Source organism: Halomonas denitrificans (assembly GCA_019800895.1).
GTDB lineage: Bacteria > Pseudomonadota > Gammaproteobacteria > Xanthomonadales > Wenzhouxiangellaceae.
Window position 1 is genome coordinate 805,698 of record JAHVKF010000002.1, and the last position, 112,232, is coordinate 917,929.

Annotated in this window: 102 protein-coding genes, 2 tRNA genes and 3 rRNA genes (2 of these 107 cut by a window edge); 62 read left to right on the top strand and 45 right to left on the bottom strand. The window is 68.0% G+C overall.

Translation table 11 applies throughout. From position 1 onward, the window contains the following. Together KUV67_07575 and KUV67_07580 are read left to right on the top strand one after the other, a co-directional pair. On the top strand, positions 1-335 hold the 3' portion of the coding sequence (locus KUV67_07575; protein MBY6204739.1) for a CopD family protein. 85 nt of this gene lie to the left of the window's left edge; 335 of the gene's 420 nt are visible here — the last part of the coding sequence; its start codon lies beyond the left edge, outside the window; it ends in the stop codon at positions 333-335. Between the two features lie 14 nt (positions 336-349). Beyond that, positions 350-2,053 carry a hypothetical protein gene (locus KUV67_07580; GenBank protein MBY6204740.1) on the top strand — a complete coding sequence of 568 codons (1,704 nt, stop codon included), beginning with the start codon at positions 350-352 and terminating at the stop codon, positions 2,051-2,053. Here the strand turns inward: KUV67_07580 and cysQ are convergent. From cysQ to gspG, 10 genes are all read right to left on the bottom strand, one after another. After that, the gene (gene cysQ, locus KUV67_07585) at positions 2,001-2,813 is read right to left on the bottom strand and encodes a 3'(2'),5'-bisphosphate nucleotidase CysQ (protein ID MBY6204741.1); all 813 of its coding nucleotides are present in this window, start codon (positions 2,811-2,813) and stop codon (positions 2,001-2,003) included. The two genes, KUV67_07580 and cysQ, sit on opposite strands and share 53 nt — an antisense overlap. Continuing rightward, a complete protein-coding gene (nudE, locus tag KUV67_07590; GenBank protein ID MBY6204742.1) occupies positions 2,810-3,382 on the bottom strand; it encodes an ADP compounds hydrolase NudE in 573 nt (190 codons plus the stop codon). Before nudE ends, cysQ begins: the two co-directional genes overlap by 4 nt. Next, on the bottom strand, positions 3,375-4,163 hold the full coding sequence (locus KUV67_07595) for a hypothetical protein (protein ID MBY6204743.1): 789 nt from the start codon (positions 4,161-4,163) through the stop codon (positions 3,375-3,377). The genes nudE and KUV67_07595 overlap by 8 nt, the downstream gene beginning before the upstream one ends. Before the next feature lie 68 nt (positions 4,164-4,231). Next, positions 4,232-4,705, bottom strand: a complete 474-nt coding sequence (locus KUV67_07600; GenBank protein ID MBY6204744.1) for a type II secretion system protein M — start codon at positions 4,703-4,705, stop codon at positions 4,232-4,234. Then, positions 4,702-5,925 carry a hypothetical protein gene (locus KUV67_07605; GenBank protein ID MBY6204745.1) on the bottom strand — a complete coding sequence of 408 codons (1,224 nt, stop codon included), beginning with the start codon at positions 5,923-5,925 and terminating at the stop codon, positions 4,702-4,704. Before KUV67_07605 ends, KUV67_07600 begins: the two co-directional genes overlap by 4 nt. A 47-nt stretch (positions 5,926-5,972) precedes the next feature. After that, positions 5,973-6,845: a type II secretion system minor pseudopilin GspK gene (gene gspK, locus KUV67_07610; protein ID MBY6204746.1), complete on the bottom strand. Its 873-nt coding sequence runs from the start codon at positions 6,843-6,845 to the stop codon at positions 5,973-5,975. Then, a complete protein-coding gene (gene gspJ, locus KUV67_07615) occupies positions 6,842-7,444 on the bottom strand; it encodes a type II secretion system minor pseudopilin GspJ (GenBank protein MBY6204747.1) in 603 nt (200 codons plus the stop codon). The genes gspK and gspJ overlap by 4 nt, the downstream gene beginning before the upstream one ends. Beyond that, positions 7,441-7,791 carry a type II secretion system minor pseudopilin GspI gene (gene gspI / locus KUV67_07620; GenBank protein MBY6204748.1) on the bottom strand — a complete coding sequence of 117 codons (351 nt, stop codon included), beginning with the start codon at positions 7,789-7,791 and terminating at the stop codon, positions 7,441-7,443. The genes gspJ and gspI overlap by 4 nt, the downstream gene beginning before the upstream one ends. Beyond that, a complete protein-coding gene (locus KUV67_07625) occupies positions 7,788-8,315 on the bottom strand; it encodes a prepilin-type N-terminal cleavage/methylation domain-containing protein (GenBank protein MBY6204749.1) in 528 nt (175 codons plus the stop codon). The genes gspI and KUV67_07625 overlap by 4 nt, the downstream gene beginning before the upstream one ends. A gap of 7 nt (positions 8,316-8,322) precedes the next feature. Beyond that, on the bottom strand, positions 8,323-8,757 hold the full coding sequence (gene gspG, locus KUV67_07630; protein MBY6204750.1) for a type II secretion system major pseudopilin GspG: 435 nt from the start codon (positions 8,755-8,757) through the stop codon (positions 8,323-8,325). 116 nt (positions 8,758-8,873) lie between these two features. Here gspG and KUV67_07635 point away from each other — a divergent pair, with 116 nt between their 5' ends. Together KUV67_07635 and KUV67_07640 are read left to right on the top strand one after the other, a co-directional pair. After that, positions 8,874-10,223: an adenosylmethionine--8-amino-7-oxononanoate transaminase gene (locus KUV67_07635; GenBank protein MBY6204751.1), complete on the top strand. Its 1,350-nt coding sequence runs from the start codon at positions 8,874-8,876 to the stop codon at positions 10,221-10,223. After that, positions 10,223-10,948: a 16S rRNA (uracil(1498)-N(3))-methyltransferase gene (locus tag KUV67_07640; GenBank protein MBY6204752.1), complete on the top strand. Its 726-nt coding sequence runs from the start codon at positions 10,223-10,225 to the stop codon at positions 10,946-10,948. Before KUV67_07635 ends, KUV67_07640 begins: the two co-directional genes overlap by 1 nt. A 48-nt stretch (positions 10,949-10,996) precedes the next feature. Here the strand turns inward: KUV67_07640 and KUV67_07645 are convergent, their stop codons facing one another. The 5 genes from KUV67_07645 to KUV67_07665 all read right to left on the bottom strand — a co-directional run bounded on the left by KUV67_07645 (position 10,997) and on the right by KUV67_07665 (position 20,972). Continuing rightward, positions 10,997-11,470 (bottom strand): chemotaxis protein CheW, encoded by a 474-nt coding sequence (locus KUV67_07645; protein MBY6204753.1) that lies wholly within the window; start codon positions 11,468-11,470, stop codon positions 10,997-10,999. After that, a complete protein-coding gene (locus tag KUV67_07650) occupies positions 11,467-17,748 on the bottom strand; it encodes an Hpt domain-containing protein (GenBank protein MBY6204754.1) in 6,282 nt (2,093 codons plus the stop codon). Before KUV67_07650 ends, KUV67_07645 begins: the two co-directional genes overlap by 4 nt. Before the next feature lie 49 nt (positions 17,749-17,797). Further along, on the bottom strand, positions 17,798-19,834 hold the full coding sequence (locus KUV67_07655; GenBank protein MBY6204755.1) for a methyl-accepting chemotaxis protein: 2,037 nt from the start codon (positions 19,832-19,834) through the stop codon (positions 17,798-17,800). A 75-nt stretch (positions 19,835-19,909) separates the two neighbouring features. After that, a complete protein-coding gene (locus tag KUV67_07660) occupies positions 19,910-20,452 on the bottom strand; it encodes a chemotaxis protein CheW (GenBank protein MBY6204756.1) in 543 nt (180 codons plus the stop codon). Positions 20,453-20,546: 94 nt separating this feature from the next. Next, a complete protein-coding gene (locus tag KUV67_07665) occupies positions 20,547-20,972 on the bottom strand; it encodes a response regulator (protein ID MBY6204757.1) in 426 nt (141 codons plus the stop codon). A 192-nt stretch (positions 20,973-21,164) separates the two neighbouring features. Between KUV67_07665 and gshB the strand changes: the two genes are divergently transcribed. The 14 genes from gshB to KUV67_07735 all read left to right on the top strand — a co-directional run bounded on the left by gshB (position 21,165) and on the right by KUV67_07735 (position 33,774). Continuing rightward, on the top strand, positions 21,165-22,079 hold the full coding sequence (gene gshB / locus KUV67_07670) for a glutathione synthase (GenBank protein MBY6204758.1): 915 nt from the start codon (positions 21,165-21,167) through the stop codon (positions 22,077-22,079). 9 nt (positions 22,080-22,088) lie between these two features. Beyond that, entirely contained in the window at positions 22,089-22,949 is an 861-nt protein-coding gene (locus tag KUV67_07675) for an energy transducer TonB (GenBank protein ID MBY6204759.1), read from the top strand. 58 nt (positions 22,950-23,007) lie between these two features. Further along, the gene (locus tag KUV67_07680; protein MBY6204760.1) at positions 23,008-23,574 is read left to right on the top strand and encodes a YqgE/AlgH family protein; all 567 of its coding nucleotides are present in this window, start codon (positions 23,008-23,010) and stop codon (positions 23,572-23,574) included. Then, the gene (ruvX, locus tag KUV67_07685; GenBank protein MBY6204761.1) at positions 23,567-24,031 is read left to right on the top strand and encodes a Holliday junction resolvase RuvX; all 465 of its coding nucleotides are present in this window, start codon (positions 23,567-23,569) and stop codon (positions 24,029-24,031) included. The genes KUV67_07680 and ruvX overlap by 8 nt, the downstream gene beginning before the upstream one ends. Beyond that, complete coding sequence (locus KUV67_07690) at positions 24,028-24,957, top strand: aspartate carbamoyltransferase catalytic subunit (protein ID MBY6204762.1); 930 nt, start codon at positions 24,028-24,030, stop codon at positions 24,955-24,957. The genes ruvX and KUV67_07690 overlap by 4 nt, the downstream gene beginning before the upstream one ends. A 38-nt stretch (positions 24,958-24,995) precedes the next feature. Next, positions 24,996-25,196, top strand: a complete 201-nt coding sequence (gene thiS / locus KUV67_07695; GenBank protein ID MBY6204763.1) for a sulfur carrier protein ThiS — start codon at positions 24,996-24,998, stop codon at positions 25,194-25,196. A 31-nt stretch (positions 25,197-25,227) separates the two neighbouring features. After that, entirely contained in the window at positions 25,228-26,016 is a 789-nt protein-coding gene (locus KUV67_07700) for a thiazole synthase (GenBank protein ID MBY6204764.1), read from the top strand. Beyond that, positions 26,013-26,732 carry a tRNA (guanosine(46)-N7)-methyltransferase TrmB gene (gene trmB / locus KUV67_07705; protein MBY6204765.1) on the top strand — a complete coding sequence of 240 codons (720 nt, stop codon included), beginning with the start codon at positions 26,013-26,015 and terminating at the stop codon, positions 26,730-26,732. The genes KUV67_07700 and trmB overlap by 4 nt, the downstream gene beginning before the upstream one ends. Before the next feature lie 385 nt (positions 26,733-27,117). After that, positions 27,118-28,667 (top strand): 16S ribosomal RNA (locus KUV67_07710). A gap of 95 nt (positions 28,668-28,762) precedes the next feature. Further along, positions 28,763-28,839, top strand: a tRNA-Ile gene (locus tag KUV67_07715). A 7-nt stretch (positions 28,840-28,846) separates the two neighbouring features. After that, positions 28,847-28,922: transfer RNA gene (locus KUV67_07720), tRNA-Ala, on the top strand. A 185-nt stretch (positions 28,923-29,107) separates the two neighbouring features. Continuing rightward, positions 29,108-31,996 (top strand): 23S ribosomal RNA (locus KUV67_07725). Between the two features lie 110 nt (positions 31,997-32,106). Further along, positions 32,107-32,221, top strand: a 5S ribosomal RNA gene (gene rrf / locus KUV67_07730). Together the 16S, 23S and 5S rRNA genes with 2 tRNA genes alongside form the textbook arrangement of a ribosomal RNA operon. Before the next feature lie 1,004 nt (positions 32,222-33,225). Then, on the top strand, positions 33,226-33,774 hold the full coding sequence (locus KUV67_07735; GenBank protein ID MBY6204766.1) for a TlpA family protein disulfide reductase: 549 nt from the start codon (positions 33,226-33,228) through the stop codon (positions 33,772-33,774). 9 nt (positions 33,775-33,783) lie between these two features. Here the strand turns inward: KUV67_07735 and KUV67_07740 are convergent, their stop codons facing one another. Then, positions 33,784-35,058: a dicarboxylate/amino acid:cation symporter gene (locus tag KUV67_07740; protein ID MBY6204767.1), complete on the bottom strand. Its 1,275-nt coding sequence runs from the start codon at positions 35,056-35,058 to the stop codon at positions 33,784-33,786. 130 nt (positions 35,059-35,188) lie between these two features. Between KUV67_07740 and KUV67_07745 the strand changes: the two genes are divergently transcribed. From KUV67_07745 to KUV67_07755, 3 genes are all read left to right on the top strand, one after another. After that, on the top strand, positions 35,189-36,874 hold the full coding sequence (locus KUV67_07745; protein MBY6204768.1) for a glutamine--tRNA ligase/YqeY domain fusion protein: 1,686 nt from the start codon (positions 35,189-35,191) through the stop codon (positions 36,872-36,874). Positions 36,875-36,958: 84 nt separating this feature from the next. Beyond that, positions 36,959-37,543 (top strand): LemA family protein, encoded by a 585-nt coding sequence (locus KUV67_07750; GenBank protein ID MBY6204769.1) that lies wholly within the window; start codon positions 36,959-36,961, stop codon positions 37,541-37,543. Positions 37,544-37,592: 49 nt separating this feature from the next. Further along, positions 37,593-39,548 (top strand): M48 family metallopeptidase, encoded by a 1,956-nt coding sequence (locus tag KUV67_07755; protein ID MBY6204770.1) that lies wholly within the window; start codon positions 37,593-37,595, stop codon positions 39,546-39,548. Between the two features lie 72 nt (positions 39,549-39,620). On the opposite strand, the gene KUV67_07760 is transcribed toward KUV67_07755, so the two are convergent. Together KUV67_07760 and KUV67_07765 are read right to left on the bottom strand one after the other, a co-directional pair. Beyond that, a complete protein-coding gene (locus KUV67_07760) occupies positions 39,621-40,172 on the bottom strand; it encodes a hypothetical protein (GenBank protein ID MBY6204771.1) in 552 nt (183 codons plus the stop codon). An 86-nt stretch (positions 40,173-40,258) separates the two neighbouring features. Then, positions 40,259-41,161, bottom strand: coding sequence for a DMT family transporter (locus KUV67_07765; GenBank protein ID MBY6204772.1), 903 nt, complete (start codon positions 41,159-41,161; stop codon positions 40,259-40,261). Between the two features lie 241 nt (positions 41,162-41,402). Between KUV67_07765 and KUV67_07770 the strand changes: the two genes are divergently transcribed. Both KUV67_07770 and KUV67_07775 read left to right on the top strand, forming a co-directional pair. Further along, a complete protein-coding gene (locus KUV67_07770) occupies positions 41,403-41,585 on the top strand; it encodes a hypothetical protein (protein ID MBY6204773.1) in 183 nt (60 codons plus the stop codon). A 41-nt stretch (positions 41,586-41,626) separates the two neighbouring features. After that, positions 41,627-41,776, top strand: coding sequence for a hypothetical protein (locus tag KUV67_07775; GenBank protein ID MBY6204774.1), 150 nt, complete (start codon positions 41,627-41,629; stop codon positions 41,774-41,776). A 409-nt stretch (positions 41,777-42,185) separates the two neighbouring features. Here KUV67_07775 and glmS read toward each other — a convergent pair whose 3' ends face one another. Continuing rightward, positions 42,186-44,003 carry a glutamine--fructose-6-phosphate transaminase (isomerizing) gene (glmS, locus tag KUV67_07780; GenBank protein ID MBY6204775.1) on the bottom strand — a complete coding sequence of 606 codons (1,818 nt, stop codon included), beginning with the start codon at positions 44,001-44,003 and terminating at the stop codon, positions 42,186-42,188. A gap of 87 nt (positions 44,004-44,090) precedes the next feature. On the opposite strand from glmS, the gene KUV67_07785 reads away from it, so the two are divergent. After that, entirely contained in the window at positions 44,091-44,960 is an 870-nt protein-coding gene (locus KUV67_07785; GenBank protein MBY6204776.1) for a hypothetical protein, read from the top strand. Between the two features lie 31 nt (positions 44,961-44,991). On the opposite strand, the gene KUV67_07790 is transcribed toward KUV67_07785, so the two are convergent. Both KUV67_07790 and KUV67_07795 read right to left on the bottom strand, forming a co-directional pair. Further along, positions 44,992-45,537, bottom strand: coding sequence for a peroxiredoxin (locus tag KUV67_07790; GenBank protein ID MBY6204777.1), 546 nt, complete (start codon positions 45,535-45,537; stop codon positions 44,992-44,994). A 39-nt stretch (positions 45,538-45,576) separates the two neighbouring features. After that, positions 45,577-46,041, bottom strand: a complete 465-nt coding sequence (locus tag KUV67_07795) for a hypothetical protein (protein MBY6204778.1) — start codon at positions 46,039-46,041, stop codon at positions 45,577-45,579. Positions 46,042-46,381: 340 nt separating this feature from the next. Between KUV67_07795 and KUV67_07800 the strand changes: the two genes are divergently transcribed. The 11 genes from KUV67_07800 to KUV67_07850 all read left to right on the top strand — a co-directional run bounded on the left by KUV67_07800 (position 46,382) and on the right by KUV67_07850 (position 60,634). Beyond that, complete coding sequence (locus tag KUV67_07800; protein MBY6204779.1) at positions 46,382-47,167, top strand: DUF3450 domain-containing protein; 786 nt, start codon at positions 46,382-46,384, stop codon at positions 47,165-47,167. Next, positions 47,164-48,606 carry a MotA/TolQ/ExbB proton channel family protein gene (locus KUV67_07805; GenBank protein ID MBY6204780.1) on the top strand — a complete coding sequence of 481 codons (1,443 nt, stop codon included), beginning with the start codon at positions 47,164-47,166 and terminating at the stop codon, positions 48,604-48,606. Before KUV67_07800 ends, KUV67_07805 begins: the two co-directional genes overlap by 4 nt. Position 48,607: 1 nt before the next feature. Continuing rightward, positions 48,608-49,288, top strand: a complete 681-nt coding sequence (locus KUV67_07810) for a MotA/TolQ/ExbB proton channel family protein (protein ID MBY6204781.1) — start codon at positions 48,608-48,610, stop codon at positions 49,286-49,288. A gap of 10 nt (positions 49,289-49,298) precedes the next feature. Then, positions 49,299-49,709 (top strand): biopolymer transporter ExbD, encoded by a 411-nt coding sequence (locus KUV67_07815; protein ID MBY6204782.1) that lies wholly within the window; start codon positions 49,299-49,301, stop codon positions 49,707-49,709. Between the two features lie 25 nt (positions 49,710-49,734). Further along, positions 49,735-50,394, top strand: a complete 660-nt coding sequence (locus KUV67_07820) for an energy transducer TonB (GenBank protein MBY6204783.1) — start codon at positions 49,735-49,737, stop codon at positions 50,392-50,394. Positions 50,395-50,401: 7 nt separating this feature from the next. Continuing rightward, entirely contained in the window at positions 50,402-51,601 is a 1,200-nt protein-coding gene (locus tag KUV67_07825) for a tetratricopeptide repeat protein (GenBank protein MBY6204784.1), read from the top strand. 16 nt (positions 51,602-51,617) lie between these two features. Further along, positions 51,618-54,797 carry a TonB-dependent receptor gene (locus KUV67_07830; GenBank protein ID MBY6204785.1) on the top strand — a complete coding sequence of 1,060 codons (3,180 nt, stop codon included), beginning with the start codon at positions 51,618-51,620 and terminating at the stop codon, positions 54,795-54,797. Between the two features lie 128 nt (positions 54,798-54,925). Beyond that, on the top strand, positions 54,926-56,626 hold the full coding sequence (locus KUV67_07835; protein ID MBY6204786.1) for a hypothetical protein: 1,701 nt from the start codon (positions 54,926-54,928) through the stop codon (positions 56,624-56,626). Between the two features lie 122 nt (positions 56,627-56,748). Beyond that, positions 56,749-56,904: a DUF2256 domain-containing protein gene (locus tag KUV67_07840; GenBank protein ID MBY6204787.1), complete on the top strand. Its 156-nt coding sequence runs from the start codon at positions 56,749-56,751 to the stop codon at positions 56,902-56,904. Beyond that, complete coding sequence (locus tag KUV67_07845; protein ID MBY6204788.1) at positions 56,901-58,445, top strand: deoxyribodipyrimidine photo-lyase; 1,545 nt, start codon at positions 56,901-56,903, stop codon at positions 58,443-58,445. Before KUV67_07840 ends, KUV67_07845 begins: the two co-directional genes overlap by 4 nt. Before the next feature lie 179 nt (positions 58,446-58,624). Beyond that, positions 58,625-60,634, top strand: coding sequence for a diguanylate cyclase (locus tag KUV67_07850; GenBank protein ID MBY6204789.1), 2,010 nt, complete (start codon positions 58,625-58,627; stop codon positions 60,632-60,634). A gap of 178 nt (positions 60,635-60,812) precedes the next feature. On the opposite strand, the gene KUV67_07855 is transcribed toward KUV67_07850, so the two are convergent. Together KUV67_07855 and KUV67_07860 are read right to left on the bottom strand one after the other, a co-directional pair. Continuing rightward, positions 60,813-61,598, bottom strand: coding sequence for an ABC transporter ATP-binding protein (locus KUV67_07855; protein ID MBY6204790.1), 786 nt, complete (start codon positions 61,596-61,598; stop codon positions 60,813-60,815). Beyond that, positions 61,595-62,572: an iron ABC transporter permease gene (locus KUV67_07860; protein MBY6204791.1), complete on the bottom strand. Its 978-nt coding sequence runs from the start codon at positions 62,570-62,572 to the stop codon at positions 61,595-61,597. Before KUV67_07860 ends, KUV67_07855 begins: the two co-directional genes overlap by 4 nt. Positions 62,573-62,825: 253 nt before the next feature. Here KUV67_07860 and KUV67_07865 point away from each other — a divergent pair, with 253 nt between their 5' ends. From KUV67_07865 to KUV67_07875, 3 genes are read left to right on the top strand one after another with little or no spacing between them, the layout of a single operon-like run. Continuing rightward, positions 62,826-63,368 carry an RNA pyrophosphohydrolase gene (locus KUV67_07865; GenBank protein MBY6204792.1) on the top strand — a complete coding sequence of 181 codons (543 nt, stop codon included), beginning with the start codon at positions 62,826-62,828 and terminating at the stop codon, positions 63,366-63,368. A 3-nt stretch (positions 63,369-63,371) separates the two neighbouring features. Beyond that, on the top strand, positions 63,372-63,974 hold the full coding sequence (locus tag KUV67_07870; protein MBY6204793.1) for an NAAT family transporter: 603 nt from the start codon (positions 63,372-63,374) through the stop codon (positions 63,972-63,974). Continuing rightward, complete coding sequence (locus tag KUV67_07875) at positions 63,971-65,425, top strand: M28 family peptidase (protein ID MBY6204794.1); 1,455 nt, start codon at positions 63,971-63,973, stop codon at positions 65,423-65,425. The genes KUV67_07870 and KUV67_07875 overlap by 4 nt, the downstream gene beginning before the upstream one ends. A 153-nt stretch (positions 65,426-65,578) precedes the next feature. On the opposite strand, the gene KUV67_07880 is transcribed toward KUV67_07875, so the two are convergent. Further along, complete coding sequence (locus KUV67_07880) at positions 65,579-66,136, bottom strand: hypothetical protein (GenBank protein MBY6204795.1); 558 nt, start codon at positions 66,134-66,136, stop codon at positions 65,579-65,581. A 24-nt stretch (positions 66,137-66,160) separates the two neighbouring features. Here KUV67_07880 and KUV67_07885 point away from each other — a divergent pair, with 24 nt between their 5' ends. After that, positions 66,161-66,436: a (2Fe-2S)-binding protein gene (locus KUV67_07885; protein MBY6204796.1), complete on the top strand. Its 276-nt coding sequence runs from the start codon at positions 66,161-66,163 to the stop codon at positions 66,434-66,436. Between the two features lie 127 nt (positions 66,437-66,563). Here KUV67_07885 and speE read toward each other — a convergent pair whose 3' ends face one another. Beyond that, positions 66,564-67,400 (bottom strand): polyamine aminopropyltransferase, encoded by an 837-nt coding sequence (speE, locus tag KUV67_07890; protein ID MBY6204797.1) that lies wholly within the window; start codon positions 67,398-67,400, stop codon positions 66,564-66,566. A gap of 101 nt (positions 67,401-67,501) precedes the next feature. Here speE and speA point away from each other — a divergent pair, with 101 nt between their 5' ends. From speA to KUV67_07920, 6 genes are read left to right on the top strand one after another with little or no spacing between them, the layout of a single operon-like run. Beyond that, a complete protein-coding gene (speA, locus tag KUV67_07895; GenBank protein ID MBY6204798.1) occupies positions 67,502-69,391 on the top strand; it encodes a biosynthetic arginine decarboxylase in 1,890 nt (629 codons plus the stop codon). Then, positions 69,388-70,242 (top strand): NAD(P)-dependent oxidoreductase, encoded by an 855-nt coding sequence (locus tag KUV67_07900; protein ID MBY6204799.1) that lies wholly within the window; start codon positions 69,388-69,390, stop codon positions 70,240-70,242. Before speA ends, KUV67_07900 begins: the two co-directional genes overlap by 4 nt. A gap of 33 nt (positions 70,243-70,275) precedes the next feature. After that, positions 70,276-71,190 carry a haloalkane dehalogenase gene (locus tag KUV67_07905; GenBank protein ID MBY6204800.1) on the top strand — a complete coding sequence of 305 codons (915 nt, stop codon included), beginning with the start codon at positions 70,276-70,278 and terminating at the stop codon, positions 71,188-71,190. Positions 71,191-71,203: 13 nt separating this feature from the next. Then, complete coding sequence (locus KUV67_07910; GenBank protein ID MBY6204801.1) at positions 71,204-71,962, top strand: 2OG-Fe(II) oxygenase; 759 nt, start codon at positions 71,204-71,206, stop codon at positions 71,960-71,962. 31 nt (positions 71,963-71,993) lie between these two features. Then, entirely contained in the window at positions 71,994-72,737 is a 744-nt protein-coding gene (locus tag KUV67_07915) for a 2OG-Fe(II) oxygenase (GenBank protein ID MBY6204802.1), read from the top strand. Between the two features lie 44 nt (positions 72,738-72,781). Then, positions 72,782-73,201, top strand: coding sequence for a DUF1801 domain-containing protein (locus tag KUV67_07920; protein ID MBY6204803.1), 420 nt, complete (start codon positions 72,782-72,784; stop codon positions 73,199-73,201). Here KUV67_07920 and KUV67_07925 read toward each other — a convergent pair. Then, positions 73,186-73,632, bottom strand: a complete 447-nt coding sequence (locus tag KUV67_07925; protein MBY6204804.1) for a phosphate-starvation-inducible PsiE family protein — start codon at positions 73,630-73,632, stop codon at positions 73,186-73,188. The genes KUV67_07920 and KUV67_07925 overlap by 16 nt on opposite strands. 190 nt (positions 73,633-73,822) lie before the next feature. On the opposite strand from KUV67_07925, the gene KUV67_07930 reads away from it, so the two are divergent. Then, positions 73,823-74,749: an alpha/beta hydrolase gene (locus tag KUV67_07930; GenBank protein ID MBY6204805.1), complete on the top strand. Its 927-nt coding sequence runs from the start codon at positions 73,823-73,825 to the stop codon at positions 74,747-74,749. Next, entirely contained in the window at positions 74,742-75,875 is a 1,134-nt protein-coding gene (locus tag KUV67_07935) for a sigma-70 family RNA polymerase sigma factor (GenBank protein MBY6204806.1), read from the top strand. Before KUV67_07930 ends, KUV67_07935 begins: the two co-directional genes overlap by 8 nt. A 61-nt stretch (positions 75,876-75,936) precedes the next feature. Here KUV67_07935 and KUV67_07940 read toward each other — a convergent pair whose 3' ends face one another. The 4 genes from KUV67_07940 to KUV67_07955 form a co-directional block, all read right to left on the bottom strand. Then, a complete protein-coding gene (locus KUV67_07940; protein MBY6204807.1) occupies positions 75,937-76,278 on the bottom strand; it encodes a type II toxin-antitoxin system PemK/MazF family toxin in 342 nt (113 codons plus the stop codon). A 2-nt stretch (positions 76,279-76,280) separates the two neighbouring features. After that, complete coding sequence (locus KUV67_07945) at positions 76,281-76,583, bottom strand: ribbon-helix-helix protein, CopG family (protein ID MBY6204808.1); 303 nt, start codon at positions 76,581-76,583, stop codon at positions 76,281-76,283. Positions 76,584-76,908: 325 nt separating this feature from the next. Further along, positions 76,909-79,005: an ATP-dependent DNA helicase RecG gene (gene recG, locus KUV67_07950; GenBank protein MBY6204809.1), complete on the bottom strand. Its 2,097-nt coding sequence runs from the start codon at positions 79,003-79,005 to the stop codon at positions 76,909-76,911. A gap of 40 nt (positions 79,006-79,045) precedes the next feature. Beyond that, positions 79,046-79,432, bottom strand: coding sequence for a RidA family protein (locus KUV67_07955; protein ID MBY6204810.1), 387 nt, complete (start codon positions 79,430-79,432; stop codon positions 79,046-79,048). Positions 79,433-79,760: 328 nt separating this feature from the next. On the opposite strand from KUV67_07955, the gene KUV67_07960 reads away from it, so the two are divergent. The 4 genes from KUV67_07960 (at position 79,761) to KUV67_07975 (ending at position 83,876) form a co-directional block, all read left to right on the top strand. Then, a complete protein-coding gene (locus KUV67_07960; protein MBY6204811.1) occupies positions 79,761-80,183 on the top strand; it encodes a hypothetical protein in 423 nt (140 codons plus the stop codon). A 287-nt stretch (positions 80,184-80,470) separates the two neighbouring features. After that, complete coding sequence (locus KUV67_07965; protein MBY6204812.1) at positions 80,471-82,549, top strand: hypothetical protein; 2,079 nt, start codon at positions 80,471-80,473, stop codon at positions 82,547-82,549. A 202-nt stretch (positions 82,550-82,751) separates the two neighbouring features. Continuing rightward, the gene (locus tag KUV67_07970; protein ID MBY6204813.1) at positions 82,752-83,225 is read left to right on the top strand and encodes a BLUF domain-containing protein; all 474 of its coding nucleotides are present in this window, start codon (positions 82,752-82,754) and stop codon (positions 83,223-83,225) included. A 186-nt stretch (positions 83,226-83,411) separates the two neighbouring features. After that, the gene (locus KUV67_07975; GenBank protein ID MBY6204814.1) at positions 83,412-83,876 is read left to right on the top strand and encodes a hypothetical protein; all 465 of its coding nucleotides are present in this window, start codon (positions 83,412-83,414) and stop codon (positions 83,874-83,876) included. Positions 83,877-84,084: 208 nt separating this feature from the next. On the opposite strand, the gene KUV67_07980 is transcribed toward KUV67_07975, so the two are convergent. The 6 genes from KUV67_07980 to KUV67_08005 form a co-directional block, all read right to left on the bottom strand. Then, complete coding sequence (locus KUV67_07980; GenBank protein ID MBY6204815.1) at positions 84,085-84,651, bottom strand: lysophospholipid acyltransferase family protein; 567 nt, start codon at positions 84,649-84,651, stop codon at positions 84,085-84,087. Between the two features lie 72 nt (positions 84,652-84,723). Then, the gene (locus KUV67_07985) at positions 84,724-85,386 is read right to left on the bottom strand and encodes a 2OG-Fe(II) oxygenase (protein ID MBY6204816.1); all 663 of its coding nucleotides are present in this window, start codon (positions 85,384-85,386) and stop codon (positions 84,724-84,726) included. Further along, a complete protein-coding gene (locus tag KUV67_07990) occupies positions 85,364-87,484 on the bottom strand; it encodes a bifunctional (p)ppGpp synthetase/guanosine-3',5'-bis(diphosphate) 3'-pyrophosphohydrolase (GenBank protein ID MBY6204817.1) in 2,121 nt (706 codons plus the stop codon). Before KUV67_07990 ends, KUV67_07985 begins: the two co-directional genes overlap by 23 nt. A 534-nt stretch (positions 87,485-88,018) precedes the next feature. Next, positions 88,019-88,288, bottom strand: a complete 270-nt coding sequence (gene rpoZ / locus KUV67_07995; GenBank protein MBY6204818.1) for a DNA-directed RNA polymerase subunit omega — start codon at positions 88,286-88,288, stop codon at positions 88,019-88,021. A 96-nt stretch (positions 88,289-88,384) separates the two neighbouring features. Beyond that, positions 88,385-89,035 (bottom strand): guanylate kinase, encoded by a 651-nt coding sequence (gmk, locus tag KUV67_08000; protein MBY6204819.1) that lies wholly within the window; start codon positions 89,033-89,035, stop codon positions 88,385-88,387. Next, on the bottom strand, positions 89,025-89,882 hold the full coding sequence (locus KUV67_08005; GenBank protein ID MBY6204820.1) for a YicC family protein: 858 nt from the start codon (positions 89,880-89,882) through the stop codon (positions 89,025-89,027). The genes gmk and KUV67_08005 overlap by 11 nt, the downstream gene beginning before the upstream one ends. A 210-nt stretch (positions 89,883-90,092) precedes the next feature. Between KUV67_08005 and rph the strand changes: the two genes are divergently transcribed. From rph to hemW, 3 genes are read left to right on the top strand one after another with little or no spacing between them, the layout of a single operon-like run. After that, complete coding sequence (rph, locus tag KUV67_08010) at positions 90,093-90,860, top strand: ribonuclease PH (GenBank protein ID MBY6204821.1); 768 nt, start codon at positions 90,093-90,095, stop codon at positions 90,858-90,860. Next, on the top strand, positions 90,860-91,459 hold the full coding sequence (rdgB, locus tag KUV67_08015; protein MBY6204822.1) for an RdgB/HAM1 family non-canonical purine NTP pyrophosphatase: 600 nt from the start codon (positions 90,860-90,862) through the stop codon (positions 91,457-91,459). The genes rph and rdgB overlap by 1 nt, the downstream gene beginning before the upstream one ends. Before the next feature lie 25 nt (positions 91,460-91,484). Further along, positions 91,485-92,654 (top strand): radical SAM family heme chaperone HemW, encoded by a 1,170-nt coding sequence (gene hemW / locus KUV67_08020; GenBank protein MBY6204823.1) that lies wholly within the window; start codon positions 91,485-91,487, stop codon positions 92,652-92,654. Between the two features lie 12 nt (positions 92,655-92,666). Here the strand turns inward: hemW and KUV67_08025 are convergent, their stop codons facing one another. The 6 genes from KUV67_08025 to pyrE form a co-directional block, all read right to left on the bottom strand. After that, positions 92,667-95,516: a TonB-dependent receptor gene (locus KUV67_08025; protein MBY6204824.1), complete on the bottom strand. Its 2,850-nt coding sequence runs from the start codon at positions 95,514-95,516 to the stop codon at positions 92,667-92,669. Between the two features lie 34 nt (positions 95,517-95,550). Next, the gene (gene purH / locus KUV67_08030) at positions 95,551-97,167 is read right to left on the bottom strand and encodes a bifunctional phosphoribosylaminoimidazolecarboxamide formyltransferase/IMP cyclohydrolase (GenBank protein MBY6204825.1); all 1,617 of its coding nucleotides are present in this window, start codon (positions 97,165-97,167) and stop codon (positions 95,551-95,553) included. A 10-nt stretch (positions 97,168-97,177) separates the two neighbouring features. Further along, positions 97,178-97,429 carry a hypothetical protein gene (locus KUV67_08035; protein MBY6204826.1) on the bottom strand — a complete coding sequence of 84 codons (252 nt, stop codon included), beginning with the start codon at positions 97,427-97,429 and terminating at the stop codon, positions 97,178-97,180. A 163-nt stretch (positions 97,430-97,592) separates the two neighbouring features. Further along, entirely contained in the window at positions 97,593-98,345 is a 753-nt protein-coding gene (locus KUV67_08040) for a zinc-ribbon and DUF3426 domain-containing protein (GenBank protein MBY6204827.1), read from the bottom strand. Between the two features lie 116 nt (positions 98,346-98,461). Then, positions 98,462-99,187: a DUF4124 domain-containing protein gene (locus KUV67_08045; protein MBY6204828.1), complete on the bottom strand. Its 726-nt coding sequence runs from the start codon at positions 99,185-99,187 to the stop codon at positions 98,462-98,464. A gap of 74 nt (positions 99,188-99,261) precedes the next feature. Then, positions 99,262-99,927 (bottom strand): orotate phosphoribosyltransferase, encoded by a 666-nt coding sequence (gene pyrE, locus KUV67_08050; GenBank protein ID MBY6204829.1) that lies wholly within the window; start codon positions 99,925-99,927, stop codon positions 99,262-99,264. 81 nt (positions 99,928-100,008) lie between these two features. Here pyrE and xth point away from each other — a divergent pair, with 81 nt between their 5' ends. From xth to KUV67_08065, 3 genes are all read left to right on the top strand, one after another. Continuing rightward, positions 100,009-100,785: an exodeoxyribonuclease III gene (gene xth / locus KUV67_08055; GenBank protein MBY6204830.1), complete on the top strand. Its 777-nt coding sequence runs from the start codon at positions 100,009-100,011 to the stop codon at positions 100,783-100,785. 318 nt (positions 100,786-101,103) lie between these two features. Beyond that, on the top strand, positions 101,104-102,444 hold the full coding sequence (locus tag KUV67_08060) for an MFS transporter (GenBank protein ID MBY6204831.1): 1,341 nt from the start codon (positions 101,104-101,106) through the stop codon (positions 102,442-102,444). Then, positions 102,441-102,941 carry a GNAT family N-acetyltransferase gene (locus tag KUV67_08065; protein MBY6204832.1) on the top strand — a complete coding sequence of 167 codons (501 nt, stop codon included), beginning with the start codon at positions 102,441-102,443 and terminating at the stop codon, positions 102,939-102,941. Before KUV67_08060 ends, KUV67_08065 begins: the two co-directional genes overlap by 4 nt. A 78-nt stretch (positions 102,942-103,019) precedes the next feature. Here the strand turns inward: KUV67_08065 and KUV67_08070 are convergent, their stop codons facing one another. Continuing rightward, a complete protein-coding gene (locus KUV67_08070) occupies positions 103,020-104,369 on the bottom strand; it encodes a mechanosensitive ion channel (protein MBY6204833.1) in 1,350 nt (449 codons plus the stop codon). 322 nt (positions 104,370-104,691) lie between these two features. Here KUV67_08070 and KUV67_08075 point away from each other — a divergent pair, with 322 nt between their 5' ends. After that, positions 104,692-105,291 carry a hypothetical protein gene (locus KUV67_08075; GenBank protein ID MBY6204834.1) on the top strand — a complete coding sequence of 200 codons (600 nt, stop codon included), beginning with the start codon at positions 104,692-104,694 and terminating at the stop codon, positions 105,289-105,291. Positions 105,292-106,048: 757 nt separating this feature from the next. Beyond that, a complete protein-coding gene (katG, locus tag KUV67_08080; GenBank protein ID MBY6204835.1) occupies positions 106,049-108,244 on the top strand; it encodes a catalase/peroxidase HPI in 2,196 nt (731 codons plus the stop codon). A 419-nt stretch (positions 108,245-108,663) separates the two neighbouring features. On the opposite strand, the gene nudC is transcribed toward katG (KUV67_08080), so the two are convergent. Then, positions 108,664-109,614 (bottom strand): NAD(+) diphosphatase, encoded by a 951-nt coding sequence (nudC, locus tag KUV67_08085; GenBank protein ID MBY6204836.1) that lies wholly within the window; start codon positions 109,612-109,614, stop codon positions 108,664-108,666. A 138-nt stretch (positions 109,615-109,752) separates the two neighbouring features. Between nudC and KUV67_08090 the strand changes: the two genes are divergently transcribed. Together KUV67_08090 and KUV67_08095 are read left to right on the top strand one after the other, a co-directional pair. Next, on the top strand, positions 109,753-110,043 hold the full coding sequence (locus KUV67_08090) for a TfoX/Sxy family protein (protein MBY6204837.1): 291 nt from the start codon (positions 109,753-109,755) through the stop codon (positions 110,041-110,043). After that, positions 110,043-110,597 (top strand): hypothetical protein, encoded by a 555-nt coding sequence (locus KUV67_08095; protein MBY6204838.1) that lies wholly within the window; start codon positions 110,043-110,045, stop codon positions 110,595-110,597. Before KUV67_08090 ends, KUV67_08095 begins: the two co-directional genes overlap by 1 nt. A 252-nt stretch (positions 110,598-110,849) precedes the next feature. On the opposite strand, the gene KUV67_08100 is transcribed toward KUV67_08095, so the two are convergent. Beyond that, positions 110,850-111,179 carry a hypothetical protein gene (locus KUV67_08100; protein ID MBY6204839.1) on the bottom strand — a complete coding sequence of 110 codons (330 nt, stop codon included), beginning with the start codon at positions 111,177-111,179 and terminating at the stop codon, positions 110,850-110,852. A 361-nt stretch (positions 111,180-111,540) separates the two neighbouring features. Between KUV67_08100 and katG (KUV67_08105) the strand changes: the two genes are divergently transcribed. Continuing rightward, on the top strand, positions 111,541-112,232 hold the 5' end (the start) of the coding sequence (gene katG, locus KUV67_08105; GenBank protein MBY6204840.1) for a catalase/peroxidase HPI. The gene runs 1,546 nt beyond the window's last position; only the first 692 of its 2,238 coding nucleotides appear in the window; its start codon is at positions 111,541-111,543; its stop codon lies off the right edge, out of view.

A 112,232-nucleotide genomic window follows, 5' to 3' on the forward strand; every position in this document is an offset into this window, starting at 1 on the left:
CGGCCGAGAACCCGGAGCCGGCGGTCCAGGACCTGTTCCGGATCATGCAGCGGCGGCTGCTCGGCATCACCCACATCGGCGGCGCACTCGCCGTCGGCTTCGGGCTGGCGCTGATCCTCGCCGCGCCCGAGGTCTACCTGGCGATGGGCTGGCTGCATGCAAAACTGGTGCTGGTTGTCCTGCTGGTCGCTTATCACCTGTGGTGCTGGCGACTGGTACTCGCCTTTCGAGCCGGACGCAATCGCCACGACTCGACCTGGTACCGCTGGTTCAACGAAGCGCCGGCCCTGCTCCTGGTCGCGATCGTACTGCTGGCCATTCTCAAACCGTTCTGAACGGAGACTCCCGAATGCGATTCCGCCTGCCCCTCCTGGCGACCCTCCTGCTGCTCGCCGGCACCCCGGCCCGTGCCGACATCACCGGCATCGTGGTCGACGATCTGACCGGACTACCGATCGAGGGCGCCCGGGTGCGAATCCAGGCCACCACCGATGCCCCGTTCGTGACCGGGGCAGACGGCCTGTTCTCGCTTCCCGATCCGGTCGGCGTGGTCACGATCACCGCGGTCACCCCGTACGACAGCGCCAACGCCGACAACTACATCACCGGATCGGTCGACGCGGTCGCCGGCGTGGACACGGAAATCCGCCTGACTTCGCTACCGACGGCCGACCGCGTGCCCTACGACCCGGGCACTTCGACCAACTGCGCCAGCTGTCACTTCGACCAGTTCTCCGAATGGCGCGACTCGCGTCACGCCGGTGCCGGCGTCAATCCCTGGGTGCTTGACCTGTTTTCGGGAGACGGGACCCCGGGGGGCGGAAACGGCTACGTGTTCCGCGACACGCACGACCCGGACGACACGGGGTTCTGCGCCACCTGCCACGCGCCGCTGGTCGATGCCCAGGACCCGGGCAACGTGTTTCTCGACGAGGTCACCGAGCCGTACGGGCTCGACGGCGTGAGCTGCCTGGCCTGCCACCAGATGGCGGAGGTCAACGACGACACCGATGCGCTGCACCACCTGGGCAATACGCTCTACCGGTTTCCGGACGATCCCTCGACCCCGCTCTGGGTGTGGGGACCGCTCGACGACGTGAGCTTCTCGGTGATGCGCGCTTCGTACCAGCCCGGCTTCTCCGATGCGAAGTTCTGCGCCTCCTGCCACCAGTACAACAATCCGGAGACCGGAGCGCCCGGCCAGACGACCTACGACGAGTGGCTGGCCGGCCCCTACTCGGTGCCGGGGCCCGATTTCATGGCCTGCCAGGACTGTCACATGCCTGCGGCCGATGGACCGGGTCCGATCTCCTCGATCGGCGGTACACCGATCCGGCCAGCGGAACAGCGGCGCTCGCACGAGTTCATCGGAGCGACCCCGCCGCAGCTGTCCGACGCGATCGGTCTGACGCTGGACGCGTGGGTCGACGGCGAGGAGCTCGCCGTCCAGGCTCGGGTCAGCAACGACGGCGCCGGGCACGAGTTTCCGACCGGTGTGTCGATCCGCAACGCGGTGCTGGTCGTCGAGGCGCGCGTCGACGGCGAACCGCTTGCGCAGGTCGGCGGTCCGGTGGTGCCGTTCTACGGTTCGGCCGCCGGCGGCTCCGGACCCGAGGACCTGGCCGGCCGCCCGGGTCGCGGCTTCGCCCGTGTCCTCGAAGGCCGGATCAACGGCAGCGGCCCGGTCGTGGCCCCGGTGCTGTTCATCGACGCCGAGGCCGTCCAGTCCGACACTCGCATTCCGTCAGGGGGTGCCGATGTCTCGGACTACCGCTTCGCGCTCGGCTCGGCACTGGTTGCCGAGGCCGAAGTGACCGCGCGGCTGGTCTACCGGCGCGCATGGCGGGACCTGGCGGTGACCAAGGGCTGGACCGAGACCCCGTCCGGCGACCCGGTGGAGACCGAAGTCCAGGCCGAGTCGCTGACCGTCGACCTGACCGGCTCGGTCGGAGCGATCCGCCCGGTGCCCGCGCTGAGCACGCTGGCGCTGCTGCTGATGATCAGTCTTCTTCTGGCGGCGGCGTGGGCCAGCGGGCCCGCGGGTCGCCGCTGACCAGGAAATCCCCGTTGAGGGTGGTTTCGCGCGCGTTGTAGCGCAGGTCGCGCCCGTCGGGCAGCCAGACCCGCCCTCCGGCGGCGTGCACGATCGCGTCGCCGGCCGCCGTGTCCCACTCGCTGGTCGGGCCCAGGCGCGGGTAGAAATCGGCTTCACCGCTGGCCACGGCGCAGAACTTCAGCGCGCTTCCGCGCGCCATCCGTCGGTGGGGGCCGATCGCCTCGAAGAACGCCTCGCTGCGCGGATTGCCGTGGGAACGGCTGCCGAGCACCACCGGCGGATCGGCGGCGGGCCGGCGTGTCTCGATTTTCCTCGAGCGCCCGGCACCATCCCAGCACAGCGCGCCCTGGCCGGGCACCCCCGAATAGGCGGTCCCGGCGGCTGGAACCGCGATCACGCCGAGGATCGGTCGGTGCGCTTCGACCAGGGCGACGTTGATCGTGAACTCGCCGTTGCGCTTGATGAACTCGCGCGTGCCGTCGAGCGGGTCGACCACCCAAAGACGAGGCCAGTCCCGGCGTGCTGCGAAGGCGGTGGCGGAAGATTCTTCGCTGAGCACCGGGATTTCGGGCGTGAGCCGGGTCAGCGCATCGACCAGGATGCGGTGACTGGCCAGGTCGGCCCGGGTCAGCGGACTGTCGTCGGCCTTCATCTCGACATCGAAATCGTCGTTCTCGTAGATGTCGAGAATGGCCGCATTCGCCCTCGCACAGGCTTCGAGAACGCCCTCGATCAGTGCCGGATCGACGGTCGTCATCCGGGGTCGATCCGGCCGCTGGCGAGCAGGTCGCGGGCCATGTACAGCGCCGCGATCGATCGACCTTCGGTGCAGTCGTCCCGCTCGACCAGCGAAGCCAGGTCCGCCAGCGGCCAGCGGATCACCTCCAGCTCCTCGGGCTCGTCGCCGGGCAACCGCGACGCGTAGAGATCGCGCGCCAGCACGACATGCGTCGCATGGGACATGTAGCCCGGCGCGAGCGTCAGCTGGCCGATCACCCGCAAGTCGCGGGCGGCGAACCCGACCTCTTCCTGCAGTTCCCGGTTGGCACCTTCGATATGCGCTTCGCCCGGTTCCAGCCGGCCCTTGGGCAGGCCGAGTTCGTAGCGGTGCACGCCGCCGGCGTATTCGCGAACCAGCAGCACCGTTTCCGGGTCGACGAGAGCGACGATGATGACGGCGCCGACGCCGCGGCTGATCAGACGCTCGTAGACGCGCCGCTCGCCGTTGGCGAATTCCAGGTCCAGCGATTCGACCCGGAACAGGCTGCGGTCCTTGCGTTCTTCACGGGCGTGGATGGTGGGCAGGCGGGGCGGATCGTCAATCATTCAGCAAGGATACCAGCCGGCCATGCAGGGGCTCGGGTGCGGCGAGCATGCTCGACGCGTCCAGCCCGATCGGACCGCCGCCCAGGGTTGTGCAGGTGCCGCCGGCCTCGCGGACGATGACCGTCAGGGCGGCGATGTCGAGGATGTTGACGTCGCTTTCCACGACCGCATCCAGCCGGCCCGCCGCGAGGCGGTGGTACGGGTAGAAATCGCCGTACCCGCGCGTGCGCCGCGCCCGGCGGACCAGTTCGCCGATCCGCGACCATCCCGGCCCCTTGGCCAGCGTGCGCACGTTGCCCAGCGACAGGTCCATCGCATCGATGGATCCGGCCTCGGCCACGTGCAGCGGTTCCCCGTCGAGCCACGCTCCCCGGCCGCGCACGGCCCAGGCGGTTTCATCGAACGGGGGTGCGGCCGATACGCCGAGCACCAGTTCGCCGTCGACCATCAATGCGATCTGCACCGACCAGAACTCCAGCCCGCGAATGAAGCTGCGGGTGCCGTCGATCGGGTCGATCAGCCAGAGGCAGCGATGCTCCCCGGCGCGGCCGAATTCCTCGCCGAGGATGGCGTGGTCGGGGAAGGCGTCCTCGATCCGGGCACGGATCGCCGTTTCGCAGGCCCGGTCCACCACCGTCACCGGGCTGTCGTCGGCCTTGGTCTCCACGTCGATCGGGCGCCGGAAATGCTCCATTGCGATCGAAGCGGCTTGCGCTGCGGCCGCTCGCGCGACCTCGAGGGCCCGGTCGAGGTCGACGACGGCATCGGTGGAATCGGTCATGGCGGCAGGAACGGGGGACGAATCGGAACGGTAGCAGATCGCCGGCCGGCGGCGTGCCGGTCCGAGCGTCAGTCGCTGCGTTCGAGGACGAGGGTCGCGTCGACCCGTCCGGCTTCGGCGCGGTCGGCCCGCAGATCGACCACCCGGAACGGCCGCTCCTCGACCAGATCGACCAGCCAGCGCATCAGGGCCGGGAACTCGGCTCGCTGGAGGACGACCCGGACTTCGCCGGCGGCGCCGGGCTCGATCCGGACCAGGGCGCCGGCCAGGCCGGCCGCGCGCGCGCTCTGGTCGATCACCGCCAGCGCCGATCGGCCGCCCAGGGAACGCTCGGACGCCGCCTCGAGCGGCGCGCCGGCTTCCAAGGTACCGAGCCAGTCGGCGAGCGCCTGCTGGGCCGCTACGCGTGCACGGAGGTCGTCGCGGTGCCGATCCAGCGGCTCCCACACCGCGATCCACAGCACGGCGGCGGTCAGGACCGCGCCGGCCACGCCGATCAATTGCCGCTCGCGCGGCGCCAGTGCGTGCCAGCGAGCCATCATGATCGCCGTGCTCCATCCGCGTTTGCCGCGAGGCGGCCTGCACCCGGCAGGCGCGTGGACGCGGCGGTCGACGACCGGTCCAGCTCGACCGTCATGCGCGCGCGGACCGCGCCGGTTTCGACCGCGACATCTTCGACCGTGGCCCGCAGGCCGCGCTGTTCGACCTGGCGTTCCAGGGCCTCGAGGTCGGGCAGGCCGGGCGCCCGCAGCGTCAGGTCGATGCGGTCCCCGGAACCGGCCAGCGACTCGACGACGATGCCGTCGAGATCCGTGAACAAGGGGCTGATCCGACCGATGACGTCGACCGGTCCGCCGCCGGAATCCGACCGGTCCCGCAGCGCGCGCTCCAGCTGGGCGCGTTCGCGGCCCGGCAGCAGGACCAGGCCGGGGAATGCGTCGGCGGCACGCCCTTCGATCTCCGCCTGCAGGCGATCGGCCTGTCGGTCCAGCTGCACCGCCTCGAGCGCGGCGTCGCCGACCAGCAGCGCGAGAGCGAGCATCGCCAGCGCGGCGGTCCAGCGCACGCGGGGCCGGTTCCGATCGCCGGCGGCGGCGAAGTCGCCGTACAGCAGGTTCACCGGGCTGGCGGCCGCGGTGGAGGCAAGCAGGTCCTCGATCCGGTCCGGACGGTCGCGTCGCTCCGGATCCAGCGCCTCGACGCTGTCCGGCGCCGCCGATCCGTACCAGACCACCCTCGCCGGGCGGGCCTGCTCCATCAGGTCGGGCAGCAGGGTGTCGAGCAGGTCGGCGTCCAGCCGATCGAACCCGTCGTCCGCCCAGCGGGCCAGGACCGTATCGCCGTTGTCGGCGAGCACCAGTTCGCCGTCGCGCCGCGGCAGCGCGGCGGCATCGGGCACCAGGCGGAGCAGCGTCGGCCCGTCGGCGCACCAGCGCTGCATGTCGGTCCGTGCCGCCACGGCGCAGGCCATCCGGCCATCGCTGCGACGGCCGATCGGAACCACGTGTTGATCCTCGGCGTTACCGGCCAGCGCGTCTTCGGCGGCCCAGCGCAGGGCCTGTCCGAGTCGAGCACCGCGCAGCTCCGGCAGGTCCACGGCGACGACGCTGACCCGGTCGGCAGGAACCAGGCCGATCCAGGTGTCACCGTCCTGCGCATTCGGCGCGCCGGCGACCTGGCCGGACGAGTCGTCGACCGATTCGCCGACCGAAGCGCAATACGCGACCGCGATCCTTGGCTCGATCCGGGAGGTTCGGGACATGGTCGGGAAATCCTCGGGGAAGTCTTCGAGACGACGTTGCGAAGGCGTCAGGGAATACCGAGACTGACGTAGCGTGCATCATACCCCGCACCCGAAACGTTCAGCAGGCGGTAGTGGTCCTGCACGCGGTCGCCGAGGGCGATCTCGGCGTGGGCCAGGAACCAGTCACCCTCGACGGCCAGCCGATTGGCCAGGTCCGGCGCGGACAGCGCCTGCAACTCCGGTTGGGCGAACAGGTCCTCGGGCCGCGCATAGGGAGCGCGCAGGATCAGCCGTTCGGCGGCCTCCGAGCCCAGCTCCGGCACCTGGGCGACGAGCGCTTCGGCGCTGGCCGCGTTGACGTCCAGTCGGCTGCGCGGGTCGGGCACGACCGTCACGAACGGCAGCAGGCGCGTCCGGTCGACGGTCGAGAAGCCGTCCATCTCGCCGAGTTCGCTGATGTGGGCCAGCAGCACCGGCCGGCCTCCGGCCCGCAGGGCGTCCCCGAGCGCATCGGCCAGGCCGGGATCGAGGTCGAGCTGCGCCAGCAGGCGGGCCAGGCCGTCGCGCGCCCGCAGCGCACGTTCCGGGGTCGGATCGGCCAGCGAATTGAGGTTGAACCGGTCGCTGCGCGGGATCAGGCGAATCCGGACCGCTCCGCCCGGGACCGGGAACGCAGCGCTCCAGCCGCCGTCCAGCGGCATCGGCCCGGCGCCTTCGCGGCGCGCCCTGCGGACCCGTTCGACGAGGGTCGATTCCAGGCCTTGCGCGAACTGCCAGCTGCGTTCGGTTTCCGTCAGGGCCTGGGTCCGGGCCAGCGTGCGGCGCTGATCCTCGACCAGGCCCAGCGCCAGCACGGAAGCCAGGGCGACGGCCAGCAGCGCGACCAGCAGCGCCGCGCCGCGTTGCGTAGGCTTCCCGCAAGGTCGAGGCCCGGTCACAGCGTGACCAACCGTCGGACGCCGCCGAACGCGGACGTTTCCAGCCGGTATTCGATGGCACTGGGCAACTGGGCCGGCCGTTCGTCGACCGGCCAGCGCGAGTGCCAGACGCCGACCGCGTCGCGGTAGCGCAGGCGCAGGGCGCGACACCCGATCGGATGCAACTGCAGATCGCCCGCCGCGGGAACGCCGGTGGCGCCGGTGAACACCCGACCGGCCCCGGCCTTCCCGCGGCGCTCGAGGCGTCCGTCCGGGTGGCATCGCCAGGCCACGGTCTGGAGCACGGAGCCGGTCCCGTCGGGCGACCAGCGGCCCGCACGGTGACCCTGCCACCCGTCCGCGGCACCCGCCAGAGCCGGCACCCAACGGCCGTCGGGGCGGGCGGCGGCGCGACTGACCAGCTGGCGCAGGTCCTGGTCGAGGGCGGCGACCGCGCGCTGCAGCGCGGCCAGCTCGTCGGCGCGGTCACCCAGGCGGCCGGCGCCGGACGCCAGGCCGTTCAGGCCGGTATAGGCGGCAGCCGCCAGCAGCCCGAAGGCCAGCACCGCGACCAGCAGCTCGACCAGCGTGAACCCGCGGGCCCCGGCCGCGCCGGTCATCGCGGCAGGAACCCGGTCTGGACCGTGGCCACCGACCCCGAGCGGTCGGACACGCTGACGTCGACCCGCCAGAGTTCACCGCCCGGTGCCGGTGCGATGTCCACTTGCCAGCGCCAGTCGATGCCGCCCAGCCGCGTCGCGCCGTTGCTCCGTCCGGCCGCCACGGGGGCGAGTTCCAGTTCGGCCAGCCGGTTCGACGCCACCCACAGTGCGAACGTACGGCGCTCGGCTTCGTACTGGACCGCGGCGGCGTTGCCCGCCGCCCGGGCCAGGGCGCCCAGCGCCAGGGCGACCACGGCCAGGGCGACCAGGACCTCGATCAGGGTGAAGCCGCGCGGAGTCCTCACGGCTGCAGTCCGCCCCGTTCGAGCCGTCGCATCGCGCCATCGATACGAAGCGTCCAGGTCGACGGCGGAAACGGCTCCAGCGCGCTGCACACCAGCTGCGGGCGTTCCTGCGTGGTCGGTGCGATGCGCTGTCCGGCGGCGACCAGATCGACGCGCATGCCGTCCGGCCAGGCCTGGGCCGCCGGCTGCTGGCGGTCGCTCAGGAGTTGCCACGCCGACGGCTCGTTCCACGGCGCCTGCGGTGGCCCGCCCGACGGCCGGTCCACGCGTCGCCGCTGCCAGAAGTCGTAGCCGCCGTGGGTCAGGCGCACGCCGTGCGGCGCTCCGATCAGCAAGGCGCGCTCGCAGAGTTCGCCCAGGCGAGCGTCGAGCCGTTGCACTTCCCGGTCCAGGCGCGCGTCGGGCCGATCGCCCGAAATCCGGAGCAAGGCCACGCCCGCCAGCACGCCGGCAATGACGATCACGACGAGAATCTCGATCAGCGTGTAGCCGCCGCTGGCGGCGGACCCCGACGCCTGCCGCACGGCGCGGTCAGTCCATCCAGTTGCCGATCTCGGCATCGATGCCCTCACCGCCCGGCTGGCCGTTGGCGCCATTCGACCAGACGTCGATATCGCCGTGGACGCCGGGATTCATGTAGAGGTAGGGGCGACCCCAGGGGTCGTTCGGCAATCGTTCGAGGTAGCCTCCGGCCTTCCAGTTCGGCGCTTCTGGCCGGCCCGAAGGGCGTTCGACGAGCGCATCCAGGCCCTGCTGGGTCGAGGGATAGACGTGGTTGTCGAGACGGTACAGGTTCAGCGCCGTCACGATCGCCTCGATGTCCTGGCGGGCCTTGACCGCCCGGGCCCGGTCGGGTTCGTCCATGAACCGCGGAACCACCACGGCGGCCAGGATGCCGATGATCACGACCACGACGAGAATCTCGATCAGCGTGAAACCGGAGGACGTAGTGCGCGGTGGAGTCATGCGGATTCCCGGCGGAAGGACAGGGGCGCTCGGCGCCCGGGATCGGAATCGATCATAGCAAAACATGGCTCGCGCCCCGCGCTATGCTCCACGGTGAATTCGCCCCGGAACGCCCGATGGACAACGCCGATTGGCGCAGGCGCGACCTGGACGTGCTCTGGCACCCCTGTTCGCAGATGAAGGACCACGAAGACACGATTCCGATGATCCCGATCCAGCGGGGCGAAGGCGTGTGGCTCGAGGATTTCGACGGAAATCGCTACATCGACGCGATCAGTTCCTGGTGGGTCAACCTGTTCGGCCACGCGAACCCGCACATCAACCGGCGGCTGCGCGAGCAGGCCGACACCCTGGAACACGTGATCCTCGCCGGCCTGACCCACCCGGCCGCGACCCGGCTGGCCGAACAGCTGGTGGCGCTCACGCCGCCGGGCCTGGACCGGGTGTTCTACGCCGATTCCGGCTCGGCCGCCGTCGAAGTCGCGCTGAAGATGTCGTTCCACTACTGGCGCAACCGCGGCCGCAGGAAGTCCCGCTTCGCCTGCCTGTCCGGCAGTTACCACGGGGAGACCCTCGGTGCCCTGTCGGTCAGCGACGTCGGTCTCTACCGCGACACCTACGCGCCTCTGCTTCTCGAACCGCTGGTCGTTCCGTCGCCGGACGCGTTCGACCGCGCGCCGGGCAGCAGCTGGGCCGAGCACGCCGAGCGCCGCTTCGCGGACATGGAGCGCGCGCTCGCCGAGCACCACCAGGACCTGTGCGCGGTGATCGTCGAGCCGTTGGTCCAGTGCGCCGGCGGCATGCGGATGTACGACCCGGTCTACCTCGAGCGCCTGCGCAAGGCCTGCGATCACTACGAGGTCCACCTGATCGCCGACGAGATCGCGGTCGGCTTCGGCCGCACCGGGACCCTGTTCGCCTGCGAGCAGGCCGGGATATCCCCCGATTTCATGTGCCTGTCGAAGGGGCTGACCGGCGGATACCTGCCGCTTTCCGCGGTGCTGACCGGCGACGAGGTCTACCAGTCGTTCTACGACGACTACGCCACGCTCAAGGCCTTCCTGCATTCGCACAGCTATACCGGAAATGCCCTGTGCTGCGCCGCGGCGCTGGCGGTGCTGGAACTGTTCGTCGCGAGCGACGTGCTCGGCGAGAACCGGCGACGCGCCGAACGGATGCGCCGGGCGGTCGAACCGCTGGAGGCGCATCCGAACGTCGGTGAGATCCGCCAGACCGGGATGATCCTGGCCATGGAGATGGTCGGCGACGATCGCCGGCCCTACCCGTGGCAGGAGCGGCGCGGCATTCGTGTCTATCGCCATGCGCTCGAGCGGGGCGCGCTGCTGCGACCGCTCGGCAACGTGGTCTACTTCATGCCCCCGTACGTGATCGGCGACGAGGAAATCGACCGGCTGGGCGAGGTCGCGATCTCCGGCATCGAAGAGGCCACGGGGCGGCGGCTGTAATGCGAACGATCCGGCTCCATTCTCCCGTCGACCTGGACCCGGGGACCGAGGTCGACCTCGACCCGGGTGCCGCCCACCGACTGGGCCGGGTGCTGCGCCGCCGACCCGGCGACCGGGTCGTGGTGTTCAACGGCGACGGCCGCGATGCCGAAGCCGAGATCGTCGCCCTGAGCGGCTCGACCTGCCGGGTCCGGATCGAGTCCTCGATCGAGGTCGACACCGAGTCTCGGCTGGTCGTCCACCTGGTCCAGGCCGTGGCCAAGGGCGACAAGATGGACTGGCTGGTCCAGAAGGCGGTCGAACTGGGCGTGCACGCGATCCATCCGGTGCTGACCGAGCACGGCGATGTCCGACTCGATGGCGCCCGGGCCGAAAAGCGCAGGACACGCTGGCAGGAGATTGCCGTCTCGGCATGCGAGCAGTGCGGGCGCGCTCGAATTCCCGAAGTGGCCCTGCCGCGCCGGCTGGCCGACTGGACGCCGCCGCACGCGGTCGGGTTGATGCTCGATCCCGGGGCCGACGTCGCGCTGGGACGGGTCGAGGGCGCCGAGGCGTTCGCGCTCGCCATCGGACCGGAGGGTGGGTTCGGGTCGAGCGACCGGGGCGTTCTCGAAGCGTCCGGATTCCGTGCGGTCCGCTTCGGGCCGCGCGTGCTGCGCACCGAAACCGCCGGCGCGGCGGCGCTGGCGGTGCTGCAGGCGAGGTTCGGCGACCTCGATCGGTGAGCCCGGGGCGAGCAGGACGCCGGGCGCGCCCTGCAGCGCGAGAGCGATTCAGCGCGTGACCGGCAAGGCCCCGTAGGCGGCGTGCGCGACCAGCTGCGCGATGCGGTCCATGTCGGGCACCCACGCTTCCCGGTCGCCGACCAGCACCTGGCCGGCGATGGCGATGTGGTTGCTGGCGTCCGGCACCTCGACCAGCGTCGATTCGGTGATCGTGACCAGCCGGGGGAAGCCCTGGGCGAGCAGGCCGATGTAGGGCAGGCGGTCGCTGTGGACCAGCGACTTGGTGATGCAGATCTTGGCCTTCTCGACCGGTTCCCGGTCCTGTTGCTCGGTCAGCATGCCGAACGACACCACGGGTACCTGCCAGCCGTGCCAGAGCACGTTGCCCAGGAGCCATTCCGGACCCTGGTCGATCGGGTCGGGATCGACGAACCCGACGATCTCGGCGATATTGGCGTTGGCCAGCAGCAGCTCGGCGTCGGTCACCGGCACGAGCACGCTGCGGATTTCGGTTTCGCTCATCGGTCGTCTCCGGGCACCGGCATCTCGAGCATCTCGAACACGTTACGCACCATGTTGGCTTCCTGGTACGGCTTGATCAGGTAGCGATCGACGCCGAGCTTCTTCGCCCGATCGCGATGCTTGTCGCCGGAACGCGACGTGATCATCATGATCGGTACATCGCTGAGCCGGGCATCGTCGCGGACATGGGCGGCCAGTTCGAAGCCGTCCATGCGCGGCATCTCGATGTCGAGCAGCATCAGGTCGGGCACGCGCTCGAACAGCAGGTCCACGGCCTCGACGCCGTCGCGGGCGGTCAGCACTTCCAGCCCGTGGTGCTCGAGGATGCGTGAGGTCACGCGGCGCATGGTGATGGAATCGTCGACCACCATGACCAGCGGCGTGCGCTTGACTTCCTCGACCTCGGCGGCCGTGGAATCGCTGCGCTGGACCATGCCGGGCAGGCGTTGCTCGCGAATCGCGCGCTCGATCAGCGGAGCCATGTCGAGGATGACCACGACCTGGCCGTCGCCCATGATGGTGCCGCCGAGAATGCCCGGGATCGAGCTGATCTGCGGCCCGACGGGCTTGAGCACGATCTCGCGGTGACCCTGGATGTCGGTCACCCGGATCGCCGCTCGCTGGTCGCCGGTGGTGATCATCAGCAGCGACATGCTGGCGCCTTCTTCGGGCTCTTCCGGATCGAAGCCGAGCTGAGGCTCGAGCTCGAGCAACGGATAGTCCTGGCCGCCGTAGTGGAACAGGCCGTCGCCGTCCAGCGCGTCCTGCCACTCGGCGGGCCGGATCTTCGCCACGCCGCGGACCGCCTGCAGCGGAATCGAGAACAGCCGTTCGCCGGCCTCGACGAAGATCGCCTGCATGACCGCCAGGCTCAGCGGGATGCGCAGGGTGAATCGCGTGCCCTTGCCGGTCTCGGTCTGGACATTGATCCGCCCGCCGACCTGGCGAATCTCGGATGCCACGACGTCCATGCCGACGCCGCGGCCGGACAGTTCGCTGACCGCTTCGGCGGTCGAGAAGCCGGTCTGGAAGATGATCTGGGACAAGGCATCCGTATCGTCGGCCTGGTCCGCGTCGATCAGGCCCTGCTCCAGCGCGCGCTCGCGGATGCGGTCCAGGTTCAGGCCGCCGCCGTCGTCGCTGATCCGGATCAGCAGTTCGGTCGCCTCGCGATCGATCTCGATCCGGATCCGGCCGGTCTCGCTCTTGCCTGCGTCACGGCGTTCCGACGGCGACTCGATGCCGTGCGCGATCGCGTTCCGCAGGATGTGCTCGATCGGCGCGGTCATGCGGTCCAGGACGTTGCGGTCCAGTTCGCCTTCGCCCTCGGCCACGATATCCAGCTCGGCCTTGCGGCCGGCGTCGCGGGCCGCGTTGCGGACGACCCGGCGGAGCCGCGGTGCGAGCGTGTTGAAGGACACCATCCGCGCCTGCATCAGGCCTTCCTGGAGCTCGGTGTTGACCCGCGCCTGCTGCATCAGCAGCGTTTCGGTCTGCCGGCCCGAGTCGTCCATCAGCTCGGTCAGGGAGTTGAGGTCGGACACCGACTCGGCCAGCGCGCGTGACAGCTGCTGGATCGTCGAGTACCTGTCGAGTTCGAGCGGATCGAACTCTTCCTCGTCCGGGCCGTGCTCGCGCTCGTAGCGCGAGAGAATCTGCGCTTCGGTCTCGGCCTCGAGGTTTCTCAGCTGCTCGCGCAGGCGGGCGACGGTCTGCTCGATCTCGCCGATGTTGCCGCGGAAACCACCGATCTCCTGCTCGATGCGCGAACGGAAGATGCTGATCTCGCCGGCGAAGTTGAGCAGCTCCTCGACCCGTTCGGAAGCAATCCGGATGGTGCTGGCGCGACCGGTCCGGGCATCGGCGGACGCCGAGTCGTCGGCCTCGACCTGGCGCGTGACCGTCTCCAGCGCTTCGGACGCCTCGTCGTCGGAATCGATCGCCTCGCCCGATGGGCGGGCCGGCAGCGCCTCGCGGCGGGTGACCGCGTCGACCATGCCGTGCAGGTGGTCGCAGCCGGTCTCCAGCGTATCGATGCGCTGGGCCGTGGCTTCCTGTTGGCCTCCGGCAATGCTCTCGAGCAGGTCCTCGAGGACGTGGGCGACTTCGCCGATCGGGTTCAGGCCGGCCATCCGGGCGCTGCCCTTGATCGTGTGGACGTCGCGCTGCAGTGCGGTGACCAGGGCGCGGTCCGACGGGTTCTCGCGCCACTGCTGCAGCAGCCCGTCGGCATGCTCGAGAAGCTCCTGGCCTTCCTCGGCAAACAGGTCGACGAGTTCGTCGTCCAGGCTGGCGTAGTCGACCGCGATCGTGTCGCGTCCTGTCCTTGCCGCGGCAGCCTCGTCCGATTCCTGCTCGGCCTCGGGCTCCGCCGGCCGATCGACCTCGCCGATCTGGGATTCGGGCCATTCCTCGAAGGTGGCTTCGACCTTCGAGGCGATCTCGATCGCGCGGGCTCGCGCGTCCTCTTCGCTTTCGGCGTCGTCTTCGTCGACGTCCGCTTCGACTTCGACTTCGACTTCGGCTTCGACGTCGTCCTCGTCGGCTTCCGCTTCGGCATCGTCTTCGCCGTCGTCGTCTTCGAACTCGATCGCTTCGACGGCGTCCTCGCTCTCGGGTTCGTCGTCGCTCGTTTCGTCGAGCGCCTCGCGCTCGTCGGCCTGCTCGTCCTCGGCGACCGGCTCCTGCGTTTCGGACTCGTCCTCGAATTCGATCGCGGCGTCGTCCGCCTCGTCCTCTTCCGTGTCGGCGATCTCGTCATCCGCGCTCGCATCCGCTGGCGCCGTTTCGAGGTCCTCGACAGATTCGTCCTCGTCGGTTTCGAGCTCGATGGCTTCGTCGTCGTCCGCCGGTTCGGTCGTCCCGTCGGCCGGCGCTTCGACCGGTTCGTCGATCGTTTCGTCGGTTGTCTCGTCCTGCGCGGCCTGCTCTTCCGCGGCTTCGAAGGTCTTGTACTCGTCCGACCACGCCGCATCGTCGGCGTCGCGCCGACGATGCAGGCTGCTGATCAGGCTGCGCGCCTGTTCGGCGAGGTGAGCGGTCTCGAAGTGCCGGGTCGATACCGCTTCCTGGTTCAAGCGCTCGAGGCGCTTGGCCAGCATCGTGCGCATGTCCTCGATCAGGACGACGGCATCGTCGCTCGGGGTGGCCTCCGTGTCGGCAAGCTCCTGCAGATACTCCTCGATGATCTGCATGCTTTCGGCTTCGTCGCCGACCGGCGCAAGGCGAAGGGTGCCCTTGATCGTGTGCACCGACCGGATCAGGTCGCGATCGACGGGCAGGGCCCAGCCCTGGTTGCGGCTGCCGTTGATCCAGGCATCCACCGATTCCAGGTGGTCGCTGATTTCCTTGATCATCAGCTGGACCAGCTGGTCGTCGAGACCTTCGAGTTCGGGCAGGGTCTGCTCGGCGCCGACGCGGCCAGCTCGCTCGACCAGCGCTTCGACCGCGGCCTCGTCGAGATCGGCCGGCTCGCCGACCAGTCGATTGCGCAGCGAAGGCAGCGCCTGTACCGCTTCCTCGACCAGGTCGATGACCTCCTCGGGTCGGAACTGGTTGTCCTGGGTCTGGTTCAGAATCTGCTCGAAGGCCCAGCTGAATTCGCCGATCTCCTCGGCGCCGGCCATACGACCCGAACCCTTCAGCGTATGGAAGGAGCGCCGGATATCGGCGAGCAGCTCGCGATCGTCGAGGTTGTCGCGCCAGCGCGGCAGGCGCTCCTGCAGAGCGGCCAGTTCCTCGTCGAATTCCTCGAGGAAGATCTCGGTGAGGTCGAAATCGTCGCCGGCCAGGGCCGAGGCCGGTTCGAACGCCTCCGGTTCCTGCTCCTCGGTCACCGCCCCGGCCGATTCGTCTGCCGCGGTGTCGTCGCCGGACTCTTCGAGCGCGGGCTCGCCCTCGTCCTCGTCGGCAGCTTCGGCGGATGGTTCGCCCTCGGCTGCGAGCGACCGCTCGTCGGCGTCGTCCTCGTCGGTAGCGCCCTCTTCGGCGATGTCGTCGTCACTTGCCTCGTCGGCCGCCTCGTCCTCCGCAGCGTCCGGCTCGCCAAACACCTCGTCGGCCGGCGCTTCGACTCCGACGCCCTCACGACCGCCGGCATCCAGGGCCTCGTCGCTGTCTGCCGATGCAGTCTCGTCCAGCGAGCTGAAGTCGCCGTCGAAATCGTCGAAATCGATGCCGGGCGTCTCGAGCGACGCTTCGGCCTCCTGTGCATCCTCCTGCGCTTCGAACGGCGTCGATTCGAACTCGATGCCCTCAGCGTCCTGTTCGGCGGCCTCCGCATCGGTTTCGGATTCCGCATCGACATCGGCCGACTCCGCGGCCTCGCCGGATTCCTCGCCTGCCGACCCGGTTTCGAATTCCAGGCCGCCGGTGCCGAGCTCGTCGTCCGTCTCGCGTTCGTCGCCTTCGGCGTCCGGCGCGAAACCGGTCGGTTCGAATTCGATGCCCTCGGCGTCCTCGTCGGTGGGCTCGGCGTCCTCGCCGTCGGCCTCGATCTCGTCGGCTGCATCCGCGTCGGCTTCGACCGCTTCGGCATCGGCCGTTTCGTCTGCAGCCGCTTCGTGCTCCTCGGCTTCGGCCGTTGCCGCTTGGCCATCGCGCTCGTCGGCGGCAGCCCCTTCGATGTAGCCCAGTTCCGCCAGGTGGGTCCGCGCGCTGGCCAGGTACTCGGGGCCGCGGTCGTCGAGGCGGGTCAGGCTGTCGAGGTAGAACTCGGTGACGACCAGCGCCTCGGCCAGTGCCGCCAGGCGGTCCCGGTCGGCCTGCTCGGGCGGCTGGTCGATCAGCTGTTCTTGGACCGAGCGCGAGCTGGCCTCGACAAGCTCGGCGGCTTCGCCGAGCCCGGCCATGCGGAGGACCCCGGCAAGGCGTTCGAGCGTATGGCGCGCCTGGTCGGCGGAGTTGCCGTCGCTCTGGCCGCGATGGAGCTGGTCCAGGAGATGCTTGGCCTGGCTCAGATCATCCAGGCATTCGTGCAGCACCTGGCGCATCACGCGCCGGTGCTCGGATTTCGGCAGGTGGGCGCCGTCGCCCTCGAGCAGTTCGCTGCTCGGCGCTTCGCCCAGGTACAGCACGGCCTCTTCGAGCTCGCTGTCGACCAGCAGGAGTTCTCGCGCGACGTCGAGCAGCGCGGGGCTGTCGGGATCGCCGGTGAGCTCGTCGAGCCGCCCGGCCTGTGCCCGGACCCGATCGGCGAGCCGGTTCAGGCCGAGCATCGACAGGCTCTCGGCGACCGAATTGAGCAGCGCGGCCTGATCGGCCAGATCGGGGGCCTCGTCTCCGGCCCCGATCAGCGTGGTGTTCAGCGCGTCCTTGGCCTCGTTGAGTTCGCCACGGGCCGCCTCGGCCACGGCGGTGAAGAGTTCCCGGTTGCGCCCGGACAGGACGCTGCGGGCGCGCTCGAGCTCCTCTTCGTCCTCGTCCTCGTCCTTGACGGCGGGCTTCTCCGCGGCGCCCTCCGATCGCAGGCGATCGACTGCATCGAGGCCGGGCTCGGCCGACCGGAGGTGGCCGAGCAGGGCGCCCGAGGCTGCGTCGGCCGCGGCGTCCAGCTGCGGGCCGGGGCCCTCGACGGCCCACAGGCGAAGCAAGGCGTCGATCCCGGCCAGTTGCTTGTTGATCTCGGGCGTCGGCGTGAGCTTCTCTTCGGCCAGCGCCGCGAACGTGGCGCCAGCGGCGGTACCCACGCGACGCATCGACGGAATCGGCGTGTCGATCAATTGCTCGGTCACGGCGACCAGGCCGCCGGACTGGGCGGGGTCCATCAACCAATCGCGCAGCGCGCGTTGCCACTCGCGACGCAGGGTGTTCGGGTCGGGGGCTTCGTCGACCGGAGCCGACGCGGGGTCGAGGACCGCCAGCGCATCGTCGTCGCCGGCCGGCTCATGGCCAGCGATCGCGTGGAGCTCGGCGATGCGCTCGGCCAGAACCTGGGGCGTGTCGGGCGCGCCGGTTTCCAGCCGTTCGAGGTAGTTCGGCAGGATCGCCACCGCCTCGAGAATCGTGGTCGCCTCGTGCTCTCCGACGTCCTCGTCGATGGCATCGAGGGCCGCAGCCAGGGCATGGGCCAGTCGCGCCGCGCCGTCCACCGTCAGGGTGTCCAGGGTGTGGGCGATCTGGTGCCCGTGTGCGCGCGCCTGGGTGAGCGGCGGAGCCTTGCCGCTGCCGTCGCCGGCCACGCCTTCGACGGCATGGCGGATCGCATCGCACAGTTCGGCCAGGTGCGGACGCGTCCACAGGATGCCCTGGGCGCGCGCCGCGGCGGACGGATTCAACATGGCAGCCTCATTCGCTCAGAGTGGCGCTCGGTGGTCCCGTGGACCACGCTCAGTCCTGGTCCTCGGGCAGCTTGAAGTCGGCCACCGAGTCGCGGAGATCGCGGACCACGTTGGCCAGGCTGACCACCGACTGGGCCGTCTGGTTGGTGCCTTCCGTCGTCTGCACGGAGATGTCACGAATCGAGTTCATCAGGCGCGCGATCTTGCCGGCGTTCTGCGACTGCTGCTGCGCCTGGTTCGAGATATCGAGAATCAGCGTTGCCAGGTCGTTCGAGACCTTCTCGATCGATTCCAGCGCCTCGCCCGCGTCCTCGGCCGTTCGCGCCCCGCTGACCACCTGGGAAGTGGTGGTTTCCATCGAGGTCACGGCCTCGGAGGTGTCGGACTGAATCGTCTGGACCAGGGTTTCGATTCGCCGCGTCGCGTTCGTGGCGCGTTCTGCAAGGCGCTGGACTTCGTCGGCAACCACCGCGAAACCGCGGCCTGCGCCGCCGGCCGAGGCAGCCTGGATGGCGGCGTTCAGGGCGAGCACGTTGGTCTGCTCGGAAATGCCGTTGATCAGTTCGACGATGTCGCCGATCTCCTGCGACGATTCACCCAGTCGCTTGATTCGCTTCGACGTTTCCTGGATCTGGTCGCGGATGTTGTCCATGCCCGTGATGGTCTGACGCACCATGTCGGCACCGCGGTTGGCGATCTTCACCGAGTTCTGCGCGACTTCCGCGGACTCGCTCGAGCGCTTGGCCATGTCGTCGAAGGACTTCGCCATTTCGTTGATCGTGTCGCTGGCCACGCGAATCTCGCGGGCCTGGTGCTCGGAGGCCTCGGCCAGCTGGGTCGTGGTCGCCTCCGTTTCCTGGGCCTGGGCGGCCACCTGGCGGGCGGTGGAGTTGACGCCGGAGACCAGGTCGCGCAGGGCCTCCACGGCGAAGTTCACCGAGTCGGCGATGGCGCCCGTGACGTCCTCGGTCACGGTCGTCTCGACCGTCAGGTCACCGTCGGCCAGCGAGGACATTTCGTCCAGCAGGCGCAGGATGGCCTCCTGGTTCCGCTGGTTCAGTTCGGCGGTTTCCAGCGCGCGGCGGCGCTGGGCGACGTACAGGTTCAGGCCGACCAGGAACAGCACGAGCAGTGCAGCCGCTGCGATCGCGATGCCGGCGGTCAGCGACGGCCACAGCCGGCCTTCGCCCAGCGTGGCGTACTCGACGGCCAGCGCGGCCGCCTGATCGGTCAGGTCCTGGGAGTCTAGGAAGATTTCGTCGGCGGCTTCGCGCACCTCGAACAGGTCGGACGACCCGGACAGGATCGTGTCGACGTCGATCTTGACTTCCTCGAACACCGGCTGGATGGCGGCCAGCGCCGAAAGCACCTGCGGGTTGCGAACCGCGGGGATGTTCAGTTCCTCGTTGCCCGACAGCAGGCCCTGCAGCACCTGGTCGAACAGGACGGCGTCGCGGCTGAACGCGTCGGCCGCCGTGATCGCGCCGGTCCCGCCGCCGAGGATCTCGTTGACGCGGCGCAGCATCCGATCCGCGAGGACCAGCTGCCGGGAGGCGACGTAGATCTGGCCGACCGGCGTGCCGGTCTGGATCATCAGGCGCACGGCCTCGTCGGACAGCGCCTGCAGCTGCGGAATGTTGGTCGCGAACGCGGCCGCCGAATCGGCGAGGTCGAGAACCAGCTCGGAACGACTCAGGATCCGCTCGGCTTCGACTTCGATTCGCTGCCAGATCTGCTCCAGCGTCGCCAGGCTGTCGTTGACGCTCTGCGGCGACGGCGGCAGGCCCGTTTCCGGGTTCCCGTTGCGCAGCTGGTCGATCGCGTTGCTGATGATCTCTCGCGTCCGGCCCAGTTCGTCGAACGCGTCGAAGTTGCCGATGGCGGCTTCCCCGGCGGCCTTGGCCAGCTGCTGAGCCCGCACCTGGACCTCGGTCGTCAGCGCCAGGTACTGCGTTTCCTGCTGGTTGCGCTGGTTGAGGAGGAAGAAGTTGACCGACACTGCGGCCACCAGGCCCACCAGGACCAGGAACAGAAGAACCTGGGCGGGAGAAAGTCGGCGCTCGGTCGTGGGGGATTTGCTGCTCATGCCTGGGCCTCTTTAATGTCGTCAGTCTTGCGTTGGCTGGTGTTCGTTCGTGGTCAGGGTCGGATCGCCGCCGCCTCAGGCGGAGCCGTCCAGGAAGCGCGACTCGGTCATCAATTCGTTGATGCGGAAGCGTCCCCAGATTTCCTCACCCTGCGGGAAATGGTCCTTGACCAGGCCCTGCAGGGCCTCGGCCGGCTCGTCTTCCGGCGTCAGGTCGTTCCGGTTGAAGTGGCGCTGGCCGAAGACTTCGTCGACGATCAGGCCGAGATAGCGCCCCTGGAGGCGGGTCAGGATCAGGCGGGTCCGCGCTGTGATCGGGGTGCGGCTGCCGAACAGGAACCAACCGAGGTCGACGATCGTGACCAGGTTGCCGCGCACGTTGGCCATGCCGATCAGCCATTCCTGCGAGCCCGGCACGGGCGTCGACTGCGGCAGCGGCAGGATTTCATCGACGTCGGTAATGCCGATGGTCAGGCGGTGTTCGCCGAGGCGGAAGACCACGCCGTCCCAGTTGCTCTCGCTGTCACGCTGCGTCGAGCTGGAAACGTCATGGGCAATGCTGCGCGCTTCGAAGTCTCGAAGCAGCTCGAACAGTGATTTTCCGGACTTGGATTCCATGAATCCCGTCTAGCCTCCCTTTGCAAGAATCATCCCGGGCGGGGGGACGATTCGGAACTCCCTCGCCCGCGCGGCGCGGCGCCGCGTCGGCCGTTCAGGCAACCTGCTTGTTGGGCGCCTTCTCCCGGACCGCGGTCAGCAGCTCGTCCTTGGTGAACGGCTTGGTCAGGTAGTGGTCCGAACCCACGATTCGCCCGCGCGCCTTGTCGAACAGGCCGTCCTTGCTGGTCAGCATGATGACCGGCGTGTCACGGAACTTGCTGTTGTTCTTGATGATGGCGCAGGTCTGGTACCCATCGAGCCGCGGCATCATGATGTCGACGAAGATCAGGTCCGGGTTGTGCTTGTTGATCAGCGACAAGGCCTCGAACCCGTCGTCGGCGGTAATCACTTCGCACCCTTCGCGGCTCAGCATGGTTTCTGCCGATTTACGAATCGTGCGGCTGTCGTCGATGACCATGATCTTCAGGCCGTCGATGTCCGCCGATGCGGGGTCGTTGGGGCTTGCTGCATCGCTCATCGGGTTCGCTCAATCAATGCTTACAGGCGGTTATAGTACATTCTTTTGGCGGAAGTCTAAACCGTTGAAACTTCTGAATCCAGCGCAATCCGGGTCGGACAGTGTGCGCTCGGTCAAGCTCGAGGGCCCGGACCGAGAGCCCTTTCCCAGATCGGCTGCGGGGGTCGTGCCGTGACCGCTGCGGTTTTCGTCATGGACGAACTCGCCGAGATCAACCCGGCCAAGGACACCACCTTCGCCCTGATGCTCGAGGCGCAGCATCGTGGTCTGCCGGTCTGGTACGCCAACGAAGGTGACCTGGCGCTGATCGACGGCGAATGCAGCGCGCGCCTGCGGCGCGTCGAGTTGATCGACCGGGCGAACGACTTCTTCCGCGTCGAGGAGGACCGGCGCCGGTCGCTGGGTCGTGGTGACGTCGTGTTCATGCGCTCCGATCCGCCGGTCGACGACTCCTATATATATACGACGCTCCTGCTCGACCTGGCCGTCCGGTCCGGGGCGCGCGTGGTCAATCGCCCGGAAGCGCTGCGCGGATTCAACGAGAAGCTCGCGATCGCTCGCTTTCCCGACCTGATGCCCGCGACGCTGGTCAGCGCCGAGATCGAAATGCTGCGAGCGTTCGTCGAGGCCCGCGATCGGGCCATCGTCAAGCCGCTGGACGGAATGGGAGGGCGGGGCATCTTCAATGCCCGCGCCGACGACCCGAACCTCTCGGTGATCCTGGAGACGCTCAGCAACAACGGCCGGGACCTGGTCATGGCCCAGCAGTTCCTCTCCGGCATCGCCGACGGCGACAAGCGGGTCCTGATGGTCGCCGGCAAGCCGGTGGAATACATGCTCGCGCGAATTCCCGGCAGCAGGGACTTCCGCGGCAACCTGGCGCGCGGCGGCCGCGGCGAGGGCCGACCGTTGACCGATGCCGAGCACCGGATCGCCGAAGTGGTGGGGCCGGTCCTGGTCGACCACGGGATCGAATTCGCGGGCCTCGACGTCATCGACGGCCGGCTGACCGAAATCAATGTGACCAGCCCGACCTGCGTTCGCGAGCTCGACAAGCAGTTCGGGATCAATATCGCCGGGCGCCTGTTCGACGCCCTCGAACTCTGATTCGCCGCGATGCACGCAGCAGCGCCGCCGAGAACCGCCAATATCGAGGTCCTGTCGCTCGCCTTCGTGTTGGCGGTCGTCGCGCACGTTCTCGTCATCACCCAGCTGCATTTCGACTGGATGAACGCCAAGTCGGGGGAACAGGCGCCCAGTCTCGACGTGATTCTCGTCGACTCGGCCAGCGAGCGGGCGCCCGAAGACGCCGACTTCCTGGCCCAGGCCAACCAGCAGGGTGGCGGGGACAACCCGGACCTCGAGAGGCCCTCGGAGCCTCCGCCGCTCGAGGCCGGCGCGCCGCCCGAGCCGGCGCCGCAACCGGTCGAGGCGGAGCCCGATCGCGCCGATCGGGCCGACGAGCTCGTCGCGACCCGGACCGAGGACGCACCTGCGCCGGAAGCCGCCGTCGATCCGGCGGCCGAGGACGCCCTGCCCGACGCCCGGGAACTGCTGGCCCAGACCCGCGAACGGGTCACGGCGGCCCCGGACCCCCTTGCCTTCGAGCGCGTGGCTCCGAAACGGCCGCGGCGGAAGTTCGTGACCGCCAATACGCGGGAGCACCTCTATGCGGCCTACATGCGCGCCTGGGTGGGCAAGGTCGAGCGCGTCGGCAACATGAACTACCCCGAACAGGCGCGGCGCCTGGGGCTGGACGGCAGCCTGGTGCTCAGCGTCGATGTGCTGGCGGACGGTTCGATCGAGCGCGTCCAGGTGCTGCGCTCCTCGGGGCACGACCTGCTGGACGAGGCGGCCGTTCGGATCGTTCGCCTGGCGGCGCCCTACGCACCGCTCCCCGAGGACATCCGGGCCGAGACCGACATCCTGACGATCACCCGGACCTGGCAGTTCTCGGCTCGGGCCGGGCTGAATTGACGCGGCCGGGGCTTGCGCGGCGGCCGGCCCGGCCCGATATGGGTAGTTGTCTCCTGCTATGCTGAATGCCGTGAACTACTTCAACCAGCAATTGCTGATCGCGATGCCCGGTCTGGAGGATCCCAACTTCGACCACGGCGTCACCCTCATGTGCCAGCACAACGAGGAGGGCGCACTGGGCATCACGATCAATCGTCATTCCGATCTCGTGCTCAAGGATGTGCTGGCCCAGCTCGACATTCCCTGCGTCGACGAAGAGCTGGCCAACCAGCCGGTGCTCGCCGGCGGCCCGGTCCAGCAGGAGCGCGGCTTCGTCCTGCATACGCCGGACGGCGAGTGGGAGTCGACCAGCGAGGTCGCCCCGGGCATCATGGTGACCACCTCGCGCGACATCCTCGAGGCCATCGCAGACCATCGCGGGCCGGAGAAGTTCGTGGTGGCGCTGGGCTACGCCGGCTGGTCGGCCGGCCAGCTCGAAGAGGAACTGCGCGACAACGCCTGGCTCAATACGGGCGCCAGTTCCGAGATCGTGTTCGATTCGCCGATCGACGACCGCTGGATGCGCGCGGTGGCCAGCCTCGGCATCGATGCGTCCAAGCTTCAGCCCGTTGGAGGCCATGCCTGAATCGGGCCGGGTCTGGCTGGGCCTCGATTACGGCCAGCGACGGATCGGCGTCGCCACGGGACAGCCGTTGACCGGCACCGCGCAGCCCCTGAAGACCCTTCATCACACCGGCGATCCCTACGAGGAGCTTGCCCGGATCGTCCGCGAATGGCGGCCTGCAGGCGTGGTCGTGGGCCTGCCGTTGGCCGCCGACGGCACCGATTCCCCGATGAGCGAGACGGTCCGGGAGTTCGCCGGGCGGCTCGGCGCCGCGCACCCGGAGCTCCGCATCGTGTTCCAGGACGAGCGCTTTTCCAGCCGGGAGGCCGATTCGAGGTTCCGGAACGCTCGACGCGAAGGCCGCGCGCGACGCAAGGCCGGGCGGGATCTCGACAGCCACGCCGCGGCCGTGATCCTCGAATCCTGGCTTGCCGAGACGCGCGGCGGCCCCGCAGCCGCCGAGTCGCCCGACCCGTGACCCGGCACCTCATCGATATCGAAGCCCTGCCGCCCGGTGACGCGGAGCGGCTGATCGCACGCGCTGTCGCGTTGTCCCGGGGAGCTCGTCCCGAGGCCTGTCGGGGCGAGATCATCCAGCTGTTCTGGGAGCCGAGCACGCGCACGCGGGTGTCCTTCGAGCTGGCCGCGCATCGCCTGGGCCTGCGTCCCCTGTCGATCGATCCCGAGCGGTCGTCGTCGACCAAGGGCGAGTCGCTCGAGGATACCTGCCGTACGCTGGCGGCCATGCAACCGACCGCACTGGTCGTCCGCCACGCCGAGGCGGGCACCCCGCAGCGAGTGGCCGGGGCCCTGGCCGGGACCGGCGTCGCCGTCGTCAATGCCGGCGACGGAGCCAGGGCCCACCCGACCCAGGCACTGCTCGATGCCGCGACGCTCGCCGACGAAGGGATCGACTGGGCGGGGGCGCGGATCGTCCTGCTGGGCGACCTGCGCCATTCGCGTGTTGCCCGTTCGGCCTTCTCGCTGTACCGCCGCTTGGGCGTGGAGGACCTGCGGATGAGCGGGCCGTCGGCCCTGCTGCCGGACCCCGACGACCCGGCGTTCCGTGGCGTGGCGCGGGTCGAGGACATCGACGCCGCTCTCGACGATGCCGGCGTGGTCGTGTGTCTGCGTATCCAGCGCGAGCGGATCCGGGCGCTGTCGCTGCCCGACGCCGACGCCTATCACGCCGCCTGGGGTCTGACCGAGGAGCGGGCCGGCCGGCTGCGCCCCGATGCCCGGGTTCTGCACCCCGGCCCGGTCAATCGAGGGGTCGAGATCGCCCCCGGCGTCGCCGACGGGGAGCGATCGCGAATCCTCCGCCAGGTGCGGATGGGCGTGTGGCTGCGGATGGCGGTGTTCGAATGGGTGGCCGGCGCTGCAGAGTCGACGCCCAGCGCCTAGAATGCGGGCCCCCGAGTCAGAACGAGGAGCACGGCGACATGCGCGTCCACGTCAACGGCGAAGCCGAAGAACTGCCCGAGTCCGCCACCGTGTCCACGCTGCTCGAGCGGCTGGATCTGGCGGGGCGCCGGATCGCCGTGGAGTGCAACGGGGAGATCGTCCCGCGAAGCCAGCACGGTGATCGGGTCCTTCGCCCGGACGATCGGATCGAGATCGTTCATGCCATCGGCGGCGGCTGAGCCGGCGCCGAGTCCACACCTGGAGAATTCGATGCCTGAAGATCGACCGCTGGTCATTGCCGGCACCACGTACCGATCGCGCTTGCTGACCGGGACCGGCAAGTATCGCGACCTCGAGCAGACCCGCAAGGCCACCGAGGCCGCCGGCGCCGAAATCGTCACGGTCGCGATCCGGCGCAGCAATATCGGTCAGGATCCGGACGAGCCGAATCTGCTCGACGTGCTGCCGCCGGATCGCTACACGATCCTTCCGAACACCGCCGGCTGCTACAGCGCCGACGAAGCCGTCCGGACCTGCCGGCTGGCCCGCGAACTGCTCGACGGACACACGCTGGTCAAACTCGAAGTGCTGGGCGATGAAAAGACCCTGTTCCCGGACGTTCCGGAAACGTTGAAGGCGGCCGAGATCCTGGTCCGGGACGGCTTCGACGTGATGGTCTATACCAACGACGACCCGATCGTCGCGCGACGCCTGGCCGAAATGGGTTGCTGCGCCGTGATGCCGCTGGCGGCGCCGATCGGGTCCGGCCTGGGCATCCAGAACCGTTGGAACATCCTGAGCATCGTCGAGGATGCGACCGTGCCGATCCTCGTCGATGCCGGCGTCGGCACGGCGTCCGACGCCGCCGTGGCCATGGAGCTGGGTTGCGACGGTGTCCTGATGAACACCGCGATCGCCGGGGCGAAGGACCCGGTCCGCATGGCGCGCGCGATGCGGCTGGCGATCGAGGCCGGTCGGGAGGCGTTCCTGGCCGGGCGCATCCCCCGCAAGCGCTTTGCCTCCGCATCGTCCCCGGTCGACGGTCTGATCGGTCCGTGAACGACGCGGACGACGATCGGTCCGAACGCGACCGGGAACCCGATGGACCGGATCGGCGGCGACGGGTACGGAGTTTCGTTCGCCGTCCCGGCCGACTGACGCCGGCGCAACAACGCGCACTGGATGAGCTGCTGCCGCGCTACCGGCTCGCGGACCCGACCGCGCCACTGGCCGAGGCGTTCGAGCGATCCGCGCCGTTGATCGTCGAAATCGGCTGCGGCAACGGCGACGCGCTGTGCTGGATGTCCGGCAACGAGCCGGATTCGAATTTCGTCGGCTTCGAAGTCCACGAGCCCGGCATGGGCCGCCTCCTGCGCTGCCTGGACGCGAACGGGCGCTCGAACGTGCGCGTGGCGATGCTCGACGCCGTCGAAGTGTTGCAGGGTCAGCCCGACGGGTCGATCGACATGCTGCGCGTGTACTTCCCCGACCCGTGGCCGAAGAAACGGCACCACAAGCGTCGGCTCGTTTCGCCCACCTTCGCCGCGATGGCTCGGCGCCTGCTGCGGCCCGGCGGCATGCTCCACCTGGCGACCGACTGGGTCCCCTACGCCGAGTGGATGCACGAGGTGCTCGCCGCGGAAGCCGGGCTGGAGAACCTCGGCCACCCCGACATCGAGCGTCCCGAGTGGCGACCGGAAACGCATTTCGAGCGCAGGGGCCTGAAACGCGGACACGAAGTGCGCGATCTGCTCTACCGGGCCCGCTCTTCCTGACGACCCGAGGCGGCGCAAGCTGTTGAATTCAAAGGTTCTTGAGGGCCCCGCTCGGACGGCCCGGAAAAAAGTTCGAGAAAGTTGTTGACACCTCGGGAATCGTCTCTATAATTCGTCGGCTCGTCGGGCTGAAACGCGGTTTCGACGGGTCCGCCGGCCGAAAGAATTTTTCGAAAGGTGTTGACCAAAACAGAAATCGCGGTATACTGCTCGGCCTGCTTCGGCGAAATGCCAAAGCGCGAACAACAGTTCATTTACAACAGATGCAGATAACTTGTGTGGGCGTCCCGATTGGGCCACTACGTGGTGCCAAATCGGTTCGTCCCGCCCTGAAAGAAATTTCAGAGTGGGGATCGTTCCGAAGTTCGAAAGCTTCATTGCTTTTAAACTGAAGAGTTTGATCCTGGCTCAGATTGAACGCTGGCGGCATGCTTAACACATGCAAGTCGAACGGTAACAGGCGGGAGCTTGCTCCTGCGCTGACGAGTGGCGGACGGGTGAGTAATGCGTAGGAATCTGCCCTGCAGCGGGGGATAGCCCGGGGAAACTCGGATTAATACCGCATACGCTCTACGGAGGAAAGTGGGCCTCTTCTTGAAAGCTCACACTGCAGGATGAGCCTACGTCCGATTAGCTTGTTGGTGGGGTAAAAGCCTACCAAGGCGACGATCGGTAGCTGGTCTGAGAGGATGATCAGCCACACCGGGACTGAGACACGGCCCGGACTCCTACGGGAGGCAGCAGTGGGGAATATTGGACAATGGGCGAAAGCCTGATCCAGCAATGCCGCGTGTGTGAAGAAGGCCTGCGGGTTGTAAAGCACTTTTATTAGGGAAGAAACAGCCTGGCCTAATACGCCATGGCAATTGACGGTACCTAAGGAATAAGCACCGGCTAACTCCGTGCCAGCAGCCGCGGTAATACGGAGGGTGCAAGCGTTAATCGGAATTACTGGGCGTAAAGCGTGCGCAGGCGGCCTGCTAAGTCGGATGTGAAAGCCCCGGGCTTAACCTGGGAATTGCATTCGATACTGGCAGGCTAGAGTCTGGTAGAGGTAAGCGGAATTCCGGGTGTAGCGGTGAAATGCGTAGATATCCGGAGGAACATCAGTGGCGAAGGCGGCTTACTGGACCAAGACTGACGCTCAGGCACGAAAGCGTGGGTAGCAAACAGGATTAGATACCCTGGTAGTCCACGCCCTAAACGATGTCAACTAGCCGTTGGGTCCCCTTAATAGGACTTAGTGGCGAAGCTAACGCGTTAAGTTGACCGCCTGGGGAGTACGGCCGCAAGGTTGAAACTCAAAGGAATTGACGGGGGCCCGCACAAGCGGTGGAGCATGTGGTTTAATTCGATGCAACGCGAAGAACCTTACCAGCCCTTGACATCCTCGGAACTTGGTAGAGATACCTTGGTGCCTTCGGGAACCGAGTGACAGGTGCTGCATGGCTGTCGTCAGCTCGTGTCGTGAGATGTTGGGTTAAGTCCCGCAACGAGCGCAACCCTTGTCCTTAGTTGCCAGCGAGTAATGTCGGGAACTCTAAGGAGACTGCCGGTGATAAACCGGAGGAAGGTGGGGATGACGTCAAGTCATCATGGCCCTTACGGGCTGGGCTACACACGTGCTACAATGGTTGGTACAGAGGGCAGCGAACTCGCGAGAGTAAGCCAATCCCACAAAGCCAATCCTAGTCCGGATCGCAGTCTGCAACTCGACTGCGTGAAGTCGGAATCGCTAGTAATCGTAGATCAGCATTGCTACGGTGAATACGTTCCCGGGCCTTGTACACACCGCCCGTCACACCATGGGAGTTGGCTGCACCAGAAGTAGTTAGTCTAACCTTCGGGAGGACGATTACCACGGTGTGGTCAATGACTGGGGTGAAGTCGTAACAAGGTAGCCGTAGGGGAACCTGCGGCTGGATCACCTCCTTTAAAGAGAACGCACCCGGTCTTCTCGGGACGTCCAACACAAGTTATCTGCAGCAAGAACTGCACTATGCCGGCTCTTGAGATTCATCGTTTTCGATGGGTCTGTAGCTCAGTTGGTTAGAGCGCACCCCTGATAAGGGTGAGGTCGGAAGTTCAAATCTTCCCAGACCCACCATCCTTGTGGGGCCATAGCTCAGCTGGGAGAGCGCCTGCCTTGCACGCAGGAGGTCGGCGGTTCGATCCCGCCTGGCTCCACCATTCTCGATGGGCCGGCCGGATCTAGTTCTTTAAAAATCAGGAATTCTGTTCAAGAGCGTCTTGGATGGATCGAGTGTCGAACGCTTAGCCGCTGTTCGTTCATGAGATCCGTTCAGTCGTGTCAGCGATCAAAATCTTGGCCGCGAAGTTGTAGCGCCCGAGCCGAAGTTGGCTTTGGGTTATATGACCAAGTGACCAAGCGCACACGGTGGATGCCTTGGCGGCAGAAGGCGATGAAGGACGTAGTAGTCTGCGATAAGCCACGGGGAGTTGACAACATACTTTGATCCGTGGATTTCCGAATGGGGAAACCCACCTGCTTGCAGGTATCCCTACCTGAATTCATAGGGTAGGGAGGCGAACCCGGAGAACTGAAATATCTAAGTACCCGGAGGAAAAGAAATCAACCGAGATTCCCTCAGTAGCGACGAGCGAACGGGGACTAGCCCTTAAGCTTTCTTTGTTTTAGCAGAACGGCCTGGGAAGGCCGGCCATAGACGGTGATAGCCCGGTATGCGAAAAGGCATTGAAAGTGAAATCGAGTAGGGCGGGGCACGTGAAACCCTGTCTGAACATGGGAGGACCATCTTCCAAGGCTAAATACTCTCTGCCGACCGATAGCGAACCAGTACCGTGAGGGAAAGGCGAAAAGAACCCCGGAGAGGGGAGTGAAATAGAACCTGAAACCGTGTGCGTACAAGCAGTCGGAGCCTGGATTTATCCGGGTGACGGCGTACCTTTTGTATTATGGGTCAGCGACTTACTTTCAGTAGCAAGCTTAACCGTTTAGGGAAGGCGAAGGGAAACCGAGTCTGAATAGGGCGATCAGTTGCTGGGAGTAGACCCGAAACCGAGTGATCTAGCCATGGGCAGGGTGAAAGTGAGGTAACACTCACTGGAGGCCCGAACCCACTAATGTTGAAAAATTAGGGGATGACCTGTGGCTAGGAGTGAAAGGCTAAACAAACTCGGAGATAGCTGGTTCTCCTCGAAAGCTATTTAGGTAGCGCCTCGTGTCTCACTCCTGGGGGTAGAGCACTGTTATGGCTAGGGGGTCATACCGACTTACCAAACCATTGCAAACTCCGAATACCAGGAAGTGCAATCACGGGAGACACACGGCGGGTGCTAACGTCCGTCGTGGAAAGGGAAACAACCCAGACCGCCAGCTAAGGTCCCCAAATCACAGCTAAGTGGGAAACGATGTGGGAAGGCCCAGACAGCCAGGAGGTTGGCTTAGAAGCAGCCACCCTTTAAAGAAAGCGTAATAGCTCACTGGTCGAGTCGGCCCGCGCGGAAGATTTAACGGGGCTCAAGCTGTGTACCGAAGCTGCGGATGCAAGCTTGCTTGCATGGTAGAGGAGCGTTCCGTAGGCCTGCGAAGGTGTGTCGAGAGGCATGCTGGAGGTATCGGAAGTGCGAATGCTGACATGAGTAACGATAAGGAGGGTGAAAAACCCTCCCGCCGAAAGCCCAAGGTTTCCTCGCGCAACGTTAATCGGCGCAGGGTGAGTCGGCCCCTAAGGCGAGGCTGAAAAGCGTAGTCGATGGGAAGCAGGTTAATATTCCTGCACCAGGTGTTACTGCGATGGAGAGACGGAGAAGGCTAGGTGCGCCGGGCGTTGGTTGTCCCGGTCCAAGCATGTAGGGCGATTCCTTTGGCAAATCCGGGGAATCATTGCCTGAGGTGCGATGGGGAGTGCCCATGTGGCGCGAAGGCATTGATGCCATGCTTCCAGGAAAATCTTCTAAGCTTCAGGTAACACGTGACCGTACCGTAAACCGACACAGGTAGGCAGGGTGAGAATCCCAAGGCGCTTGAGAGAACTCGGGTGAAGGAACTAGGCAAAATGGTACCGTAACTTCGGGAGAAGGTACGCCCTTGCTGGTGAAGAGACTTGCTCTCGGAGCTGGTGGGGGTTGCAGTGACCAGGTGGCTGCGACTGTTTATTAAAAACACAGCACTCTGCAAACACGTAAGTGGACGTATAGGGTGTGACGCCTGCCCGGTGCCGGAAGGTTAAGTGATGGGGTTAGCTTCGGCGAAGCTCTTGATCGAAGCCCCGGTAAACGGCGGCCGTAACTATAACGGTCCTAAGGTAGCGAAATTCCTTGTCGGGTAAGTTCCGACCTGCACGAATGGCGTAACGATGGCCACACTGTCTCCACCCGAGACTCAGTGAAATTGAAATCGCTGTGAAGATGCAGCGTACCCGCGGCTAGACGGAAAGACCCCGTGAACCTTTACTATAGCTTCACACTGAACTTCGGTTATTCCTGTGTAGGATAGGTGGGAGGCATTGAAGCGTGGACGCCAGTCTGCGTGGAGCCAACCTTGAAATACCACCCTGGTGTAATTGGAGTTCTAACCCAGGCCCGTTATCCGGGTCGGGGACAGTGTGTGGTGGGTAGTTTGACTGGGGCGGTCTCCTCCCAAAGAGTAACGGAGGAGCACGAAGGTACCCTCAGCACGGTCGGACATCGTGCGCTGAGTGCAAAGGCACAAGGGTGCTTGACTGCAAGATCGACGGATCGAGCAGGTGCGAAAGCAGGTCTTAGTGATCCGGTGGTTCTGTATGGAAGGGCCATCGCTCAACGGATAAAAGGTACTCCGGGGATAACAGGCTGATACCGCCCAAGAGTTCATATCGACGGCGGTGTTTGGCACCTCGATGTCGGCTCATCACATCCTGGGGCTGTAGCCGGTCCCAAGGGTATGGCTGTTCGCCATTTAAAGTGGTACGCGAGCTGGGTTTAGAACGTCGTGAGACAGTTCGGTCCCTATCTGCCGTGGGCGCTTGAAACTTGAGGGAATCTGCTCCTAGTACGAGAGGACCGGAGTGGACGATCCGCTGGTGTTCCGGTTGTATCGCCAGATGCATCGCCGGGTAGCTATGATCGGACGGGATAACCGCTGAAAGCATCTAAGCGGGAAGCCCCTCCCAAGATGAGGTTTCACTGGACCCTTGAGGTCCCTGTAGGGCCCTGGAAGACGACCAGGTTGATAGGCTGGGTGTGGAAGTGCAGCAATGCATGAAGCTAACCAGTACTAATTGCCCGTGAGGCTTGGTCATATAACGCCAAAGCCAACTTTGCGCAGGATCTTGATCCGCGCGACACGACACGCTCTTGAACAGAATTCCGCTGCATGGCCCGCTGGCCGTGCAGATATCAGTTCGCTTTGCCTGGTGGCAATAGCGCTGTGGAACCACCCGATCCCATCCCGAACTCGGAAGTGAAACGCAGCAGCGCCGATGGTAGTGTGGGGTTTCCCATGTGAGAGTAGGTCACCGCCAGGCATTTATTCAAAAGCCCAGATTCATCACGAGTCTGGGCTTTTTTTATTTCTGGATTGTGCGTTCGCTGGGCCGCTCACGCACCCGCAAGTTGCGGCGCATGTCCGCAACTTGCTCCGCTACGCGCTAGCGCTGAACGCGCAGACTCGGTGGCCATCGCAGGTACCGCAGCTGTGCTCGAAGGCCCTGCGGGCCATCTGGATTGGCCTTCGGCTGAGATCTTGATTTGCGGAGACACGCCACCGCAGGCGGGTCACCGCCAGGCATGATCTTCTATTTGTGCGTCTGCTGGGCCGCAGCCGCACTCGGGACTTCCGGCTCATGTCCGGAAGTCCCTCCGCTTCGCGCTTGCGCTGGACGCGCAGACTCCGTCGCCTTCTTCCACCTGGATGCCGCCCTCGAAGGCCCTTTCGGGCCTTTTTGATTGTCCTGCGGCCGAGAAATTGATTTGCGGGTACACGCACCCGCAGCCGGGTCACCGCCGGGCATGATCTTCTATTTGTGCGTCTGCTGGGCCGCAGCCGCACTCGGGACTTCCGGCGCATGTCCGGAAGTCCCTCCGCTTCGCGCTTGCGCTGAACGCGCAGACTCCGTCGCCTTCTTCCACCTGGATGCCACGCTCGAAGGCCCTTTCGGGCCATTTTGATTGGCCTGCGCCCGAGAAATTGATTTGCGGGTACACGCACCCGCAGGCGGGTCACCGTCGGGCAATCTTGTTCAGTTGTGTGTTCGCTGGGCCGTGGATCTCTCGAATACTTCGGTGTACGCCTGCAATGGTCATGACCATCCGCTCCGCTGAGCGCCGGTGCTCGACGGGGAGACTCCGCCGCTGAACCCCGAGCGCGTCCTCGGTCGACCGGAGCCAAGCGCATTCGCGCACGGCCGAACGGTGCGCGGCGCAATCTTCTTGCCCTGGCTCCGGTCCTCTGGTCGAGCGCCGCTTGATGATTCGCTTTATCCGGATGAGCGGCGTACGCTGACGGCCCGACCCGCTGGAGATTGCCGCAATGCACCTGAATCGAATCGTGACCGCTGCCCTGCTGGCTCTCGCGCTCCTCGTCGCGGGGAATTCGTACGCCAGGCCCGGACAATCCTTCACCCTGGCGACGGGCGACGGTACGGAGATCACCCTGCCGGATGATCAGCAGGGTGTGGGCGTCTACCTGTTCTGGGCCAGCTGGTGCCCCTACTGCCAGGCGCTGATGCCGCACCTGCAGAGCGTGGTCGATGAGTACGGCGATGACGTGACGGTGTACGCGCTGAATTTCCGCGACGAGAAGGATCCGCTCGAGTACATCGTGCAGCGCGGCTTCGACTTCATGCTGTTTCCCGGCGCCGACGGGGTCGCGGAAGCGTGGGGCGTTCGCGGTACGCCGGCCGTCTACATCATCGACCCGACGGGCACGGTCTGCTTCGACCGCTACGAGCTGGCGATCGGCAACCCTCCGGGCTGGGAAGAAATGAGCCACCGGCAGAAGGCCCAGCGGCGCGCGCCCTACTGGGCCGCACGCCTGCGCGAGTCGCTGGACGACATCCTGTCCAGTGGAGGCTGCTGACCCCCCGCCTCAGTCGTCCCGGCTGAACTCGGCGAAGGTCTGTTCGTCCAGCTCGCCTTCGCTCTTCGCCACGATGCAGGTCACGGTGGCGTCTCCGGCCACGTTGACCGCGGTCCGGGTCATGTCCAGCAGGCGATCGACGCCGAGGATCAATGCGATGCCCTCGGCCGGAAGGCCCACCGAGGCCAGCACGCCGGCGAGCAGGATCAGGCCGACGCCGGGCACGCCGGCCGCGCCGATCGATGCCATGATGACCATCAGGATCACCATCAGGTACTGGCCGACCGTCAGATCGACCCCGTAGTACTGGGCGATGAATCCGGTCGCGATCCCCTGCATGATCGCGGTGCCGTCCATGTTGATCGTCGCGCCCAGAGGGACCGTGAACGAAGCGACGCGATTGTTCGCGCCCAACCGCTTCTCGACTGTCCGCAGGGTCACCGGGATGGTCGCCCCGCTCGACGCGGTCGAGAACGCGAACGCCAGCACCGCCCGCATCTTGCGGAAGAAGGTCAGCGGATTCAGTCCGGCGAGCAGCTTCAGCAGCAACGAGTAACTGATCGCCGCATGAAGGATCAGCACCACGATCACCAGAACCACGTACTTCAGGACGCCGACGAAGGTGTCCCAGCCGGTCGTCGCGCCGAGTACGCAGATCAGCGCGAAGACCCCGTAGGGCGCCAGGAGCATCACGAAGCCGACCAGTTTCATGATGATCTCGTTGAAATCGGCGAAGAAGCGGCTGATGCGCTCGCCGGCGGCGCCCGAGATCGCGATCGAAAGCCCCAGCAGGACCGCGAAGATGATGATGGGCAGCATGTCGCCTTCGGCCATGGCCTGGACCGGGTTGCGCGGGATCATCTCGATCAGCACTTGCCCGAAGGACGGCTGGGCGGCGATCTCCCGCTCGACCACCTCCGTTGGGTTGGCCCCCACGCCCGGCTGGACCACGATGGCCGCCAGCAGCGCCAAAGAAACGGCGATGCCGGTGGTCAGCATGTACAGGCCGACGGCCTTGCCTCCGACCCGGCCCAGCTTCTTAGGGTCCGACAGCGAGCTCACCCCGGTGATCAGCGAGACGAACACCAGCGGCACGACGAGCATGCTCAGGAACCGGATGAAGACTTCACCGACCACTTCGAGCACGCCGTCGATCACGAACGAGCGGACCCAGGGAACGTCCGCCACGGTCGCGTTCAGCGCGATCCCGGCAACGAGCCCGAGCACCAGCCCGATCAGGATGTGGTTCGACAGGCGCTTGTGATTGAAGTGGACTTCGCTCATGGTCGGGGCCGGGCAGGGAAGGGGCGCTGAGTATCGCAAATCCCCGGAATGAAGGGAAATCCGATCCGGAGCGAGCCGCGCGCCGGGCGATTCGCTACACTAGCGGGCCCTTCGCAGCCCCTCGTGAACGATGACCGATTCGTCCCCGCCCGCGGCCCCGAGCCATTTCATCCGCAACCGGATTCGCCAGGACCTCGAGGACGGCACGGTGCAGCGGATCGTGACGCGGTTTCCGCCCGAGCCCAACGGATTCCTGCATATCGGCCACGCCAAGTCGATCGCGCTGAACTTCGCGATGGCCGCCGAGTTCGGCGGCGAAACCAATCTGCGCTTCGACGACACGAACCCGGTGAAGGAAGAACAGCGCTACGTCGACTCGATCCGCACCGACGTCGCCTGGCTCGGCTACGAATGGGCGCGCGAATGCTACGCATCGGACTATTTCGAGCAGCTCTATGCCTGGGCGCAGCACCTGATCGATGAGGGCCTGGCCTACGTCGACAGCCAGGATGCCGACGCGATCCGGGCGCAGCGCGGCACGCTGACGGAGCCGGGCACCGACAGCCCGTACCGCGACCGTCCGGCCGAAGAAAGCCGCGACCTCCTGGCCCGGATGCGCGCCGGCGAGTTCCCGGACGGGGCCCACGTGCTGCGCGCGAAGATCGATATGGCCGCGCCGAACATCAACCTGCGCGACCCGGTGCTGTACCGGATCCGCCACCAGCACCACGCGCGCACCGGCGACGCCTGGTGCATCTACCCCAGCTACGACTTCGCCCACGGCCAGTCGGATGCGATCGAGGGCATTTCCCACTCCCTGTGCACGCTGGAGTTCGAAGACCACCGGCCGCTGTACGACTGGCTGATCGAGCATTTGCCGGTGCCGGCACGCCCCCGGCAGATCGAGTTCTCGCGCCTCAACCTGGACTTCACCGTCCTGTCGAAGCGGCGCCTGTCCCGCCTGGTCGAGGAAGGCCATGTCGACGGTTGGGACGATCCGCGCATGCCCACGCTGGCCGGAATCCGACGGCGCGGTTTCACGCCGGCCTCGATCCGCAATTTCTGCACCGAGATCGGCGTGAGCAAGTCCGAAAGCGTGATTCCCTTCGGGTCCCTGGAGCGCAATCTCCGCGACGACCTGAACGCGCGCGCGCCCCGTCGGCTGGCCGTGCTCGATCCGCTCAAGGTCTCGCTGACCAACTTCCCCGAAGGCGAAGTCGAATGGCTCGAGCTGCCGAACCATCCGCAGGACCCGGAGATGGGCACGCGCAAGGTGCCGCTGACGCGTGAACTGCTCATCGAGGCCAGCGACTTCATGGAGGAGGCGCCGAAGAAGTTCTTCCGGCTCAAGCCCGGCGGCGAGGTCCGCCTGCGCAACGCGTTCATCATCCGCTGCGACGAGGTCGTCAAGAACGACGCCGGCGACGTCGTCGAACTTCGCTGCTCCTTCGACCCCGATACCCGATCCGGCCAGCCGGGCGCCGACCGCAAGGTCAAGGGCACGATCCACTGGCTTTCGGCCGAGCATGCCGTCCGCGCCGAGGTTCGCCTCTACGACCGGCTGTTTTCGGTGCCGCACCCGGCCGCCGACAAGGAGCGGGATTTCGTCGAGCACCTGAACCCGGAGTCGCTGCAGGTAGTCGACGGGGCCTTTGTGGAGCCGGGGCTGCAGGATCTCGAGCCCGGGACGCACATGCAGTTCGAGCGCACCGGCTACTTCGTCGTCGACCCGGACAGCACGCCTGAAGCCCCGGTGTTCAACCGGGCCGTCACCCTTCGCGACACCTGGGCCAAGATCGAGAAGCAGCTCCGCTGACGGTCCCGACCGCGGACTCCTCGCGCTGGGCGCTGCGAGTCGGATCGGCTACACTGAAAATCGGTATCCGACGGAGGTCCTGGGATGGAGTGGATTGTGCTCGGCGCGCTCGCGCTACTGGTGTTCTACGCGGTATCGATCTACAACCGCCTGGTCACGGCCAGGAATCGCTACAAGAACGCGTTCGCCCAGATCGACGTCCAGTTGACGCGGCGCTACGACCTGATCCCCAACCTGGTCGAGGTCGCCAAGAAGTACATGGCGCACGAGAAGGAGACGCTCGAGGCGGTGATCCAGGCGCGCAATGCGGCGGTCACGGGCCTCAAGCAGGCCTCCGCCAACCCCGGCGATCCGGACGCGGTCAACCAGCTCAACCAGGCCGAGCAGGGACTCTCCGGTGCACTCGGGCGCCTGTTTGCCCTGTCGGAGTCCTATCCCGATCTCAAGGCCAACGAGAACATGATGCAGTTGTCCGAAGAGATCACGGCCACCGAGAACAAGGTCGCGTTTGCGCGCCAGGCCTACAACGACGCGGTGATGCACTACAACATCCTGCGCGAGACGGTGCCGAACAACTTCATCGCCGGCCCCTTCGGATTCGGTCCCGCCCAGTTGCTCGAGATCGACGACCCGGCCAAGCGCGAAGCGGTCCAGGTCGACTTCGGCTGATCCCGCGCGGCGGCCCTCGCCGCCGCGCTTCCGCCCGGACCGCTAGCGCATGGATTTCTTCCAGCAGCAGGATCGCGCGCGTCGCCAGACGCGGATGCTGGTCGTCGCCTTCGGTGCCGCCGTCCTGGCCATCCTGGTGGCGATGAACCTCGTGGCCCTGTTCGTGTTCGGCCAGGTGGCCGGAGGCGAACAGGGGTCGGTCGCCCCGCGCTCGATGGAGGCCGCGCTTCCGATCATGGCCGTGACCAGCGCGATCACCCTGGCGGTGATCGTGATCGCCAGTCTCTATCGCACCGTGCAGCTGCGCGGCGGCGGATCGCGGGTCGCGCGCGAGCTCGGAGGCGTCGAAGTCGACGGCACCACCACCGACCCTCTGCGACGACGGCTCCTCAATATCGTCGAGGAAATGGCCATCGCTTCGGGGGTCCCGGTGCCCGAAGTCTTCGTCCTCGATCACGAGGACGGCATCAACGCCTTCGCCGCGGGCTGGTCGCCGTCCGACGCGGCCGTGGCGGTGACCCGCGGCGCGCTCGAGAATCTCAGCCGCGAGGAGCTGCAGGGCGTCATCGCGCACGAGTTCAGCCACGTCTTCAACGGCGACATGCGTTTGAACATCCGCCTGATGGGCGTCCTGTTCGGCATCCTCGTGCTGGCCGTCGCGGGACGAAAGATGCTCTCGTCGATGCGCTACGGCGGGGGCCGGGGTCGCAAGGGCGGCGGCATCGTGCTGGCCGCGCTGGCGGTCATGCTCATCGGCTACATCGGTCTGTTCTTCGGCCGCTGGATCCAGGCGGCGGTGTCGCGCCAGCGCGAATACCTGGCCGATGCGTCGGCGGTCCAGTTCACGCGCAGCCCGGCCGGCATCGCCGGTGCGCTGACCAAGATCGGTGCGGCGACGTCCGGGTCGCAGCTGGTCGTGAACACCGAGGAGGTCGGGCACATGTTGTTCGCCAGCGGCCTGGCCAGTCGGATGTTCGCCACCCATCCGCCCCTGGTCGACCGGATCACCCGGATCCGGCCGGGTTTCCAGCCCGAGGAATTCGCCAGGGCAACCGCGGAGATGGCCCGCCATCGCCAGGCCCGACTTGCGCGGGCCGAGCAGGAGGCCGTGGAATCGGCCCGGCCCGAGCATGCGCTGCCGGGCGGACTGACCCTGGATGCCGACCAGCTCGCCGAACGGGTCGGTCAGCCGGGCCTGGCCCAGATGCTGATGGTCGCCGGCCTGCTGGCAGAGGTGCCGGCGCCGCTGGAGCGCGCGGCGCACTCCGACGAATGGGCACCGGAACTGATCCTGTTCCTGCTGATCGCCGCCGACCCGGACCTTCGCGAGCAGCAGCTGCTGATGATTGCCGAAGCCATGGGCTCGGACAGCGAAGCGCAGGTTCGCGACCTGCTGAACATCGAGCCGGATCTTCCCGTGCGATTGCGCCTGCCGCTGCTCGAACTGGCCTTCCCGGCCCTCCGGCGGCGGCCCGAGCGGCAGCTGCTCGACTTCATGCGGCTGGTCGATCGGTTGGCCGAGGCCGACGGGGAGATCACGGTCTTCGAGTACGTGCTGGCCCGCCTGCTCAATCGCGAGATCGAGGACGTGCTGCGACCCCCGCGTAAGATGGTCGGGGGGCGCCGGTCGCTGGCCGACCACGCCGACGCAGTCGCCGACCTGATCGCGATCTTCGCCGACCAGGGGCAGCCGGACGATGCGCTGGCCGCACGACGTGCGCGGGCCGCGGCGGCCGACCGCCTCGAGGGCATCGAGACCGAGACCGCGGCGCGAACGCCTCCCGACTGGCAGGATCGGCTCGACGCGATCTTCAGCGAACTCGGCGACCTCACGCTGGATGCGCGGCGTGAACTGGTCGAGGCCCTGGTGCGCAGCGCCCGCACCGACGGCGTCGTGGTTCCGGCGGAGTACGAATTGCTGCGGCTCGTCGCCGGCGTGCTTCGGGTTCCGCTGCCGGTGCTCGACGGCGGCGACGCCTCACCGGGCGAACAGCGGACAAACTGAACCGCCCCGCGGGGCGGGGCGGTCCGGCGTCCTCCTATGAATTCCATGCGAGGGGGCAAGCCGCCCGCTCGCTCAGTGGCGGCAGTGCGGTCCGTGGCGGTGGTTGCCCCAGCCCGGTCCGTACTGGCCCCAGCTTCTCAACTCGCGCAGCTTGCGCGCCCGGCGCCGGATCTCTTCGTCGATCCGGTGGGGGCTGGCCTGCAGCGCCCAGCGGAAGTGGCGGTGGTAGTCCATGCGCCAGCGCGGGTGGTCACTGTAGTAGCCCAGCGCGCGGGCCTCGCGTGCCTGGCCGACGGCCGTCCTCGCGTACCGGTGGGCGCGCTCGCGGACGAAGTTGCCGTGGCCGTAGTCGTAGTGGCGCTCGTCGTAGTGTCCGTGCCCGCCGCGCCGGCCGTGGCCGTGCCCGCGGCGGCGATCGTGACCGACGTCATGGCGGTGGCCCGAGTGCCCTCGGCCGTACTTGGCCTGGTTCGATCCGGCCTGGCTCGATCCGGCCTCGGCCAGCAGTTCGAGCCGGACCGAGTCACCGGCGGTGACCGGCTCGGCCAGCAGGGTCGATGCCAGCGGCACGGCCAGGGCCAGCGCCAGCTTCAGTGCATGGGTCTTCGTATTTCGTGCGTTCATTGCAGCGTCCTCGCAGGGGTCAGGGTGCGAGGCCAGTCTGCCCGGGAGGCGTTGAATCCCGCCTGAATCGGCCGTTCAAGCCCGATTCAGGCCTGGGGCCCGGCCGTTTCGGGTTCGACCGTGCGCCGGCCCCGCCAGCGCGCGCGCAGCGTCACCCACAGGACGCCAGCGATGACCAGCAGGCCGCCGAGCAGCAGCCGTGGGCCGGGACGGTCACCCCAGACCAGCATGCCCATCACCACCGCGAGGACCGGGACCAGCAGCAGGTACGGCGTGACCCGATTGATCTCGTGGCGCTGGACCAGCCAGTAGAAGGTGCCGTGACCGACGATCGACGCGCCGATCGCCGAATAGGCCAGCGCGGGCCAGGCCGGGTCGTCCAGCGCCACGGTGGGAACCCGCTCCACCGGTGATTCCATCCAGGCCGCCAGAAGCGCAAGTGGCACGATCGACAACAGCGCGTTCCAGGCCTGGAAGCTGAACAGGCCCACGCCCTGCACCCGGCGCATGAAGATCGTTCCCAGCGCCAGGAAGAAGGCCGAGGCCAGGACCAGCGCCAGGACGTCGAGCTGCGCCAGCACCAGCGGGTCCAGGCCCACCACCAGCACGCCGGCGAAGGCCAGCGCGATGGCGGCAGACGACCGCCAGCCGATCCGTTCGCCGAGCAGCACGACCGCCAGCAGGGTCGAGATGGGGACGTAGACCTGCATCAGGATCGCGACCGAGGAGATGTCCGCCGAACGGTCCAGCGCCACGAACACCAGGCCGAAATGCAGCGCGCCCATGCACCAGCAGGCGGTCAGGAGGTTCAGCCACTGGCCGCGCCGGGGCAGGCGCAGGAACGGCGCCAGCAGCGCCAGCACGAGCGCGAAGCGCAGCACCGTGAACGTCACGGGCTCCAGGGACCGAACGGCGGTGGCCGCGGCGATGAAGTTGCCGGCCCAGATCACGCAGATCGCGATCAGGGCGGCGAGGTGGGCGACGGGCATCGGCGCGTCCTGGCTCGGCGGGCCCCGATTCTGCCACCGCCGCGTCGATCAGGGTGCCGCGGGGTGACGAATTGGCGTCCGGGACTGACGGAAAGCGTCACTCGGCGCCCGATCGCCCCTTCCCGTGCCCCGCCAATCGCCCTGAACCACGGGCGATCGGGGAGGGTGCGGACTATTTGGCACGCTGTTTGCATTACCGAGTGCGAGTCCGCGAACAAGCAAACGAAACCGGAAGACCGACATGTTCGACGCAGACACCACGAATCGAGAGGAACTGGACATGGACCTGAACAGCATCGACGCCGCAAACCTCGACGCCCTGATGGCAGAAGAAGCCATTCTGGATTGGCTGGTCGACCTCGAAGCCGAGGACGCCGACTTCGAAGCCGGCGCAGACCAGGGTCGCTCCTCGCTGACCAACTGACGTTCGAGCCAGGAATGCCTGGACTCGCGCAACGAGAGGAAATGAACATGGACCTGAACAGCATCAACGCCGCGAACCTCGACGCCCTGATGGCCGAAGAAGCCATCCTCGATTGGCTGATCGACCTCGATGCCGAGGCCGTCGACCTGGACGCACGCGCCGATCAGGCTCATTCCTCGCTGACCAACTGATTCCCGGGGAAGGGGAACCTGAAGTAGCGTACCGGCGAAGGGGTTTTTCCGGCACGCTCGCCTGCACCTCCCATGGCAGGCTTGGGAACCAGACGCGCCCGCTCCTGGATCGGGCGCGTTTTTTTTCGGCCTCGGCGCCTCGCGCCGGGGCCTTTTTTTTCATCGACGCGTCCCGTCGGTCGCCCGCAGAGCCTGGACGATCGATGTGGCTGCATTGCCCCTGTGGGAGTGAGCTTGCGAGCGATGGCCGTTGTTCCGATCCGGGGGCTTGACCCGTTCGCTCGCAAGCTCACTCCCACGGATTCCTGATTGCTGCCTGTCCCCTCGAACCGCTCGTGTCGCCTCGAACCGCTCGGGATGACCGGCGACTGAGCGAAGCCCGGCCAGCGCCGCGCCTGGGGCCCGCCTGCTACTCCACCGTGACCGACTTGGCCAGATTCCTCGGCTGATCGACGTCCGTGCCGCGCAGCACACCCACGTGGTAGGCCAGCAGCTGGAGCGGGAGTACCTGGAGGATCGGAGAGGCGATCGAGTGATCGATCGGCAGGTGGACGACCTCGACCCCGTCGGCGCTGGCCAGCGTGACCTGGCGGTCGGCGAAGACCGTCATCTGTCCGCCGCGCGCGCGCACCTCGTGGAGGTTGCCCTTCAGTTTCTCCAGCAGCCGGTTGCTCGATGCCGAAACGATCACCGGCAGGTCCTCGTCGACCAGGGCCAGCGGACCGTGCTTCAGTTCGCCGGCCGCATAGCCCTCGGCGTGGATGTAGGACACTTCCTTGAGTTTCAGTGCGCCTTCCAGCGCGATCGGAAACTCCGGGCCGCGTCCCAGGAACAGCGCGTGCTGCTTGTCTGCGATGCCGGCCGCCAGCGCTTCGATCCGGTCTTCCACGGCCAGGACCTCCCGCGCCTGCTGCACCACCTGGCCGAGCGCTTCGGTCACGTCCCGCACCGCGCGTTCGCCGAGACCGTGCTCGCGGCCCAGGGCCCCGGCCAGCAGCAGAAGCACGGCCAGCTGCGTGGTGAAGGCCTTGGTCGAGGCCACGCCGATCTCCAGCCCCGCCCGGGTCATCAGCACGTGTTCGCAGGTCCGGGTCAGGGCGCTTTCGGGCACGTTGCAGATGCCCAGGCGAGCCAGGTAGGTCCGGTTGGCCGCCATCTCCAGCGCCGCGAGCGTGTCGGCCGTCTCGCCGGACTGGGAAATCGCCAGCATCAGCGTGTCCTGCGGCACGGCGGGCTCCCGGTAGCGGTACTCGCTGGCAATCTCGACCGTCACCGGGATACCGGCCAGCTGCTCGATCCAGTACCGCGCCACCATGCCGGCGTGGTAGCTGGTCCCGCAGGCCAGGATATGGATCGCCCGGATCCGCTTCAGCAGGTCCGGGTCCAGTTCGGGCAGCAGCCGCCCGCCGTCGAGGTAGCCGTCCAGGGTCGCCGCGATCGCGCCGGGCTGCTCGTGGATCTCCTTGAGCATGAAATGACGGTAGGAACCGCGATCGGCGCTGTCGGCGGGAATCGACGAGATGCGGACCGGCCGCTCGACGGCCCGGCCGTCGGCGTCGGTCACTTCGGCCCGGTCGCGCCGGATGCAGGCGATGTCCCCGTCCTCGAGAAACATCATCTGCTGGGTGAACGGCACCAGCGCGGCAGCGTCCGAGGCCAGGAAGTGTTCGCCGACGCCCACGCCGACCACCAGCGGGCTGCCCTGGCGGATGCCCCAGATGCGGTCGGGCCGCTCGCAGTCGATCACCGCCAGGGCGAAACTTCCTTCCAGGCGCCCGACCACCGTGCGAAGCGCGTCGTCGAAGGCCTGGCCGCGTTCGAGTTCACGGTGAACCAGGTGGGCGACGATTTCGGAATCGGTGTCCGATGCGAAGGCGTAGCCCGCGTCGCGCAACTCGTCGCGCAGGGCATCGTGGTTCTCGATGATGCCGTTGTGGACGATGCCGATCCGGTCCTCGGAGACGTGCGGGTGGGCGTTCGCCTCGCTGGGCCGGCCGTGGGTCGCCCAGCGCGTGTGCGCCAGGCCGACGTGACCACTGTGGCCCTCGCTCAGCGCGTCGGCCAGCGCCGCGACCTTGCCGACCGCTCGCTCGCGGACCAGTCCGCCCCGGTCGTCGACGAAGGCCAGCCCGGCCGAATCGTAGCCGCGATATTCCAGCCGGCGCAGCCCGTCGACGAGCAGCGGCACGACGTTTCGTTCGGCGATCGCGGCGACGATTCCGCACATGGATGAACGCTCCCGAAAAGGTGAGGTCGAAACAGGTTCGAATGATAGCAGCGCGACCGGCGCCGTCGCCCGAGGCATACTGGACGCATGAAACGAAATCGACTGCTCGACGGCCTGCTCGGCCTGCTCCTTCTGCTCCCGGCCGCCCCCTTGCTGGCCGAGGGCACCGAACCCGCCGAACCGGTCTTTCTCCGGGTCAGCGAAACCGCCGAAGGTGCGCCCGACGCGCTCCAGGTCGCGGTGGCCGGGTATCGCGCCGAAGACGGCACCCGGCTCGACCTGGTCGGCGCCGTGCACGTCGCCGACGAGGCGTATTTCGAGGCGCTCAATCGCTCCTTCGACGACTACGACGTCGTGCTCTACGAACTGGTCGGCGACCCCGATGCGGCCGCGTCGGCGCGCGACCGGTCGACGGACCGGAACCTGTCGGCCGTCGGCTTCCTGCAGGGCGGGATGAAGGACGTTCTCGGGCTGGCCTTCCAGCTCGACGAGATCGACTACGACCGCGACCACTTCGTCCACGCCGACATGACCGCCGAGGAGTTCAGCGCGTCGATGGAGGCCCGTAACGAATCGATGCTCGGCATGCTGTTCCGGGCCTGGATCGCGGGGATGGCGCAGCAGACGCCCGACGCGTCCGCGCAGGCCCAGGTCGACTTGCTGAAGATCCTGCTCGCCGACGACCGGCAGCTGGCGCTGAAGCGGATGTTCGCCCGCCAGCTGGCCACGGAGCAGGACGTGCTCGAGGCCATGAGCGGGCCGGAGGGGTCGACGTTGATCACCGAGCGGAACCGCAAGGCGCTCGACGTGCTCGAGCGCGAACGAGCCTCCGGCCATCGGCGCATCGCGCTGTTCTACGGCGCCGGCCACTTCCCGGACTTCCACCGCCGGCTGGTCGCCGACCACGGCTTCGAGCCGGTGGACCTGCGCTGGCTGGACGCCTGGCGCCTCGACTGACGACCGGCGAACCGCCCAACGGCCTGTCGGGCTAGCCGGCCGGCGAGTACTCGTCGCGCAGGTCCTGGAGATCGGCCACCACGTCCTGCGTGTGGGTCTCCGGATCGACCTGTTCGTAGTGCTTGACGATCACGCCTTGCGGATCGATCAGGAAGGTCTCGCGATTGGCGATACCGGTCGAGCCCATTTCGCGAAGCACGCCGTAGGCATCGCTGGTTCCGCCGCCCACGTCGGACAGTACCGGGAACGGCAGCTTGTACTTGTCCGAGAACGCCTTCTGGTCCTCGACCGAGTCGACACTGATGCCCACCACCTCGGCGCCGGCGCCGCGAATCGCGTAGATGTTGTCGCGGAAGTTGCAGGCTTCGGTCGTGCAGCCGGGCGTGTCGGCGCGCGGGTAGAAGTAGAGCACCAGCCAGCGCCCGCTGAAATCGTCCAGCGAGTAGGCATCGCCGTACTGGTCGACGAGCTCGAATTCGGGAGCCGGTTCGCCGACGGTCTGCGCCGAGAGCGGGGCGGCCGGCAGCAGCGCGGCCAGCAGCAGGGCGGCCAGCAGGCCGGGGATCATCGTAAGCAGGGCGATGCGGATGCGCTTCATCGCGATTCTCCGTCGAAATCAGTGATTGGCGGCGATTCTACGCCCGGCCGCGTGATGCCCGCAGCGAACGCGATGCGCCAGGCCGTCGGCCATCATCAGCGCCACAAGCGTCTCGCCGGGCGGCCTGCCGAGCGCGCGGGCCAGGGCGTCTTCGGTCGCCAGGGGCCGGTCCTGGTAGGCGGCTTCGAACGCCGCGAGCAGGGCGGCTTCCGACCGGCTCAGTCCGGGGGCCCCCGGCGCGCGACGCTCGAGAACGCCGCCGGAGGCCTCGTAGGCGGCCACGACGCGTCGCGTGGTCTCGCCCCGCCCGAGACGCAGCCACTCCAGCCAGCGATGTGCCGCCGCACTGAGGATCGGAGCTTCGACCGCGCGGGCGCCCGACCCCGTGTTCAGAAGGGACGCCAGGACCGGGTGCAGGCGCGCTGAAGCTGCGGGAGAGGGCTCGACGCGCTCCGGGCGCGCCGTCGAGGGCGGGTTCGGCATGGTCTGGAGCTCCAGCGTAGGATACGTGACGCGACATTAACGCAAACGATTCGCATTTGCAACGGGGCGCTGCACCGAGCGCTCCGGGCCGGGTCGATCCGATGGATGGTCGTGTCGAAATCCTCGATCGGAACGCGTCGACGACGCGACCGGCCAGATCGTCGGAACGGGTTCTTCCGCCGAAGCGCGGGCCTGCCGGCAGGGGGCTGTGGAGCGCTCGGTCCGGCCGGCTCGGGGAAGTGACACATTTCTGCAACGACTGCGTCACCGACGTGAAATCTTGCCTGCCTAGATTGCGAGGTCTCGTCGAACCCACCGCTGGGTGGATGGTAGATCGTTCATGTTGGAGTCTTTCTGCCGGGCCGGCCTCGCCGCGGTACTGGCGCTCGGGACGTTGCTTCCCGCCGCATCCGTGCACGGCCAGGACGACCTGGACGCGCTGGCCGAGGAACTGGTCCGCCTGCGCGGCGAGGTCGAGTCGCTCAACGCCGAATTGAACAGCGCCCAGGAGCAGCACCGGGCCCGGATGAACTCGCTGGCCGCCCAGAAGGGGGACCTCGAGGCCACGCGTCGGCGCGAGGACCTGCGCATCCGGAGCCTCGAAGAGGACCTTGCCGACAACCGGGCCCGGGCCGAACAGGCCGGCATCGCCGGTGACGCCCTGGTCCCGGTCGCCGAAGCCGCCATCGCCGACCTGCGCGCCCACATCGCCGACGGCTTTCCGTTCAAGCTCGACGAGCGCCTGGCCGCGCTCGACGAGATCGCCAACCAGCTGCAGTCCGGCTCCCTGGCCCCGCCGCGGGTGATCAACCGCCTCTGGTCGTTCTACGAGGACGAGCTGCGCCTTACCCGCGAGAACGCGCTGTATTCCCAGATCATCCCGCTGGACGGCGAGCGCGTCCTGGCCGACGTGGCCAAGCTGGGCACGGTGGCGATGTACTTCACCACCCGCGACGAGCGGGTCGGCCAGGTGGTGCGCGTCGGCGACGACTGGCGGTTCACCGAGCTGGAGTCGCGTGAGGACCGCCAGCGCGTCGAAGACCTCTTCGATTCACTGACCAAGCAGATCCGGACCGGTTACTTCGAGTTGCCCAACGGCACGATCCAGCTGGAGCCGGGCGCATGAAGGTCTCGATCCGGACGGTCCTGATGCTGCTTGGGCTGGCCCTGGCCCATGGGGGCACCATGCCGGCTGCGATGGCGCAGGACGCGCCCTCCGACGCGCCGTCCAACGAGGCCGGCTCGGACGCAGCAGCCGCGCCCGCCCAGCCGCCGGCGCCGGAGGTTCAGGCGCCTTCGCTCGAGCAGGCCTACCAGCGCGAGTTCGCGTTCCTGCAGGGCCAGAACGCCGATCTCGAGCGCCGGCTGGCCCGCCTCGAGGAGCGGATGGCCGCCGAACAGCAGCAGCTCGAAGGCGAGATCCGCGCGCTGGAAGCCGAGGTGGTGAACATGGGCGGAACCGCCGACCGCCTCGAGGACCGCGTGTTCGAGTCGGAACTGGCCGTGGACACCGCGCGCGAGAACACCGACCTGCTGGCCTCGACCTTCCTCCAGGCCGACTTCACGCTCGAGGAGGCCTACTCGCCCGAACTGGGCGACCGCGCCCCGGACGCCGACGATGTCTCCGGCCTGTTCGGCGCCGCATTGTCGGCGCTGCGCGAAGCCGGCGCCGTGCGGATCGAGGACGGCGAATACTTCCTGACCGACGGCGCCCGGGTCGACGGACGCATCGTCCACGTCGGCGCGATTGCCGCCTATGGTGTCAGCGAGCGAGGCAGCGGCGCGCTGGCGCCGGCCGGTGACGGCGGCCTGAAGCTGTGGAACGAGGACACGGCCGAGACAGCCCGCGCCCTGGCCTCGGGCGCGCAGCCGGAGACCCTGCCGATCTTCATCTACGAATCGACCGCCACCGAGGTCGAGAAGAAGGGCGTGAAGGGCGTGTTCGACGTCATCCGTTCCGGCGGCGTGATCGGCTGGATCATCTTCTTCCTCGGGCTGCTGGGGCTTGGCCTGGTGATCCTGCGAACGGTCTTCCTGCAGCGCGCCAGCGCGTCGACCTCGAAGATCATCGACGCGGTCGGCGGCCACGTCCGCCGCGGCGACACGGACGCCGCGCTGGACGTGCTCAAGCGCAAGAAGGGTTCGACCTCGCGGGTCGTCGCGTCCGCCATTCGCAACCTGGACCGCGACCGGGAACACCTCGAGGACATCGTGTCGGAGTCGATCCTGCACGAGTCGGCGCATCTCAACCGCTTCGGCGCGTTCATCATGGTGATTGCCGCCGTGTCCCCGCTGCTGGGCCTGCTCGGCACGGTGACCGGGATGATCTCCACCTTCGACGTGATCACGGAGTTCGGCACCGGCGATCCGAAGCTGCTGTCCGGCGGCATCTCGATCGCCCTGGTGACCACCGAACTCGGCCTGATCGTCGCCATCCCCATGCTGGTGTTCGGCAACCTGCTGTCCGGCTGGGCCGAGGGCATCAAGGACGACATGGAGAAGGCCACGCTGCGCGTGATCAACCAGTACTACGAAGGTCGTGCGCGCGGAGCCTCGGGGGCCTGACATGTTCGCGCTGCTGTCCGACGACCTGCGGTTCTACTTCGAAATCGGCGGCTTCGTCATGCCGCCGCTGGTCGTCGCCACCTTCGTGCTGTGGTTCGCCATCGGGTATCGCTTCGCCGCGTTGCGCCGCGGCTCGGTGCGATCGGTGCGCCAGCTGCTCTACCGCAACGCCAAGCGCGTGCGCCACCAGCCGCGAGGGCTGATCGAGCGCGCGGTCCTGCGCGGCCTCGAGATCGTGCGCGAGAACCCGCCCGACCTGCGCCGCTGGCTCGACGACGCGTTTGCCGAGTACGAGACCTCGACCCGACGCTTCCACAAGCTGATCCTGACCATCGTCGCCGCGGCGCCGCTGATGGGCCTGCTCGGCACCGTGGCAGGGATGATCGAGACCTTCGACTCGCTCGCCGACATGTCGTTGTTCTCGCAGTCCGGCGGCATCGCCGGCGGGATCTCGCAGGCCCTGTTCACCACCCAGATGGGGCTTGCCGTGGCCATCCCCGGCCTGATCGTCGGCGGCCTGCTCGACCGCAAGGCGCTGCAGCTGCGCACCGAGCTGGCCCAGGTCAAGGACCTGCTGTGCGCCGAGCACATCGGCGCCACGGCGCTGCACGCTGGATCGAACGGTTCGGCTTCGGCCGGTCCGACGACCGGCGGCCATCACCCGGAGGCGCCCGCGCCATGAGAGATCGACGATGAGATTCCGCGAACGGACCGATACGGAGCAGAACGTCGACATCTCGCCGTTGATCGACATGGTGTTCATCCTGCTGATCTTCTTCATGGTCTCGACCACCTTCGTCAAGGACATGAAGCTTGACCTGGAGCGTCCGACCGCCTCCAGCGCGACCGCCGCGTCGACCAAGGCCATCCGGCTGTACATCGACAACAGCGGCGACACCTATCTCGACGGCCAGCCGATCCGCGTCTGGGTCATCCAGAGCCGGCTGCGCGACCTGCTTTCGACGTCGGCCTCGCAGTCGGTGCTGGTGGTGACCGACGACCAGGTGCCCGCCGGGCGGCTGGTCGAAGTCGTCGACCAGGCCCGGCGCGCGGGAGCCCAGGACGTCGGCGTGGCCACCGTGGACGAAGCCGGAGCGGGCTGACCCGCGCCCCAGGAGGAGCAAGGAAATGAACACGACCGTTACCCAGATCCGAAATCGCGGCCGCTGGCTGCCGCTCCTGTCCGGTCTCGGCTTCATGCTGGCCGGCTCGGCCCTCGTCATCGGCACGCTGCTGATGATCAACCGCCTGGCCGAAGGGCCCGAGTCGGTCGACGTGGCCTCGCAGACCGAGTTCGCGGTCGAGCGCAAGCCCGAACCGCCGCCGCCGCGGGTCGAGCGCCGCGAGCCGCCGAAGCCGCAGCGCCGGGCGCAGCAGGCGCCGCCGATGGTCAGCCTCGACTCGTCCCTGTCGGGCATCGACTTCGGCATCCCCGGGCTGGATTCCACCGGCCTGAACGATCTCCAGGACCAGCTCCTCGGCGATACGGACAACGTGGTGATGACCGACGACTCGGTCGACGCCCCGCCGCGCCCGACCTACCAGGCGCCGGTCGAATATCCGCGTACGGCCCGTGCCCGGGGCCAGCAGGGCTATGTCGTCCTGTCGCTGCTGATCAGTGCGGCCGGCGAAATCGAGAAGGTCCAGGTGCTCGAGGCATCGCCGGCGGGCGTGTTCGACCAGGCCGCGATCGAGGGCGTGCGCAACTGGCGCTTCGAGCCCGCCCAGTACCAGGGCCGGAACGTCAAGGTCTGGGCTCGCCAGCGCGTCCGCTTCGACCTGAGCTGATCGTCCCGTGACCACGCGCGCCCTGTCCGCTGCTTCGATCGGCGCCCTCCTGTCGCTGGCGCTGCTGCTGGTCGGCGCCGGCGCGTCCGCGCAGGAGGCCGGTGGCGCCGAGTCGGTCGAAACCATGGACCGCCTGCCGCTGGCCGCGCTGCTGATCGGCGACGGCAACTACCAGCGCGCCCGCACCGTGCTGTCCGCGGTCGACCCCGACGCCGAAGACCTCGACCGCGTCCGCTACTACACGCTTTCGGGCCTGGTCGCGCTGAACCTCGAGGAGCATGCCCTGGCGGTCCGCGAGTTCCGCGCCGCGATCGAGGCCGGCCAGAGCGAACCCGTGGTCTGGCTCTACCTGGCCCAGGCGCATTTTTCCCAGGAGGAGTTCGCCGAGGCGCTGGACGCGCTCGACCGCGCCGGTCCCGAGGCCACCGACCTGCCGTCGGTCTTCCTGATGCGCGCCCAGGCGCACTGGCAGCTCGAGCAATACGACGCGGCCTGGTCGGTGCTGGCCGACGGCCGGAGCCGCTTCCCCGATCGCGCCGGAGACTTCGCCCGTCGGCAGGTGTTCCTGCTGGTCGATCGCGGCCTCTACCAGGAAGCCGCCGACCAGGGCCGTGCGTTCCTGGAGACCGAGCGTGCCGGCATCGAGGATGCCATCGCGATCGGCAACGCGCTGCGCCAGAGCGGCCAGCACGACGAAGCCGCCGGCATCCTCGAAGCCGCCCGGGTCGAGGCGCCGGACAATGTCACGCTCGCCAAGGTGCTGTCGCACACCTACCTCGACCAGGACATGACGCTGGCGGCTGCCGAGGTCATGCGCCAGGCGGCCGCCTTCGATTCCTCGCTGGTGTCCGAGGCGGCCGAACTGTATCGCCGCGCCGGCTGGCTGATGGAAGCGCTGACCCTGAATGCCCAGGTCATCGACCAGGCGAAGAAGTTCAAGCAGCGACTCGCGATCTTCATCGAACTCGGCCGCTTCGACCAGGCCGCCGGCATGCGCGACGACCTCGAGCGCGTAGGCCTGCTGGACGATCCGCAACAGGGCCAGGACATCCGCTACGCGCTGGCCTACGCCAACTTCAAGGCCGGCGACTTCGCCGCGGCCGAAGACCAACTGGTGACGCTGGAGCGGGCCGACCTGTTCCGCAAGGCCACCGAGTTGCGCCGCGTGATGGACCAGTGCGCCGACGAGCCCTGGCTCTGTCGCTGATCCGGTGCGCCTTTCCATGATGCCGATTCGCCGCTCGCTTCGAACGGACCTGCCGCGCTGGCTGGCCTCGCTGGCCCTGGTGCTGCTTGCGGTGTCCGCGACGGCCCAGGAGCCTCCTCCGGCCCAGGTCTCGGTGCTGGTGTTCGAGCAGGGCCGTCCGGCCGCCGACCTCAATCTCCGGCTCGGCGAGACGGCCGGCCGCAGCGACGAGAACGGCGCATGGGCCGTGCAGGCCGCTCCCGGCCGCGCGCGCCTCACGGTCTTCGACGGCGCCACCGCGCTGACCGCGCTGCCGCTGAACCTGCGCGCGGGAGAACTGCTCCAAGTCATCATCACCTTGCGCGGCGAGTCGCGCCGGGCCTTCGTCAGCCTCGAGTCGTCGATGCCGCTGGACGCGGATGCGCTGCCGCGGCCCGCCGCACCGGCAGAGGCCACAGGCGAGGGTGTCCTGGTCGGGCGGGTCGTCTCGACCGAGGACGGCGCGCCGGTCGGCGACGCGCGCCTGTTCGTGTCCGGTACGCCGGTCGAGGCCCGCACGGACGCGGACGGACGCTTCCGGATCGAGCTGCCGGTCGGCGAGTATTCCGTGTCGGTGCTCCACAGTGAATTCGCGACCCGCACGATCGAGGGCGTGGCGATCGTCGACCGCACCGAGACCGAGCGCAACTTCGAACTCCCGCCGGCCGGCCTGGAGCTGGCCGAGTTCGTCGTCGTCGAACCGTTCATCGAAGGTTCGCTGAGTTCGGTCATCGAGGAGCAGCGCCAGACCGCCAGCGTTGCCAATGTCCTGGGCGCCGAGCAGATCTCGCGCGCCGGCGATTCGAGCGTCGGCGGCGCCCTGTCGCGCGTCACCGGTCTGACCCTGGTCGACGGCCAGTTCATCTACATCCGCGGGCTCGGCGAGCGCTATTCGTCGACCCTGGTCAACGGCGCCAACGTGCCCAGCCCGGACCCCACGAGAAAGGTCGTCCCGCTCGACCTGTTCCCGACCGGCGTGATCCGTTCGATCCTGGTCCAGAAGGGCTACTCGCCGGACATGCCGGGCGACTTCGGCGGCGGCGTGGTCGAGATCCGAACGCGCGGTGTGCCGGACGAGGACTTCTTCTCGATCGAGCTGTCCGGCGGCGTGCGCGAGGGCACGACCTTCGAGGACGGCCTGACCTACGACGGGGGCGGCGACGACTGGGCCGGTTATGACGACGGAACGCGGGCCATTCCCGACGCGATTGCCGACGTCATCGCCGACGGCACCAAGCTGCCCCCGATCCGAGGGCCCTTCACGCCGGACGGCCTGACCGAGGAAGAGCTCGAAGCCCTGGGGGAATCGTTGCCGAACATCTACGACGTCCAGCGCAAGGACATCGGTCCGGATGTCGGAGTCTCGATCGAGGGCGGCAAGCGAGTCGAAGTTGGCGAGGACTGGGAGCTGGGTGCGACCGGTTCGGTGCTCTGGGATGACTCGTGGCGAACCCGCGACGAGTTGCGCCAGACCTTCGTTCCGCTCGGCGACGGGTCCCTGCGACCCAACGACAGCTACGACATCGTTCGAACGACGCGTACGATCGGCCTGAGCGGGTTCCTGACCGCCGGCGTCAGCTACGCGGACCTGCACGAGTTGAACGTTACGTCGATGCTGCTGCGCCAGACCGAGGACGAGACCTTCGAACAGATCGGTTTCAATCTCGACGAGGACGGGATCGTCAAGTTCACGTCCCTGCAGTGGGAGGAGCGGGAGCTGCTCACGATGCAGGCCGAGGGGAGCCACGTGTTCCCGTTCCTGAACTCGACCCGCTTGGAATGGGACTACTCCGATTCCACGGCCACGCTCGACACGCCCGATGCGCGCCGCTACCGCTACGACCCGGACCCGGTCTCGGAATTCATCTTTTCGCGCCGAGCGGATTCCAACATCCGCCGCTACACCACGCTCGACGACGATGCGATCGACTTCGGAGCCGATCTCGACGTGCCGTTCTCGGCCGGCTCCTGGTTGAGCGGCTCGCTCAGCGGGGGCTACCGAACGGTCGACAAGGAACGGGCATCCACCATCCGGCGTTTCACCTTCGACGACGTATTCAACATTCCCGAAGCGGATCGTCGCGATCCTTCGCTGGAGAACATCCTCACGCCGGAAAACATCGGTCCGGACGGAGCGCAGCTGCTCGAGATCACGCGAAACAGCGACAACTACGCGGCAACGCTGGACATCGAAGCGTTCTACGGAAACCTGGACATCACCCTTCTGGAGACGCTCCGCCTGAGTGGCGGTCTGCGCGTCGAGGACTGGGAACAGCAGGTTCGGACGTTCAGCCTGTTCGACGTCGGAGCCGTCGAGTCCGAATCGAACCTCGGGGCCGAGGATCTGCTTCCGGCGGCTTCGGCGACATGGTTCATCAACGAGAACCAGCAGTTGCGCCTGAGCTACGCCGAGACCATCATCCGTCCGGATTTCAAGGAGCTTTCCGACTCGCCGTTCACCGATCCCATCCTGGAGCGGGAGGTGGTCGGGAATCCCGATCTCGTGCCGTCCGGCGTGCTCCACGCCGATCTCCGCTGGGAGTTCTATCCGGGGCAGGACGAATTGATCTCGGTCGGCGTGTTCTACAAGCTCATCGACCAGCCGATCGAGCTGACGGTCCAGCCCGGCGTCGAGCAACGACTCAGCTTCACGAATGCGGACGAGGCCGAGAACTTCGGGGTCGAACTGGAGGCGCGGAAGAAGCTCGGATTCGTGGGCGACTGGACCGGAGCACGCTTCGGAGGCCGGTCGCTCTGGGAGCGCCTGTATCTCTCCGGCAACCTGTCGGTGATCGAGTCCGAGATCTCCATCCTCCCGGAAAACCAGGGCATTCTGACCGAGACATCCCGGCCGCTCCAGGGGCAGTCACCGATCATCGCCAACGTCCAGCTGGGCTACGACGACGAATCCCGCGGCATCGAGGCCACGCTCCTCTACAACTACGTCGGCGAGCGGATCACCGAGGTCGGCGTGCTCGGTGCGCCGGACAAGAAGGAGCAGCCGACCGGCGTCCTGGACTTCGTGTTCCGTTGGCGCCTCGACGAGCACTGGTCGTTCAAGACCAAGCTCGGCAACCTGCTCGACGCACGGTTCGAGATCAAGCAGGGGCCGGAAACCACCCAGCGTTACAGCAACGGTCGGACGGCCAGCGTCGGCATCAGCTACGACTTTCTCTGATCGCCTGTCACATTTCTGCCACCGGCCGGTCATTGGCGTGAAATCGCCGATTCCTACTCTGCGCCTCACGGATTGCCCGTCGGGTCCGCCCCGCGGCACGAACCAATCACCAACCTGCAGAGGAACCCATGATGTCCAAGAATTTCACGCGCAGCGCGCTCGCGCTGGCTGCCGGTGCCGCCCTGTTCGGCGCCCCGGCCCAGGCGTTCGTGGTCAACGATACGTTTGCCGGAAACTGGGGCGACGTCAGCGGCGGAAGCCGCGGCCTGATCATCGACGTGCTGGAAGATCGCAACCCGGCCGGCGACTTCGCCCCGGCCCTCCTGGTCGAGTGGTTCACCTACGACGAGAACGGTGATCCGCTGTGGCTGATCTCCGACACCGCGCAGATCAACCGCGACACCAACACCGTCGATCTCCAGTTCCTGGAATTCTCGGGTGGCGCGTTCGCCTCGCCCGAGCCCGGCAATCCCGCAGGTGTCACCTGGGGAACCGCGTCCCTGAAATTCAACAGCTGCGACGAAGCCGTGCTGACCTTCAACGGGGACAACGGCAGCGGCGAGTCGACCTTTTCCAGCCTCTCCGAAAGCCGCCAGTGCGTGGTCCGTGAGACCTTCGACAGCTGCCCGAGCTTCGCCGCGGCCGGTCCGATCGAGGGGTCCTGCATCATCGGCGGCGGCGATCCGATCACCTCCGACATCACGCTGACCAACGAGACCACCTGGCTGATCCAGGGGCAGTTCGTCATCGGTGATGGCGGCTCGGTCACGATCGAACCGAACACGGAACTGGTCGGCGGCACGCTCGGCGACACCGACACCTTCATCGTCGCCCAGGGTGGCCAGGCCTTCGTGCTGGGAACGCAGGAGAATCCGGTGGTGATGCGCGGTTTTCTCGCCGAGGGTCGTGGCGAATGGGGCGGCGTCGTCGTCAACGGCAATGCACCGATCAACGGCTGCCCCGAGGGCGTCGACCCGTGCACCGCACAGGGCGAGGGCAACTCGGGCACCTACGGCGGCAACGATCCCGAAGACAACAGCGGCATCTACCGCTACATGATCGTTTCCAACGCCGGCATCCTGTTCAACGAAGAGAACGAACTGAACGGTATCGCCTTCCAGGGCGTCGGGCGCGGCACCACGGTCGAGAACGTCCAGGTCCACCTGAACTCCGATGACGGCATCGAGTTCTTCGGCGGCACCGTCAACGCCAAGCGCCTGGTCCTGACCGGCATCGGTGACGACAGCCTCGACTGGACGCAGGGCTGGAGTGGCAACGTTCAGTACCTCGTGGCCAAGCAGTACACCGACGATGGCGACCAGGGCATCGAAGGCGACAACAACGGCGACGCCAACGACGCCGAGCCGCGCGCGCTGCCGGTGATCGCCAATGCCACCTTCATCGGCCAGGGCAACACTGACATCGGCTGGCTGATCCGTGAAGGCACGGGTGTGTCGATCGCCAACTCGGTCGTCACCGGCTTCGGCGAGACCTGCGTCGACATCGACCAGACGTCGACCTTCGACAACTCGGCCAACCTGACCTTCGTCAACAACGTCATCGGCAGCTGCTCCGGCGGAGCCTTCGACGACGAAGCCGGCGATCCGTTCGTGGTGTCGGATTTCGTGCTCGGCCAGCCGGGCAACGTGCAGGCCGACCCGATGCTGTCGAACTACGTGCCGATGCCGAACTCGCCGGCCGTCAACGTGGCGCCGGTGCCGTACACGGACTCGTTCTTCGACAACGTCAACTATGCCGGCGCCGTGCCGAGCCAGGACGACGACTGGACGAAGGGCTGGACCGTCGGCCTGAATCGCGACGCTCCGTAAGCGGTAGGGACTCGTCTCCCGGGACATCGGGATACGTCGAGGGCGCGGCCAGGAGGTCGCGCCCTTTTTCGTGTCTGGCGGATTCATGCCGGGTTGAGGGGCGCCGTGGTGTACTCCCGGCCATGAAGAAGACCGACCTGCCGACCAAGACCTGCCCCGTCTGTCAGCGCCCGTTCGCGTGGCGCAAGAAGTGGCGCGACTGCTGGGACGAGGTGCGTTACTGCTCCGAGCGCTGCCGGCGCAACAAGGGCAAGGCACCGGACGAGATCCTGCGGTGAGCGGGCCGGTCCAGCTGGTCTGGTTCAAGCGCGACCTGCGCGTCGACGACCATGCGCCGCTGGCGGCGGCCGCCGAGCACGGCCCCGTGCTGCCCGTCTACGTCGTCGAGCCCGAGCTCTGGCGCCAGCCGGATGCAGCCCTTCGCCATCAGCAGTTCATCGCCGAAGCCCTGGTCGACCTCGATCGATCGCTGCGCCGGATCGGCCAGGGCCTGGTCGTCCGGGTCGGAAACGTGATCGATGTGTTCGAGGCGCTGCATCGCGAGTTCGACGTCACGGTGATCCGTGCCCACGAGGAAACCGGCAACGGCTGGAGCTTCGATCGCGACCGCAAGGTCCGAGCCTGGGCCGCCGAGCGGGGCATCGAACTGCACGAGACACCGCAGTTCGGTGTGACCCGTGGGCTCACCGAAAGGGCCGGATGGGCGGGGCGCTGGGAGGCGTTCATGGGCGCGAAAAGAACCGCACCGCCCGAACGGCTCCCTCGAGTGCTGGACATTCCCGAGGTCACGCCGGAGCGCATAGTGGCGTTCTTTGCCGAGGCTCCTGCATTCGACAGGACACCCTGTCCGCAACGCCAGACCGGCGGCCTGGTGGCGGGGCAGGAAACCCTGGACGATTTCCTGGATCGGCGCGGCGAAGCCTACCGCGGCGGCATCTCCAGCCCGCTGTCCGCCGCAGCAGCGTGCTCCAGGCTGAGCGCCCACATCGCCTACGGCACCCTCTCGATGCGCTGCATCGTCCAGCAAGCCCGAGCGCGCCGTGTTACCGCAAGAGAGCAGGGAGAGAAGCGCTGGGCCGCCTCGCTGAACCAGTTCGACCAGCGTCTGCACTGGCACTGCCACTTCATACAGAAGCTGGAGCAGCGACCGGCCATCGAGTTCGAAAACGTCCATCGCGGCTTCGACGGCATGCGCGAAGACGACTTCGACGTCGAGCGCTTTGCGGCCTGGAAAGCCGGGCGCACCGGCTACCCGCTGATCGACGCGTGCATGCGCTGGGTCACTGCGACCGGCTGGCTGAACTTCCGGATGCGCGCGCTGCTGATGAGCTTTGCCGGCTATCACCTGTGGCTGCACTGGCGCGAACCGGCCCTGCACCTCGCCCGGATGTTCACCGACTACGAGCCGGGCATCCATTTCAACCAGTGCCAGATGCAGAACGGCACGACCGGCATCAACACGCTGCGCATCTACAACCCGGTCAAGCAGGCCCGCGACCAGGACCCGGAAGGAGCCTTCGTGCGCCGCTGGGTACCGGAGCTCGCACGGATTCCGGCCGAGGCGATCTTCGAGCCCTGGACGCTCGGCGAGCGCGATCGCGCGGCACTCGGTGCGGCCGCCTACCCGTTACCGATCGTGGACCACGTCGAAGCCGCACGCGACGCTCGCGCACGGATCACCGAATACCGCCGCCGCGACGGCTTCCGCGTCGAAGCCGATCGTATCCAGCACCAGCTGGGCAGCCGGCGTTCGGGCCTGAAGCCGCAGCGCAGGAAGCGGCGGAGCGGCGCCGATCGGCGGCAGCGGAACCTGTTCTGATGATCCGGCCCTGGAAGGACCGGGAGACCGCGCGGAGCGAGCCACGGGCTCCGCGACGAGCGGTGCGCGTCCGTCGATACGCGCGCCCTCGCCAGCTTCTCGCGCTCCGGATGAGCGCCGGTTGCGCGGGCCCGGAAAGTCCCTACACTTGCCCATACCAATCGCCGAGGGGGACACCGATGATCGAACGCGCACGCCTGATCCAGGCCGTTGTGCTGGTCGTTCTCTGCGGTGTGCTGCCTGTCCGGGCACAGGAGCCGGCGGGGGCGCCGGCCGCGGCGTTCGATCTGCAGCTGGCCGAACTCGAGGCACGTGCCGGTGCGGAAGGCTTCGCCGCGGTCCGCGCCTCGTTCGAGACGCTGATCGAGCGGCCGGACCTTCCCGTCGAATCCCGTTCCTTAGCGCTGCGTCGAGCCATTTCGGCGGCGCGCGAAGCACGGGATCCCGGGTTCCACGAGCCGGCCGAGCGCTTCTATCGCGTCCTGTACGACGCCCTTCCCGCGGGCCCGGAACGGTCGAACCTGACCCAGCACATGGCCAACATCGAGATCGACCGCGGACGCTTCGCCGAAGCCGAGGCGATGTACCTGCAGGCCGATGCCGAAGGGGCCGATCGGCCGCTCGTGGACCGCGCCAACCTGATGACCGCCCTGGGCGTGGCGCGAGCCCAGCAGGGCAACCTCGCCGAGGCGCTCGAGGCCATGCTGGAAGGGTATGCACGCTACGAGCGGACCGAAAGCGGTCCGTCGCCGAACCTCCTGCGCAACATCGGCGGGCTGTCGATCTACCTCGAGGACTACGAGCAGGCCATCGAGTTCACGCGACGAGCGATCGACGCGCTCGGCCCCGATCATCCCGACACCCCGGGTTCGTACTCGAACCTGGCGGCGGCCCTCGTCGAGCTCGGGCGATCCGACCGCGCTCGCTCCGCGCTCCGGGAGGGCATCGCCATCGCCGATCGGCAGCAGCGGCCGAATGCGTCCCTGCTCAGCAACCTGGGATTTCTCCAGTTCGAAGGCGGTGACCTCGACGCGGCGCTGGCGACCTTCGAACGAACCGCCGAACTGAATCGGGCCGCCGGAGATACGGGGGCGCTGGCGATCACCTTCAAGAACATGGGCGAAGTCCGCGTTGCCATGGGCTTGCGCGAGCAGGGCGCCGAGGCCTTCGATCGCTCGCTGGCGCTGTATCGCGAAGCCGACATCAAGCCCAAGCGGCTCGAACTGTATCCCCCGCTGGTCGAGAACCTCGAAGCGCTCGGTCGCTTTCCCGAGGCCCTGGAACGGATGCGCGAATGGCAGGACCTCGCCGCCGAGCTTGCTTCGGCGGACGCGCAGAGCCGGGTGGCGGAACTGCAGACCGTGTTCGACCTCCAGCAGCGCGAACGCGAACTGAGCGCATTGCAGGCGGAGCGCTCGCGGCAGCGCCTGGTCGGTTGGGGGCTGCTGGTCGGGCTGGTGGTTCTCGCCCTGTTCATCCTGGCCCTCGGGCGCAACCTGCGGCTGCGCACCCGGGCCCACCGGCTGCTGGCCGAGAAGAACGCCGAGATCGACGCCCAGCGCGAGGCCCTGGCCCGGGCCAACAGCCTGCTCCACCGCCTGAGTCACGCCGACGAGTTGACCGGGCTGGACAACCGCCGCGGCGTGCACCGGCGCATCACGCCCGATCGTCCCGGCCCGCTCCAGAAGGACCGGGCGCTGGCGGTGCTGATCGATCTCGACCGCTTCAAGCAGATCAACGACCGTTTCGGCCACCCCGCGGGAGATCGGGTGCTCAGCCGCTTCGCCGCGATCCTGCGTGACGTCGCCGGTCCCGGCGACGTGCTCGCTCGCTGGGGCGGTGAGGAGTTTCTCTGGCTGGTCGCCGGGGCGGGGCCCGGCGAGGTGGCCGAGGTCTGCAATCGCCTTCTCGAACGGGTCCGCGCGGCTCGTTTCGACATCGAGGGACGGTCCATCGCCGTGACGTGCTCGCTCGGCTGCGCACCGATGGACCTGCGCGGCGACGCGCCGGAGGACGAGTTCTCGATCGCGCTCAGGCTGGCCGACGCGGCGCTGTACGAGGCCAAGCAGGCGGGCCGCGACCGGTGGATCGCGCTCGACCGCAAGGACCCCTCGCGCGATGCCTACACCGGCGCGATCGATACGGGCCGGCTGCTCGATCGCGGCGCGCTGGCCCGGATCGAGGGCTGAGCACGGTCTCTCGGACGTCGGAAACGGCTTTCGCCTGTGGGAGTGCGCTTGCGAGCGAATGCCGCTGTTCCTGATCGGGCTCTTGAGATGAAGTCCGGGATTCGCTCGCAAGCGCACTCCCACAGGCAGGGGCAAAGAGATCGGAACGGGAAGGGAGGGATCCGGGCGGGGAGTTCGCTCAGCCCCGCGGCGCGCCGGCGACCGCGAACACGGTCTGGCGGCCGTCGGAGACCGCCCGTACGGGGCAGTCGAACAGTTCGCTGAGATTGGCCTCGTCCAGCAGTTCCTCCGTGGTGCCGGCGCGCCAGCGACCGTCGCCGAACAGCAGCAGGACATGGCTGCAGTAGCAGGTTGCCAGGTTGACGTCGTGCAGCGCCATGACCTGCGTTCGGTCCGGTGCGTGAGATCGCTTCCAGAGATGGTCGAGCACGCGCACCTGGGCGGCCGGGTCGAGGTGGTTGGTCGGCTCGTCGAGCAGCAGGACCCCCGGATCCTGCGCCAGCACCACGGCCAGCGCCAGCCGCCGCTGTTCGCCGCCCGAAAGCGCCGTGCACGAGCGCTCGGCCATCGCCTCCATGCCGACCGCCGCCAGCGCCCGGCGGGCACGCTCGACGTCCTCGCGTCGCTCGCCGCCCCAGCCGGCCTGGTGCGGGTGGCGACCGATCAGGGCAATCTCCAGGCAGGTCGCGTCGAAGGGGAAGCGGGTGTTCTGGGTCAGCATGCCCAGCCGCCGGGCGATGTCCCGCCGGCGGAGCCCGGCCAGCGGCCGACCGTCCAACTCGATGCGACCCGCAGCGGCGGGGTGGATGCCGGCCAGCGTTCTCAGCAAGGTCGTCTTGCCGGCCCCGTTCGGGCCCAGCACGCCCCAGGACTGGTTGTCCTCGAAGGCGATCGACAGGGACCGGACCCGGACCCGGCCGCCGATTGCGACGTCGAGGCCTTCGACGCCGAGCCGTGCGGTCATCGCAGACCTCCGGCCCGGCGCAGGAGCAGCAGGAACAGCGGCACCCCGATGATCGCGGTCAGTACGCCGACCGGCAGCTGGCGCGGCGCGATCACGGTCCGCGCCAGCGTGTCGGCCAGCAGCAGGAACGTGCCGCCGAACAGCATCGCGCAGGGCAGCAGGCGCCGGTGGTCCGCGCCGACCACCAGCCGCACCAGGTGCGGCACGATCAGGCCGACGAACCCGACCGTGCCGGCGATCGCCACGGCCAGCGCGGTCAGCAGCGACGCGGCCAGGTAGAGTTCGGCGTTGCGCGCCTGGGGCGACTCGCCGAGCAGCGCGGCCTGGGTCTCTCCGGCCGCCAGCACGTTGAGGCTCCGTGCGCGGAGCATCAGCAGCCCGGTCAGCGCCGCCAGCCCCAGCAGCCACCACGGCGACAGCGCGCTGTAGCCCAGGTCGCCCATCAGCCAGAACAGCATGCCCTTGAGGCTGGCGTCGTCGCCGAGGGCCAGCATCAGCGAGATCAGCGCACCCCAGCCGGCCGCGACGACCACCCCGGTCAGCAGCAGGCGCGTGGTCGACCACGGGCCCTCGCCCCGGCCGAGCACGAACACGACCAGCATCGAGAACAAGGCGCCGGCAAAGGCCAGCAGCTCCGTCGGAACGAAGGCCAGGCCCAGCGACATGCCCCCCAGCACGAACGCGGCCGAGCCGCCGGACAGGCCCAGGATGTACGGGTCGGCCAGGGGATTGCGCAAGAGCACCTGCATCAGCACGCCGGCCAGGGCCAGCAGGCCGCCGGTGACCAGCGCCGCGACCGCCCGCGGCAGGCGCAGTTCCAGGGCGATCCGCCACCCCATCGGGTCGTCGGGCCAGCCGAAGCCGCTGGAGCCGGTCATGATCGCGGCCAGCAGGGCGAGTGCGGCGACCGCCAGGCCGGTGACGATCAGGCCGACCAGCGCCGGACCGCCGCGGTGCGGCCGCCATCGGGTCATCGCGCGATTCCTTGGTCAGTCACGGCGGTCAGTCACGGCGGTCAGTCACGGCTCGGTCATCGGCCTTCGGGGCAGGTCGGTCCGCCGGAACCGTGTGCGGATCGGAGGGCGTTCATCGTACGTCGCCGGCGGTTTGCTTTACCATGGAGGGCAGTGAAGATTCGCGGGCCGCGCGGATCGGTGGAGGTCCTCGGCGCAAGGTAGCACAGCGCCGGCCGAGGACGACCCGGTCCCGGTCCGAACGAGAACATCGATGATCGACGCCGACGGCTTTCGCCCCAACGTGGGCATCGTGCTGGCGCGCCACGACGGCCGGGTCTTCTGGGCCCGCCGGGCGGGCCAGGACGGCTGGCAGTTCCCGCAGGGCGGGATGAATTCCGACGAGACGCCCGAAGAGGCGATGTACCGCGAGCTGGCCGAGGAAACCGGCCTGAAGCCCGAGCATGTCGACGTACTCGGTGCCACGCCGGGCTGGTTGCGCTACAAGCTGCCGCGCAACATGCGGCGGCGCCATCAGAAGCCGGTCTGCATCGGTCAGAAGCAGGTCTGGTTCCTGCTCGATTTTCGCGCCGACGACAGTGCGCTGGACCTGCAGGCCACCGGGCACCCGGAGTTCGACCATTACCGCTGGGTCGATTTCTGGTTTCCGGTGTTCAACGTCATACCGTTCAAGCGCCGTGTCTACCAGCGGGCGCTGGAGCACCTCGAGCCGCTGGTGCCGGCCTTCCGGCCCGAGCACCGCGACCCCAGGCTGCCCCTGCCCGCCGCACTGCGCGCCAACCACCGAGGAGGCTGACTCATGGACCTGATCGGAGCCTTCGTCCTGCTGTTCGTGGTCATGGACCCGCTCGGCAATGTCCCGATCTTCCTGTCGGTGCTCGAGCAGGTCGAGCCCGAGCGACGCTACAGGGTGCTGGCGCGCGAGCTGCTGCTGGCGCTGGCGATCCTGTTCGGCTTCCTGTTCGGCGGCCAGTACCTGCTCGCCGCGCTGCACCTGAGCCAGTATTCGATCAGCGTCGCCGGCGGCATCATCCTGTTCCTGATCGCGCTGAAGATGATCTTCCCGGTCCCCCGTGCGATGCGCGACGACCTCGAGGACGAGGACGACGAGCCGTTCATCGTGCCGCTGGCCGTGCCGATGGTTGCCGGGCCGAGCGCCATGGCGATCCTGCTGCTGCTGGCCACCCGCCACCCGGACCAGATCGGCATCTGGTCCCTGGCCCTGTTCCTGGCCTGGCTGGCGACCGCGATCATTCTCGGCGCGGCACCGCTGCTCAAGCACGTGCTCGGCCGTCGCGGCCTGATCGCGATGGAGCGCCTGATGGGCATGCTGCTGGTCGCCATTGCCGTCCAGATGTTCCTGGAAGGCATCACCGAATTCCTTGGAGAGTACGCACTATGATCCGTTTCTCGCCCCTCGCCCGCAGCGCGCGGGCCGCGCTTCTGTCGATCCCGGCCGCCCTCGGGCTCGTTTCGTTCGCCCTGGCCCAGCCCTTCGATGCCGCCGACCTCGACGTCGCCCGCGAACTCCGCGAGCAGGCGCTGGCCAGCGACCTCGCCTACGAGATCACCGCCGACCTGACGACCCGCGTCGGCAATCGACTGGCCGGCAGCGAGAACGACGCCCGGGCGGTGGAGTGGGCCGTCGAGATGTTCGAGTCGATGGGCTTCGACCGGGTCTGGACCGAGCCGGCCACCTTTCCCTACTGGACCCGCGAGACCGAGCGTGTCTCGATCGTCGCGCCGACCGAGCAGGAACTGGTCGCCATCGCGCTGGGCTTCTCGCCGGCCACGCCCGACGGCGGTGTCGAAGCCGAAGTCGTGATGTTCGACGACCTCGACGACTTCGAGGCCGCGTCGCCCGATTCGGTCGAGGGCCGGATCGTGTTCATCCGCAGCCGCATGGAGCGCGCGCGCGACGGTTCGGGCTACGGCCCGGCGGTGCAGAAGCGCGCCCGCGGCTCGGTCGTCGGCGCCGAGAAGGGTGCCGCTGCGGTCGTGATCCGGTCCGTGGGGACGTCCACGGACCGCTTCGCCCACACGGGCATGATGCGCTTCACGGCCGGCTCCCGGCTGGTGCCCGCCGCGGCCATCTCCAACCCGGACGCCGACCAGCTCGAGCGCCTGATGACCGGCGATGCGGCCGTTCGCATGCGGGTCGAGATCGAAGCCTCGGTGAACGAGACCTACACCAGCCGGAACGTGATCGCCCAGATCGACGGCGCGGCGGACCCGGAGTCGATCGACGCGCCAATCGTGGCGATCGGCGCCCACCTGGACTCCTGGGACGTGGGCACCGGCGCCCTCGACGACGCGGCCGGAGTGGGCATCGTGACCGCGGCGGCCAGGCTGATCATGGAGCACGCAGACGAACACGGCGCCCGGCCCGACCGATCGATCCAGGTGATCCTGTTCGCGGCCGAAGAGATCGGCCTGTGGGGTGGCCGCGCCTGGGCCGACGCGCACGGCGACGAGGTCGAGCGTTACCTTGTGGCGTCGGAATCGGATTTCGGTGCCGGCCGGATCTACGCGATGACCGCCCGCGTGGCCGACGAGGCCATGCCGGTGATCGAGGCGATCCAGGCCGAACTGGCGCCCCTGGGCGTCGAATCGGTCGAGCGCGGCGGCGGGGCCGGCCCGGACTTCACCCCGATGCTGGCGCGCGGCCTGGCCGCGGTCCGCCTGCGCCAGGACGGCTCGAAGTACTTCGACTACCACCACACCGAGAACGACACGCTGGACAAGGTCGATCCCGAGGCGATGAAGCAGAACGTCGCGGCCTTTGCCGTGTTCACGTGGCTGGCGGCGCAGTCGCCGGTCGGCTTCGGCTCCGGGCCCGAACTGTTGGATTGAGCGGGTCTTCGGTCGCGGTCGCTCTTCCTGAATCGACGTCAGGTCAGGCGGCAGGGGATCGTCCACCGTCGCGGGCGTGAGAACGAGGCTGGCTGCAGCCGGGGTTCGAGCCCGGCGGCAAGTGAGGGCGCCGAGTCGGCCCCCGGTCGGTCCTCAGTCGGTTCCGGTTACTGCCTCGTCGGACACGAGCCGCTGGACCTGCTGCCCCAGCACGCCATCGACCGCTGCAGCCCAGTCCTCGAGTTCGCTGCCGGCAACGGCGTAGTTCAGGGTCAGGTCGGTGCCGCCGTCCTCGGCGTCCGCCAGCGAGACGGTCAGCACGCCGTCGACCGGCAGGGCCTGCAGCGGTCCCAGCCCACCGCTCATCCGCAGCATCCGGCCCGGCGCGGCGAGGGCCACCCGCAGGTGCTCGACCGATCCGCCGCCGTCCAGCGTCTCGCAGAAACAACCCCCGGCGCGCGCCTCGAGGCGGAGGTTGGCCGCATCGCCCGACCAGGTGTGGTCCGGATGCCACCAGGCGGCCGGCTCGATCAGGCGCGTCCAGGTCTCGGCCGGGGATCCGGGCGCGGTCGCGGTGTGTTCGACCACGAAGCCCGACGCGTCGACCTCGACGACCTCCGCGTGAAGCGCGGCCGACGCGGCGAGGGCGGCGACGGCTGCAGCCTGCAGCGAAATTCGCGCCGAAACCCGCGCGAAACGGTTGACAATCATTCGCATTCGCATTATTCTTCTCCCATGTTCGTATGCATCTGCAACGCCGTCAGCGACCGGGACATCCGTGCCCACGCCGAGTCGGGCGTGTCCACCCTGGATGAACTGCGCCTGCGCACCGGCTGCAGCGACTGCTGCGGCCAATGCGCCGACGAGGCCGAGGAAATCCTCCAGGCCACGCTCGCCGCGCGGCTGACGGGCGGTTCGACCGGTCACCCGACCCAGGACCTGCCGTCCGCGCCGCGGGAATCCGAGCCCAAGCGGCCGGTGCTGCCCGTCATGAGCCCCCAGCCGGCCTGATCGACCTGGCCGCGGCCTCCTCGGGCGTTCGCCCGTTCGCTCGCGACCTTTCTTCAACTGGATTCTTCGTTCGCCGACTCTCCGGCAATCGGTTCGCTGTTCGTACCGAAGCGTCACTCCGTGCCGGTCACGGCATCTGCGTGGCCAACGCGCCGCGGTGCACCTCCGGGTTGTAGTAGCGCGTACGGATACCGCTACCCTCGAACCGGTCCGCGCTCGGCGGCGCCAGGATGCCGCCCTTGCGGGCCTGGGTCGCCGACCACCAGCCCGACGGGTAGCAGGGCTGCGGAAAGCCCAGGGTCCGGATCGTGTCGAAGCCGGCCTTCTCCATGTTGCCGCGAATTCCTTCGATCAGGTTCTGGTGGATCAGCGGCGATTCGCTCTGCTGGACCAGGATGCCGCCGTCGGCCAGGGCGCGGTGGCAGTCGGCCACGAACTCGGGCCCGAACAGGCCCTCGGCCGGACCGATGGGGTCGGTGGAATCGACCAGGATCACGTCCAGCGATCCAGCGACCGTGTTCTTGATGAACGCCAGGCCGTCGTCGAAGACCAGTTCGGCGCGCGGGTCGTCGTTGCGCTCGCACAGTTCCGAAAAGTGCTTCTCGCTCAGCCGGGTGACCTGCTCGTCGATCTCGCACTGCACCGCCGACTCGACCTCGCGGTGGGCCAGCACCTCGCGCAGCGTGCCGCAGTCGCCGCCGCCGATGATCACGACCCGCTTCGGCGCCGGGTGCGCGAACAGCGCCGGGTGGGTCATCATCTCGTGGTACAGGAAATTGTCCCGCGTGGTCAGCATGACGAAGCCGTCGATGACCATCAGGTTGCCCCAGTGACGGGTCCGGTAGACGTCGATGGTCTGGAACTCGGTCTCGACGTGATCGAGATGCTCGTCGACCTGCCAGCCGACCACGCTGCCGGCCTCCTTGCAGACCTCGGTGAACCAGTTCTCGGAGTCGGGCAGCATCTTCGAACCTCTCGGTGGCAATGAGCCCCGTATTGTAGCCAGCCGCCGTCTTCCTGCCGGCGGCCCTTACAATGCTCGTCTCTTCGCACGCAAGGTCTGCCATGGGCACCGAAACGACCGTCGAATCGATCGACGCCGCTCGCCGACGCTACGCCATTCCGAACTGGTCGGAAGGCTTCTTCGATGTCGACGGCGAGGGCCGGCTGGTCGCCAGCCCGTCGGGGCCCGGCGGCGAGTCCATCGCCCTGACCGACGTGGTCGACAAGGCGCGCCGCCAGGGCCTTCGCCTGCCGCTGCTCGTGCGTTTCCCGGACATCCTCCGCCAGCGCGCGGCCGACCTGCGCACCGCCTTCGAGACCGCGATCCAGGCCAGCGACTACGCCGCTGCCTACACGCCGGTCTACCCGGTCAAGGTCAACCAGCAGTCCTCGGTGGTCGGAACCCTGGCCTCGGTCGACGGCCTCGGGCTGGAAGCCGGCAGCAAGCCCGAGTTGATCACCGCGCTGGCGGTGGCACCGGCCGGCCGCACGATCATCTGCAACGGCTACAAGGACGCCCAGTACATTCGCCTGGCGCTCAGCGGCCTGAAGCTCGGCCTCAAGGTGATCATCGTCATCGAGAAGCCGGGCGAGTGGGCGCTGATCGAGCGCGAGGCGCGGGCGATGAAGATCGACCCGGTGCTCGGCGTTCGCCTGCGCCTTTCGGCCCTGGGCAAGGGCAACTGGCAGAACACCGGCGGCGAGCGGGCCAAGTTCGGCCTGGCCGCCGGGCAGCTGGTCGAGCTGGTCGAGACCCTGCGCGAGGCCGGCTGCCTGGACTGGCTGAAGCTGCTGCACTTCCACATGGGGTCGCAGATCTCGAACCTGCGCGACATCCAGCACGGCGTCCGCGAGGCGGCCCGCTACTACGCCGAGCTGCGCGCCGACGGCGTGCCGATCGACACGCTCGACATCGGCGGCGGCCTGGGCGTGGACTACGAGGGCGGCCGGGCGCGCACCTACTGCTCCATGAACTACTCGATGGGCCAGTACGCGCAGGCGATCGTCGGCGGCATCGCCGACCTGTGCCGCGAGCGCGAACTGCCGATGCCGGCGCTGGTCTCCGAGTCGGGGCGTGCGCTGACCGCGCACCATGCGGTGCTGGTCACCCACGTGACCGAAACCGAGCGCTTTCCGCGCGGCCTGGAGTTCGCGCTGGGCGAGGGCACGCACCCGGTGGTGGTCCACCTGAGCGAGCTGCTGGGCTCGGTCGACGACCGCGAGCCGGAGGAATGCTTCCTCGAAGCCGAGCACTGGCTCGACGAGGGCCGCAACCTGTTCATGTACGGCGACCTGCCGCTGGACGACCGCGCCCGCCTCGAGCCGCTGTACTTCGCGATCCTGGAAAAGGTGGCCGACAAGCTCGACCCCGACCACCGGCGCCACCGCGAGCTGCGCGAGCGCATCCGCTTCCACCTGTCGGACAAGTACTTCATCAACCTGTCGATCTTCCAGTCGCTGCCGGATATCTGGGCGATCGACCAGGTGTTTCCGATCGTGCCGCTGCACCGGCTCGACGAGAAGCCGACCCGCCGGGCGGTGCTCGAGGACCTGACCTGCGACTCCGACGGCCGCATCGACCACTACGTCGAGCGAGGGTTGCTCGAGCCGACGCTGCCGGTCCACGAGCTGCGCCCGGGCGAGCCCTACCTGCTCGGCATCTTCATGGCCGGGGCCTACCAGGAGACGCTCGGCGACATCCACAACCTGTTCGGCGATACGGACAGCGTCGACGTCGCTGCCGGCGCCGACGGCTTCACGCTGCGCAACGAGCGCCCGGGCGACACGGCCGACAGCCTGCTCGAACTGGTCGGCTTCCAGCCGCGCCAGCTGCTCGCCGCGTGCCGGGCCAAGGTGGCGGCGGCCGGCCTGCCCCGGGAGCAGGCCGACTCCATCGAGCGCCTGCTGACCGAGGGTCTCTCGGCCTATACCTACCTGGAGACCGGCGCATGAAGACCGGCTGGATCGGGCTCGGCGCGATGGGCGCACCGATGGCCGGCCACCTGCACGCCGCCGGCCTGCTGCACGGAGCCTGGAACCGCGGCGCGGCTCGTCGTGACGCCTTTGCCGACGCGTATCCCGACGCCGCCGTGGCCGAGTCGCCGGAGGCGCTGGCCGAAGCCGTCGACGTGCTCGCCCTGTGCGTTTCCGCCGACGCCGACCTCGCCGCGGTCCTCGACCGGGTCGCGGACCGCCTGGCGCCCGGCACGGTCGTGGTCGACCACTCCACCGTCTCGCCCGCGGCCGCGCGCAGCGCGCACGCGCGCCTGACCCAGCGCGAGGTCGCCTTCGTCGACGCGCCGGTCACCGGCGGCGTCGAGGGCGCGAAGAACGGCCAGCTGGCGATACTGGTCGGCGGCGATGCCGAGGCCGTCCAAACGCTGCACCCGCTGTTCGACGCCTACGGCAAGGTCTGGAAGCACCTCGGCCCGCCCGGGTCCGGCCAGGCGGCCAAGGCGGTCAACCAGCTGATCGTCGCCGGCATCGCCGAGGCGGTCTGCGAAGCGCTGGCGCTGGTCGAGAAGCTGGACCTGCCCGCCGACGACATGCTCGAACTGCTCGGCGGCGGCGCGGCCGGCAACTGGTTTCTCGACAAGCGCGGGCGGACCATGCTGGCCGATTCCTTCGAAACCGGCTTCGAGCCGGCCCTGCTGCTGAAGGACCTGAAGATCTGCCGCGCGCTGGCCGACGAGGCCGGCCTGGAATCCACCGTGCTGCCGGGCGCGATCGCCGACTACCAGCGGCTGGTCGACGGCGGCGAAACGGGCCGCGATATCTCGGCGCTGATCCGGCTGAAGCGCTAGCGAATCGATCGACACTCATCTTCGGAGACGTTCATGGACTACCTCAGGACCCCCGACGATCGCTTCGAAGGCCTGCCCGACTGGCCCTTCGATCCGAACTATCTCCATGTCGACGACACGGAGGGCGGGCGGCTGCGCGTGCACTACGTCGACGAGGGGCCGCACGATGCCGATCCGATCCTCCTGCTCCACGGCGAACCGACCTGGAGCTACCTCTACCGCCACATGATCCCGCCGCTGGTCGACGCCGGCCATCGCGTGATCGCGCCCGACCTGGTCGGCTTCGGCCGCTCCGACAAGCCGGCGCGGCAGCAGGATTACAGCTACGCGCGCCACGCGCGCTGGCTGGCCTCGACCATCGCCCAGCTCGAACTCACCCGCATCACCCTGTTCTGCCAGGACTGGGGTGGCCTGCTCGGCCTGCGTCTGGTCGGCGAGAAGCCGTCGCGCTATGCCCGGGTGGTGGCCGCCAACACCTTCCTGCCGACCGGTGACGAACCGGTCGGCGAAGCCTTCGAGCAGTGGCGTGCGTTCTCGCAGTCGGTGCCGGAATTCCCGGCCGGCGCCATCGTCGACAAGGGCACGGTCCGCTCGTTGAGTGCGGCCGAGCAGGCGGCCTACGATGCACCGTTTCCCGAAGAGACCTTCAAGGCCGGGGCGCGGCGCTTTCCGATGCTGGTGCCCGTGCGGAAGGACGACCCGGAAGCCGAGACCAACCGCGACGCCTGGAGCGCGCTGGCGCGCTTCGACCGGCCATTCCTGACCGCCTTCGGCGACAGCGACCCGATCACTCGCGGCGCGGACCGCATCCTGCAGCAGCGCATCGCCGGCGCGGCCGGGCAGGCCCACGAGACGGTCGAGGCCGCCGGCCACTTCCTGCAGGAAGACCAGGGTCCGCGCCTGGCTGAAATCATCGTGAACCTGATCGATACTACGCCTGTACCCTGATCCTGCCGATCCGATGCCCGAGACCGCCGGCCGCTTCCTCCGCCCCCCGTTTCCGCCCGCTCGATCCGCCGCGTGCTTCTGCGGCAGCGGTCGACGGTTCAAGCACTGCTGCGGATGCACCGGCGCCGACCGGTCGACGCCGGCCGGCATCGGCATCGTGCCCGACTTCCTCGACGCGGCGACCTGCCGGTCGATGGTCGAGCATGCCGGCAGCTGCCGCTCGGAACGCCTGAAGGTCATCGACCCACAGCGGTCCACGCCCGGCAAGGTGGTGTCGAAGGACGACGATCGCCGGGTCACCGAATGGGTCGAGCTGGGCGACCGGCAGGCCGAACTCGATCGCTGGGTCGTGCGTGCCCTGACCGAGACCATCGCGCCGGTCTGCAAGCGGTCCTTTGCCTGGTTCGAGCGGCCCCACGTGCTCAAGTACCGGCCCGGCGGGTTCTACGAGGGCCACGCCGACAGCGACCACGTCGACCCGAACACGGGCCGCTGGCAGAAGGTGCTGGACCGCGACGTCAGCCTGCTGATCTACCTCAACGACGGCTTCGAGGGCGGCACGCTGCACTTCGAGCACTTCGAGTTCACGCTGCAGCCGAAGCCCGGCATGCTGGTCTGGTTTCCGTCGGACGTCCGCTACAAGCACACCGCGCGGCCGGTCACCGACGGCCTGCGCTACGCGGTGGTCAGCTGGGCGGCCTTCGACGACGAGCCGCGGGTCAAGGACGCACCGCCGCGCAGCGCGGTCGGGCTGCCCCGGCCGGGCGAGTGACGATCGCGCGCCGGATCCTGGAGGAACGCCGATGACCGACGGACCGGACTTTCCCTTCCGCGAACCGTTTCCGCCGGGCCGGACCGCGCCGTGCTTCTGCGGAAGTGGCCAACGATTCAAGCATTGCTGCGTCGCGGCCGGGCGGGAAGGGCGGGTGCCGCACGGCATCGGCATCGTTCCGGACTTCCTCGATGAAGCCGAGTGCAAGGCGATCTGCGACGAGTTGAAGGACCGTCCTTCCGAACGGCTCCTTGCCGTCGACCACCAGCGCTCGAACGCCGAGCGCACGGTGCGCAAGCTCGACGATCGGCGGGTCACGGATCGGGTCGAGGTCGGCGACCTGCAGGCCCGGCTCGACGGCTGGGTCGAGCGCGCCCTGGCCGAGCGGATCGGGCCGGCCGTCGGCCGCGAGTTCGCGTGGTACGAAGAGCCCTACGTACTCAAGTACAACCCGAGTGGCTTCTTCGTCTCCCACGCCGACAGCGACACGATCGACCCCGCGGCAGGGCGCTGGAAGAAGGTGCTGGACCGCGACGTCAGCCTGCTGATCTACCTCAACGACGAATACACCGGCGGCCGCCTCGACTTCGAGCACTTCGAGTTCTCGCTGCGGCCGAAGGCTGGCATGCTGGTCCATTTCCCCTCCGACATGCGCTACCAGCACGCCGCGCGACCGGTCGAGTCCGGCCTGCGCTTCGCGATCGTCAGCTGGGCCGCGTTCACCGATTCGAAGCGGGTCAAGACGCGACCGCCCGACGAGGCGAAGATGCTCTGATCATCGATGCGCTCGACGCACCGACACGCACCGGGAGCCACTGGATGACCAACAAGACCGTACCGACCGACGCCAGCGTACAGGCCTACCTCGACGCCATCGACGACCCCTCGCGCCGCGCCGATTGCGACCGGCTCGTTGAACTGATGCAACGAGTGACCGGCGAGCCGCCGACGATGTGGGGCCCGTCGATCATCGGCTTCGGCAGCTACCACTATGTCTACGACTCCGGCCGCGAGGGCGATATGTGCCTGACCGGCTTTTCGTCGCGCAAGACCGCGCTCTCGATCTACGTGATCAGCGGCTTCGAAGACCGACCGGAACTCATGGAGCGCCTGGGGACGTACAAGACCGGCAAGAGTTGCCTGTACGTCAAGCGATTGGAGGATGTCGATCTCGATGTGCTCGAAGCGTTGGTCCGGGATTCGGTCGCGGAACTTCGCAAGCGCTATCCGCCGGCCTGAATCTCGCCCTTCCGGTTGACCCGGATCCGCAGCATGATCAGCGCCGCGCCGGCCAGCAGCAGGATGGCGGCGGCCTCGTACAGCACCGCCTGCGGGGCCATGTCCTTGCCCTGCAGCACGATCAGCCGCGAGAGCGCGGTGATGGCGATGAAGATCGGGTACATGAACGGCGACCCCACACCCGTGTAGAACACCGCGATCATCGCCAGAACCTCGGTGTAGAGGAACATCAGCAGGATGTCGGCCAGGGTGATGTCGCGCAGTTCGACCACCCGGAGGATCTCGATGCCGGCCGCGCCGAGGGTCATCAGGGCGGTGACGATCAGCAGGCCCTTCTCGATGTAGCCGAAGCCGGCCATGGCCACGCGGTCGGCGGCCGCGTTCGCGGCGAGATCGCCGGCGGCGGGGGTCTGTTCCTGTTCGGCCGACATGGCTCTCTCCCTGGCGTGTCTCGTGACGGGCCTGTTTCGGCGCCGGCCTGGCTCGGCACGGGCCTGTTTGCACGACTCTAGCAGTGGGGGGTGACGAGCGCCAATGCCGGCGTTCCGTCACATCTCGCCGCACCCTGCGTCTCTTGTCTTCGAACCCTCTTCGAAATCCAATTCGAAACCGGAGACGCCCATGCACCGCACCCTCTTACCGCTGATTCAACGTTCGATCCTGCTCCTCGCCCTTGCGCTGGCCTTTGTTGCGACCCCGCCGGCCCTCGGCGCCGACGACCCGCGCCCGTACCGGGTCGACACCGCCGGCGAGGGTCGCTCGATCTGGCTGATTCCCGGCCTGTCCAACCCCGGCCACGTCTGGGACGACCTGGCCGGGCGCCTGCGTGCGGCCGGCTACCGCACCTACGTGCTCACACTCGCCGGCTTCGCCGGTGTGCCGGCCGTTCACGGCGACGGGCCGTTCCTGCCGCGCGTCCGCGACGCGCTGGCCGACGATCTTGCGGCCGAATTCGAAGAGAACCCCGGCGCGCCGCCGGTGGTCATCGGCCACTCGCTGGGCGGCTTCCTGGCGTTCTGGCTGGCGGCGACCGAGCACCAGCACCTGGCCGGCGCGATCGCCGTCGACGGCGTGCCGTACCTGGCCGCGCTGGGCAACGCCGAGGCGACCCCGGAGAGGCAGCGCGGGGCCGCCGACCAGCTGGCCGCGTTCATGGCCAGCCTGACGCCCGAGCAGTTCGCGCAGCAGAACCGGATGAGCCTGCAGGGCATGGTCGTCGACCCCGAGGCGCGGCAGCGGGTCGGCGACGACAGCGTCCGCTCGGATCCCGCGACGGTCGGCCGCGCCGTGGCCGAGATGCTGACCACCGACCTACGCCCCCTGATGTCCGACGTCGAGGTGCCGGTGCTGCTGGTGCAGGCCGCCGACAGCGGCGCGAACGACGCCATGCGCGCCGCCTACGCCGCGCAGGTCGACGCCATCCCGGACCACCGCCACGTGGTCGCCGAGCAGGGCCGCCACTTCGTCCAGCTCGACGACCCTGAGTTCCTGGCCGGCGAAGTGCTGGAATTTCTCGCCCGCATCGAGCAGGATGCCGGCGATGAGTGAGGTCACCGCACTGGTCCAGCGACACCTGCCGGCCGCGCGTTCGGGCGACCGCCGCGCCTTCGCCGCGCTGGTGGCCGCCACCCAGGGCACGGTGGCCAGCATCGCGCTGGCGATCGTACGCGACGTGCAGCACAGCGAGGACGTCGCCCAGGAGGTGTATCTGCAGGTCTGGAGCAAGCTCGACGAGCTGCGCAACCCCGACAGCTTCCTGCCTTGGCTGCGCGAGATGACCCGCAATCGCTCGCTCGACTTCCTGCGCCGGCGCAAGGTGCGCCCGGGCGACATTCCCAACGAAGACCCCGAGGCCCGGCTGGCCCAGCTGGCCGCTTCGGACCGCACTGCGGACGTCGTCGAAGAGGACGAGCGCGCCGCTGCGCTCGAGCAGGCCTTCGACGCACTGCCGCCCGAGGCGCGCGAAGTGCTGGCGCTGTACTACCGGGAAGGCGAGTCCACGGCCCAGGTCGCCTCGCTGCTGGGCCTGCGGCCAGCCACGGTTCGCCAGCGCCTGTCGCGAGCGCGCAAGGCGCTGGCGGCCGGGGTCGAACAGGCGCTTGCCAGCAACCTGGTCCGCACCGCGCCCGGCGCGGCGTTCACCGCCGGCATCGCCGCGCTGCTGACGACCGCATCGCCGCCGGCCGCGGCCGCCGCCGTGGCGGCAGGCCTGGGCAGCAAGTCGCTGATCAAGCTGTTCGCGACCGCCGGTCTCGGCGTCGCCCTCGCGCTGCTCGGCGGCATCGCCGGCGTGGTGATGGGCATCCGCCCGCACCTGAAGACCGCCTTCGACGAGCGCGAGCGGCTCGAGCTGCTGGCGCACCGTCGAAAAGGCGTGGCGGCGGTCGTGTTTGCCGTCGGCGGCTTCACCGCCTCGGCCTTCGTGCCGGGCGCGTGGCTTCCGATCGCCGTGTTCGTGCTGTTCTTCGGCGTCATCGGCTACCAGTCGGCGGTGGCCATCCCGCGCACGCTCGCCCGCCGCATGGCCCACGAGCTGGCAGTGGACCCGACCGCCCCCGCGCGCCACCGCCGCCAGCGCATCTGGTGCTGGGTCGGCCTCATCGGCGGTGGTCTGTCCGGCTTCGGCGGCCTGATCGCCGGGCTGGTGTCGTCGGGGCGTCTGCCGCTGGGTTGAGCACGGACTGCCGTGCGTGACCTGCCCGAGAGGGTGGTGCGGTCACGGCGAGGTCGTGGTGCTACAGCATCCCCAGCACGGCCTGCATCTTCTTGTCGATCAAGGCCATCTCCGGCTCATCGAGCCGGGCCAGCGGCCCGTCGCTGAACCGGCCGGTGTCCAGGGACTGGATCTTGTCGATCATCACCCACGAGGATTTGCGCAGGCGTCCGCGCGGCGGCACTTCGACGCGCAGGGCATCCGCGCCGGCCCAGAGTTGTGAGGTCAGCGGCAGTACGATCAGGGTTCCGGGCGATTCCAGGGTCAACCAGTCGGCCTGGACGATCACGCACGGCCTCGCTTTGCCGACTTCCCGCCCTCGAAAGGGCTTGAAGCTCGCGACCCAAACCTCGCCGCGCTGCATTCTCAGTCCCACCACCGCTCTTCGGGATCGACCCCCGCGGCACGCTCTTCGGTGTCGATGTTCTCCAGCCAGTCCTCGACACCCTCCTCGGCGACGGCGGTGGCCTCGCCCTTCGCGTCGGGATCCGAGTACAGCGCCCTGGCCGCCCGGCGCATTTCCGCCACGACCCGTTCCTTCTGCTTGCGCGTGAGGTAGTCGCCGACCGCCTCGCGCACGAGCTCCGAGCGGCTGCGCGCGGTCCGCCGCATCTCTTCGTCCAGCTTCTTCTCGACGTCCGGCGGCAGGCGTACGCTGATGTTGGCCATGTGCGACACATTGCGTAATACAAAACGTGTCACGAAGTGTACTCGGCTGGGCGCGCCGTCGCAATTTCTTGGGCAATGACGATCGCAAGCGCTCGTCCGTGCAGCAGGCCAGGCGGGGGTTGGAGCGCCGAGGCGTACGGGCGCCTCGTGGTCTCGCGGTGCGGAGCGCGTTCGGTTCGGAGGTGACGTGATTCGCGGTCCGCGAACCGAGGGCAGTGGCCCAAGCCACGGCCGAGGGCCGCGGACCGCTAAGCGCGGTGCCTCCGAGCGAACCTGAAAGGGCGATTTATCGTCGCGCCCGTGCAGCGGGGCAACGAGGTGCCCCTCAAACGTCGGCAAACTGCTCCGAATCGCCGATCCAACGTTCGATCAGCACGTCGGCCGAGTCGCGGTCCAGCTTCGCGGCCAGGGCCGGCACCTGCTCGACCCGGTCCGCGTCGCGGGCCAGGTCGGCGATGCGGAAGCGCAGCATGCCGGTCTGGCGCGTGCCGAGCACTTCCCCCGGGCCGCGCAGCTCCAGGTCGCGCTCGGCGATGCGGAAGCCATCCGTAGTTTCGCGCATGACTTCCAATCGGGCCTTGGCCAGCTCGCCGAGGGGCGGCTTGTACATCAGCACGCAGGCGGCCTGCTCGCTGCCGCGGCCAACCCGGCCGCGGAGCTGGTGCAGCTGCGAGAGCCCGAGCCGCTCGGCGTTCTCGATGATCATCAGGCCGGCGTTGGGCACGTCGACGCCGACCTCGATGACCGTCGTGGCCACCAACAGGTGGATCTCGCCGGCCTTGAAGCGCTCCATCACCGCCTGCTTGTCGCGCGCCTTCATCCGGCCGTGTACCAGGCCGACGTCGAACTCGGGCAGTTGTTCCTTGAGCGCCTCCCAGGTGGTCTCGGCGGCCTCGGCCTCGAGCAGGTCGGACTCCTCGATCAGCGGACAGACCCAGTAGGCCTGGTGACCGGCCGCCAGCTGCGTTCGGATCCGGTCGACCAGTTCGTCGCGGCGGTCGTCGCGGACCAGCGCGGTGGTCACCGGCTTGCGGCCCGGCGGCAGTTCGTCGATGACCGAGACTTCCAGCCCGGCGTAGGCGGTCATGGCCAGCGTGCGCGGGATCGGTGTCGCGGTCATCACCAGCTGATGCGGAATCCGCGTGCGTCCCCGGCCCGTGGCCTCGGCCCCCTTGGCCGCCAACGCCAGCCGCTGGTGAACGCCGAAGCGGTGCTGCTCGTCGACGACCACCAGCCGCAGCCGATCGAATTCCACGCCCTCCTGGAACAGCGCGTGCGTGCCGATCGCCACCGGCGCGCCATTGGCGAGCTTCTCCAGCGCCTCGCGCCGCGCCCGGCCGCTGACCTTGCCGGCCAGCCACACGGGCTCGATGCCCAGCGGCTCGAACCAGGCCGAGAAGTTCTCGCGGTGCTGCTCGGCCAGGATCTCCGTCGGCGCGACGATCGCCGCCTGCGCCCCGGCGCCGACGGCCTGCGCCACCGCCGCGGCGGCCACCAGCGTCTTGCCCGAACCGACGTCGCCCTGCAGCAGCCGGCGCATCGGGCGCGTGCCCGAAAGGTCCTTCGAGATTTCGCCGATGACGCGCGTCTGTGCCCCGGTCGGCGTGAACGGGAACTGCGCCAGCAGTTTCGCTACCAGCCCGGCCTCGTCGTCCAGTGCATCGGCGTGCTGCTTCGCCCGGGCCCGGTTCAGGCGCGCCAGCGCCAGGTGGTGGGCCAGCAGCTCCTCCAGCGCCAGCCGCTGCACGGCCGGGTCGTAACCGTCGATGATCGCGTCCAGGTTGGCCGTCGCCGGCGGCCGGTGGACCGTGGCCAGCGCCTCGGCCAGCGTGCCGAGGCCATCGACCTTGCCCAGCGGGTCGGGCAGGGCGAGTTGCCCGTTCAACGCGCGGTCCACGGTTTCGAGAATGCGCTCGGCGAGCCGTGCCTGGCCCAGCCCGGCGGTGGTCGGATAGACCGGCGTCAGGTGGTCGGGCAGCGGCGGCTCGTGCCCTTCGCGGAGGTTCCTGCACTGCGGGTGCGCCATCTCGTAGCCTTCGGGCCCGAAGCGCACCTCGCCGAAGCAGCGCACGAGGTTGCCGACCGCGAACTGGCGCTTCTGGCTGGTGTAGAAGTTGAAGAAGCGCAGCACCACCTGGCCGCTGTCGTCGGCGACCACCACCAGCAGGCTCTTGCGGCGCGCGTAGCGCACCTCCTGGTGCGTCACGCGTCCCTGGATCTGCGCCGTGGTCGACGGCCGAAGGCGGCCGATCGGCGTGATCCGCGTCCGGTCCTCGTAGCGCAGCGGCCGGTGGAACAGAAGATCGACCTCGTCGATCAACCCCAGCGCCTTGAACTTCGCCGCGATCGCCGGCCCGACGCCGTTCAGTTCGGAAATCGGGCGGCCTGCGCGCGCAGCCGGTTTCGACGATGGATCGGCCATGCCCAATCCTAGTCCCGATCCGGACCTCGATCCGTCCGAATCAACCGGGAATGTGCGCGATCGCGTCCATCTCCACGTCCACGCCCTTCGGCAGCGCCGCGACCTGCACCGCGGCGCGGGCAGGGTAGGGCTCGGCGAAGTACTCCGCCATGATCGAGTTGACCTCGGCAAAGCGCCCCAGGTCGGTCAGGAACACGTTCAGCTTGCAGATGTCGTTCAGGCTGCCGCCTGCGGCCTCGCAGACCGCGGCCAGGTTGTCGAATACCCGGCGCGTGCGGGCCTCGAAATTGCCGTCGATCAGCTCGCCGGCGGCCGGGTCGAGCGGGATCTGGCCAGAGAGGTAGATTGTGTCGCCGGCGCGAATGGCTTGGGAGTACGGGCCGATGGCGGCGGGGGCGGAGGGGGTGTGGATGGGATGTTTGTGCATGGTCGGACGGGCTCATTATCGGAATGGTGTCAGGATATACCGAGGACAGCAGGCGCATGGTTTGCAGGTCGACGAGCCCGCTAGGCTCCCGATATGGTTGGGACGATTTCTAGCGATGTGCTTGCAGTCCTCGGGCTTTTTTTCGTTTACGTGGTGTTTAGCCCTGAAGAGCCGACGCGAGCAGATACCTTCATCGCGGAATCTAATGGACACCCGCATGATCGAGCGAACTTTTGGCTGCGTTTGCTGGTGTCACGACATGGGTGTCCGCACTCTACGTTGATCATTTGTTCAAAGGCGAACCGTTTTCTCTTACGCTGGGAAACTCATGGGTTATAAGCGAAGAACCTCACGCTTTCATGTGGATACAGGGCCGTGCTCGCTGTTCGAGCGCGTTCGATTCAAGATGCAAAGCCCGCGCCGGCTCAAGTGCCATGGAAAGCACGTTTCCGAGAGAGCGCTTCAAAGGGGTGCGCCGTTGGAGGCGATTTGCGATTTCGACCCGAAAGAGTGGGATCTGATGACAGCCGAGGTCGATGAGGCCAAAGGCAAGTTCGTCAGCTCTGCCTGGTCGCGAAAAATCGAAGGGCGTACTTGGTGGGTGGTTATTGGTCTCGGTGACTCGATCAAGACTGTAATCGAAAAGGAATCTGACGGGCTGCACGAAAGAATTGTGCATTCGGGCGCGCTGTTCAAGAGAGTCGACGCCACGAACCGGGAGCTGATGGCTCAGGAATTCCGGAAAGAGTAATTCACCCATGACGTTGCCTCCCCACGAATCCATGCACTTCACTTCATTTCTCTACATCGGCGAGACGGAATCCCGCGCCGGCTTTCTGACCTGGTCGCCTCGAACGATCCCGCCACAAAAGCGATCGCGCATTTTCCGGGTGGCGCGATGCCTTGGTATTTGCCGTAAAGGGGGAGAAGAACCGGTGTCTGAAACGCCGGGGGGAGCGGGTCGTCAGCCGGTGGTTCAGCTCGGCATCGGGAGGGGGCTTGTCCGGGCATCGTGAGGCAGATGATCCGGAGGGCGCGATGAACGACAAGGTCAGCGAGTCAAGAGAACACCATTCCTCGGTATCGCGGAGCAAGTCGAGTTCGCTTGGTCTTCAACTTCTGGTGTTCTTCGGCTTGGCCTGGATCGGCCCCGTCCAGGCCGAGCTCTGCAACGACGCGCCCGATGCCCGGGCACGTGCCGAAGCGGCGCATCTGCATTCGGCAGCGTCGCCGTTCGCAACCTCCGCGGATGCCGACGAGGACTACGATGCGCTGGTGATCCACTGCAACCGGAAGCGCGACGGAAAGGGCGACCGCATCGAGGACGAGATTCCGGAGAATCACGCTTTCCCGCCGGACCTGGAGCCCCGGATCGTGAAGGGCTCCTACCGCTATTTCGGCCTTGCCCCGGGCATCAAGTACACCTACGACCTGTCGCGCGACAGCGGCACCTGGGTGATCACGCTGCCCATCGAGTTCGATCTCCCCAGCCGGCGGCGGGACGCCATCGACCTGCCGATCGCCCTGGCCGACGATCTCGGTCTCACCGCTGCGGGAGGAATCTGTGACGGGCCGGCCGCAAGCTCGGTTTTCATCCCCACCCTCAACGCAAGCCCGGCGGACCTGTTGGCGGGCGGGCCGATCGACGACGATGACGCGGACGCCGATGCCGACTCCTGTCGGGTGCCCCGGACCCTTGTGGCTCAGCATGCGACGAGCGGCCTGGAGACCACGGTGATCCACCACTTGAGGGAATTCTGGCGCGAGGAGATTACCGCCCGCTGGAATACCCCGGGGGTCTTCCGCGTCGATCCGCTATTCGTCAACTGCGAGCCGATTCTCGGTCACTTGCACAGTGCCTGCGAGAACCCGACCTCCGCGCAGATGGCGGCCTGGGAGCGCAGCGGCATCATCTGGAAGGTCCGGTTCAACCTCAAGCCGGACCACCGGCCTTCGTTCCGTCGCTGGACCTTCAAATGGGATTTCATGTACACCGGCACCGACTTCCATCTTCCGCACGAACTGGGCCACGTGTTCGGCCTCGACGACGAGTATGGAGAGTTCGCCAACGGCATCGGCACCGGCAACCGGGAGTGCACCAACATCCACGTCGACGCCGACGAGTACCTGATGTGCGATAGCGCTGGAGACGTCCAGGCCGTTCACTACTGGTTGATCACCCGCCGCTACGCCAGCGCCAAGGAATACGCCTGCGACGATACGGGCGATTGCGACGACGGGGAGTTCTGCGCGCGGCGTGGTCCTTCCCGGAACGTCTGCGAGTTCCGGCGCGAGGAAGGGAGTCGTTGCGGGCGAGTCGAGCAGTGCGATCACGGTCTCGTGTGCCGGGGGCGGCCCTTCGGGCGTTGCGTGGCACCGTCGAACCGGGATCTGGGCGCGGCCTGCATACGCGACGCGCAGTGCGCGAGCGGCAGTTGCAGCGCACAGGGTGCCTGCCAGTGCGCCGAAGACAGCCAATGCGGCGCAGCGGCGTACTGCCGGAAAGGGCCCCCGGGCATCGGAGAGAATCGATGCGAGTCCCGCCGCAACGACGGCCGCGGCTGCACCCGGGCCAGCCAATGTGCGTCCGGGCGCTGCTCGGCGGGGTTCTGCCGGGCGCAGAACGAGTGCTCCAGCGACGGGGATTGCCAACAGGACCAGTTCTGTCATCGGGCAGGCGTGAACGACTGCCGGGCCAGGCACCCCAACGGACATACCTGCACCCGCGCCGCACAGTGCGATTCGGGACGATGTTCAGCGGGTTTCTGTGCGGCAGCGAACGAGTGCAGTCGCGACGGAGACTGCGGCGCCGATCAGTTCTGCCACAGGGCCGGCCGCAACGACTGTCGAGCAAGGCATCCCAACGGGCACGTCTGCACTCGCGCCGCGCAATGCGAATCGGGCCGTTGCTCGGCAGGATTCTGCGCGGCGGAGAACGAATGCAGCAGGGATACGGACTGTCTGCTCGACGAGTTCTGCCACACGCGGGGCCGCAACGACTGCCGCGCCCGCTTCGACCTGGGCCAGAGCTGCACCCGGGATGCCCAGTGCAACAGCAACTGCTGCAAGGTGCACAACTTGCGGCCCCAGTGCCGACCGACCAACCGCTGCGACTGAGGTCTGCGTCGCGATATCGAGAGGCCGAGCCCGCAGACGCTCATCGAGTTGGAAGGCAGTCCCTCGCCGATGCGGTCTGCGGGGACCGCAGACTCCCATCCTGTAGAGACGAAAGAACTCGCGAGACTGCGCCACCTCTAGGAATGCGCTACGCTGCGCGCATCACGCCGCCTGCTCAGAATCAAACAAGCGAGTTGCCCTTATGTACGACGAACCAGGCTTTCCGCGAGACGTTGAACCAGAAGAGCCTGGAATCACGCTTGACACGTTCGTTTACTGCAGCCGTGCGTCTGAAGGCGTTGACGACGCGGAGGTCGATCGCATCATCGAATTCTCCCAACGCCAGAATGCTTCTAGGGGCATCACCGGCGTGCTGGTCTTCGGCAGCGGCGTTTTCTTCCAATGGGTCGAGGGGCCGCCGACCGAAGTGCAGAAACTGATCGTGAGCCTCCATGGCGATTCGCGGCATTTCGATATCGTCGAGTTGGACCGATGTGTCGATAGTCGCGAGCGTCTGTACCCGGCCTGGGGGATGGAGCGAGTCGAAGCCGACGACCTCCGCGAAGTGCTTCAGGACGCGCTCGAGAGCACCGAAGATGAGCTTAACATCGCGGCACTGAAGCGAATATTCGAACACCTCGATTCGGCGCCGATGGCTTCGCTTGGGCAAAGTTAGCCAAGCCAGTCCACCAACGCCAAAGCCATCTTCGGACTTTTTTTCTGTAATCGCGTAGTATCCGCATAGCGGAACCTGCTGGGTACCCATCCTCCAGGATGAATCGGCTGGACACCCATCACCCGTAATACCCAGTGGGACCTGTTCGGCGTTCGGTACAAGCGTCAGGCTGCGTAAAATGACTCCATGAAGATCAGCGAACGCACGAAATCCCGGTGGGCAGCGTATTTCGGCGGGGCGACCGTTGTGGCATCCCTTCTACTGGTGGCCTGGGAGATCCGCCAGAACACCGTGGCCCTAACGGCACAGTCGCTGCAAGACCTGAATGCCATGGCAAACGAGATCCTGATGACCGCTGCGGAAAGCAGTCAGTTGTCCGAAGTCCTGGTCAAGGGCGATGAAGATCTGTCGGCGTTGACCGGTGCCGAACGCTCCCAGTACTGGGCGTACAACTACGGCGTCATCAATGCGATGGACGCGGCGTTCGGGTTCTATGAGAAAGGCATCCTCGACGAAGCCGATTACTCGGGCTGGCGCAGGTACACCTGCGACTATCTTTCAGATCCTTCCGTCCGAGTCATCTGGGACGAGGACAAGGCGACCTTCGGCACCGAGTTCTCTGCCTACGTAGAAGCGGAGTGCGGGTTCTGAGAAGCCGCTTCCCGGTGCAGATAAGTGAAGGGCCAATAGACGCCGTATCCGCGCTGAGAATCTACCGTTGAATCTACTTTGAATCTACTGGACACCCACGTTGTAGGCACACGTTGTAGGAATTTGCTGGACGTCCACGGTGTAGGACATCCCTCACGCGTTTCGAGCTCGAATGCACAATGGCGTTGCTCGAGCTTGCCGAGGTGCTCTACTTTCGCTCGCGTGGTCGCGGACGGATAGTGCTTTCGTTCCGTGCACGTCGACCCCGCTTGTCCGAGTAGAAGTCTTGGATCTGCTCGAAGTCGGTCTCGATGTCTTCTCCGGGCACAAAGGACTCGCCGATGCCGATCTGCTTCCGGCTGTAGTCGATATAGGCCATGACGACGGGCACGTTCGCGGCGCGGGCGATGTGCCAGAAGCCGGACTTCCAGTGGTCGGTGAGGCCTCGGGTGCCTTCGGGGGCGATGGCGAGGACGAGGTCGTCCGCGTGATCGAAGCGCTCGGCCATCTGCTCGATCATGTTGCCGCGCTTGCTGCGGTCGACCGGGATGCCGCCCCAGAAGCGGAAGAGCGGGCCCAGCGGCGACTCGAACAGGGTGTTCTTGCCGATCCAGTGCACCTTCAGGCCCAGCCCCCAGGCGGCCAGCAGGCCGATGACGAAATCCCAGTTGCTGGTGTGCGGCGCGAAGATCAGCACGTAGCGGCGCGGCGGGGGCTCGTGTTGCGTCAGTGTCCAGCCGAAGATGCGGAGCAGGAATCGGGCGAGGGCTTTCATTCTTGGATGGGAATGTCCGTCAATCCGCCATCTTAGTCCGGGCGCGGTCGCGCGAACCACGTGGATTGCGACTCACCGCGGCGGGTCGATCTGGCCGCCGATCGAGGCGTTGACGCGGAACCAGCCGGCGATGCTGCGGCGTGGGGCATTCGTCGGGCGGACTTCGTGGGGGACCTCTTCGGACAGGAACAGGGCCAGGGTGCCGGCGCGCGGGGCGATGCGGGCGCGCTCGGTGGTTTCGTCGTCTTCGTACAGCACCAGTTCGCCGGCGTGGTCCGGCTGCCAGTCGGGATTCAGGAAGGCGACCAGGGAGACGACGCGGTTGGCGGCGCCGCGGAAGCTGTCGAGGTGGGTGCGGTAGAAGGCGCCCGGTGCGTACAGCGCGAAGTGGGCCTCGAACTCGAACAGGCCGAGGAACAGGCGGCGATTGAGCTCGAGCTTGATTGCCTGGGCGAAGTCGAGGAAGCCTGCCTGGATTTCGGACTCACGGTTCAGCCAGCGGATGCGGTCGCGGCGGATGTCGCGGTCGAGCTGGAAATCGGTCTCGCGGCCGATGCCGGCGCGCTTCAGGCGGTCCTCGTCTTCGAGGCGGTCGAGCTCGGCGGCCAGGTGCTCGGTGAGTTCTTCGGTGAGAATGCCTTCCCCGGCCCACCAGCCGTGGGCGGTCAGCGCGGCGGTGATGTCGTCCAGCGGCAGACGTGCCGCGGACGCCTCAGCCCATTTCGCGCTGGACACGGAAGACCTTGGGGTTGCGCCGCAGGCGCGTCAGCACGCGGGCCAGCTGGTTGCGGTCCCGCAGGCCGATCAGGAAGTGCAGTTCGGCGGTGTCGCTGGTGCTCTCGCGCTGCTCGACGCGCTCGATGTTGGCGTCGGCCTGGCCGATCGAGGCCGAGACCGAGGCCAGCACGCCGGGGCCGTTTACGGTGACGACCTTCAGCAGCGCGCTGAAGCTGCCGCGCGGCAGCGGCTCCCATGCCACGTCGAGGCTTCGTTCCGGGTGCTGGCGCTCCAGCGCGGGCACGTTCGGGCAGTTGTGGCGATGGACGACGATGCCCCGGCCCGGCGACAGGTAGCCGGTGATCCGGTCGCCCGGAATGGGGTGGCAGCAGTTGCCGTAGCTGATCGCGTTGCGCTCGGAGCCGCCGACGGTGAACACGTCGCCGGTGGCCACCTCGCCGCTGCGCTTCTGGGTGATCGGCAGCAGCTTCTGGGCCACGGTGGCGGCCAGCAGCTCCCCGCGCGCGATGCGCATCAGCAGGTCCTCCAGGCGCTCCAGCCCGGCCTTGCGGACGTAGCGGTCGAGCTTGCGGCTGGAGATGTTGTCCAGCGAGCTGTTGCGCCGCGCCAGCGCCTGGTCCAGCAGGCGGTGGCCGATGGCCACGGAATCGGCCTGTTCCAGGTTCTTCAGGTGCGAGCGGATCGCGGTGCGGGCCTTGGGCGTCACCACGTGCTCCAGCCACTCCGGCCGTGGTTCGACCGTCTCGTCGGTCTCGATGTGCACGGTCTGGCCGTTCTCGAGCACCGTCGACAGCGGTGACGGCTTGTTGTCGATGCGCGCCCGCCGGGCCCGGTTGCCCACGTCCGTGTGGATCGCGTAGGCGAAGTCCAGCGCGGTGGCCCGGGCTTTCAGGTCGATGATCTTGCCGCGCGGAGTGAACACGTAGATCTCGTCCGGGAACAGCTCGGACTTGGCCGTGTCGATGAACTCCAGCGACTCCTTGGCCCGCGACTGGGTCTCGACGAGCTTCAGCAGCCACTCGCGGGCGCGCACGGCCGTCGAGCCGTCCGGCGGCGTGGCCTTGTACAGCCAGTGCGCCGCCGCACCCTTCTCGGCGACCATGTCCATCTCCTCGGTGCGGATCTGGATTTCCAGCGGCACGTTGTACGGCGAGGTCAGCACCGTGTGCAGCGACTGGTAGCCGTTGGCCTTGGGCAGGGCGATGTAGTCCTTGAAGCTGCCGGGCCGCGGCTTGTACACCGCGTGGACCACGCCGAGGGCCTGGTAGCAGTGCGACTCGGCCTGGGTGACGATGCGGAACGCGTACAGGTCGTTGACCTGCTCGAAGGGCACCGACTTGTCGCGCATCTTCGAGTAGATGCTGTACATGCTCTTCTCGCGCCCCTCGACCCGCGCCGCCACGCCGGCCTCGTTCAGGCGCTTCTTCAGCGTGTCGGTGACCGCGTCGAGGATTTCCTTGCGGTGCTTGGTCATCGACCGGAGGCGGCGCGAGATGATCCGGTAGCGGTTCGGGTGCAGGTGCTGGAAGCCCAGGTCCTCCAGCTCGTTCTTCAGCGCGTTCATACCCAGGCGGTCGGCGATCGGCGCGTAGATCTCCAGGGTTTCCGACGAAATCCGACGCCGCGAGGGCGGCGACATGGCCTCGATCGTGCGCATGTTGTGCAGGCGGTCGGCCAGCTTGATGAAGATCACCCGCAGGTCGCGGCTCATGGCCAGCAGCAGCTTGCGGAAGCTTTCCGCGTCGGCCTCCTGGCGGGTGCGGAACTTCATCTTGTCCAGCTTGGTGACGCCATCGACCAGCTTGGCGACCTGTTCGCCGAACTCGCGCTCCAGATCGGCCAGCGTGACGTCCGTGTCCTCGACCGTGTCGTGCAGGATCGCCGCGGTGATCGTCTGGTCGTCCATCCGCATGCCGGCCAGGATGCTGGCCACCGCGACCGGGTGCATGATGTAGTCCTCGCCGGACTTGCGGGTCTGGCCGCGGTGGGCTTCCTCGCCGACCTCGAACGCGTGCAGGACGGAGGCGACCTGGGTGGGTTCGAGGTACGTATTCAGGAGCCGCTTCAGCTCCTTCACCGCCGATGGATAGGTCATTGGCCTCTCCGAAGCGCTACTGCGCGTCCGGCTGCCGGCGTCCGGCGGTGCTCTCGAACGCGCCGCCTCGCTACTGCGCGCGCGCCTGGCACCGCCCGGCAGTGCTCGAAATCCTCATGGACTCGCGTGTCCATTCCGGTTTCTGCGCGCTGGCGGTCGCTGTCAGCCACGCGCTCGCTACGCGCTGCAGCGCGTTCGACCGCGATGAGAGGTTCATTAGCGCGATCACCGACCACGAGCCGCTCGCTACGCGCGCAGGGGCGCTCCTGGCTCCGTTCTGTGCAACCGGCGTCGCTTCGGTGATCGGGGGTTCCTGATACTCCGTAACTTCCGAGGCCGCCGCACCGCGCTACTGCGCGCTGACGGTCGCTGCCAGACACGCGCTCGCTTCGCGCTGCAGCGCGTTCTACGGAGAACCTGGTTGAACAGGCGCGGCTTCGAGCAGGGAGGAAGGGGTGCACCCGGGGTGCGCGGGCACGGTCAGCGGGGGCCGCTGATCGGTGCATGTCCGGGCGTCCTGAGGAGAGCGGAAGCTCAGTCCTCGTCCGGCGGGGGCGGCGGGAGTTCGGCCTGCATGGCGGCCAGCCGCGCGTCCAGTTCCGCCTGGTAGGTGCGGATGTTCTCGTGGTCGATCACGCCGTCGGCGATTTCGCGCAGGGCGATCACGGTCGGCTTGTCGGTTTCCTCGTCGACCAGCGGGTCGGCGCCGTTGGCGATCTGGCGGGCGCGCTGGGCGGCCATCACGATCAGGTTGAACCGGTTCGGTTCGATGTCGATACAGTCTTCTACGGTCACGCGGGCCATGAAGGACTCCTGCGAAGTTCACGTTGCAAAAAGCGAGCCCGATAGTGTACGCAAAATCGGGCCGGAAAGATACCCGGCAGCAGCGATCGCTCCCGGCTAGTCTTCGCGCAACAGGTCGTCCAGCCGGGCCTGCTGGACCTGCTGCTGGCGGCGCCGGCGCAGCGGCCAGGCGCGCAGGATGCCGACCAGGTCGGCGCGGGCCCGCTCGAAGTCGTCGTTGACCACGATGAAGTCGAACTCCATGCACGCCGACATCTCGTTGCGGGCCTCGCCGAGGCGGCGCTCGATGGCCTCGGGGCGGTCCGTGCCGCGGCCGGTCAGGCGCGACTTCAGCACCTCCAGCGAAGGCGGCAGGATGAAGATCTCGCAGGCCTCGGGGTGCGACTGGCGGATCTGCGCCGCGCCCTGGACGTCGATCTCCAGCAGCACGTCCTTGCCGTCGGCCCACAGCGCTTCGACGTGCTCGCGGTCCGTGCCGTAGTAGTTGCCGAACACCTGGGCGTGCTCGAGGTAGCGGCCCTCGCCGATGCGCCGGCGGAAGGTGTCGGCGTCGATGAAGTGGTAGGCCTCGCCGTCGACTTCGCCGCCGCGGGGCGCGCGGGTGGTGTCGGAGACGGAGAACGCCAGCCCGGGAAACTCCTCCAGCAGGCTGTTGATCAGGCTGGTCTTGCCCGCGCCGCTGGGCGCGGCTATGACGTACAGCTCGCCGATCCGTCCCGCTTCGGCCCGCTTCGGCTCACTCGACATTCTGGACCTGCTCGCGCATCTGTTCGATCAGCACCTTGAGTTCGACGGACACCCCGGTCGTCTCGGTCGCCACCGACTTCGAGCCCAGCGTGTTGGCTTCGCGGTTGAGTTCCTGCATCAGGAAGTCCAGCCGGCGGCCGACCGGCTCGTCCAGGGTCAGCACGCGCCGGACCTCGGCGACGTGGGCTTCGAGCCGGTCCAGCTCCTCGTCGACGTCGAGCTTGCCGAGCTGCAGGGCGATCTCCTGCTCCATCCGGCCGGGCTCGATGTCCGCGCCGAGGCCTTCAAGGCGCTCGCGGAACCGCGTCTCCAGGGCCGTGCGGACCGCAGGCAGGTGCTCGCGGACGATTCCGGCCTGCTCCAGGATGCCGTCCAGCCGCGGCTCGAGCATCTCGACGATCGCGGCGCCTTCGCGCTCGCGGGCCGCCAGCAGCGCGCCGAGGGTGTCGTCGAGCAGGGCCATCGCGTTGGCCTGCTCGGCTTCGAAATCGGGCCGCTGCTCGGCGACCAGGCCGGGCCAGGCCAGCAGCCGCACGAGGTCCGGCGGCGCGGAGTCGCCGGCCAGCTCGGCGAGATCGCGGTGGCGGGCGAGCAGCGACTCGGCCAGCGGTTCGTTCAACGAAAGCGAGGCCGACGCCGACGAGGGGTCGGGCTGGTAGCGCAGCGTCACGTCGAACTTGCCGCGGCTGAAGCGATCCTTCAGCCGGGCCCGGATGTCGGGCTCGAGCGCGCGAAACTCCTCCGGCAGCCGGAGCGAGGCTTCGAGGTAGCGCTGGTTGACGCTTCGGACCTCCCAGGTCAACTGCCCGGAGGCGCCGGCCGCGCTGCGGCTGGCGTAGGCGGTCATGCTTCGGATCAAGGCGGGATCCCGGTTGCGAGGAAAGCGCTACATGGTACCCGATCGACCGTCGCCGGCCCGCCCGGCGGCGCCTGCCGCGGGGACGTCGCCCCGGCCGGACCGCGGCTGCGTGGTACGCTTCTGCACCCGGATCTCCGGCCCGTTGCAGGGCCGGGGCCCGGCCCCGAATCCACCCGTTCCAAGCACCAGGAGCCTGCCTTGTCCCGACCCCAGTCCCGGCCATCCGGACGCCGCCCCGACCAGCTACGCCCGATCGACATCCAGCGCGATTTCACCATGCACGCCGAAGGCTCGGTGCTGATCAGCTGCGGCGAGACGCGCGTGCTGTGCACCGCCAGCGTCGAGGACCGCGTGCCGCCGTGGCTTCGCGGCAAGGGCTCGGGCTGGGTCACGGCCGAGTACGGCATGCTGCCCCGGGCCACCGGTTCGCGGAACATGCGCGAGGCGACCCGCGGCAAGCAGGGTGGCCGGACGCTGGAGATCCAGCGCCTGATCGGCCGCAGCCTGCGCGCGGTGGTCGACCTGAAGGCGATCGGCGAACGCACGATCACGCTGGACTGCGACGTGCTCCAGGCCGACGGCGGCACCCGGACGGCCTCGATCACCGGCGCCTACGTCGCGCTGGTCGACGCGGTCGGCAAGCTGATGAAGAGCCGCAAGCTCAAGCGCGACCCGATCCACGGCCAGATCGCCGCGGTCTCCGTCGGCATCGTCGGCACGGACCCGGTGCTCGACCTCGACTACGCCGAGGACTCGACCGCCGAGACCGACCTGAACGTGGTCATGAACGACGGCGGCGGGTTCATCGAAGTGCAGGGCACGGCCGAGGGCCACGCGTTCCAGCGCGCGGAATTCGACCGCATGCTCGACCTCGCCGAGGCCGGGATCCGTGACCTGATGGCCGCGCAGACCGCCGCGCTCGAGAGCGAGACGAGCGGCGACAAGAGCGGAGAGGAATCGGCCTGATGGCCCGGCGTCCGCTCGTCATCGCCAGCGGCAACGCCGGCAAGCTGGCCGAGTTCGACCAGATGCTCGGGCCGCTGAATTTCGAGGTCCGTCCGCAGTCGGACTTCGGCGTCGAGACGCCGCCGGAGACCGGCCTGACCTTCGTGGAGAATGCGCTGATCAAGGCGCGTGCGGCCGCCGAAGCCGCCGGCGGCCCGGCCCTGGGCGACGACTCGGGCCTGGTGGTCGAGGCGCTGGACGGGCGCCCGGGCATCTACTCGTCGCGCTTCGCTGGCGAAAACGCCAGCGACGACGACAACATCGACAAGCTCCTGGACGAATTGCGCGACCTGCCCGAGGAGCGCCGCGGCGCGTACTTCTTCTGCTGCCTCGTGCTGCTGCAGCACGCCGAGGACCCGGCGCCGCTGATCGCCACGGGCCGCTGGCACGGTCGCATTCTCGAGGCACGCCGCGGCACCGGCGGCTTCGGCTACGACCCGGTCTTCCATGACCGGCGCATGGGCGCGACCGCGGCCGAACTGCCGGCCGGCGAGAAGAACCGCGTCAGCCACCGTGGCCGCGCGCTCGACCAGCTGATCCGGCTGATCGACGAGCGCTGAACAACGTCGGTCCCGAACGCCGGCCATGCCGCTGTCCTTTCCGCCGCTCGCGCTTTACATCCACCTGCCGTGGTGCGTGCGCAAGTGCCCCTACTGCGACTTCAACTCGCACGTGCGCCCGGACACGCTGCCGGAAGACGAGACCGTGGCCGCACTGCTGGCCGATCTCGAAGTCGACCTGCCGCGCGTCTGGGGCCGGGCCGTCCATTCGATCTTCTTCGGCGGCGGCACGCCGAGCCTGTTCTCCGCCGCATCGATCGGCGCCATCCTCGACGGCGTGTCGGCCCGGGTCCGGCTGGCGCCGGACGCGGAGATCACCCTGGAAGCCAATCCCGGCACGGTCGAGCACGACCGCTTCGAGGCCTATCGCGCGGCCGGCGTCAACCGGATCAGCCTCGGGGTGCAGAGTTTCGATGACGCGAAGCTCGACGTGCTGGGGCGGATCCACGGCGGTGCGGAGGCGCGGCGTGCGATCGACGCGGTGGCCTCGGCGGGCTTCGACAATTTCAATCTCGACCTGATGTGGGCGCTGCCCGGCCAGGACGTCGACGGCATGCTCGCCGACCTCGACGCCGCGCTGGCGTTCCGCCCCCCGCACCTGTCGCACTACCAGCTGACGCTGGAGCCGAACACGGTGTTTGCCAAGCACCCGCCGCCGCTGCCGGACGAGGACACGGTCTGGGCGATGCAGGACGCCGCGGCCGAGCGGCTGGACGGCGCGGGCTACGCCAACTACGAGATCTCGGCCTGGGCGAAACAGGGCCGACAGGGCCGTCACAACCTCAACTACTGGCGCTTCGGCGACTACCTGGGCATCGGTGCCGGGGCCTCGGGCAAGATCACGCTGCCGGCCGAGGACGCGGTGCTGCGCACGCGGCGCAGGAAGATGCCCGAATCGTGGCTGCGTTCGGCGGCAACCGGGGCATTCATCGCCGAGAGTGCGCCGGTGGCGGCCGAAGACCTGGTCTTCGAGTTCATGCTCAACCGCGTGCGCCTGGCCGAGCCGATTCCGCTGGACGAGTTCCGCGCCCGCACCGGACTGGACGAGGCCGCGCTGAAGCCCGGTCTCGACCGGGCGATCGGTGCCGGCCTGCTGGTCCGGGAGGGCGACGCGCTGGTTCGCACGGCGCGCGGGGCGCAGTACCTCAACGACCTGCAGGCGATGTTCCTGCCCGAACCTTCTGTCAGGACCTAGAGCCGGCCCCGCTCAGCCGCCGGCGCCGAAGCGCGCGGCGAGCCGCAGCCAATAGCTGGTGCCGAGCAGGCGGTAGGTGGCGACGTCCGTGTTGGCCTCGTCGGCGTTGGCCAGGAACGGCGGGCGGACATCGGTCAGGTTGTCGATGCCCGCACCGAGCTGCCAGCTTCCGAAGTCGTATTCGGCGAACAGATCGTGGTACAGCACGCTGCCGGCGCGGTTGACCGTGCCCGGGAAGACTTCGCCGCCGCGTTCCTCGATGGCGTCGATCCACTGGGCGCGATAGCCGAGCTGCAGGTCACCGCGGCGCCAGTCCAGGTGGTAGCGGCCGCGCCACTCGGGAATCGCGCCGAAGCGATCCGGGTCGTAGCCGCCGGCGCCGAACAGCGGGTCGGCGCCGGGGAACGCGACCAGGCGGCGTTCGTGGACGTAGGACAGCAGCACGCGCTGGCCGAGGCGGCCGTCGAGCGCGTCGACGGTCCAGTCGGCTTCGAAATCGATGCCGCGGGTCTCTTCGCGGGCCAGGTTCTGCAGCCGTGCGCCGATCGAGGTCAGTGCGCCGCCGGGCGCGCGCTCGATGGCGTCGCAGAACACCGCCGCACCGGTCGCCAGGCACTGGCCCAGGACGGTCTCGGCGCCGAGCGCGCCGATGCCGTCGTCGATCGTGATGTCGTAGAGGTCCAGGCGCAGGTTGGCGTCGTCGAGGCCGGGCACGCGCCACGCCGCACCGACGGTCCGGATCGTGGCCTGCTCGGGCGCGAGGCCGGGGTTGCCGCCGGACAACTGCGGCGTCTCCTCGCCGGTCTGGTCGAAGCTGCCGTCGGCCGGCACGCCCTGGGCGATGCAGCGCTCGATTTCCTGGGGCGTGCGCTCGTCGAAGCGGGCGCAGGGGTCGATCACGATCGGGTTGGACTGGCTGAGCGCGCCGAACAGCTCGCCGATGTTGGGTGCGCGGAACGCTTCGGAATACTGCGCCGAGACGGTCAGCCGGTCCGTGGCCCGCCACGCGGCGCCGACCTCGAATACCGCGTCGGTGCCGAAGTTCGAGAAGTGCACGCCGCGAATGCCGAGGTCCAGCTCGAGGTCCGGGGTGACCGGCACGCCGAACTCGAGGTAGGCCTCGATCGCGTCGAACTCACCGCGCGTGGCGCCGCGCGCCGCCCCCGTGGTGTTGCCGGCCTGCGTGCGCGGGTCGGGGCTCTCGGCCCCGCGTTCCTCGCGGTACTGGAAGCCCGCCGCGGCGGCCAGGGGCCCGGCCGGCAGGAACGCGAGGTCGCCGGCCAGGTTCAGTTCGGCCACGCGCTGCTCGTTGAAGCCTGTATCGCGCAGGTCGGCGCCGGCCCAGGCCAGCATCGCCGGGGTGATCGAACCCGGACCGCCGAACAGGTTCAACGGCACGCAGTCGGGAACCGGGTCGTCGATCGTGCCGCAGGTCGGTGTGCCGTCGGGATCGATGAACGACGGGCCCAGCGCCGGACGGAGGCGATCGTCGAGCAGGTCGCCGGTCTGGCGCTGGTCGGTCTCGTTGCGGCCCCAGGCCAGGTGCGCGTCCCAGCGCCACGGACCGACCGGCAGGTCGATCCAGCCCTCGAGGCCGGCGGCGATCCGCCGCGCGTCGTTGTCCTGCTCGAAGCGGCGCGGACCGGCTTCGACCAGTCGGCGGCGGACGTCGACGAGTGTCTCGCCGAAGGGGTTGTAGACGTTGTCCGCGGCGACCGTGACGTCGGATTCGCGCGTGGTGAAGAAGGGCAGGGGCGCGAGTTGCGCGCTGGATTCGCGCCGATGCGCCAGGGCCTCGACCCAGCCCTGCATGCCGCCTTCGAAGGTCCAGCGGCCGCTGCCGAACAGGGTGGTCCGGGTCGAGGCCTGGACCAGGTCCTCGAAGGGATTGAAGTTGAAGCGGTCGGCGTCGGTGAAGGGGCGGAAATCGTCGATCGCGTCGCCGTCCCGTCCGTCGATCAGCGTGAAGCGCCCGAAGGATGTGCGGAACTGGCCCGCCGGGGGCGCCGAGGAGCCGTCGAACACCCGCCGGTTGTCCGGGCCGTCAAGCGTCAGGCGGGTCGACGAGAAACCGCGGTCGCCTTTCGACACCGCCGGTTGGTCCACCACCTCGAGTCCGGCGGTCCAGCCGCCGCTCTGGTTGCGACCGACGCCCTGGCGACCGATCAGCACGCTGGCCTGGAACGTCTCGCCGTCGCCGCGCTCGGTGACCCGGCCCTGCGCGTTCAGTTCCAGTCCGTCGAAGCGCTCGCGGGTCAGGACGTTGACGACGCCGGCGACGGCGTCGGCGCCGTACTCGACCGACGCGCCGGCACGGTAGATCTCCACGGCCTCGATCCACGCGGTCGGGATCATGCCCAGGTCAACCAGGCCCGAGGCGCCGTTGCCGCCCGGCACGAAGCGCCGGCCGTTGACCAGCACCAGCGTGCGTTCCGGTCCGAGGCCTCGAAGCTCCAGCGTCTCGATGCCGCGCGACAGGTCGCCGCCGCTGCCGCGCTGGCTGGTCGCCGTGTTCAGCGGCGAGCCCGTGAACATCGGCAGCTGCTGCAGCAGGTCGCCGAGGCGGACCGCGCCGCTGGCGGTGATGGCGTCGCGGCCGAGCCGGGTCAGCGGCTGGGCGCCGGCGCGAATCTGGCTGCGCACGCGCGAGCCGGTGACCGTGAGTCGGTCGAGCTTGCGCTCGCCGGAGCTTTCAGTGGACGGTTCGGTGGACGGTTCGGTCGTAGCGTCGATCGACGTTGCGGACGACGGTGCAGACGACGGTTCGACGGCATCCGCCGGGTCCGCGATCTCGTCCTGGGCCAGCAGCAGCGCGCCCGGCACGAGCAGCACGGCCAGTGCAGCGCACAGCCTGGTCGGCATCGAATCGGGGTTCATGGCGAAGCGGCTGCGCGGATCAGTGCTTGAAGTGGCGTCGGCCCGTGAACACCATCGCGATGCCGTGGCGATCGGCGGCCTCGATGACTTCGGCGTCGCGCTTCGAACCGCCGGGCTGGACGATCGCCCGGACGCCGGCCTCGGCCGCGGTCTCGACGCCGTCGGCGAAGGGGAAGAACGCGTCGGAGGCGAGCACCGCGCCGTCGATCGTCAGGCCCTGTTCGGCCGCCTTGCGGGTGGCGATCCTCGACGAGTCGACGCGGCTCATCTGGCCGGCGCCGATGCCGATCGTGGCCTCGTCGCGGGCCAGCACGATGGCGTTGGAGCGAACGACGGCGACGGTCGCCCAGGCGAACTCGAGGTCACGCCACTCGTCGTCGTCCGGCGCGCGCTTCGTGACCACGTCCATGGCGTCCCGGTCCCAGGTCACCCGGTCCAGGGTCTGGGCCAGCCAGCCGCCGTCGATGCGGCGCAGCTCGTAGCGCCCGCGGTCGTTCCGCGCGACGCTGGGCGAAAGCAGGCGGAGATTCTTCTTCGCCGAGAGCACGTCGAGGGCGGCGGGGTCGAAGCCGGGGGCGAGGACGACTTCGGCGAACTGGCCGGCGACCGCCTCGGCCGTGGCCCGGTCCAGCGTGTGGTTGAAGGCGAGAATGCCGCCGAAGGCCGAGGTCGGGTCGCAGGCCAGGGCCTTGCGGTAGGCGGCTTCCAGCGTTTCGCCGCGGGCCGCGCCGCAGGGATTGGTGTGCTTGATGATGACGCAGGCCGGCGGGCCTTCCTCGAACCGCCCGAGCAGGCCGACGGCGGACCAGGCCGCGTCGGCGTCGAGCAGGTTGTTGTAGGACAGCGGCTTGCCCTGCAGCGGCGTCGCTCCGGCCAGGCCGCGCGGCTCGGTTTCGCGCTCGCGGTACAGGCCGGCGGCCTGGTGCGGATTCTCGCCGTAGCGCAGGGCGGCGGCGCGATCCAGGTTCAGGCTCAGGCGCGGCGGCAGCGCGTCGTCGGCGGGCGCTTCATTGTCTGCTTTATCGTCCGCTTCGTCGTCCGCGCCGTCGGTCCGGGCCGCCAGCCACTCGCTGATCTGGCCGTCGTACTTCGCCGTGTGGGCGAACGCCCGCGTCGCCAGGCGCTTGCGGAGGGCCTCCGACGGTGCGTCGGGCAGGGCCTCGATCACGGCGCGGTAGTCGGCCGGATCGCACAGCACCGTGACCCGGTCGTGGTTCTTGGCCGCGGCGCGCAGCAGCGTGGGGCCGCCGATGTCGATGTTCTCGATCGCGTCGGTCCAGCCGCAGTCGGGCTTCGCGACCGTTTCAGCGAACGGATAGAGGTTGACCGCGACCAGGTCGATCGGCGGGATGGCGTGCTCGGCCGCGACCGCGTCGTCGACGCCGTCGCGGGCCAGGATGCCGCCGTGGACCTTCGGATGCAGGGTCTTGACCCGCCCGCCCATGATCTCGGGAAACCCGGTGTAGCCGGAGACGTCGACGACCTCCAGGCCGGCGTCGCGGAGCGTGCGCGCCGAGCCGCCGGTGGACAGCAGCTCGACGCCGGCTTCGGCCAGCGCTTCGGCCAGTTCGACCAGGCCTGTCTTGTCCGAAACGCTGAGCAGCGCCCGCCGGATCGGCCGCGCGGAGGTGCTCATGAGCGGCGGCTCACAGGCCGTAGCGCTTGATGCGCGTGCGCAGCGTGGAGCGGGTGACGCCGAGAATGTCCGCGGCCTTCGACTGGTTGCCGCCCGTGTGCTCCAGCACCGTCTCGACCAGCGGTCGCTCGACTTCGCGAATGATCCTGTCGTGGAGGTCGTTGGGCGGGGTCTGACCCATGTCGTCGAGGTACTGCTTGACGGAGCGGGCGACCACCTCGCGTAGGCAAGGCGACTTCGTTTCGGTCTTGGTGGCGGACATTCGGTGTTCCAGGAATCGGGCCGCGCGGCCTTGCGAAAAAAAGGGCCGCAAAGCGTACCACAGCAATTCTTCCGGGCTGGTGGGAATCTACCGGGTAATACGCGATCGGGCCGCAATCCGTGTCATTTCACCGCGACGCCGGCGAGGCAGGCCCGGCGCTCGCTCAGTGGAACGCCATGCTGAAGCCGGCCGGGGTCGAGCCCTCGACGACCATTTCGAGGACCACGGGAAGGCGCACGTTCGGTGCCAAGGTGCCGTCCGGATCGGCGGTCGGGTCGAGGTACTGGTCGGGTTCGAGAAGCTTCTGGCCGATCACCTGCTGACTGGCGTCGTACAGGCGCAGATCGATCCGCGGCCAGGCCACCGGTCGGTTCGAGCGGTTGATCAGCACCGCGCTGACGATCACCGCGTCGCTCAGCGTGGGGTGGCGGTGAAGGTCACGCGAGACCAGTTCGATGGCTGCACCGGGTTCGGCCGTCGGCGGTTCGCCGAGACCCAGCGCTTCCGGCGGCACGCGCCAGCCTTCGGGGCCGAACAGCTGGAGGCCGATCGACAGCACCGCGACCGCGGCCAGCGACGGCCAGAGGATCCGGGCCCAGCGCGGGGCGGGGTCGGGCGCAAAATCGGGATCGCCGGCCGGGGAGGGGCCCGGGTCGAAGTCCGTCTCGTCGTGCTGCGATTCGTTCGCACGCTCGTCGTCGAGCAGCCCGTCCTGCTCGACGTGCGGGTTCAGCATCGGCGGCATGCCGTCGGCCGGGATCGGGATGCTGCCCTCTCCGGGAATCTCGCGGAACATCGCCGAGAGCGCGTTGATGGTCCGGCCGCAGGCGCCGCAGCGGACCACGCCACCGGCCTGGGCCAGGTCCTCGGGCCGGATCGGCAGAACGGCCTGGCAGTGCTCGCAGCGGGTATACATTTCTCAGGAAACCTTCTCGGTACATGGCCGGATCGACGTTGTCGGCTCGCTCGGAGCGAGCCGGCGCAAGAGACCGCTGGTGCAGTGCGAAGGGCGGATCGTCCGTTCCCCGCGGGTCAGCCGGCGTCTTCGCTGGTCGCGTCGTCGCCGGCCGGATCGGGTGCGGCGGTCGGCTCGGTGCCGGTCAGGCGGCGGAACCGCGCCAGTTCTTCGGCGAGCAGCGGCTCGAGTCCGTCGAGCCGGCGCTGGAGGTTGGCGCGCCGTTGATCGAGTTCGGCCCAGTTGTCGCGCGCCGAACGGATTTCCTCGGCGAGGTGGTCGGGCACGGGACGGCCGTCGCGTTCCAGGGCGGCCGCGTTGGTCAGCCGCTGGTTGAGGCGCGTTCGAGCCTGCTGCATCAATGCGTCGACCGACCCGAGTTCGGCATCCAGCACCTGCCGCTGGGCCTCGATCGAATCGCGGACGGCCTCTTCCGTGGGGTAGGCGGCCAGGAACAGGCGGTCCTGCTGCGCCTCGAGGCGGGCCCGCTGCGCGGCGTCGCGCTCGGCGCGGATCCGGCGTGCCAGCTCGGCCCGCTCCTCGGCGGTCGGGGCACGATCGACGGTCTCTGCGACGCGGCCGTCGGAGGCGATCCGGGCGTGCTCCTGCTGCACCCGCTCGGGCGGCAGGGTCTGGCTGTAATGGGTTTCGCCGTTCTCGTCCACCCACTTGTAGACGTCCTGGGCGAATGCCGGCCACGGCGCGCAGGCCAGGCCCGCGACCAGGCCCGCGACCAGGAGGAACGCGACTCCTTCATTCGATCGTGCGCGATTCGAAGCGTCACGGCGCTCCGCGCGCGCCATGACGAGCACTCGGGCGCGGGTGTGGCTCCCCCGTTCGGCCCCTGTGGTCAGACCCTTCATGATTCCGCCGGCCCTCAGGCCGCTCCGTAGTCCCTTTGGTAATCGAGCATAGCAGAGAGGTCCGCGGACTCCGGCGCATGGCCGGTCGACGACTGGCGAAGTGCGTCAACCAGGTCGGCCAGAGTTGCGATGGCGATCACATCGATCCCCGCTGCTTTCAACTCAGACCCCGCCGATGCGTCGTCGGTTCCGCGTTCCTGGCGGTCGAGCCCGACGGCGAAGGCGACGACCCGGCCGCCGGCGGCCTCGATCGTGCGGCGGGCCTCGGCGAAGGCGGTGCCCGCCGACAGGACGTCGTCGATGACCAGCACGCGGCCGTCCACGGGCGCCCCGACCAGCGTGCCGCCCTCGCCGTGATTCTTGGCTTCCTTGCGGTTGTAGGCCACGGGCAGGTCGATGCCGTGACGGTCGAGCAGCCGCAGCGCGACGGCCGCCGACAGGGGGATGCCCTTGTAGGCCGGCCCGAACAGCACGTCGAACTCGACGCCGCTGGACGCGCAGTGATCGGCGATGGCGTCGGCGTAGCAGTCGGCCAGCCGGGCCAGGCTGCCGCCGGTGCAGAAGCGGCCGGCATTGAAGAAGTACGGGCTGATCCGGCCGGATTTCAGCTCGAAGCGCCCGAAGCGCAGCGCCTCGACCTCCCGGGCCAGCGCGATGAAGTCCTGGGTCCATTCGTTCATGGGCGGCAGTGTACCGCCGCTGCCCCAGAGCGCACCATCCAGCGGCTACCATGGGCGCTGTTTTCCGCCCCGACCCGCTCGATGCGCATCATCAGTCTCAACGCCAACGGCATCCGCGCCGCCCATCGCAAGGGCTTCTTCGACTGGCTGCGTCGCCAGAAGGCCGACGTGGTCTGCATCCAGGAGACCAAGGCCCAGGAATGGCAGCTCGACGACGCCGAGTTTCGCCCCGCCTACATGAACAGCTGCGTGTATCACGACGCGGAAAAGAAGGGCTATTCAGGCGTGGCAATCTATGCCCGCAAGGAGCCCGACCGCGTCCAGGCCGGGATCGGCTGGGAGGCCTTCGATCGCGAGGGTCGCTGGCTGCAGGCGGATTTCGGCAACACCAGTGTGGTGTCCCTGTACCTGCCCTCGGGGACGTCGAAGGACGAGCGCCAGCAGTTCAAGTACGAGTGCATGGACCACCTCAAGCCGAAGCTCGAGGAGTGGGCGAAGTCCGGCCGCGACTGGATTATCTGCGGCGACTGGAACATCGCGCACAAGGAGATCGACCTGAAGAACTGGAAGGCCAACCAGAAGAACTCCGGGTTCCTGCCCGAGGAGCGCGCCTGGATGGACGAGGTGTTCGGCCCGGTCGGCATGCACGACGCCTTCCGCCGCGTCGACCCGCGGCCGGAGCAGTACACCTGGTGGTCCAACCGGGGACGCGCCTGGGACAACAACGTCGGGTGGCGGATTGACTACCACGTGACCAGCCAGGGCCCGGCCGACAGCGCCGGCAGGGCGCGCATCTACAAGGACGTGCGCTTCTCCGACCACGCCCCGCTGATCCTCGATTACGACGCGGATCTCTGAGGCTCGGTCTGTGCCGTTTTCCACGGCTCGGAAAGGCAATCTGTCCACGGATGAACACGGATGAACACGGATAGAAAAGCAAGCACAAGCAAGATGCGGAAGCCGAGTTGCACGCGGGGTCGAGTTGATGGCTTCCTTGTTGGACCCGTTCGATGAGACGGAGTCTCATCAGGCGCTCCACAGATAGCCCGCTGCCGGAGGCAACGACAAGAACAGCATCCGTGCTTTATCTGTGTGCATCCGTGTTCATCTGTGGACGACTGGTTTTTCGTTCGAACCGCTGCCTTCCAATCGGCTGGATCGATGTCGGCTGACGCAATGACGAGGCGGAGCTGGTCCGAGGCGCTGCGGGTCTATTCGCGGCCGTCGGCGATCCGGATGCTGTTCTTCGGCTTCTCGGCCGGCCTGCCGTTCCTGCTGGTGTTCACCACGCTGACCGCGTGGCTGCGCGACTACGAGATCTCGCGCTCGGCGATCGGCTTCTTCGCCTGGATCGGCACCACGTACTCGATCAAGGTGCTGTGGGCGCCGGTGGTCGACCGGGTGGCCCTGCCGGGCCTGACGCGGCTGCTCGGCCAGCGGCGCTCGTGGATGCTGCTGGCCCAGCTCGGCATCGCCACGGGGCTGGCCGCGATGGCGCTGACCGATCCGACCGACAGCCTGACCTCGATCGCCCTGCTGGCGCTGTTCGTCGCGTTCTGCTCGGCCACCCAGGACATCACGATCGACGCGTTCCGGATCGAGTCCGACGCCGACGAGTACCAGGCCGCCCTGGCCGGTACCTACGTCATCGGTTATCGGCTGGCGATCCTGGCCGCCGGCGCCGGTGCGCTGTACATCGCCGACTACTGGAACTGGACCGTGGCCTACCTGACCATGGCGGCCTGCATGGGCGTGGGCATGCTGGCGGTGCTGCTGTCGCGCGAGCCGTCGTCCGCCGACCGCCTCGACATCGAGTCCGATCCGCTGGTCCAGGACTACCGGGCCCGCACGTCGAGCCGAGGCTGGCGCCAGGAGGCGGGGGCGTGGATCGTCGGTTCCATCGTCGCGCCGTTCAAGGACTTCCTGCGCCGCTACGGCTGGCTGGCGCTTCCCCTGTTGGCCCTGATCGGCCTTTACAAGGTCAGCGACCTGTCGATGGCCGCGATGGCCAACCCGCTGTACATCGATCTCGGCTTTTCCTTGTCCGAGATCGCCAGCGTGACCAAGGTCTTCGGCATCGTCATGACGCTCCTGGGGGGCGTGGTCGGCGGCGTGGCCGTGGCCCGCTACGGCATCCTGCCGATGATGCTGGTCGGCGCGCTGCTGGTTGCCGGCACGAACCTGGTGTTCGCGTGGCTGGCGACCGTCGGCTACAGCCTTCCGGCGCTGTTCGTCACGATCGGCGCCGACAACTTCGCCACCGGCTTCTCCGCCACCGTGCTGATCGCCTTCCTGTCCAGCCTGGTCTCGCGCCGCTACACCGCGACCCAGTACGCGCTGTTCAGTTCCTTCATGACCCTGCCGGGCAAGATCATCGGCGGCCCGTCGGGCCTGATCGTCGACAACGCCGGCTACGTGACCTTCTTCATCTACGCCTCGGCGCTGGGCATTCCGGCGATCCTGCTGATCCTGTGGTTGATGCGGCGCAAGGCGCTCGACCCGGCAGGGGATGCATGAGCGAGGTGCTCGTCCGTCCGGCGAGCGGCGCGGACTTCGAGGCGATCCGGACGATCTATGCCGAGGCCGTGTCGAACTCGGCCTCTTCCTTCGAACTGGAACCGCCCTCGGTCGAAGAAATGCGGACGCGGCATCGACGCCTCGTCGACGCCGGCTACCCGTATCTCGTGGCGGTGCTGGATGATCAGCTGGCCGGCTACTGCTACGCCGGACCGTTCCGCGATCGTCCGGCCTATCGCCGGACCGTCGAAAGCTCGGTCTACGTATCGAGCGCGTTCCGTCGGCGCGGCGTTGCGCGATTGCTCATGGAGCGATTGATCGAGGAATGCGCAACACGCGGTTTCCGTCAGATGATCGCGGTCATCGGCGGCAAGCGGAACGCAGCTTCGATCGCCCTGCACGAAGTGCTGGGCTTCGCGCACGTCGGCGTGCTGCGCGACGTCGGCCGGAAGTTCGGCGCATGGCAGGACGTCACCCTGATGCAACGATTGCTCTGACCGACGGGCACCGGCGCTCACTGAAGCAGGCCCTCCACGACGACCCGGCCGCGGTCGCTGGAGCGCGAGCCGGGCCGGTCAGAGCTCCTGGTCCGCGTCCGGACTGAGCAGGTTCTCGCGCTCGGCCTCGTTCGACTCGACGATCACGCGCTTCTCGATCGTGTCGTCGACCGACACGTCGGACGTGTCCGCATCGGATGCGCCGCTCGACGACGTTGTCTCGTCGGTTGCGGCCCGGGACGGCGAAGCGTCCGCTGCGCCAGCCGCGTCGACCCGATCGACGATCCGCAGGCGATAGACCGGCTCCGGCATCACGATGCCGGCCTCGTCGAAGGCTTCCTTGACCCGGCGGATCGCTTCGCTGCGCACCTTGACGAAGCTGGTCTCCTCCTGGTCGACCCAGCCGTAGCAGCGCAGGACCACGTTGGAATCGCCGAGCGCCTCGACGATGACCAGCGCGGGCGGTTCCTTCAGGACGCCGGGCGTGGCCTCGAGCGTGTCCAGCGCGACCTGCTGCGCGGGCTTGAGTTCGTGGTCCGTGTCGACCCCGACGTCGAACTCGAAGCGCCGTTCGGGCCTGCGGGTGTAATTGACGATGACCGCCTTGAATACGGTGGCGTTCGGGATCCGCACGTGGTTGCCTTCCGGCGACAGCAGGATGGTGGCGCGCGAGGTCAGCGCGACGACGTTGCCGAGCTGGCCGTCGATATCGACCAGGTCGTTGACGCCGAAGGGGTTGCGGATGCTCAGGAGGATGGAGGCGATGTAGTTCTCGACCGTATCGCGCACGGCGAAGCCCAGCGCCAGGCCGAGGATGCCCGCCGCGCCGAGGATCGTGCCGAGCAGGGCGGTGGCGTCGAGCAGGGCCAGGGCGAGGACCAGGCCGAGGACGATGAACAGCAGGTGCGCGACCTGGCCGAGCAGCTCGGCGATGAACACGTTGGGGCTGAAACGCCGGTAGAGCGCCTGCCGCCCGCCGACCCAGCGCCCGATCAGCCAGAACAGCACGAAGACCACGAGCGCGACGCCGAACAGGGGCAGTCCGGCAAGCAGGGTGCGGAACAGCTCGGCCAGTTCGTTGCCGGTGGACTGCAGCCGATCGTCGAGCGCTCGATTGATCTCCAGCCCGTTCTCCACGTCGACCACGCCCTCGACCTGGCCGGCCAGGCGCTCGGCGCGCGCGCTGGTGGCCTGAGAGTCCACTTCGCCGGCCAGCTCGACCACCCCGGCCGAAACGGACACGGCAACGCCGTCGAGGGCATCGATCTCGGCGTAGATTCCGCGCAGGCGATCGCCGATGCGCTGGTCGATCTGAGGCGTCGATGTCGCCTCGATCGAAGCGGACGCCTCGTCGTTCGGCTCGTCCACCTGGGCCGCGACCGGGAGGCCGGGCAGGACAAGCAGAAGCACGACGAGGGCGATCGCCACCGGCGGTCGCTGCGCCGTTGAACAACGGAGCGTGGAACGAGACACCATCGGCAGTCGCATCATGGGCGGGGTCCTCGCGTACGGCTCGTCATCGGGAGTGGTGCGCAACACGCTAGCAGAACACAACCGCGGAGGCTCGATGGGTGTGTTCGGGACGGTTCGGCGGTGCCGGCGAAAAGGGGCGGAACGGGCCCGATGCCGCTTGTCCGGACGGGCGGCGGGGCGCCGATGCGGAGCCGGTCACACTCCGGCGTGCGGGTCGGGAACCGGTTCGCTCAAGTTCTTGATGCATCTGGAAAAAAGCTGCGCTAGTCTAGATCCCATGCTGGAAGAACTCTCCCAACGCGCCCGATTCCGCCAATGGCTGCAGGCCGTCGCTTCCGGCGAGGTCAGCGAATACCCCGAGCCCTCGGACCTGCCGCGTGACGCGCGGATCATGCTCGAAACCGAGGATTCCGTGCGACGTGAGCTGCGCCAGATGCGCAGCGACGTCGGCGTGCTTCGAACGCGCCTGGCCGAACTGGCCGAGGCCGACGCGGCGCGCTCGGACGAAGAGCTGGTCAAGAAGATCTCGGCGCGGCTGCGCGAGGCGCGGCGCGCCTCGGTCACCGCCGAGCTCAACAGCGTCTCCTCGGCCGGCGAACTCCAGCAGGCCCTCGACGAGAAGCAGGCCGAACTCGACGAAGCGCGCGATCGCATCGCCCAGCTCGAGGCGGAGCTCAAGCAGAACCGCGCCACGCTGGAGCGGGAGCAGGCCAAGCTGCTGCCGGTCGTGCGCTACGCCTATCGGCTGCGCCGCCTGCTGCAGTCGATCTTCGGCGCAGACCAGCTGACCGACCAGCACCGCGCGTCGATCGTCGACCTGCTGAAAGCCGGCGGCGTCCCGGTCGACAGCGACCGGCGGGAAGTCACTCGGAACTGATCGATACCGGCCGGAGCCATCCGGCCGGGGTCGGTAGGGTGCCGGGCCCCACTCGAGAATCGAGATTTCGATGACCACGCTTTCGATCGGCGCGCTGATCGGCACGTCGATCGGCCAGGTCGTCGGGTTGTGCTGTTGATCGTCGCAGCGTTGGTCGTGATTCTGAAGACGATTCGCTTCGTCGCCGTTGCCTGGATCCGAGGTTCGGCGTCCCCGACGAAGGACGCGGGCGCAGACCGCGAAGGCCCTCCCGACCGATCCCGCCGAGACCCGCACACCGGGGCCGACGAGGCCTGGTTCCGCGAACTTTCGAATTCACCTTTCGAGGGGGCGGCCCTGCCCGCGAAGGCCGGATGGGAATTCGGTCCTCGCTTGCAGGGCAAGCTTCCACAGGCCGGGCGGAGAGGGTTCGCTCGCAAGCTCACTCCCACAGGCTCGATGGTTCTGTCACTCCGGCCCGATGGTCCTGATCATCAGCGGGGGCCGGTGTCGTCGGCTCTTCCGGGACCCTGGCTCCTTTTTCCTCGCCACTTCTTCTGGCCCCTTTCCTCTGACTCCAGGGTCTCGCTTGCCCACTCGCCCCGCTGCCCTGCCTGACCAGCGCAGCCACCATAGACATCGCCTATTCATTCAATCCAAACAATTCATTTGCGCAATAGCTCGTTCCGGCGAATACTGCGTGCAACCGGAACGCTTCCGCCGCGGTCTACCGAAGACCGCGGCGCACGTTCCGCCCACGACAGCGAGGAACGAGATCATGGATCAGCAAGCGAAGTGCCCCGTCATGCACGGGAGCCGCACCCTCCAGAAGGCCGGCGGCCGCGGTTCGGTCGACTGGTGGCCGAACCAGCTCAACGTCGGCATCCTCCACCAGCACGACAAGCGCGCCGACCCGATGGGCGGCGACTTCGACTACGCCGAAGCCTTCGGCAAGCTCGACCTGGCCGCGGTGAAAGCCGAACTGGCCGAGGTGATGACCGACTCCAAGGACTGGTGGCCGGCCGACTATGGGCACTACGGCCCGTTCATGATCCGCATGGCCTGGCATGCCGCGGGCACCTACCGCACGGCGGACGGCCGGGGTGGAGCCGCGACCGGAAACCAGCGCTTCGCCCCGCTGAACAGCTGGCCCGACAACGCCAACCTCGACAAGGCTCGGCGCTTGCTGTGGCCGGTCAAGCAGAAGTACGGCAACGCGCTGTCCTGGGCCGACCTGTTCGTGCTGGCCGGCAACGTCGCGCTGGAGACCATGGGGTTCCGGACCTTCGGCTTCGGCGGCGGACGGGAGGACATCTGGGCGCCGGAAGAGGACATCTACTGGGGCGCCGAGGACGAGTGGCTGGGCAACAAGCGTTACGAAGGCGAGCGCCAGCTGGCCTATCCCCTTGCCGCGGTCCAGATGGGCCTGATCTACGTCAACCCGGAAGGCCCGGACGGCAACCCCGACCCGAAGGCCTCGGCGAAGGACATCCGCGAAACCTTCGGACGGATGGCGATGAACGACTACGAGACCGTCGCCCTGACCGCCGGCGGCCACACCTTCGGCAAGGTCCACGGCGCGGCCGGTGCCGAGCACGTCGGTCCCGAGCCCGAAGACGCACCACTGGAGGAGCAGGGCTTCGGCTGGCGGAATTCCTACGGAAAAGGGAAGGGTCGCGACACGATCACCTCCGGGCTGGAAGGCTCGTGGACGCCGAACCCGGCCCAGTGGGACATGGGCTATTTCGACATGCTGTTCGGCTACGAGTGGGAACTCACGAAGAGCCCGGCCGGGGCACACCAGTGGCGGCCGATCGGCCTGGCTGACGAGCACCACGCCCCGGACGTGGAGGACTCGTCGATCAAGGTCGGCATCATGATGACCACTGCCGACATGGCGATGAAGGAAGACCCCGAGTACCGGAAGATCTCGAAGCATTTCCACGAGAACCCGGACGAGTTCGCCGACGCCTTCGCCCGCGCCTGGTTCAAGCTGACCCACCGCGACATGGGGCCGAAGGTTCGTTACCTCGGGCCCGAAGTGCCGGCAGAAGACCTCGTCTGGCAGGACCCGGTGCCGCCGGTGGACCACGAACTGATCGACGAGGCCGACATCGAGACGCTGAAGCAGGCGCTGCTGGAATCGGGCCTGACGACCGCCGAACTGGTGTCGGTGGCCTGGAACGCTGCCTCGAGCTACCGCGATTCCGACAAGCGCGGCGGCGCCAACGGCGCCCGCATCCGTCTGGCGCCGATGAAGGACTGGGAAGCCTACGAGCCGGAAACGCTGGCCAGGGCGTTGAAGGCGTTCGAGGCGATCCGGGACGACTTCAACGGCAGGCAGTCCGGGGGCAGGAAGGTGTCGCTGGCCGACCTGATCGTGCTCGGCGGAACCGCTGCGGTCGAGCACGCCGCGCGGCAGGCCGGCCACGACGTGACCGTGCCCTTCGCGCCGGGTCGCACCGACGCAACGCCGGAACAGACCGATGCCGAGTCCTTCGAGCCGCTGAAGCCCGAGGCCGACGGCTTCCGCAACTACGCGCGGACGAAATTCACCGTGCGCGACGAGGAATTGCTGCTCGACAAGGCCCACCTGCTGGCGCTGACCGCGCCGCAGATGACCGTGCTCGTCGGCGGCCTGCGCGTCCTCGGCGCGAACCACGGCGGCTCGCCTCATGGCGTGTTCACCGAACGTCCCGGGCAGCTGACCAACGACTTCTTCGTTCACCTGACCGACATGGACACGGAATGGCGCGTCAGCGACGAGAACGAAGATGTCTATGTCGGCGTCGATCGCAGGACCGGCGAGCCCCGATGGACCGGCACCCGCGTCGACCTGGTGTTCGGCTCGAACTCCCAGCTGCGCGCCCTGGCCGAGAACTACGCCCAGGACGACGCGAAGGACAAGTTCGTGCGCGACTTCATCTCGGCCTGGACCAAGGTGATGAACGCGGATCGCTTCGACCTGCGCTGATCCGGTTCAACGCAGGGCAAGCACCACCCCGGCTTCTTCGGAGGCCGGGGTTCTTCTTTTGTTCGGTCGGTCCCCGGACCCGGTCAGGATTCTCCTGTGGGAGCGGGCCTCGCCCGCGATGAACTCATCTCGAGATCAGCACCGGCCATCGCTTGCAAGGCAAGCTCCCACAGCATCAGACCCGTAGCCCGGGTACGCGCAGCGCACCCGGGGCCTTTCGAGGTCGGATAAACCCCGGGTGCGCTTTGCTTACCCGGGCTACGAAACCGGGGATCTTCTTGCCGGTCAGCTTCGGTCCCGATGGAGATCCTCCTAAGGAAGCGGGCCTCGACCGCGAAGAAGTGACCTCGAGGTCGGCACCTATTATCGCTTGCAGGGCAAGCGCCCACAGGTCCAGTTCGGATGGATCGGTCGCCAGCTCAATCCTGTTCGGCCAGCCAGTCCTCGATCAGGAACCGCGCGATCGAGTCCCGGCGCGGCAGGCAGACCGGCGAGTCGTCGCCCCAGGTGCCCGCCTCGCGGAGCGCATCGGGGGTGAACCAGCGGGCGTCCTCGAGCTCCTTGTCGTGGCGGACGATCTCGAGCGTACGGGCCGTGGCCCGGAAGCCGAGCATCAGCGACGACGGGAACGGCCAGGGTTGCGAGGCCCGGTAGCGCACATCGCGCACGCCGATGTTGCTTTCCTCCCGCACTTCCCGCGCGACGGCTTCCTCCAGAGATTCGCCGGGCTCGACGAAGCCGGCCAGCGTGGAATAGACGCCGTCCGGCCAGCCCGGTGCGCGACCGAGCAGGCAGCGGGGAACGCCGTCGCCGTGGAGGCCGCCGTCCTCGACCAGCACGATGATCGCCGGGTCGATGCGCGGGAAACTCACGCCGCCGCAGTCGCCGTTGCTGCAGCTTCGCTGCATGCCGGCCTTCCGGTTCTCCGCCTCGGTGCCGCAGCGGCCGCAGTGGCGATGAGTGACATGCCAGTGCGCCATGCCGCGCGCGTAGCTGAGCAGGGCCGCATCCTGGGGCTCGAGCGACGGGCCGATCCGGCGCAGGTCGTGGAAGCGCGCATCGCCGGCCAGGTCGAAGGCCTGTTCTTCGTGGAGCGAGGACAGGTCGGCGGCAAGGATCGGCGCATCGTCGATCTCGCCGAGCAGGATCAGTTCGGCGGCGTGCGCGTGGACATGGGGTGCGGAAACGGAACGCAGCGTGGTCCCGTCGTCGGCGGTCACGAGGTTGCGCCCTCGCCATACGGGCAGCAGCCGCATTCCGGGATGGCCGAGGGCGACCTCGCGCCAGTCGTCCCGGTCGCGCAGTGGCGAGGTCCGCTTCAACCGCAGGCCGGCGTAAGGAAGGACGATGTGGGTGTCGCGTTCGCTCATCGTCCCCCGACTCTACCGCAGGAAGCGACGGAAGCCGGCGTGGGCGAAGAGACCCACGGCGATTGACAGCCGCGCGGCTCCGGCGCAACGTATTTGTAGACCATCGATGACGGGGACGGCTTCGGCATGAATGCGGTGATGCGACTTCGGGATCTGCCCGGTCTCGGTCCGGCATCGGAGGCGATGCTGGTCGAGGCCGGCATCGATACACCGGCGGCTCTGCAGCGCGCCGGGGCCGTGGGGGCCTTCCTGGCCGTCGAGCGCTCGCTCGGGGGCACGAGCCTGAACCTGCTGTACGCATTGGTCGGCGCGATCGAAGGCCGGCCGTGGACGGCCGTCGCACGCGAGGATCGCGAGCGGCTGCTGATGGAACTGGAGGATCGCCGTGAGTTCGAGCGGTTCGTTCCAGGCGTGGAGGGAGAAGCGTGATGAGAAAGAGGTTCCGGACGTTCTGGGCCGGGCTCGTGCTGGCGGGTGCGGCAAGCATCGCGCCGGCCGGCGAGGGAGGCTTCGACGAAACCCGCACCGCGATCGACGGGCAAGCGCCGCCCGCAGCCTCGATCGATGAACTGTCGTGGCTGGCCGGTTCCTGGGTCGGGGAAGGCCTCGGCGGCCGGGCGCGCGAAGTCTATTCGCCGCCGATGGGCGGCGTGATCACCGGGCATTTCGTCTTCCAGCGTGGCGATGCCATGGGCTTCTCGGAAATCCTGTCGATCGCCCCGCTCGGCGACTCGCTGGTCTATCGGTTGAAGCACTTTCATCCGGACCTGACCGGCTGGGAAGAGAAGGACGAGGTCATCGAATTCCCGCTGGTTGCGAAAGAAGGCGATGCCTTCTACTTCGACGGGCTGACGATCCGCAAGGATGGTGAGGACGGCATGGTCGCAGCGGTCCGGATCGATCGGGGCGACGCCGGGGTCTCGGAGGCGGTGTTCCGCTACCGGCGAGAGAACGGTCGGCCACCGACCGTGGCGGATCGCTAACCGGGCAGGGCGGCTTCGCTGCGGACTGCTTCTGGAGTTCGTGCGGCGGTCGCCGTTGTCATCGACCCGTCGGACCTCGCATTGACGCGTGTGTCCGCGCACGTCGATAGTCCCGGTCTCGCCGTGCGCCGGCAACTCGACGCCGAGGTGGTCGTTGGACGATTCCGTGGACGAGCCGAGGTCGTCGAGCGCATCGGGTACCAGGGCGGTGCTGCGCCGCCGGCGAGCCGCGCGTTCCCGGCCCGGCGAAGCTCAGTCGATGTCGTCTAGCGTGACGACGAGGTCGCGGCGCGAGACGTCGACGTCCCAGAACGTGTAGGTATCGCCGTCCTCGTCGACGAGCCGGATATCGAAGATCGGGCTGTTGTAGTTGCGCAGCCAGACCCGGCGACCCTCGCCGTGGGGCAGGATGTCGGCGCCGAGTACGTCCTCTTCCCAGCTCTGCGCATCCGCCGGGCTGACATAGACGAACATGACCGTGTAGCCGGTGTCGTTGGTGATATCGACGTAGTAGTCGGCGGCTTCGGCGCGCCCGGCCAGCAGCGCCAGGAGCAGCAGGAACGGCAGGGCCGCGGTGCGGATCGATGTCATGGGTTCCCTCCTCGACGGGATCGGCCGTCCCGGGCCCGGCGATGGTGCCCGGCCCCCGACCTCGACCCAGTATGGCTACCGGGTCCGACCCGGTCAATCGAGCCGCCGGGCTTCCCCAGTCGGACGAAGGCAGGCCGCCACTCGCGGACCGGTACGACCGCCGATGGGATCGGTGCCGGTATCGTGGAGGCATTCCGGCTGCGTTTCGGCTGCGTTTCGGCGCGATCTCCGGGCCGAATGTGCATTCTCCCCATCAATCATATGCATTCCATTTATCAATTGGACCGGCGTTCTCCAAAGGCGTAGGTTATAGATCAACCTTCGGGTTCACCTTCCAGTGGGAGACAACACCATGCGCAACTTCACCCAATCCCTTGCCGCCCTCGCGGTGGCCGCGTCGCTGGCCCTGCCGGCCACCAACGCAGCGGCCGAGATCGTGCGGGACAACCAGTTCTGGTGGCCGGATCAGCTCGATCTGAGCCCGCTTCGCGACCAGGACGCTTCGTCGAACCCCTACGACGCCGACTTCGACTACGCGTCCGAATTCGCAACGCTCGACCTCGACGAAGTCAAGGCAGACATCCGCGCCGTGCTGACCGATTCGCAGGATTGGTGGCCGGCCGACTGGGGCCACTACGGTCCCTTCTTCATCCGCATGGCCTGGCACTCGGCCGGCACCTACCGGGTGATCGACGGCCGCGGCGGTGCCGGCGGCGGTCAGCTGCGCTTCGACCCGCAGAACAGCTGGCCCGACAACGCCAACCTCGACAAGGCGCGTCGGCTCCTGTGGCCGGTCAAGCAGAAGTACGGCCGCAAGCTGTCCTGGGCCGACCTGATGGTCCTGACCGGCAACGTGTCGATGGAAGACATGGGCTTCGAGACCTTCGGCTTCGCCGGCGGGCGGGAAGACGACTGGGAGCCGGACTTCGTCTACTGGGGCCCGGAAGAGGCCATGCTGGAAGCCGAGCGTCGCGACGACGACGGGCTCCTGCGCGGCCCCGTCGCGGCCACCCAGATGGGCCTGATCTACGTGAACTCCGCCGG

What these genes read in the sequence shown, in the direction of transcription:
- KUV67_07675 (MBY6204759.1), top strand. Translation starts at nt 22,089, where the DNA reads ATGCACGCAGCAGCGCCGCCGAGAACCGCCAATATCGAGGTCCTGTCG.
- KUV67_07775 (MBY6204774.1), top strand. Translation starts at nt 41,627, where the DNA reads ATGAACATGGACCTGAACAGCATCAACGCCGCGAACCTCGACGCCCTG.
- KUV67_07900 (MBY6204799.1), top strand. Translation starts at nt 69,388, where the DNA reads ATGAAGACCGGCTGGATCGGGCTCGGCGCGATGGGCGCACCGATGGCC.
- KUV67_07980 (MBY6204815.1), bottom strand. Translation starts at nt 84,651, where the DNA reads ATGAAAGCCCTCGCCCGATTCCTGCTCCGCATCTTCGGCTGGACACTG.
- KUV67_07940 (MBY6204807.1), bottom strand. Translation starts at nt 76,278, where the DNA reads ATGCAGCGCGGCGAGGTTTGGGTCGCGAGCTTCAAGCCCTTTCGAGGG.
- KUV67_07820 (MBY6204783.1), top strand. Translation starts at nt 49,735, where the DNA reads ATGAACACGACCGTTACCCAGATCCGAAATCGCGGCCGCTGGCTGCCG.
- KUV67_07605 (MBY6204745.1), bottom strand. Translation starts at nt 5,925, where the DNA reads ATGTCCCGAACCTCCCGGATCGAGCCAAGGATCGCGGTCGCGTATTGC.
- xth (MBY6204830.1), top strand. Translation starts at nt 100,009, where the DNA reads ATGCGCATCATCAGTCTCAACGCCAACGGCATCCGCGCCGCCCATCGC.
- KUV67_07865 (MBY6204792.1), top strand. Translation starts at nt 62,826, where the DNA reads ATGATCGACGCCGACGGCTTTCGCCCCAACGTGGGCATCGTGCTGGCG.
- KUV67_08025 (MBY6204824.1), bottom strand. Translation starts at nt 95,516, where the DNA reads ATGCCGACCAGGCTGTGCGCTGCACTGGCCGTGCTGCTCGTGCCGGGC.
- KUV67_07740 (MBY6204767.1), bottom strand. Translation starts at nt 35,058, where the DNA reads ATGAGCGAAGTCCACTTCAATCACAAGCGCCTGTCGAACCACATCCTG.
- pyrE (MBY6204829.1), bottom strand. Translation starts at nt 99,927, where the DNA reads ATGAACGAATGGACCCAGGACTTCATCGCGCTGGCCCGGGAGGTCGAG.
- KUV67_07930 (MBY6204805.1), top strand. Translation starts at nt 73,823, where the DNA reads ATGCACCGCACCCTCTTACCGCTGATTCAACGTTCGATCCTGCTCCTC.
- KUV67_08090 (MBY6204837.1), top strand. Translation starts at nt 109,753, where the DNA reads ATGCGACTTCGGGATCTGCCCGGTCTCGGTCCGGCATCGGAGGCGATG.
- KUV67_07735 (MBY6204766.1), top strand. Translation starts at nt 33,226, where the DNA reads ATGCACCTGAATCGAATCGTGACCGCTGCCCTGCTGGCTCTCGCGCTC.
- gspG (MBY6204750.1), bottom strand. Translation starts at nt 8,757, where the DNA reads ATGACTCCACCGCGCACTACGTCCTCCGGTTTCACGCTGATCGAGATT.
- KUV67_07925 (MBY6204804.1), bottom strand. Translation starts at nt 73,632, where the DNA reads ATGTCGGCCGAACAGGAACAGACCCCCGCCGCCGGCGATCTCGCCGCG.
- KUV67_07600 (MBY6204744.1), bottom strand. Translation starts at nt 4,705, where the DNA reads ATGATGGCTCGCTGGCACGCACTGGCGCCGCGCGAGCGGCAATTGATC.
- KUV67_07915 (MBY6204802.1), top strand. Translation starts at nt 71,994, where the DNA reads ATGACCGACGGACCGGACTTTCCCTTCCGCGAACCGTTTCCGCCGGGC.
- gshB (MBY6204758.1), top strand. Translation starts at nt 21,165, where the DNA reads ATGGACGAACTCGCCGAGATCAACCCGGCCAAGGACACCACCTTCGCC.
- KUV67_07935 (MBY6204806.1), top strand. Translation starts at nt 74,742, where the DNA reads ATGAGTGAGGTCACCGCACTGGTCCAGCGACACCTGCCGGCCGCGCGT.
- nudC (MBY6204836.1), bottom strand. Translation starts at nt 109,614, where the DNA reads ATGAGCGAACGCGACACCCACATCGTCCTTCCTTACGCCGGCCTGCGG.
- KUV67_08095 (MBY6204838.1), top strand. Translation starts at nt 110,043, where the DNA reads ATGAGAAAGAGGTTCCGGACGTTCTGGGCCGGGCTCGTGCTGGCGGGT.
- rpoZ (MBY6204818.1), bottom strand. Translation starts at nt 88,288, where the DNA reads ATGGCCCGCGTGACCGTAGAAGACTGTATCGACATCGAACCGAACCGG.
- KUV67_07815 (MBY6204782.1), top strand. Translation starts at nt 49,299, where the DNA reads ATGAGATTCCGCGAACGGACCGATACGGAGCAGAACGTCGACATCTCG.
- KUV67_07700 (MBY6204764.1), top strand. Translation starts at nt 25,228, where the DNA reads ATGCCTGAAGATCGACCGCTGGTCATTGCCGGCACCACGTACCGATCG.
- KUV67_07755 (MBY6204770.1), top strand. Translation starts at nt 37,593, where the DNA reads ATGGATTTCTTCCAGCAGCAGGATCGCGCGCGTCGCCAGACGCGGATG.
- KUV67_07990 (MBY6204817.1), bottom strand. Translation starts at nt 87,484, where the DNA reads ATGACCTATCCATCGGCGGTGAAGGAGCTGAAGCGGCTCCTGAATACG.
- KUV67_07800 (MBY6204779.1), top strand. Translation starts at nt 46,382, where the DNA reads ATGTTGGAGTCTTTCTGCCGGGCCGGCCTCGCCGCGGTACTGGCGCTC.
- KUV67_07760 (MBY6204771.1), bottom strand. Translation starts at nt 40,172, where the DNA reads ATGAACGCACGAAATACGAAGACCCATGCACTGAAGCTGGCGCTGGCC.
- KUV67_07635 (MBY6204751.1), top strand. Translation starts at nt 8,874, where the DNA reads ATGGACAACGCCGATTGGCGCAGGCGCGACCTGGACGTGCTCTGGCAC.
- KUV67_07745 (MBY6204768.1), top strand. Translation starts at nt 35,189, where the DNA reads ATGACCGATTCGTCCCCGCCCGCGGCCCCGAGCCATTTCATCCGCAAC.
- thiS (MBY6204763.1), top strand. Translation starts at nt 24,996, where the DNA reads ATGCGCGTCCACGTCAACGGCGAAGCCGAAGAACTGCCCGAGTCCGCC.
- KUV67_07785 (MBY6204776.1), top strand. Translation starts at nt 44,091, where the DNA reads ATGAAACGAAATCGACTGCTCGACGGCCTGCTCGGCCTGCTCCTTCTG.
- KUV67_07770 (MBY6204773.1), top strand. Translation starts at nt 41,403, where the DNA reads ATGTTCGACGCAGACACCACGAATCGAGAGGAACTGGACATGGACCTG.
- KUV67_08060 (MBY6204831.1), top strand. Translation starts at nt 101,104, where the DNA reads ATGACGAGGCGGAGCTGGTCCGAGGCGCTGCGGGTCTATTCGCGGCCG.
- KUV67_07880 (MBY6204795.1), bottom strand. Translation starts at nt 66,136, where the DNA reads ATGATTGTCAACCGTTTCGCGCGGGTTTCGGCGCGAATTTCGCTGCAG.
- KUV67_07810 (MBY6204781.1), top strand. Translation starts at nt 48,608, where the DNA reads ATGTTCGCGCTGCTGTCCGACGACCTGCGGTTCTACTTCGAAATCGGC.
- purH (MBY6204825.1), bottom strand. Translation starts at nt 97,167, where the DNA reads ATGAGCACCTCCGCGCGGCCGATCCGGCGGGCGCTGCTCAGCGTTTCG.
- KUV67_07765 (MBY6204772.1), bottom strand. Translation starts at nt 41,161, where the DNA reads ATGCCCGTCGCCCACCTCGCCGCCCTGATCGCGATCTGCGTGATCTGG.
- KUV67_07805 (MBY6204780.1), top strand. Translation starts at nt 47,164, where the DNA reads ATGAAGGTCTCGATCCGGACGGTCCTGATGCTGCTTGGGCTGGCCCTG.
- hemW (MBY6204823.1), top strand. Translation starts at nt 91,485, where the DNA reads ATGCCGCTGTCCTTTCCGCCGCTCGCGCTTTACATCCACCTGCCGTGG.
- KUV67_07830 (MBY6204785.1), top strand. Translation starts at nt 51,618, where the DNA reads ATGATGCCGATTCGCCGCTCGCTTCGAACGGACCTGCCGCGCTGGCTG.
- KUV67_07655 (MBY6204755.1), bottom strand. Translation starts at nt 19,834, where the DNA reads ATGAGCAGCAAATCCCCCACGACCGAGCGCCGACTTTCTCCCGCCCAG.
- gspJ (MBY6204747.1), bottom strand. Translation starts at nt 7,444, where the DNA reads ATGACCGGCGCGGCCGGGGCCCGCGGGTTCACGCTGGTCGAGCTGCTG.
- KUV67_07945 (MBY6204808.1), bottom strand. Translation starts at nt 76,583, where the DNA reads ATGGCCAACATCAGCGTACGCCTGCCGCCGGACGTCGAGAAGAAGCTG.
- rdgB (MBY6204822.1), top strand. Translation starts at nt 90,860, where the DNA reads ATGGCCCGGCGTCCGCTCGTCATCGCCAGCGGCAACGCCGGCAAGCTG.
- KUV67_07660 (MBY6204756.1), bottom strand. Translation starts at nt 20,452, where the DNA reads ATGGAATCCAAGTCCGGAAAATCACTGTTCGAGCTGCTTCGAGACTTC.
- KUV67_07840 (MBY6204787.1), top strand. Translation starts at nt 56,749, where the DNA reads ATGAAGAAGACCGACCTGCCGACCAAGACCTGCCCCGTCTGTCAGCGC.
- KUV67_08045 (MBY6204828.1), bottom strand. Translation starts at nt 99,187, where the DNA reads ATGGCGCGCGCGGAGCGCCGTGACGCTTCGAATCGCGCACGATCGAAT.
- speE (MBY6204797.1), bottom strand. Translation starts at nt 67,400, where the DNA reads ATGCTGCCCGACTCCGAGAACTGGTTCACCGAGGTCTGCAAGGAGGCC.
- KUV67_07910 (MBY6204801.1), top strand. Translation starts at nt 71,204, where the DNA reads ATGCCCGAGACCGCCGGCCGCTTCCTCCGCCCCCCGTTTCCGCCCGCT.
- KUV67_07680 (MBY6204760.1), top strand. Translation starts at nt 23,008, where the DNA reads ATGCTGAATGCCGTGAACTACTTCAACCAGCAATTGCTGATCGCGATG.
- KUV67_08065 (MBY6204832.1), top strand. Translation starts at nt 102,441, where the DNA reads ATGAGCGAGGTGCTCGTCCGTCCGGCGAGCGGCGCGGACTTCGAGGCG.
- KUV67_07665 (MBY6204757.1), bottom strand. Translation starts at nt 20,972, where the DNA reads ATGAGCGATGCAGCAAGCCCCAACGACCCCGCATCGGCGGACATCGAC.
- KUV67_07885 (MBY6204796.1), top strand. Translation starts at nt 66,161, where the DNA reads ATGTTCGTATGCATCTGCAACGCCGTCAGCGACCGGGACATCCGTGCC.
- KUV67_08035 (MBY6204826.1), bottom strand. Translation starts at nt 97,429, where the DNA reads ATGTCCGCCACCAAGACCGAAACGAAGTCGCCTTGCCTACGCGAGGTG.
- glmS (MBY6204775.1), bottom strand. Translation starts at nt 44,003, where the DNA reads ATGTGCGGAATCGTCGCCGCGATCGCCGAACGAAACGTCGTGCCGCTG.
- speA (MBY6204798.1), top strand. Translation starts at nt 67,502, where the DNA reads ATGGGCACCGAAACGACCGTCGAATCGATCGACGCCGCTCGCCGACGC.
- KUV67_07835 (MBY6204786.1), top strand. Translation starts at nt 54,926, where the DNA reads ATGATGTCCAAGAATTTCACGCGCAGCGCGCTCGCGCTGGCTGCCGGT.
- KUV67_07965 (MBY6204812.1), top strand. Translation starts at nt 80,471, where the DNA reads ATGAACGACAAGGTCAGCGAGTCAAGAGAACACCATTCCTCGGTATCG.
- cysQ (MBY6204741.1), bottom strand. Translation starts at nt 2,813, where the DNA reads ATGACGACCGTCGATCCGGCACTGATCGAGGGCGTTCTCGAAGCCTGT.
- KUV67_07860 (MBY6204791.1), bottom strand. Translation starts at nt 62,572, where the DNA reads ATGACCCGATGGCGGCCGCACCGCGGCGGTCCGGCGCTGGTCGGCCTG.
- nudE (MBY6204742.1), bottom strand. Translation starts at nt 3,382, where the DNA reads ATGATTGACGATCCGCCCCGCCTGCCCACCATCCACGCCCGTGAAGAA.
- gmk (MBY6204819.1), bottom strand. Translation starts at nt 89,035, where the DNA reads ATGTCGAGTGAGCCGAAGCGGGCCGAAGCGGGACGGATCGGCGAGCTG.
- KUV67_07580 (MBY6204740.1), top strand. Translation starts at nt 350, where the DNA reads ATGCGATTCCGCCTGCCCCTCCTGGCGACCCTCCTGCTGCTCGCCGGC.
- KUV67_08005 (MBY6204820.1), bottom strand. Translation starts at nt 89,882, where the DNA reads ATGACCGCCTACGCCAGCCGCAGCGCGGCCGGCGCCTCCGGGCAGTTG.
- KUV67_07970 (MBY6204813.1), top strand. Translation starts at nt 82,752, where the DNA reads ATGTACGACGAACCAGGCTTTCCGCGAGACGTTGAACCAGAAGAGCCT.
- KUV67_07875 (MBY6204794.1), top strand. Translation starts at nt 63,971, where the DNA reads ATGATCCGTTTCTCGCCCCTCGCCCGCAGCGCGCGGGCCGCGCTTCTG.
- KUV67_07640 (MBY6204752.1), top strand. Translation starts at nt 10,223, where the DNA reads ATGCGAACGATCCGGCTCCATTCTCCCGTCGACCTGGACCCGGGGACC.
- KUV67_08075 (MBY6204834.1), top strand. Translation starts at nt 104,692, where the DNA reads ATGCTGGAAGAACTCTCCCAACGCGCCCGATTCCGCCAATGGCTGCAG.
- KUV67_08040 (MBY6204827.1), bottom strand. Translation starts at nt 98,345, where the DNA reads ATGTATACCCGCTGCGAGCACTGCCAGGCCGTTCTGCCGATCCGGCCC.
- KUV67_07645 (MBY6204753.1), bottom strand. Translation starts at nt 11,470, where the DNA reads ATGAGCGAAACCGAAATCCGCAGCGTGCTCGTGCCGGTGACCGACGCC.
- KUV67_07750 (MBY6204769.1), top strand. Translation starts at nt 36,959, where the DNA reads ATGGAGTGGATTGTGCTCGGCGCGCTCGCGCTACTGGTGTTCTACGCG.
- KUV67_07850 (MBY6204789.1), top strand. Translation starts at nt 58,625, where the DNA reads ATGATCGAACGCGCACGCCTGATCCAGGCCGTTGTGCTGGTCGTTCTC.
- ruvX (MBY6204761.1), top strand. Translation starts at nt 23,567, where the DNA reads ATGCCTGAATCGGGCCGGGTCTGGCTGGGCCTCGATTACGGCCAGCGA.
- KUV67_07905 (MBY6204800.1), top strand. Translation starts at nt 70,276, where the DNA reads ATGGACTACCTCAGGACCCCCGACGATCGCTTCGAAGGCCTGCCCGAC.
- recG (MBY6204809.1), bottom strand. Translation starts at nt 79,005, where the DNA reads ATGGCCGATCCATCGTCGAAACCGGCTGCGCGCGCAGGCCGCCCGATT.
- KUV67_07855 (MBY6204790.1), bottom strand. Translation starts at nt 61,598, where the DNA reads ATGACCGCACGGCTCGGCGTCGAAGGCCTCGACGTCGCAATCGGCGGC.
- KUV67_07975 (MBY6204814.1), top strand. Translation starts at nt 83,412, where the DNA reads ATGAAGATCAGCGAACGCACGAAATCCCGGTGGGCAGCGTATTTCGGC.
- KUV67_07595 (MBY6204743.1), bottom strand. Translation starts at nt 4,163, where the DNA reads ATGACCGATTCCACCGATGCCGTCGTCGACCTCGACCGGGCCCTCGAG.
- KUV67_07960 (MBY6204811.1), top strand. Translation starts at nt 79,761, where the DNA reads ATGGGTTATAAGCGAAGAACCTCACGCTTTCATGTGGATACAGGGCCG.
- KUV67_07870 (MBY6204793.1), top strand. Translation starts at nt 63,372, where the DNA reads ATGGACCTGATCGGAGCCTTCGTCCTGCTGTTCGTGGTCATGGACCCG.
- KUV67_07650 (MBY6204754.1), bottom strand. Translation starts at nt 17,748, where the DNA reads ATGTTGAATCCGTCCGCCGCGGCGCGCGCCCAGGGCATCCTGTGGACG.
- katG (MBY6204835.1), top strand. Translation starts at nt 106,049, where the DNA reads ATGGATCAGCAAGCGAAGTGCCCCGTCATGCACGGGAGCCGCACCCTC.
- KUV67_07955 (MBY6204810.1), bottom strand. Translation starts at nt 79,432, where the DNA reads ATGCACAAACATCCCATCCACACCCCCTCCGCCCCCGCCGCCATCGGC.
- KUV67_07795 (MBY6204778.1), bottom strand. Translation starts at nt 46,041, where the DNA reads ATGCCGAACCCGCCCTCGACGGCGCGCCCGGAGCGCGTCGAGCCCTCT.
- KUV67_07920 (MBY6204803.1), top strand. Translation starts at nt 72,782, where the DNA reads ATGACCAACAAGACCGTACCGACCGACGCCAGCGTACAGGCCTACCTC.